Origin of the sequence: Alkalihalophilus pseudofirmus (assembly GCF_029094545.1) — a bacterium.
In the GTDB taxonomy this organism is placed as follows: Bacteria; Bacillota; Bacilli; order Bacillales; family Bacillaceae_D; genus Alkalihalophilus; species Alkalihalophilus pseudofirmus.
The window spans coordinates 3507137-3622479 of record NZ_CP117835.1; the positions used below are offsets into that span (position 1 = coordinate 3507137).

Below are 115343 nucleotides of genomic sequence, written 5' to 3' on the forward strand. Positions count from 1 at the left end.
AAATACTCGCAATCGGGAGCATTCCAGCATCTACAATGACACGTACACCTGCTGCTAAAATACCATTAAAGGCTAAGACAATTGGACCTACCCCAAGATAAGCAAGCAGTGTGAGAAATAACCCGACAAATCCAGCCGTAAAGTTATTGACCAGCATTTCAAATCCAGAGCGTACTTTTCCTTCAAATAATTGATCGACCTTCTTAATCGCATATCCGCCAAGCGGCCCCATAATCATCGCACCGATAAACATCGGAATATCTGCACCGACGATCACACCCATGGCAGCTGTTGCTCCGACTACCCCTCCACGTGCGTCATAGACCATCTTACCCCCTGTAAACGCAATCAATAATGGAAGTAAATATATAATCATTGGATCAACCAGCTGAACTAAATTTTCATTAGGCATCCATCCGGTTTCTATAAATAGGGCTGTAATAATCCCCCAAGCAATAAATGCTCCTATATTAGGCATAATCATGCCGCTTAAATAACTGCCAAATCGCTGAATCTTTGCTTTTACACCAGCGTTTTTACTTTGTTCGTTTGGCATGTTCATTCCTCCCCCAAAAAGTAATAAATCTTATACTCTAATAGTAAAGCGCTCTCATAGGCTTCTCAACACTATCTAAATGCAATTTCGTCAATGTCCTTAGTGACAAAATTAAAAACATCTTTTGGAAAACACCATCAGTATTATTTATTTAATCTTATTATTGACAAATATTTGTAACCGTAATATGGTTAGTTACATAAGTAATGAACCAAGGAGGTAATGATGGAGCGATTCGATGACTCACGGCCCATCTTTTTGCAAATTGCTGAAAAGATCGCTGATAACATTATCCATGATGAACTAGCAGAAGGCGCTCAAGTTCCTTCTACAAATCAATTTGCTAAACATTATCAAATTAATCCTGCCACAGCCGCAAAAGGGATCAATCTTTTAGTAGAGCAAGGAATATTATTTAAACGAAGGGGTGTAGGTATGTTTGTTGCAGAAGGTGCCAGAGAGAAACTGCTTGAGGAACGCAGGCAAAAGTTCAGTAATGACTTTATTACCCCGCTGCTTCATGAGGCAGCAAAACTCCAGTTATCAAAAGAGGCTATTATTGAGATGATCAACAAGGGAGGAAAATAAATGAACACGAATATCGTATTAAATGACGTGTCTAAGAGAATAAAGAAAGAAACCATCATTGACTCTATTTCATGTACGTTTGAAGAGAACCGGATTTATGGACTGCTTGGTCGAAATGGTGCAGGGAAAACAACATTGATGAAATTGATGACTGGTAAGTCCCTTCCTTCCGCGGGCTCCATCCTTATTGACGGGGAGACACCATTTGATAACCCTGCTATTCAATCAAAAATCTGTTTTATAAAAGAGAGCGGTAATTTTAAGGCTGCGATGAAAGTGAAAGATGTATTGAAGATTGCTCCGGCATACTTTCCAATGCTTGACCAGGATGCCGCTATGGAGTACCTGAACATCTTTAATCTGCCTTTAGAGAAGAAAGTATCTCAATTATCAAAAGGTATGACTTCAGCTCTTGGAATTTCTATCGGTATTGCCAGCAGAGCCCCTCTCACAATCTTTGATGAACCGTATATCGGTATGGATGCAGCAGCAAGACAAACCTTCTATGATTTGCTGCTCGATGATTACACTACTCACCCAAGAACAATCATACTCTCCACTCACTTAATTGATGAAGTGAGCAATTTATTTCAAGATATCTACCTAATCAATCATGGACGGCTTGCTTTATCAGAAAGCGTAGAGGAATTAAAGGAAAAGACGTATGTCCTGCGTGGATCTAGAGAAGCAATCGCCCCGCTGCTTAGTGAGGTTAAACTATTGAGTGAGTCGTCTTTTATCGGCGAATACTCGGCCACTGTATATGACCCTGATCTAGTGCTTGACGCGCTGCCTCCATCGATCGAGAAAAAGAGACTGACTCTGCAGCAATCTATGGTCATGCTTACGGACGAAAAAAAGGAGGCAAAAATATGAGCCAATTTACTGCACAAAGCACGATGATCATGTCTGATTTAAAAAAGAGCTTCATCACCTTCTGGGCGATTTTGACAGGGTTTGTTCTCTTCTTCCTTTTACTCGTATTATTTCTTGGAATACCTAATATGATTGTGATGACAAATGCTCCAATGTATGTGTTCCTTGCTATTTTTGGCTACAGATTATTAAGCGCTGGTGATTTTGAACATGCGATTCACTTAGGAACGACAAGAAAGGCATTTGTTTTCAATGTGACGATTTTCACTTTGCTGCTTAGTCTTGTATTCTCTCTCATTAATCAACTCTACATTTTCTTTATCGATGTAATTCAATCGTTTCTTATTCAAAGTGAAATTACGTTTTTCACGTGGGATTCCGTTCTTTCTTCCGGTAATGAATTTTGGGTAAATCTAGTGGCTGATGGATTAATTATGAGTATGCTTGGAATGCTTTTATTCTTCCTTGCCTCCTTGCAAGTGAGGTTTGGTCAATGGGCTATGCTGTCTGTTGTAGCAGCTTCCGTGCTCTTATTATTTATCCCGGCGATTCATACACCAATCATTGATTGGATGATCACTTTACCAAACAGCGGTACGTTTATAACAGAATTTCTTGTTATGCTTGCACTAACTTTTGTTCTAGGAGTCATAAGCTATTTCAGTCTATCAAAAGCTTCCATCTAAAAACTTTTCCATATCAAAGACGATTCTCCATCATAGGAGGATCGTCTTATTTTCGGTTAAAATGTTTAGGATCTTTCTATATGGGAACAGACTACTGTACACCAAAATTTGGATCAGGAGGTTTTATAAAATGAACGAAAACAAAATTGAGAGTGAAGTTCAACAATCTATTCCTGAAGAAAAAGAAGAGATCCTGCAAAACTTTGAGCAGTTTAAGGATTACTTAGGTGACAAAGTAGCAAAAGGTGAAAAATTAGGCATGAGCGAAGAGACACTGGCAAAGTATGCTGAAAAAGTCGGCGATTACCTCGCTGCAAAAGAAGACCCTAGAAACCGTGAAGAAAAGCTTCTTCAAGAGCTATGGCAATTAGGTGATCAAGAACAGCGTCATCATCTAGCACATATGCTTGTACGATTGGCACAATCTACAAACTAATAAAAAGGCTGTCCTCTAGCGGGCAGCCTTTTTAGTTTGACTTTAGACAATGCCCTAAATAAAGTCAATGAATTTCCTCATTCACTCGACACAATCCCACCAAATATTCCCTATCCAAAAGGATAATAGATGCGTATAATTAGGTAGAAATCACTACAGTACGGATGTGAAAATTTTGATCCAATCAATTCTAGCTAATATTTCAATTCTATTATTTATGCACCTCTGTATTCAGAGCCTCTATTTTAAAGAGAAAAATATAACTGAACTCAAGTTTGAAAAATCATTTATGCATGTCTTGATTATTTCAAGTGCAATCATTGCAATGTTTTATATGCCAATTTTTATTGATGAGTTCAGGTTTGATTTGCGTACGATTCCAATAACGATTTTAGCAATCCTGCATGGACCTTTGCTCGCTATTCCAACGCTGATCATCACATCTATTTGGCGCTTCGCAGTTATAGGAGGACCCGGGGCTGTGCCTGGGGTTATTTTCGGATTAATGATTCCGACGTTTATCGCATTAGGAGTGTTTCACCTAAAAAAAGCGCCTTTAACGTATATGAAAGGCTTCTTCTTATACACTTTATTTTGGTTAATTTGTGATCTGCCGATTATTTTCTTTGTTCCAAACGGTCTTGAAGCATTTCAGGATTTTTGGCTCATCCGCTTCGTTTCATTTCATTTAGGCGCATTTACGTTGTTTTACTTTATTACACTTAGCTACCGAAATCTTGAGCTTATGGATAAGCTTAAACATTATGCCGATCATGACCCTTTGACAGGTCTTTATAATGTAAGGAAGTTTTCTGAGATGATTCGCGAGAAAAAGTCGGCAGGCTCTTCATATATTGCGATGCTCGATATTGACCATTTTAAAAGTATTAACGATTCGAATGGACACCCAAGCGGTGATAAAGTGTTAAAAGACCTTGCTTCAATTCTTACGTTATATTCATCAAACCATTTGCTTTGTGCAAGGTATGGCGGAGAAGAATTTATTCTGTGTATCGAAGCTTCTTCTATTAGAGATGCCTATGTGGCCGCAGATCTTATTAGAGAGAAAGTAGAGTCTTTTCCTTTTCAGAACATTGAAGGGGAGAAAATCGGCAGGGTAACCATCTCGGTCGGTATAGCCCGCCTAGAGGCTCCTGATCAGTTAAATGAAGCTATTGAAGCTGCAGATAGACAGCTTTATACTGCTAAAACAGAAGGACGAAACCGGGTAAACATTAAAAAAGGACATTCTCATACTGCGAGCAGTTAACCGCATATTTCTATGATGATCTGCACACCCTAACCTTCAGTTAAAGGAGGGGTATAGATGAACTCACTACGCGCACAAGAGATTGCCGCATCACCAGTTATGGCTAACGTCATGTACAACGAACAGGCTGTGTATATTCAACATGTGGATGAAGGCGCACAAATGGCTAGAATTTATCCGCTGAACGAGCCGAATAATGAGCAGGACGTACCATTATCACAGCTGGTAGAGCAGTAAGAACTGATAGCAAGCCGCCTATCATTAGGTGTTATCTCGGCTCCTAGGCACTCGTTTCCTGCGGGCAGCCTCGGAGTCTTTTATCAATAGAGTGAGAATATAGTTAAACAATTTCATCATTAAAAACACCTGTTCATTGATCTTTGCAAACGAAGCCCTAGACACCAGCTTTTTTTACGTTGAACTGAATTATAACAAAATCAATCCACTTGAGAATTACCAAAGCAATAACTTAGCGGATGAAATTACGTAGACTTCTGCAGGGACTAGAGCAGGGGTGAGATCCCACAGGGCAAAGCCCGAGGAAGCTCACTAGCTCCCCGCGAAAAGCGAAGTATATGTCAGGAGCGGCGAGCTTAGTATGCATAGAAAATATTTCAAATAAGAAAACCATAGGGAGATTTTAGTCTCCCTATGGTTTTCTTATTATTCATCTGTTTGCTTTTTTTTCAAATACTCCGCACGTATTTTTTCGAGTCGCTTTTTTTTATCCAATTTAGCAGGCTTCTGCTTTTCATGAAACTTTGTTACAGCTGCCTTACCTTTGGCATCCAATTGATATTTCCCCACTTTGTTCACCTACTTTTCTTGTCTTCAAAGAGAATCTATTTTAACAAATATACTATACCTTATTTTACTGAGTAAACCTTATTACTTTATCATGTACCGCTGTCTTTGTATATATTAATAACAGCAATAAAAAGACATGGCCATGAAGTATGCTTATTCACAGAAAAAAGACGACATTTCATTTAAATAAAAGAGTCGTCTTCTTCTTCGTTGCTCTATATATTACTAACTTGCTGGCCGTTCTGCTTCGTCCATCCATTCGTCTCCTTCAACCACGCGGGAAACAAGCATACTAGATACGGCATCCCCTGAAGCATTAACCATCGTTGCAGGCGGATCAACCAACGTACCGAGAATTGCTAAAATAGGGAGAGCCTCCATCGGAAAACCATACATCGTAATGATCAGCATTTCCCCTATAAATCCACCGCCAGGCACCCCGCTCATCACAGTCCCTACTAACAGAGAGATACCAATCGCAATAGCGAACGTTTGAAAGCTTAGAAAATCCATTTGAAAAATCCCAAACAAGAAAGCAATTTTTAAGATGGCCGCCAAGGCTGAGCCATCCATATGAATCGAAGCACCAAGCGGAATCACCACATCCCGTACATCTTTATGTACACCCATCTTTTCTGTCGCTTGCAAGTTGGCTGGAATGGTCGCTACACTGCTTCCCGTCGATAAAGCGGTCACTGCTGGTGTTAAAATATTTTTCCAAAACACCTTGACTCCGGGCTTCCCTCCGGCAATAAAAGCATATAACGTAAAGCCAATCAGGAAATAGAGAATCGCAACCGGGTAATAGACGATCATTGCTTTTGCATAGCTTCCTAAAAGTTCTGGCCCGAATACCCCTACTAATGAAGCGAAATAAGCGCCGAGACCAATTGGAGCATAATACATAATAATGCCGACAAGCTTGCGCATCACTTGAGCGCCGCTATTTAAAAATTGTGCAAAAATACGTCCCTCGCTTCCGGCGAGATTCGTTGCAAACCCTACTAATACACTCATAATAATCAAAGCGAGCATACTCGTTCTTGAGAAAATATCAACGAAATCAGGAACAGTCACAGCTTGGACAATTTGAGCACCTAGACTAAGTGACTCATCGATTTCTTCTGGGGTTTCAAATTGAATTGACACACCAGCAGCTGGCGGCGATAGAGTGACCGCTGCAATCATGACGATCGAGGAGATAATGCCCGTTACAATAAAGACAACCATCATCCACGTCATAATTTTGCCAAGCCTCTTTAAGTTTGACATATTGGCAATCACCGCACTAATCGAGAAAAAGACGAGCGGTACAACAATCGTGAACATGAGATTTAAGAAGATATCGCCTAAAGGCTTCAACACTTCTGCTCGTTCACCTAATAAAATACCTAAAATACTACCTATAATAATGGCTGCTATTAAAAATAAAGGAAAACGATATGCTTTCAATCTAGTCAGCTCCTTTCCTATTTATAGTAAGTCATTTCTTTCCAAATGAATAGATCCATAAGTCTCGAGAAGATCATTACTCATAAAAAAAGAACTCTGCCGGAGTAAGGCTAGTTCTTGACCCTACCATCCTTCTGACGTACCTTACAATTCCTGCATAGATTAGAATAGCTTTCATACTTTCTGCACCATACTACTATATGGGAATGACGAAAAGATGAGGAGTGTAGTATATGAAAGCTGTGACGTATCAAGGAAATCACTCAGTTGAAGTAAGTGAAGTGCCCGATGCAAAGCTTGAAAAACGAGATGATGTGATCGTTCGTATCACCTCGACAGCTATTTGCGGGTCTGACCTTCACTTGTATCAAGGAAATATGCCTTTGCCAAAAGGATATATCATCGGTCATGAACCGATGGGAATCGTAGAAGAAGTAGGACCTGATGTCGAGCGAGTCAAAAAAGGAGACCGCGTCGTTATTCCATTCAATGTTTCCTGTGGTGAATGTATGTATTGCCAGCATGATTTGACCAGTCAATGTGATAATTCTAATCCTCACTATGATTCCGGCGGATATTTTGGATACACGGAAAAGTTCGGAAACCATCCCGGAGGTCAGGCAGAATATTTAAAAGTTCCTTTTGGAAATTACACACCGTTTGTGATTCCTGAATCATGCGAACTTGAAGATGAATCATTGCTGTTTTTAAGTGATGTGCTCCCGACTGCCTATTGGAGTGTAGTCCATTCTGGGGTTAAAAAGGGTGATACCGTTATTGTACTCGGTTGTGGGCCGGTTGGTTTAATGACCCAAAAATTTGCTTGGATGCACGGAGCTAAAAGAGTGATTGCTGTGGATTATCTCGATTACCGCTTAAGACGAGCAAAAGCATTAAATAACGTAGAAGTATTTGACTTCGCTGCGTTTGAAGATATGGGTGAATATTTAAAAGAAATTACTAAAGGCGGAGCGGATGTTGTCATTGATTGTGTGGGGATGGACGGTAAAAAATCGCCGATTGAGTTTATTGAACAGAAATTAAAACTGCAAGGCGGGACACTCGGTCCTATTCAAATAGCCACTAAAGCTGTTCGGAAAGCAGGCACTGTTCAGATCACAGGGGTATATGGGAGTCTCTATAACCAATTCCCTTTAGGGGCTTTTTTCACAAGGAATATCACTTTAAAAATGGGACAGGCTCCTGTTATACCGTTTATGCCTCTTTTATTAGATAAAATAACTAATAAAGAGTTTGACCCAAAGGAGATCATTACTCATAAACTCCCTCTAAATGAGGCGAAGAAAGGATATGAAATCTTTAATAACCATGAAGATGACTGTATTAAAGTTGTTTTAAAGCCATAATAAAAAAGCTGCACCTTACATGTTGCAACATGCAAGGTGCAGTTCGTTTTTATGATGAGCGTTTTGCCATCTGAGCTTCTGTTTGAAGGTCTACTGGAATAACGGCATCTGTTAGCTCTTTGTCTAACTCATTGCGGTAGGTGTTTAATTCCTCTTTAGACCAGCCAAGTTCAGACTTCATATAAGCCAGAACCGGCTCTTTCCATGTGCGGACCCACTGAATATCAAAGAATAGAGCCCCTGTGCGGCGAATAAAGAAATCTACAGGCTTCACTGTCATCTCATCATTCATTGCATATTTTAATTTCACATATACATAAAGGCTAAGCTTTGTCTCTTCTTCACTCTTATAATCTTTAGCATAAGAGAAGAGTTTATCAACATTAGAGCCATACATGCCAGCAAGCTTTTTACCTTCCTCGTACGTAAAGCCATATCCTGTTGCTTCTTCTGCTTTTTTAGCAATGAATGGCTCTAGACCAATAGATCCGCCTACATCTCCGCCTGAAATCGGGAATTTCTTTGTCCCACACGTACTGAACACTTTATATTGATCTTCTTTAAAGCGTCTGGCAATTAAATTTACAACAGACTCAGCCATTTTACGGTAGCCTGTTAATTTACCGCCAGCCATCGTAAGAAGACCGCTCTCCCCTTCCCAAATCTCATCTTTACGAGAGATTTCAGATGGATCTTTTCCTTTTTCATAAATAAGCGGACGAACCCCTGCCCAGCTTGACTCTACATCCTCTTTTGTGACAGTCACATCCGGGAACATGTAGTGGATAGCGTTTAAAATATACTCACGATCCTCAGAAGTCATCTTAGGGCTTGCCGTTTCTTGATCAAAGAACGTATCGGTTGTTCCGACATATGTTTTTCCATCACGAGGAATCGCAAACACCATGCGGCCGTCCGGAGTATCAAAGTAAATCGCTTGGCGCAGCGGGAACACCGATTGATCAATCACTAAGTGAACCCCTTTTGTTAGACGCAGCTGCTTATTGGTTTCAGAGTAATCCTTTTTAATAATCTGATCGACCCAAGGACCTGCTGCATTAACTACTTTTCTCGCATTAATTTGATACGTGTTTTCTGTCAGACGATCAGAGACGACAGCACCAGATACTTTCTTATTTTCATCATATAAGAAGTCTTCTGCTTTCGTGTAGTTAATAATATCTGCACCATGCTCAGCTGCTGCTTTAATAACCTCAATTGTCAGGCGTGCATCATCTGTTCTGTACTCTACATAATAACCGCCGCCTGTTAAGCCGTCCTTTTTCACAAGCGGTTCTCTGTTTGCTGTTTCTTCAGCTGAGAGCATTTTTCTGCGCTCAGACTTCTTAACTCCAGCTAGCATGTCGTATACAAACAACCCAAGGGAAGCACTGTTCTTTCCGAATGTTCCGCCCTTATGCATCGGCAGCATCATCCATTCAGGTGTTGTTACATGCGGTCCATTTTCATAAACGATCGCACGTTCTTTACCAACTTCAGCTACCATCCCGACTTGGAATTGCTTTAAATAACGCAGACCGCCGTGAACGAGTTTTGTTGAACGGCTAGATGTACCTGCCGCAAAATCCTGCATTTCCACAAGGGCTACTTTCATTCCACGCAGGGCTGCATCTAGAGCGATTCCTGCTCCAGTAATACCCCCGCCGATAATTAATACATCATATTGCTCTTTTTCCATTTGTTTAAATTGATCTGATCTAGTCCGTGCTGAGAAATGTGTGCTCATGATCCTCACAACCTCCACTTATATTTTTGTATACAAAAAAGACACCGAGAAACGACAACAAGCATAATAACAAGTTCGTTATTACGCGCATTGGTTCTCCGTGTCTCCTACCGTCTATTAACTTAACTTCATCATAACATAGTTTTATCTGTTTGGATAGCAAGAAGCTTTTGGGAAAAAGAGACTGTGGCTAAACCAACTTGAAAATCACGTATGCTAGAGGAGAATTGCCGCTCTTAAACTATACTCCTATGAGTTAGTGCTTTTTTCGGGGAGTTAGAGGAAGTTCGTCATGTCACCCTTAAGTTCATAGAAAAACAATAAATGCAGTGTAGGCTCAACGCTCCTGAAATATACTGCGCTTTCCGCGTGAAGCTGCTGAGCCTCCTCGGGCTATAGCCCTGTGGGGTCTCAGCCCAGCTTTACATCACGCAGGAGTCTCCGTATATTTCATCCGCTAAGTTATTGCTTTATTGCTTTATGTAGTTATTATGTGGATCGATTTAGTCAGGTTCAGTTCAAATTATTAACCGGGCCTTTGTTTACTAAAGTCATTTAGCAGCGAACAAAAGTCGATGAGGGACCACTACACTACCTCCTCGCTCTGTTGATTGGAGCGGAAGGGACTCGACTCCTGCGGGATGTGCGTGGCCATGGGAGACCCCACAGGAGCGAAGCGACGAGGAGGCTTCCGGACCGCCCGCGGAAAGCGAGTCCCTGCAGCGGAGATCAACCACTACTGCAGGGAGGTGTTTTTAATAGCTTCAAGTGCGTGGCCATTATTTCTCCAACAAGAGCGGAGCGTTGCAGAAACTCCTGGGCCGCCCGCAGAAAGCGAGTCCTTGCAGCGGAAATCTACCACTACTGCAGGGAGGTGTTTTTAATAGCTTCAAGTGCGTGGCCATTATTTCTCCAACAAGAGCGGAGCGTTGCAGAAACTCCTGGGCCGCCCGCAGAAAGCGAGTCCTTGCAGCGGAAATCTACCATTATTAATAGGAGGGGCTGTTTCAGCTCCCTCCTTTTCATCTGCTTGATCTGTACTTTATCCGATCTTTAATCCTCTAACTCTAGATGTTCTTTTAGCTTAGTTGATAGGGATGCAAGCTCTTCTTCATCAGGAGAGAAATAATAAATACCGTCTTTCTTTATATCTTCTCCTTGTAATTCATGCTGTTCGATTTGATCAATAGCCACATTATAAGTGGAATAAATGTCCCATAGTTCTCCTAAAGAGAGATTCGTTAAAACATTATCTTCTACGACTTTTAGAATATCATTGAAATTAGTGAGTGAAGAAATACTCGACCCCTTTTCCATCACCGCTTCCATTACTTCACGCTGCCTTTCTTGGCGTCCGAAATCATCATCCGGATCTAAATGCCTCATACGAGCATAACCAAGCGCTTTTTCGCCATCAAGCTTAATCGTTCCTTCAGGGTAATGCATTTCATGAAAAGTAAACTCTTGATCATTTTCTACCTCGATACCCCCTACCGCATCGACGGTATCTTTAAAGCTTTCCATATTCACTTTCACATAGTAATCTACCGGCACATCTAAGAAATGCTCCACCGTATAAACAGCCGTTTCTCTGCCGCCTAAGGCATGCGCATGACTGATTTTATCTTTTGTTACATAACCTCTTATATCCACCAGCGTATCACGTGGAATACTGACCATCTGGATCGACTCCTGATTAGGATTAATCGTTAGAAGGATCATCGTATCGCTGCGCCCAAGATCTTCTCGACCTTCAAGTTCATCTACTCCCATTAATAAAACAGAAATAGGATCTCCTTCATCTAAGTTAAGTTCTTCGAGCCGCTTTTCAGACTTTGAACGATCCAAGTTTTCTTGAATACTGCCAAAAGCAGACGTCGCAGCACTCCACACATATCCACCCGCTCCAACTACAAGTACTAGAGCAGCCGTCATTAGAATAAGGATAATTTTTTTCATTTTATCTGACATGTCGACACCTCCATTCTAGCTTCAGCTTAAAAGACGTAAATGCCCAACAGCAGATTGAGCATTTACGATTTATTTCCTGATTTAATTCCCCATTGCGAGTTAAGCAGCAGGGCTTGTCTCTGACTTTGTTTCCGTTTGATAGTTTCGGCCTGTACGAGATACTTTGTTCCAATCAGTGTTGAAGAAGTACTCAATGGTCCCGTGCATAACAATGTACATCAGAGCAAATCGATAAACAAATACATCTAAGAGAATCGTTACAAATAAAGACGGGATATCTTTCCACCTAAATCTAAACCCGTGATAGCGATTCATAATGAGCGCAAAAATATCATAAACGACCCCGAAGATAAGCAGGAAGGTTAGATAGTACAGCACATAAGCTAGATACGATTCCGGCGGCGATATAATCGCGTTGGCAATAAAGAAGCCGGTCATAATAAAGGCTGAAACAATTCCGACTAAAAATGATTCGAAAATATAGAAGAAAGAAACAGCCTTCCTAAATAAGGTCTTTCTAAAGAAGGAGTGGAAATGAATCACACAATCAATATAAGCCTTCTGCCACCGTACACGCTGCTTGAAAAAGTCGGTCCATGTTTCAGGCATCTCGGTATATGAAATGGCCTCTTTTAAATGAATAACTTTCTTATTTATATGCTTTGCGATGTACTCATGCATTTTCAGCGTGATGTCAATATCCTCGCCAATCGTTGAACGGTACCCTCCTACTTCAAGCAATGCATCTTTTCTAAAAATCCCAAATGCCCCTGAAATAACCGCTAGCGCGTGAAAACGTGCTAATGATATTTTGGTTATATAGAAGGCTTTTAAGAAATCAAACATTTGCAAGCGGACAAGGAAGTTAGCGTGACGCAGCGATAAACGCTTGAGCGGGTTCTTTGTTTTCGTTTGCAGGACATGCACCATCCCTCCAGCAGCAACCACATCTTGATCTTCAAAAGCCTCATTTACTTTCGGCAAGGCATTTTCAGTTAAGACAGTATCGGCGTCTAATGATACGACGATGTCCTCTCCGGCATATTCAATCCCAGCATTCAGCGCATCCGCTTTTCCTCCATTTTCTTTATCAATAACGTAAATAAACGGATACAGTTCGGATTGATAGACACCCCTCACTCGTTTATGCGATAATTTTTGTAAAGGGTTTTTCGTACTCGGCTTAAGCTTTAAATACGTATTTAACAATGAAAACGTCTGGTCTTTCGAGCCGTCATTAATATAAATAACTTCCTTCTTTTGATAAGGCAAGGAGCTCATATTTTTTAATGAGGTTTCGATGATCCCTTGCTCGTTGTAACAAGGAACCAACACACTGATGCCTTTTTCTTCTTCAAGCTGCCTTCTAATACTCTCACCTTTTGATTTGAACCAAGGCAGAGAATGAAGTAAATGAAGTGCAGGAAAAATAATCCCTAATATAAAGAAGACAAAAAACAGCTTCTCAAAAAACTCACTCCATTTAAATAAATCCTTAGCGTCCCATAATCCGCTTCGTCTCAAATCAGCAATCCCCGTGATTGCCCCGTTGACTTTATTTAGCTCCAGTGCTTGAATACCGCCAAAATAGACGGCAAGCTGCCTGTTTTGAAACTGATAGCCCGCTCGTGCAATATCGCCTAATACGTCCTCAGGAAAGCCATCTTCTACATATAAGACATCATCTTCCCCGTAAAACCGTTTGGCATCCACTGCATCTTCAAGCGGCTCATCGAAATAGAGGTGCCTTGATAACACCTGGGCCATGACAGGAGGTATTCGGTTCCCTCCAGGCGTCCCAATTCCAATCACTCGCTCGTCCTCTACATAAATAGTAGGTGCCGATAAACTTCTTGAACGTTTATTGGGTGCATATGCGTTTGGAGAATTAGCGAACTCACTAAATTGCTCAGTAGAATTATTGATAAAAAAACCAGATGTATATTCACCAGAACCAAAGAAGTTGCTCAGAGTATCGGTCGCTGATACGACCATTCCATCAGGATCCACAACGACAAAATGTGTCGTATCTGTTTTTTCATCATGTTCTCTTTCTTCATCAAAGATCGTTTCTTCGGATGGTTCAGAAAGTGAAATTTGACTTGCTAGCTCTTTAATATGTTCGTCGCTTGTCAGCTCGTCCACATCAACATCAGCAAATTCCGGATCCCCCACTTTTGTAATCCGCTCGTTCTTTGTAATCTTTGAAATTTCATTCATAATATGAACAAATTCAAATTCATTGTCTTTCGTTTCCTCTATATTCATTTCTTCCGCGAGAAGCATAGACTGCACAACAGAAACCCCGGCAAGAGGAGCACTTGCAGAGTATAACGTTCCATTTTCAAGCTCACCTTTTACTGCTTCAGTTCTTTCTACTTCATATGCAGCTAACTCTTCAGCATCTATATAAGGAACTGCCGCTGTGAATTTCTCACCAATTTCCCCTGCATAAAAGGCTCTTGGCCCCATTTCCTGGATAGCCGATAATGTCTCTGCTAACTCTGGCTGCTTTAAGCTGTCTCCAGGCTCAATAGTCTGACCGTTTGGGAAGAAATGTGGAAGTTCTTCAACTGGCAGACGAGGTTTCGCAGCTTCAAGCCGTTCCCAAAGAAGATAGTCGACTTCAAACCCCTCTTCTGCAAGAGTAACCGCCGGTGAAATCAGATGTTCCATCGGTGTTAACCCAAGATCCTCATGAATCTCAGCAAGTCCTCTGACTTGTCCTGGGACGCCCGTTGATTGTTCATTCCATTCTTCATCAGATGTTGCACTTGCCCGGTAATCATACACAACCGGCTCTTCTTTCTCAGGTGGTAAAATAAGCATTTGACCGCCTCCGCCAATCCCAGATCCATATGGTTCAACTACACCTAACACATAGGAAACAGCAATTGCCGCATCAACAGCATTTCCTCCATTTTCTAGAACCTCCATCCCCGCTTCGACTGCAGCAGGGTGGGAAGCACTGACACCGTAATTATCGTATTTACTTTCTTTAGGTAATCCTTGTTCTTCAGCAGAAGCCGCATGCATTGGTATCAGACTGCTTAAGACAAGACTATTTATGATAAATAAAATAGCTGCTTTCTTTATAAACAAATAACCGTTCACCTCCGTCTTCCTATATAAAATACATTCGTATCCTATATCAATAAGACGGACCCTGCAATTGTGTGCTGAGCGGTGATAACGAGGTGGCGGCAGTCATTCTTAGTACTATTTCATTATCGTTCACTATGCTTTTTTCACCAAAAACAGAGATACACCCTAAATTAAATTAAGCACAATGATACCTTCATCTTTCGAATACCTAACATTAATCAAGACGTTTTGCACATGCATTCCCGTACTGAATTAGTTACTTCAAAACTAACCTAATTCGACTTATTCCTTTTTTACCGGCCTATCCTCCTCTTAAAATCCAATTTTTTTACAATTTAATTAAACGAAACTAACAGAGGGTCATCCACTATTGGCATGATGCCGCTTTAACTTTTGTTCCCGTATGAGCTAGGCATTATTTTTTTGGACAATTTTATAGGGGTTTTCATTTATTTTGGATGATTGGTATAAAAGCTGTAATCGGTTTCGAACAATGTTTAAACATTACGAGTGGAGGTATACGTAGAAAGAATACAATTCTAAGGAGGGCTTTTGATGTCACATGAGAAATATAAGTCAATGATAACGACGTTGCATGAATGCATGACTGCTTGTAACCATTGTTATGACTCTTGTTTAAAAGAAGATCACCTTGAGATGATGAGAGATTGTATTCGATTAGACCGAGAATGTGCCGACATATGCAGTTATTTTGAACAAGCTCTAGTTAGAGGCACACCTTATGTAAGTGAGCTCGCTGCCTTATGTGCAAAAATTTGCGAGGATTGTGGAAATGAGTGCAAAAAGCACGATCACGACCACTGCCAAAAATGTGCAGAAGCATGCTTTAAGTGCACGGAAGAGTGCAGAAAATTAGCAGCTTAGTATCTATGCAAAATGAGGCTGGGACTGTTGATATATCAACAAAAAATAGCGTACCAAATCATTGCAAATTGGTACGCTATTCTTATTCCTATTTTTATTCTCTATCTCAAAACGATGTTTTTATTATGAAAAAGCTTCTAAGCCAAAAACAAAATGAGCGACTAGAAACACGATAATCATTAATACAATTCCCACTACTAGTCCTGTGAACGGCTCTTTAATATCATTATTCATTGATTTCATCTCCTCTAATGTGTGAGTTGTTTATAACTTGTGAATAACATTAGAGTGAGCGAAAAAAGTACTTTGATATTTGATCGTCATGAGTAAACTTTTTTTCCTAAGTAAAGGAATAGATGATTTGAGATAAAACTGGAGATGAGCTGAAATACTGTCTGCACAAGCTGAGACATAAGCCTTTAAAACATAACCCGTATATTCAATGGTTGGTCCAGAGCTCAGTCCTCCCAGCTTCTCTAGCTCGTCTAGTTCATGAGTAATGTATGCAGGATGATCGTAATGATCTTCTGGTAAGAGTACATGGCTGTATGAACTCACAATGACTGACAACAAAAAACTAACGATAAGTAAGCCTTTACCCATCCTACACACACCTCCCCTACCTTATTTTTGATTCGACCTATTTTTGATTCGTCTCTGTGGATAATCGTACTATAATCTAGTTTTTTCCTTTTGTCTACTGAATATGTGAATAAGAAGTGGATAACGTCTGCTTCAAAAAATAGCAACACCTTCTGACCCTGAAAACATTTGGGAAACTCTTAAATATGTATCTTCAGTTAATGCGTTAAGAAGATGTTTTGTTTATGGAGATTACTTTATAAAGAAAGGAGCTGTATTAATGTTAGAAAAAAACTGAAGCTGCTTATTTAGCCGGAATTATTGATGGGGAAGGTACAATTTCTTTAACTAGAGCGCATTTGAAAGAAAATCGTAGACCTGTTATTTCTATACCGAGTAATGACAGGGAACTATTAGACTACATTAAGAACCTGGTTGGAGGTTACATTACATCAAAGAAAAACTACAAGCCTGGAACTCATAAAGATTCTTATGTTTTATCGGTCAAGAATAAAAGTATGGTTATGAGTATTCTAAGAGACATTATTCCCTATCTCAAAATAAAACAAAAGAAATTACGGGCTCAATTTATATTAGATCATTACGAAAACGTGACTTGTCGGAATGGTAAATACACTGATGAAAAATTAATATTAAAACGAAAATTCGAGCAAGATTTTTTCTCTTTATAACAAAACAACCCGATCACCTGGTGCAGTGATCGGGTTGACGGTATAAGTATGGTGGAGACGGTGGGACATGTAATTCCATGCTTTCGCAATGGCACTGACTATATCTTGAACTTGATCAACAAGTCCCTTGGCGTATTATGGAACATATATTTTATGCAATCTATTGCAGAATGCTCCATCCTAGTACTACCTTGTAGGCAGCCTATAAGTCGATACACGGCTGTTGGATTGCTCCACATACCGCTCGGCATCACCTTATCATAACGTATTCGTCATGACGTAGACTTCACCGATAAAGCCAAGTTATCACTCATGCGTCACCACATGAGGCGACTATTCCCATAATCGAACCCACGTCCAGAAACAACGACACTTATGCTTCTACGAGTGTAGTTACTGTATTAGCATTTCGCCAATTCTTCTGCCCAGTAACAGGCGTCCGAACGGCTAGTCTGATCAATCTCTTCCTTCGCTCACAGACGGAGAGCAGCCGGCGTAGCCCACTTAGAGTGAGTTCCAGTACCTACCACATGGGCGATGGAGGGTGGAACCGCAGAGTGCTATTAGGCAGCTACTGCGAAGTTGTTGTTTTCTTTGCCAGTTATAGGCTTTGGCGTTTTAACGAGGCCGACCCCCTCGACTCGCAACATAAGCACGACCTATCCCTGTCGAATCCTAAACGTCCCCATGTTGTAAAAAATATGGGGGATCTCTTCGTGTTACCGAAGCCATCCGTTGTAATCAAAAGCCCAGAACATCTGTGCTCTGGACTTCTTATTATAGCATCCCTTACTTTTTCTTGCAACTGGAAGTGTTACCCTCTCATCCGGTCCTTTAATGCACGTTCTACTTCACGTTTGGCATCCTTACGCTTAAGCGTTTCACGTTTATCAAAGTTCTTCTTACCTTTTGCAAGTCCGATTAAAATTTTGGCATAGCCGTTTTTAATATAGACCTTTAAAGGAACAAGTGAGTAACCTTGCTGCTTGGTTAAACCAATTAACTGATTGATTTGCTTTTTGTGAAGCAGCAGCTTGCGGGCACGTTCTGGTTCATGGTTGTAACGGTTTCCTTGTTCATACTCACTGATATGAGCGTTATGAAGGTATACTTCACCATTTTTAATCCGCGCAAACGAGTCTTTTAAATTCATACGGCCTGCACGCATCGATTTAATCTCAGTTCCCTGCAGCACCATACCCGCTTCATATGTTTCTTCAATGAAATAATCATGTCTTGCTTTTTTATTTTGGGCAATTACTTTTCCTTCTGTTCCAGCCATTGTCCGACACCTCGTCATTCTTCATTCTTTCATCTTAGCAAATAGAAGCGGAATGCGTCAATCAGCGCATGTGGAGTCATCTCTGTAATAAAAGGAAAGGCTGTCTACTTAAATAGACAGCCTGCATGAGTGTTAACGTTTTTTCTTACGTCCTTTTTTACGCTTCACACTTGGCGCATTCTCATAAAAAGCACGTTTCTTTTTCTTCTTACTAGAACCATTACCGCCCTCGCTTAAATTAAGCCCTTTGCTGTTTCCTTTTTTACTGCGCCCGCCTCGTCTACGGTCGCCTTCTTCGCCGCCTTGACCTGCGCGTTTTTTTCGTTTACCGCCTTCAATGACTTTCGGACGGCCGCGGCCTTCTCGCGGTTTACGCGGCTTCATGCCTACTACTTCAAAATCAATTGAAGCTTCGTCGACATTAACATTGAGCACACGTACTTCAATTTCATCTCCAATACGGAAGACTTGGCCGGTACGCTCACCGATCATCGCATATTGCTTCTCATCATAGTGATAGTAATCATCTGTTAAGTAGCTGACATGCACAAGACCTTCAATTGTGTTCTCAAGCTCAACAAACAAGCCAAAGTTGGTCACACCGCTGATCATGCCTGGGAACGTTTCACCAATTTTATCTTCCATATATTGAGCTTTTTTCACACTGTCGGTATCACGTTCTGCCTCCACCGCACGACGCTCCATTTCCGATGCGTGTCGAGTAAGATCTGGCAGCTTTTCACGCCAATGCTCCTGCGTCTCAGCATCGACATTGCCCTTGATTAAATACGTACGAATTAATCTGTGGACAAGTAAATCCGGATAACGACGGATTGGAGATGTGAAATGTGTGTAGAACTCTGTCGATAACCCAAAGTGGCCTAAGCTGTTCGGGTCATATTTTGCTTGCTGCATCGAACGAAGCATAACCGTACTGATCACCGTTTCCTCAGGCTCGCCTCGAACTTCTTCTAAAAGCTTCTGCAACGCACGTGGATGAACCGTGTTGGCATTTCCGCGTACGACATAGCCGAAGTTTGTAATAAACTCTAAGAATTTAGTGAGCTTTTCAGCATCCGGGTCTTCGTGAATACGATAAACAAACGGCAGCTTCAGCCAGTGGAAATGCTCAGCAATCGTTTCATTCGCTGCCAGCATAAATTCTTCAATTAAACGCTCAGCTACAGAGCGTGAACGAAGAACCACATCATTTGCTTTTCCTTCTTCATCCACAAGAACCTTTGCTTCTTTAAAGTCAAAGTCAATGGCTCCGCGCTCAAAGCGTTTGTTGCGAAGAATCGCTGCAAGCTTCTCCATTGCTTCAAAATTTGGAACAAGGGACTCATAGCGAGCTTTTACTTCTTCATCATTATCCACTAGAATCTTATTCACGTCTGAATAAGTCATTCGCTCAGTTGTTTTAATCACACTTTGGAAAATCTCGTGGTTAACCACTTGTCCATCAGGCGTGATTTCCATTTCACACGACAATGTTAAACGGTCCACTTGTGGATTCAAACTACAGATTCCATTTGAAAGTCGGTGCGGAATCATTGGAACAACTCGGTCTACTAAATACACACTAGTCGCCCGATCAGCCGCTTCCTTATCAATAGGCGACCCTTCTGTGACATAATGACTGACATCAGCGATATGAACACCTAGTAAGAAGTTCCCGTTACTAAGCTGCTTTACATGAACCGCATCATCTAAATCTTTCGCATCGGCGCCGTCAATCGTGACGATCACTTCATCTCTGAGATCACGGCGGCCTTCGATATCTTTTGGATCAATTTCATCACTAATTGAGTTGGCATGCGAAAGCACCTCATCTGTAAATTCAAGCGGAATGCCGTGCTTGTAAATAATCGAGAGAATGTCCATCCCTGGGTCATTTTTATGCCCAAGAATTTTCGTCACTTCTCCTTCTGCACTCATTCGGCCTTCAGGGTACTTCGTAATAGATACGACGACTTTATGTCCGTCAACAGCACCTTTATTTGCAGTACTTGGAATTAAAATATCATTTGGAATACGCTTGTCATCAGCTACAACCATTCCGTATGAATCATGATCTAAGTATGTCCCCACTACATCGGTGACACCCCGTTCTAAAATACGGACAACCTTTCCTTCAGGCCTGTCACCTCTTGAATGCTGGTGCAAACGGACAAGTACCGTATCACCATTCATCGCACTTTCAAGGTCTGCTTGAGATACATACACATCTTTCTCTCCCTCAATATCAGGGATAATAAAGGCGAACCCTTTGGCATGTCCTTGTACACGGCCTCTGACAAGATTCATTTTTTCCGGAACCCCGTAACGGTCGCTTCTTGTACGAACGACAAGACCACGGGCCTCCATTTCATTTAATGATTTCACTAGCTCTTTAAAGTTCTCGCTACCTTCTACTTGAAAAACCTCTTCAAGCTCAGCTACAGAAACGGGCTTCTCGGCTTCGTCGCGAAAGTAGGTCAACAGTTGCTGGATTTGTTCTTCATTCATTTTATAATCTCCTTTCGGTACAAACAGCCCCGCCTGTTCTGTTCTATACAGTCCAGTCTAATCCTTCTAAAAATTGAAGAATATCTTCATGAAGCTGTTCTTTTTCTTTATCTAATGTAATAACATGGCCTGATTCCTCATACCATTTTAATGATTTTTCATCTGATTCGATTTGATCATGGATGATATTTGCACTTTCGGTGTCAATCATCTCATCATTCCTAGCCTGCACCACAAAAGTTGGAGAATAAATATGATCGAGATGATTGTGAACATCTTGTATTAACTCACCAAGGGCACTAAGCGTTCCCATCGGTTTAAATGCCTCCATCTCTTGATTGATCACATCATCTGACTTTTGTTCACGCTTTTTATATTCACGGGCATAGGCTAGAACGCCTTTATACATCGCATCCTCTGTTTTTGGGCGAACGGGAGCGCACATTGGCACAATACCCTTTACAGGTAAAGTGTACCCGATTTTCAGGGAGAATACCCCGCCAAGAGAAAGCCCGCACACCGCAATTTCTTCATAACCTTTTTCTTTTAGGTAGTTATATCCTGCCTCAACATCCTTCCACCAATCTTCAGGACCTGTATGAACAAGCTCTTCAGGAGGAACTCCGTGACCCTTGTATAAAGGGGCGTGGCATGTGTACCCTTCTTTTTGTAAGTGGCGTCCGATCATTCTCACATCGGCCGTTGTTCCAGTGAAACCGTGCAACAGAAGAACTGCACGGTCCCCTCCTTCAAATGTAAATGGCTTAGGTGCTACTACTTTCATGTTCGTCTTCCTCTCTTGATTTAAATGAATCTATATCGGTTCCGTCAAATAAAAATTCTTCAATTACTTCAATTAATACGTCACGTTCAAAGCCGTGGCAGATCATATGATTCGACTTCTCTAAAAAGCGAAGCTCCTTCTCCTCTGAGGTAATCATATCGAATAAATACTGCGCACTCTTTTTGGGGACCACACCGTCTTTTCCCCCTTGAATAATAAGAGTGGGAATATTTACTTTAGCTAAATACGGCCGGATCAGTTTCACTGCCTGCATAAATTGAAAAACCGCAGCCATGGGGGTTTCAAGAACTTTTTTACGGTATAAGTTATAAGTGAAATCATCCTTTAACTCACCGCGAAACTGCATTCGTACAGCTTCTTTCAAATCTTGCAACAGCTGCATTGGATTCAAGTAATAAGCTGCGGCACTAAGGAGCACCAGCTTTGATACAGGATATTTAGAAGCTATATAACAGGCTAACATACCGCCCATTGAAAAACCAATCACATACACTTTTTCACAGCGGTCTAATAATTCTTTGACCGCCACTTCAGCCATGTACACCCATTCTTTATACGTAACGTCTTTTAAATTGCCGCTAGGTCCGTGTCCAGGAAGCGTTGGGGCATAGACAAGCCACCCTTGTTTTTGCAAATGAGAGGCCACAGGCTCCACTTCCCACGGTTCACCGGTAAAGCCATGCAAACAGAGGCATCCGATCATCTCTCTCACCCTTCTCTGCTGTTACTATGATTGTACCCGATTGACATGTTTTACAATCTTCTTTTCCATACATTCTCTATATCTTTATGCTTCCCTAACAAAAGAAGCAGCAGGTATCGCACCCGCTGCTTAGTAATTACATGAAATATGCGACGGCAATTGTTAAGACAAAGAACAATACCGCAAGAACAACTGTCGCTCGGCTTAACACTGCATCAATTCCACGCGCTTTTTGCTTACCTACTAATTGTTCTGCTCCACCAGAGATTGCACCAGATAAACCAGCACTACGTCCAGATTGAAGTAGAACAACCGCAATTAACGCGATTGAGACGATAATTAATAAAACAAAAGCAACCGTTTGCACCCCTTCTACACCTCCAAGCACAATATGCGCTTCTATAACTTTACCACAAATAAGAGTGTTGTAACAACATTATTTACAGAATCGATTAATAACTAAATAAAGGATGTGCGACGTAAAATAAGGACTTTACCTCGTAAATTCTACGCTTGAGGCTTTCCATGCCATAATTGTTGATTTCCGCTCCAATCAACAGAGCGAGAAGGTTGTATAGTGCTCCCTCAATATAAGTAGCACTTAGTGAATAGAACTGAGCCTATTAACTACATCAATCCACTCGATTCAGGGAGAAAGCAATAACTCAGCGGATGAAATATGCGAAGACTCCTGCGGTGCCTAAAGCAGGGCTGAGATCCCACAGGGCATAAGCCCGAGGAAGCTCAGCAGCTCACCGCGGAAAGCGAAGCATATTTCAGGAGCGACGACTTTGCTATAACCTTTGTTTGAGGCACTTTATGTTTAATTGCTTTTAAAGTATAACTAAATCGCTCCACATAATAATTACAAAAAGCAGTAACCCAGCGGATGAAATATACGGAGACTCCAGTGGCACCTAGAGCAGGAGTGAGATCCCACAGGGCATAAGCCCGAGGAAGCTCACTGGCTCCCCACGGAAAGCGAAGTATATTTCAGGAGCGACGACTTTGCTATAACCCATGTTTAAGGTACTTGTTTTTCAAGATTGGTAAGTAATCTACAAAAGAAAAAGAAGCGCATCGTCATGCGCTCCTTTTCATCGATTTATTACTTCTTTAAGTTGTAGAATGCACTGCGGCCGCCGTATTGAGCAACGTTAGCCAGCTCGTCTTCGATGCGTAGAAGTTGATTGTACTTCGCTACGCGGTCTGTACGAGAAGGTGCACCTGTTTTGATTTGTCCAGCATTTGTCGCAACAGCGATGTCAGCGATTGTAGCATCTTCTGTTTCACCAGAACGGTGAGAGATAACTGCTGTGTAACCAGCACGCTTCGCCATTTCGATTGCTTCAAATGTCTCAGTAAGTGTACCAATTTGGTTCACTTTGATTAGGATTGAGTTACCAATCCCTTTTTCAATACCTTCAGAAAGCTTTGTTGTGTTTGTAACGAATAGATCGTCACCAACAAGCTGTACTTTACCGCCAAGACGATCTGTTAACAGCTTGAAGCCATCCCAGTCGTTTTCGTCTAAGCCATCTTCAATTGAGATGATTGGGTATTTAGAAACAAGCTCTTCATAGAATGAAACCATTTCTTCTGAAGAAAGAACTTTACCTTCGCCAGAAAGATGGTATTTACCGTCATCTTTGTTGTAGATTTCAGAAGCAGCAACATCCATTGCAAGAACCACTTCTTCACCTGGCTTGTAACCAGCTTTTTCGATTGCTTCAATGATTGTTGAAAGTGCTTCTTCATTTGAAGATAAGTTAGGAGCAAATCCACCCTCATCACCTACAGCTGTGTTGTAGCCTTTGCCTTTAAGAACAGCTTTTAGGTTATGGAAGATTTCAGCACCCATGCGTAATGCTTCTTTGAAGTTTTCAGCACCGATTGGCATAACCATGAATTCTTGAATATCAACGTTGTTATCAGCGTGCTCACCACCGTTGATGATGTTCATCATTGGAACAGGAAGCTGCTTCGCGTTGAATCCGCCAAGGTATACGTATAAAGGTACACCAAGTGCTTCAGCAGCAGCATGAGCTACAGCCATAGATACACCAAGAATTGCGTTAGCGCCTAATTTAGATTTATTTTCCGTACCATCAAGCTCAATCATTAATTGGTCGATACCAAGTTGATCTAGAGCGTCAAAGCCAATAAGCTCAGGAGCAATAACGTCATTTACGTTATCAACTGCTTGAATAACTCCTTTACCCATGTAGCGCTCGCCGCCATCACGTAATTCTACTGCTTCATATTCACCAGTAGACGCACCGCTTGGTACAAGCGCACGGCCCATCGCACCAGACTCAAGATATACTTCTACTTCTACTGTAGGATTACCACGTGAGTCAAGGACTTCGCGTGCGTAAACATCTGTAATCATTGTCATAATGTAGTCACTCCTTAAAATTTAAAATAGTTTCTTTCCAGTCATTTCGTTTGGCTGAGAGCCGCCAAGTAGGGCAAGTACTGTAGGAGCTAAATCAGCTAAAATTCCATCTTCACGTAGTGTGAGACCTTCTTGTGTGACGATAACAGGCACTCGGTTTGTAGTGTGCGCAGTCATTGGCTTATTATCAAGCGTTATGACTTCATCGGCATTACCGTGGTCCGCAGTAATGACAGCCGCTCCGCCTTTAGCAATGATTGCATCGACTATTTTACCTAAGCACTCATCCACAGTTTCTACAGCCTTAATTGTCGGCTCAAGCATGCCTGAGTGTCCAACCATATCAGGGTTTGCAAAGTTAAGGATGATCGCATCGTGCTTGTCTGCTTCAATGTCTGCTAGAAGTGCGTCCGTTACTTCATAGGCACTCATTTCAGGCTGAAGGTCATACGTTGCCACTTTTGGAGAATCGATTAAAATACGTTCTTCTCCTTCAAATGGCTCCTCACGTCCGCCGCTGAAGAAAAATGTCACATGTGGATACTTTTCTGTTTCGGCGATACGTAATTGTTTGTAGTTTTGCTGTGCTAATACCTCACCTAATGTGTTATCTAGGTTTGTTGGTTTAAACGCCACATAGCCGTCGACTGTCTCACTAAAGTGCGTCATACACACATAGTGAACGCCTGTTGGATGAGCTGGTCCACGCTCAAACCCACGGAAGTCTTCGTTTGTAAATACTTGTGACATTTGAATCGCACGATCCGGACGGAAATTGAAGAAAATCACCGCGTCATCATCTTGTACCGTACCCACTGGCGTACCGTCTTCATTCGTCATCACAGATGGAATGACGAACTCATCATGGATTCCGTTTTCATAGCTGTCTTTTAACAGCTCGAGCGGATCTTGATAAGTTGGTCCTTCGCCATAAACCATTGCGCGATATGACTTTTCAACACGGTCCCAGCGACGATCACGGTCCATCGCATAATAACGCCCGTGCAGGCTGGCAAGTTGGCCTGTACCGAGCTCGGTTAATTTCTTCTCAAGCGCTTCAATGTAAATTTCGGCTGATGTTGGTCCGACATCACGTCCGTCTAGGAATCCGTGAACGTACACTTTCTCTACTTGTTCACGTTTTGCTAGTTCAAGAAGGGCAAATAGATGATCGATATGACTGTGTATACCACCATCTGATAATAACCCATAAACATGAAGTGCGCTATTCTTTCTCTTCACATGATTGATTGCTTCGTGGAAAGTTGCGTTTTCAAAGAAATCTCCTTCACGAATAGAAAGGTTCACACGAGTTAAACTTTGATAGACAATGCGGCCAGCTCCGATGTTTAGGTGGCCTACTTCTGAGTTCCCCATTTGGCCCCCAGGTAATCCTACCGCCTCACCAGCTGCCTCAAGTGTCGCATGCGGGTACTTGTCCCAATAACGATCAAAGTTTGGTTTTTTTGCTTGTGCCACTGCATTTCCTAACACTTCATCGCGCATGGCGAATCCATCAAGGATAATGAGTGCTACCGGCTTCTTGCTCATTTACCTGCCTCCAAAAGCTCAAGAAATGATTTTGGCTCAAGACTAGCTCCGCCAACAAGTGCCCCGTCAATATCAGCTTGCGCCATGTACTCTGCAATATTTGCAGGCTTCACGCTGCCGCCGTATTGAATACGTACTGCATTTGCAGCATCCTCTGAGAAGTTAGATGCTACCACTTTACGGATGTAGGCACATACTTCGTTTGCATCTGCTGCTGAAGAAGATTTGCCTGTTCCGATTGCCCAGATTGGCTCATAAGCAATAACAGTTTCTTTTACTTGATCTTCTGTCAGGCCGCTAAGACCTTTTTCTACTTGCTCGCGAACAACATCATTTGTTTTTCCAGCTTCACGCTCTGCGTCTGTTTCACCACAGCACATGATTGGCACTAAATTGTGTTTGAACGCAGCATGTACTTTTTTATTAACTGTTTCATCTGTTTCAGCAAACATTTCACGACGCTCAGAGTGACCAATGATCACATAAGCTACGTTCATGTCTTCTAGAGCAACAGGGCTGATTTCGCCTGTAAATGCGCCATTTTCTTCAAAATGTACATTTTGTGCTCCTACTTTAAGGTCTGTACCGTTTGTTTCAGATACTAGGCTTTCAAGAAATAAAGCAGGTGAGCATACTACTGCATCTACTTCGCTGTTAGCAGGAACGTTTGATTTTACTTCTTGGACAAATTGTTTTGCTTCGCCAAGCGTTTTATTCATTTTCCAGTTACCTGCGATAATTGGCTTACGCATGTGAACCACCTCGTCCTCGTATTATTTTTCGTTTAATGCAACGACTCCCGGAAGTTGTTTTCCTTCCATGAATTCAAGGGATGCTCCGCCGCCAGTAGAAATGTGACTCATCTTATCTGCTAAGTCAAATTTCTCAACAGCTGCAGCAGAATCTCCGCCGCCGATTACTGAATAAGCATCACTTGTTGCAAGAGCATCAGCTACTGCCTTTGTTCCATTTGCAAATACGCTTAATTCAAATACACCCATTGGTCCATTCCAGATCACAAGCTTCGATTCCTCGATAACGCTGCGATATGTATCACGTGTTTTTGGTCCGATATCTAGCGCTTCCCAATCAGCTGGAATCGAATCAATATCTACTACCTCTGTATTTGCCTCTTCTGAGAAATCATCAGCGACAACCACATCTTCTGGCATGTAGAATTTCACGCCTTTTTCTTTCGCCTTATCCATAAATGACTGAGCTAAGTCAATCTTATCTTCTTCTAGAAGCGACTTCCCTACTTCATGACCTTGAGCTTTGACGAATGTGTAAGCAAGCCCTCCGCCAATGATTAAGTTGTCTACTTTTTCTAGAAGATTATCAATCACACCGATTTTATCTTTTACTTTCGCACCGCCGATAATCGCTGTGAAAGGACGCTCAGGGTTAGATAATGCTTTGCCAAGTACATCAAGTTCTTTTTCCATAAGAAGGCCGGCAACTGCAGGAATGTGTTTCGCAATTCCTTCTGTTGAAGCGTGAGCACGGTGAGCTGCGCCAAATGCATCATTCACATACACATCAGCAAGGCTTGCAAATGCCTTAGCTAGTTCTGGATCATTCTTCTCCTCACCAGCATAGAAACGAACATTCTCAAGCAATAACACATCACCATCTTGCAGGCTGTTTGCAGCGGCTTCTGCTTCTGCACCATGCGCTTCGTCTACTTTTTTAACCTCTTTACCAAGAAGTTCTCCAAGACGAGCGGCAACTGGTGTTAAACGAAGCTCTTCTACTACCTCGCCTTTAGGACGGCCAAGGTGGCTTGCAAGAATTACTTTTGCCCCTTTTTCTACTAAGAACTCAATCGTAGGAAGTGCTGCACGAATACGAGTCTCATCAGTGATTTCGCCATCTTTCATCGGAACATTAAAGTCCACACGGCAAAATACCTTTTTTCCCTTAAGATCAATGTCGCGAACGGTTTTTTTGTTCATTAGATCGGACCTCCAGTCACATTCTACTCTCTATACTTGACAGCGGAAAGGGGAGTTAGTACTCATACTCTCCTCCCCCATTGCTATCTTATTTGATTATAGTCCTTGTTTAGCGATGTATTCAACAAGATCTACAACACGGTGTGAATAACCTGATTCGTTGTCATACCAAGAGATGACTTTAACCATGTTGCCTTCCATAACCATTGTTGATAATGCATCAATTGTAGAAGAAGCAGGGTTACCATTGTAGTCACCAGATACAAGCGGCTCTTCGCTGTATGCTAGAACTCCGTTTAGAGCACCTTCAGACGCTTCTTTGAATGCTGCATTTACATCTTCAGCTGTTACTTCTTGATCAAGTTCAGCTACAAGGTCAACTAGTGATACGTTTGGTGTAGGAACACGCATAGCACCACCGTTTAATTTACCCTTAAGTTCAGGTAATACTAATGCAACTGCTTTAGCAGCACCTGTTGTTGTAGGAATGATGTTCTCTGCTGCCGCACGAGCACGACGGTAGTCTTTGTGCGGAAGGTCAAGAATTTGCTGATCATTTGTATATGAGTGAACTGTTGTCATCATACCGCGGCGGATACCGAATTTGTCGTTAAGAACTTTTGCAAATGGTGCAAGACAGTTTGTTGTACATGATGCGTTAGAGATAACATGGTGGCTTCCTGCATCGTACTTGTCTTCGTTAACACCCATAACAACTGTGATATCTTCATCAGATGCAGGAGCTGAGATGATTACTTTCTTAGCGCCAGCTTCGATGTGTTTCGCTGCATCTTCACGCTTAGTGAAGAAACCAGTTGATTCTACTACGACTTCTACTCCACGATCTCCCCAAGCAAGCTCAGCTGGGTTACGCTCAGCAGATACGTTGATTTCTTTTCCGTTTACAACTAATGCGTTGTCTTTTACTTCGATTTCTACATCAAGTACACCGTGTACTGAATCATACTTTAGAAGGTGTGCAAGCATGTTTGCATCTGTAAGGTCATTGATTGCTACAACCTCAACGTTCGGATTATTTAATGCTGCACGGAATACGTTACGTCCAATACGACCAAAACCGTTAATACCAATTTTTGTTGCCATGATAAAATTCCTCCTAGTAGTAAGTAAGTTTTTGATAAGAAATACTAAAGTAACTAGCATCCTATCTATATCAAAAAGGGCGTTACCCTTTTATCTACCATCATTATGTTTACTCGATTATGCTTTACTCAATTTCAAGCAATCGTCTTGCTGCAGATTCATCTGTAATCAGCACATCGCTTGGGCGGTATTTCATGTATGCAGAGATGGCCTCTGCCTTAGATTCTCCCCCAGCAACGCTTATCACATACTTGTTATCTAATTCATCAAGCTGCAGGCCGATCGTACGCTGTTTGTGAATAATGTCCCCTTCACGGTTAAAGTAGTAGCCAAATGCTTCTGCTACCGCTTGTTCCCGCTCAATCTTCTCGATAAACGTGCTCTTAGATCCTCGGCGTGACGCCATTGTATTGGCTTCACCTATTCCATGAATAACCACACGGGCTGATTTAATCAGCTTTAGGATATCCCCGATTGAAGGCTCTAATACAAGAGAAGAATAAGCTTCTTCACTTAATTGGTCAGGAACGTGAAGCAGCCTGTACTGAGCCCCTGCTCTTGTTGCAAGCTCGGCGCTGATTGTATTGGCTTGATTTTCTACGTTCTCTCCTAACCCGCCGCGTGCCGGCACAAATGTAACATCCCGCATTCCAGCATCAGGCGTCATCATTTCAGCAACAGCGGCTAGTGTCGTCCCTCCCATTACAGCAATGACATCACTTGGTTCGCGTTTGGCTTTTAATTCAGCCACACTCGCACGTCCAAGCTCATGCTTTACCCAATGGTCTTGATCACTATTTCCAGCGACAACTAATACCTTTTTCACACCAAGCTTATGCTCTACTTGCTCTTCAAGATTTCTTAGACCAAGCAATTCTTTCATTACATCTTCCAGCTGATAAAACAGCGCCTCTCCAGAAGGTGTAACTGTCATTCCTGATGTAGCAAAGTGAACGAGGCCTTGGTCTTTTAAAAACGTCACTTCTGTTCTCAGCACTCGCTCTGACATTTGCAGATTTGTGGATAAACTTCTTCTACCAATCGGCTGCATCAAACGAATGTACTGGAGAATTTTGAAACGTTTTACCATAACATCGAGCAAGTCTGGTAATAATTTTTGCTGAATATCTAATAATACTCGCATCACACAAAACTCCTCATTCGTTACTCACATAAAATTCCTATCGGGTTATTTTGCGTCCCGCGCAGTCATTTTACGTCCCGATATGGGTAAAAAAAGATCAAATCCTCATCTTCACGTTCATTTTAACAAGGATATGATCTCGTTACAAGCGATATTTACCCAATTATCTGAAGTAAACGTTTTCTTATTTTTTCTTTTGATAATTGCCCGTAATCAAGTTCTTCGATTCCCTCTTCTGTTTCTACTGCTGCGACTGGAATCATAATTTGATATTTCAACAGCAGATCATCATCTTTGTAAATATCCACTACGGATAACTCAAAAGGAAGCTCATCCTTTAGTTCTTTGAGAACCTGTTCCCCTTTATCACAAAGCGGACATTGTTCTTTCGAATACATTACTACGTGTAGCATGTGTCACTATTCATCTCCTATTCATACCTCTTGCGCTTTGAGGAAGACGGAATGCCAAGCTCATCTCTGTATTTTGCAATCGCACGGCGAGAAACAGTGATTCCTTTTTCACTCTCAAGCCATGTGACAATTTTTTGGTCTGATAATGGCTTTTGCTTTGATTCATTTGCAATCAACTCTTTAATCAACTCTTTGATTGATTGGCTTGAGGTCGATTCCCCGAAGCCGTTCTTCACACTTGATGTAAAGAATGCTTTCAGCTCATACAGCCCGCGCGGTGTCTGCGCGTATTTATGAGTGGTTGCACGGCTGACAGTGGACTCATGCATATCAATTTCTTCAGCAATATCCTTTAGTGTCAGCGGCTTCAATACCCCACTTTTTGATTCAAAGAAATCGCGTTGATGACGAACGATCGCTTCGGCTACTTTTTTAATCGTCTGTTGACGCTGTTCAATACTTTTTAGGAGCCATTGAATCTGCTGATATTTTTGCTTAGCATATTCAGTCGCTTCCGCTTGATTCGAACGATGCAGAAGCTGTTCATAATCACGGTTAAGCCGGATTGGCGGCAAGGAGTCATCAATTAACTGCACGAATAACTCGCCGTTCTTCCATGTAATAGACAGGTCTGGAATTAAATAATTCGTCGGCTCTCCTGAGTACTGGGTGCCGGGACGCGGATCTAGTGTTTGAATTAAGTCGTACACATCTTGGATATCGCTCATTGTCACATCTAATTCAGCCGCAAGAGTCTTCCATTTTTTAGAGGCAAGATCCTCCATATGCCGGGAAACGATGATTTCAGCCAATGGCGCTTTATTTGAAAGGTGCTTAAGCTGCAAAAGAAGACATTCTGAAAGAGATCTAGCACCTATCCCGGCAGGCTCAAAGCTTTGCAAAATACGTAAAACATCTTCTCCCTCTTCTGTCGAGATCGCTAAATCACTGCACACCTCTTCAAACGGGCGGCAAAAGTAGCCGTCTTCTCTCAAGCTGAAAATAAAATAATGAAGCTGACGCTCAAGTTCTTCCGATAACGCAATCTCCCCAGCTTGGGAAACTAAGTGCTCGCTCAAACTTTTATGGTCAACAAGGGCATAGTCAATAGGCGATGCCTCGTCTTCACTCTTTCTAGTGCTACCGGACCTCGGTGCCGATGCCCCTATATATGAAGATTCGCTCCCCGCTTGCATAGAAGCTTGATCTTGTAAGTCAATTAATGGATTCTCAAGTGCCTGTTCGTGTATGAAGGCGGACAAGTCTGTTGTGGAGTACTGCAACAAATTAATCGCCTGGCGCAGCTGCTGCGTCATAATTAATGTTGTTGTCTGCTGTTGAAAAAGACCAAACTGCATAAACTTCCTCCTTCCTTCCGTAAAAGTATCATACCATAAAAACCAGATATGTGAGCCGCATTGTAAGCGCTTACTAAAATAGTATGAATACAAATAAAAATCAGACCAACTAAAGCCATTATACTACAGAAAAGTTGAGACGTCTCGTTTATGAGCGACTAGTCTTGATGGCCGGCAATTAGAAGTCCGGCCTTGACTTCGTTTGACGGACGGAAAGAACCTCGAGCGAATAGACGTCGAAACTAGACACGAAAAGTGAATTTGGCTCGTTTAGGTATGAAGGTGGTGGAGCTTTGGCAATGAGAAGCGGCTTTCGAACTCCCTTTAATGCCACCAGGAGCATTTCACGTTTGAACTACTTTAAATTCGGCTATGATGTAAGAAGGGTTTAAGCACCAACATAGGGAATAGTATGTAATAGAGGAGGCAAAACATTTGACCTTCTTTGACCTATTAGGTATGATGTACATATATTTAAAAAGCCGTTCGTACATAAGAAACTGTTTACCAAACGGCGGCAAGACAGCTAGAATCAGCCTAATGATTTTAGAACAATCCATTATAAGGAGGAACTGATTATGAACTTAATTCCTACAGTTATTGAGCAGACAAACCGAGGTGAGCGTGCTTATGACATCTACTCTCGCCTACTTAAAGACCGTATCATCATGCTTGGCAGTGCCATTGATGACAACGTAGCAAACTCTATTGTTGCTCAACTTTTATTCCTACAAGCAGAAGATCCAGAAAAAGATATTTCTCTTTATATTAACAGCCCAGGTGGTTCGATCACAGCTGGTATGGCGATCTATGATACGATGAACTTCATCAAGCCGAAAGTATCAACTATTTGTATCGGTATGGCAGCTTCTATGGGTGCATTCCTTCTTGCTGCTGGTGAGCCTGGCAAACGTCTTGCTCTTCCAAACAGTGAAGTAATGATTCACCAACCGCTTGGCGGAACACGCGGGCAAGCTTCTGATATCGAAATCCATGCTCGCCGCATTATTGAAATGCGCGAAACATTAAACAAAATTCTTGCTGAGCGTACAGGTCAACCATTAGAAGTCATCGCACGCGATACAGACCGTGATAACTTCATGACTGCCTCAAGAGCAAAAGAATACGGCTTAATTGACGAAGTAATTTCTTCACCAAAAAAATAATAACACACTGAAAACCCACCCGGCATTTTGTCAGGTGGGTTTCTTGTTGTGGCTAACCTCACTAGAGAAAGAACTAACTACCCACAAACATCTGTGCAGGGAAACGTAATATCTCTCCTTACAATGTTGTTGATTTCCTCTGTAGAGACTCGCTTCAAACTTTCCCAATTCTCGTTCTTATTTAATGATATCGCTTAAAGATTTCCTCCATACGATAGTTGTTGATTTCCGCTGCAGGCACACGCTTTCCGCGGGCGGCCCGGGAGCTTCCTCATCGTCTTCACTCATAACAGACATAAGTACACTGGAAAATGGCTCCACTGCAGCAATTGTTGATCTCCACTGCAGGGACTCGCTTTCCGCGGGCGGTCCGGGAGCTTCCTCATCGTCTTCACTCATAACAGACATAAGTACACTGGAAAATGGCTCCACTGCAGCAATTGTTGATCTCCACTGCAGGGACTCGCTTTCCGCGGGCGGTCCGGGAGCCTCCTCGGGCTTTCTGCACTGGACCCATAAAGTTGGACACTTTTTTAAGCAGCTTTTTGGGTACTGAGTCGATAAGCTACTGGACTTTTCCGGTTCAATCTTGATTTAATTCTCACATGGTTGTAGTAATAGATGTATTGTTCTAACTCTTCTTTGAAGTGTTCAATACTATCAAATTCGTTTAAATAAAGGAACTCCGATTTCAGGATTCCAAAAAAGTTTTCCATGACAGAATTATCGTGACAGTTGCCTTTTCGAGACATACTTTGTGTGATGTTATGTTCTTTCAGTTTCCTTACGTAAGGGGCCATTCGATAGTGCCAACCTTGATCAGAATGAATCAAGAGATCATCGCCTTTATTTAGGTGCTTTAACCCTTGGTCCAACATCGTATCGACCAAATCATACGTTGGTCTTGATTGGAGCGTATAGGTTATCAGTTCGCCGTTAAACAGGTCAAATAGTGGAGACAGATAGAGCTTCTGTCCAAACAATTTAAATTCCGTAATGTCTGTCACCCACTTTTGATTAGGCTTCTCGGCTCTAAAGTTACGGTTTAGGATGTTTGGAGCTGCTTTTCCAACTTCTCCTTTATATGATTTGTATTTTTTCATTCGTACAAGGCATTTAAGCCCTAGGTCTCTCATCATTCGAAGCACTTTCTTTTTGTTAATCGCATATCCCTTTTCCTGAAGGAGGTCTGTAATACGACGATAGCCATATCGACCAAAGTGCTTATGGTAAATGAATGCAATTCTTCTTTTCCATTTTCGATCAGGATCTGGTTCGCTCCATTTTTTTACAAGGTTATAGTAAGTGCTTCTAGGCATCTTGGCTATCTTTAACATTCGAATCACCGGGAATTCGTTCCTTAGTTCATATACTACTTTCGCTTTGATTTTGTTGGTGATTGTTTTTCCTGAACTAAGGCTTTCAGCTTTTTTAAATACGCATTCTCCATACGCAGGTGTTCCAGTTCTCTTTTCATCTCTTCTATCGATTGGGTTGAAGAGTCGCTGTTGCCCTTGTTTTTATTCTGATTAGAAGTCATTGTAGAAAGCCCCTTTTCTCTTGGTTCAAGGGCATCTTCTCCAGCTGTTTCCCACTTTTTCTTCCATCTGCGAAGCATACATGGAACGGGAATATGAAAAATGGCTGATGCCTCTCGAATGGAGTAATTCTCTTCGGTCATAAATTGAATTACTTTCAGTTTAAAGGCAGCTGAATAGTTTGTATAGGGAAAGGTAAAAGCTTGATCCCCATGATAGCGAACTAACATCACCCAATATCGCAGCGTCGAATCATCTACGCCCACTTGATTTGCAAGTTCTCGATAACTGATGATTTCATTTAGATAACGTTTAGCCACTTGAAGTTTATATTCCTTAGTGAACGTAGTCATTTATGAAGGCGCCTCCTATTGTTGGTTGAGGTGTCCAACAATAGGGGTGCAGTACATTTCGCCCTGTGGGGTCTCCCCTGGCCACGCACTTCCCGCAGGAGTCGAGTCCCTTCCGCTCCAATCAACGGAGGAAGGATGTTATTTAGTGCCCCCATTTGATAATGATCTGTTCAGAGACCCTTACAGATGAACCTAAGGATGTCTGCTTTTATATAATTTGAAATGAACCATAACTAAATCGCTACACACAATTATTACATAAAGCAACACCCCAGCGGATGAAATATGCGGAGACTCCTGCGGTGCCTAGAGCAGGGCTGAGATCCCACAGGGCATAAGCCCGAGGAAGCTCAGCAGCTCACCGCGGAAAGCGAAGCATATTTCAGGAGCGACAAGCTTACACCTATCCCAGAAATGTTATGTTTTTTCATTTATTTAAACTGTTTATATGTCTGATCTCTCCCAAAAACTTTCCTGAACACAAAAAAACGGCCCTGCATCAGGCCGCCTTTCTTAAGCTTCTTTCTCAACATAGGCAGCTAGTGCTTCCAACGCTTCTGCCTCATCATGCCCCTCAGTAATAAGAGTAATCGTCGTGCCCTGGCTCAAAGCAAGGCTCATAAGACCCATAATACTCTTCGCATTCACTTTCTTTTCACCCTTTTGAATAAATACATCAGATGAAAAACGATTCGCCTCTTGAACAAATAGAGCTGCCGGTCTTGCTTGCAAACCGGTTTTTAGTTTAACTTGTACTTCTTTTTCTGCCATCTGTGTCCCTCCTCTACTGTTTTTCGTTCTAGTCTTACATTTTTAATTCCACCGATTGCCCAGAGCGAATACGTTCAGCCAGCTGGTCAATTTTCCGGAGACGATGATTGATGCCTGATTTACTAACGACACCGCTTTCCACCATTTCCCCAAGCTCTTTCAATGTAACATCTTGGTGTTTCATTCGAAGTTCTGCGATTTCACGTAGTTTCGGCGGAAGCTGCTCAAGGCCGATCTCACGTTCCACCAGCCGGATATTCTCCACTTGTCTTAAAGCTGCACCTACCGTCTTATTTAAGTTAGCGGTTTCGCAGTTTACAAGACGGTTTACAGAATTACGCATATCTTTCATAATACGCACGTCCTCAAAATAAAGAAGAGCTTGGTGTGCGCCGATGATGTTTAAGAACTCCGTAATTTTTTCGCTCTCTTTCATATACGTGATGAACCCCTTCTTACGTTCCAAGGTTTTTGCATTTAGATCGTATTCGTTCATCAATTCACATAAAGATTGATTATGTTCCTCATAGAGAGAAAAAACCTCTAAATGATAAGATGAGGTTTCTGGGTGATTAATTGAGCCCCCTGCTAAAAACGCCCCTCTTAAGTATGCTCTCTTACAGCATGATGTGTTCACTATTTCTTGTGAGATCGTGCGGATAAACGAAAACCCTTCTCCAAGGATTCCAAGGTGCTCAAGCAATCGTTTTGCCTCATGAGAGATTCGAACAAGATAGACGTTATTTTTCTTTAAGCGCATCTTTTTTCGAACGAGAAGCTCCACAAAAATCTCTGGATATAACTTTTTAATTAAAGTGTAAATCCGACGAGCAATCGCTGCGTTCTCAGTGGTCACATCAAGCCCAAGCTGCTTGTTTCCAAGTGACATCGATCCATTCATACGGATTAAAGCGGAAAGTTCTGCTTTAGCACAACAATCCTCTTGCTCAAACTGGGTTAGTTCTTTTTTTGTAGTGGCTGCGAAGGACATTACGTTCACTCCTTTCAGCCGTGCAGCACGCATGTATGACCCGCTTTTACTAATTGATCGTTTGCAAAACCACACGCCAATATTCTAGTAACCTTTTACGCCATTTACCTTTTATCTATTACATCTATCAATGCCTTAGATACTTTAATCGCATCATGTCTCAGCATTTTCTCATACTCCACAACAAAATGATCACAGATTATGCCGACGCCCATTGATTGAAGCCGGTCGGTATCTACAGTAACAGGGACAGCATGTTCTTTTGAATAATGCTTCCTCACTTCATCAGATACAGGTGACCCATGAACGAGGATTTCATCTATCATACCTTTTCCGCAATGAGAAAACAACGCATCGAGGTGTTCGGAGGCTGTATAGCCGTCAGTCTCTCCACTTTGTGTCATCACATTGCAGATATATACCTTTTTTGCTTCTGACTCTGAAACAGCTTCACTGATCCCTGGAACGAGCAGATTTGGCAGAACGCTTGTATATAGGCTTCCTGGCCCAAGTACGATGAGGTCTGCCTCTTGAATAGCTTTAACACTTTCATAAAGCGGACTAATGTCTGCTGGTGTTAAAAAGACCCGTTTAATTCGTTTTTTGGAAAGCGGTATTTTTGACTCCCCTGTTACCACGGTGCCATCTTCCATCTCACCATGTAAGACGACACTGCGATTAGCAGCAGGAAATACTTTTCCACGTACATTTAAGACCTTGCTGAGCTCTGCAATCCCTTTTGCAAAATCTCCAGTGAGAGACGTCATTCCTGCTAACAGCAAGTTGCCTAAGGAATGTCCTGATAAGCCATTCCCATTTTGAAAACGATGCTGAAATAACTCTTCTACTAATGGCTCTACTTCAGCAAGGGCGACGAGAACGTTACGAACATCTCCAGGAGGCGGAATATCAAGCTCTTGCCTCAAACGCCCTGAGCTGCCCCCATCATCGGCCACTGTTACAACCGCCGTGATCGAAACAGGAAATGTTTTTAACCCTCGAAGCAATACAGATAGTCCTGTTCCTCCGCCGATTACAACAATTTTCTTTTGCTTCACGTTGTTTTTTCCTTCCCCTTTTCAATATCTCTATGACTCACATGCATTACATACTCATTTGAAAATGCCTCACCAAAGTATTCTGCTAAAGTAACCGAACGGTGCTTTCCGCCAGTACATCCAATTCCGATGACAACCTGGCTCTTACCTTCACGTTTATACTGTGGAAGCATATACGTCAGCAAGTCACGAAGCTTTTCAATAAATGTCTGTGTTTCACTCCACTTCAGTACATACGAAGACACTTCTTCATTTAATCCTGTTTGAGGTCTTAGATGATCGACATAATGAGGATTAGGCAGGAATCTCACATCAAAAACAAGGTCGGCATCAATCGGGATTCCGTATTTAAAGCCAAACGACATGATATTGATTGAGAATGGATGACGATCCGTCGTTTTAAAACGCTGGATAATTCTCTCACGCAGCTGGATTGGCTTCATCTCTGTTGTATCAATAATCTGCTGGGCGCGGCCTTTTAACTCTTCAAGCAATTCACGTTCTTTTTTAATTCCATCCAGCGGAAGTCCGCCTTTAGCTAATGGATGAGACCTTCTCGTTTCTTTGTAGCGTTGTACGAGCTTGGCATCCTTTGCATCTAAGAACAAAATTTGCATTTTAAGCTGGATGTTTTCTTCTATGCTGATCGCATCAATTGCCTCAAATAAATGATCAAAAAATGCTTTCCCGCGAAGGTCGATAACGAGTGCGACTTTATTCATCGTCCCGTTTGAGCCTTTTAAGAGATCAACAAATTTTGGAATTAAAGCAGGGGGCAAATTATCCACACAGAAATACCCTAAGTCTTCAAAACTTTGGACAGCCACAGTTTTTCCTGCCCCAGACATCCCTGTGATGATTACGATTTGTATTTCTTCTTGATTGGTCATAGCCTATCACCTGCTCTTAGATTTAGTTCAATCTTATTAAAAATAACCTTATTTATGTTTAATTTATCTTTCAGCTTATCTTTACTTAGATTGATCAGGATCTGATGGATCAGGATCTAATCGATAAGATAGCAATTTAAAATCGGGTGTGTAATGGAACGTTCCATACATCAATCCGTCGTGTTCTAACACGTGACGGAATAACTGTTTATCTCCTTCAGCCATAGGCAGGGATGTAATCTGATCTAGCGGCTGCCATTTTAAAGATCCTTCTGGTGATTCCTCAAGCTGTTCACCTTCATACTGTGTTGCTTGAAATGTAAACATCATCCACTCAGATTGAATCTTGTCATCTTCAATAATGACCATTGAAAAAACGGCACGCAGCTTCGCATCTTTCACAAGAAATCCTGTTTCTTCACGGAACTCTCTTGTCACTGCTTCTTTAATGGATTCACCAGATTCCATTTTTCCTCCTGGTGCCACCCACCATCCTCTACGTGGCTTCTGTAACAATAACGCTTGATCTCCATTTACTAGTACACAGTTTGTAACCCTTTGCAACAGCTTCACCTCAGTTCTACTACTCCTTAATATTATACATTCATTTTGATAACGTCACAATTACTTGGATTAGGGAAAATTTGCATGAGGGTTGATTTTGTCGAATCATTTCAAAAATAGACAAAAAAAGGGCACGGACGATGTGTCCGTGCAAATTATATAAAAAAGGGGGTCAATTACTTATTTATATCATACCCCATATATATTTCATCCTTGTTACAAACTCATTAAGACCGAATTACGTTTTTTTCTGCAGTTTTTTGAATTATTTTGTCTGTTCTGCGAGACTTTCTAGATAATGTTGCACATTTTGTGCAGCTAAGCTGCCATCGCCTGTTGCTGTGACGATTTGACGAAGAGATTTTTCACGAATATCACCTGCTGCATAAATGCCAGGTACTTTCGTTTCCATTTCTTCATTTGTAACAACATATCCTTCTTCATTTAAGATGCCAAGGTTTTTCACACTCGCATTTAGCGGAAGCATACCGATGTAGATGAATACACCATCTGTCTTGAAATCTTTTGTTTCGCCTGTTTCTGTGTTCTCAATTGTGACACTGCCTACTTTTCCGCCCTCTTCATTGATCTCGTTTACAACATGATTCCAAATAAATTCGATCTTATCATTGTTAAACGCACGATCTTGAAGAATTTTTTGAGCACGAAGCTGATCACGGCGGTGAATGACTGTCACTTTAGAAGCAAAACGAGTTAAGTAAACAGCCTCTTCAACAGCCGAGTCTCCTCCGCCGACAACAACAAGCTCTTTCCCTTTAAAGAAAGCTCCGTCACAAACAGCACAGTATGAAACCCCGCGGCCGCTAAGCTCTTTTTCACCTGGAATGCCAAGCTTTTTATATTCTGCACCCGTTGCAACAATGACAGAACGCGCCTTGTATTCTTTACTGCCTGCTTTGACGATCTTATAATGACCTTCATCGATAATCTCTTTTACATCGCCATAGCCATATTCAGCACCGAACTTCTTCGCATGCTCAAACATTTTTGTTGAAAGCTCAGGCCCTAAAATATGGTCAAAGCCGGGATAGTTTTCTACATCTTCTGTATTAGCCATCTGACCGCCAGGAACTCCGCGCTCAAGCATAATCGTGCTTAAGTTTGCACGAGATGTATAAACAGCTGCAGTCATTCCGGCAGGACCCGCTCCTGCGATAATGACATCATACACTTTTTCTTCACTCATCCTAATCCACTCCTTCAATCACTGCTGTAAATTGATTTCTACCCTTATCCTAATCAAGAGATATATAAGTGTCTACTTATATGCTCAAACAAAACAAATTCTTTACAATTACCACAGGTGGTATTCTACATCGCGCGCCAAAAGGGTGCCTTGCTCTACTTTTTCAAGAATTTCTGCCGCAGATTTATTCCCTAGCTTTCCCGCTCTGCGCCAGTAAAATAAGGCCTTTTCATACTGGTCTGTGTGATAGTACGCCACAGCTAAGCAATGGAACAGATCGGGTTCACGTTCTAAAATGAAGGGCTCTACACGCATAATCCGTCCGATGACCTGCTCGTAATGTCCGACTGCTGCCAGAACTTGTGCTACCTTCATATGATGTTCGATATCAAGCGGATAAATGCGCTTAATCGCATCAATAAAAGGTGCTGCAGACAACTCATTGTCTTTCATCGTATAAAATACTGCTAAATTACAAAGGGCGAATAAATTCCCCTCATCTTCTTGTAACACATTTCTGCTTAGTTCAAACGCCGAATCATCGCCTAGACGAAAAAGTGCTTCAGCTAAATGATTATGCGCCGACCAGCAAGCAGGGTGCTCCGTAATAATGTCTTGCAAAATAGGAAGCGCCTCTTCAGGTTTCCCGTCTCTAAGCAGTGTACGGGCACGGCCATGCTCAATAATATATTCATCAGAGGACAAATCAAACGACTCCCAATCTTCTTCGTCGTCCGCATCAGCCTCTGCTTCATTTTGCTCTACTTGCATTAAATCCAACAAGTCGCCTGCGTCTTTGAAGAACTCCCCGCCAGGAGTTAATACCATGTAACGCTTTGCGGCCTCTTCAGCCTTTTCAAATAATCCAAGATAGGCATAATTGTTAGCCATGAAAAAATAACATTCAGATTGATCGTCTCCGTGATTCGTTAGGACCATCTCTAAAATGTCATTCGATCTCTCATACTGGCCGATCTCTGAGAGAACTGCCGCTAATTGAACATGAAAAACCGGCTCTTGATCCGTCAGCTTAACAGCACGTTCAAATAATTTCACTGCTCGCTTCAGATGGTTTTTACGATAAGCAATAATGCCTCTATGAAAGAAATAATCGCCGCTGCGATAAAACGGGATCACATTTCGGTTTTCTTGCTCATTTTCAGGTGTTAAGTTCATGAAGTTTAATTCCCCCAAGTTCTCATTCATACACCCAAGTATACAATAAACAAAGAGAAGTAGGAATGTGAAATAACGATTCTTCTTTGTTCTAGCCTCGAATTTCCTCTACCTTTCCAATCTATATTCTATTACACAAACTTTAGATAGAAACTTTTACCAAAAATGTTATAACATAAGGACTATATACCTATCAACTTTAACATTCTTACTCGAGGTGATATATGCTAACTAAATACATAGTAAAAGAAAAAGGCCTTACTTTATTAGAAGTATTAGCTACCATTGTGATCTCATCCCTTTTTATAGGGATCATTTATAATGTATTACTATCTACTTTTTCATTTAATGAGAAAACAAGCTCGCATATCAACCTTCGTCAAGAGGCCAATATTATGATGACACAGTTAAGAGAACAGCATAAGGCTGGATATGATGATGTATTTTGCTATGATGATTTTTTTGAATCTGCGCATTTAATCGAACACATTGAGCTTAATGAAATTTCACCTGAAGGAACAACTATTACTACGAACAGACGTTGCGGGAATTTAAACGCTGACTATAACTTAAATGTAAATATGAGGCTAACCGATTCTCATAACCCTTCATTTGAGATACAAACAACCCTGGAAAGTCAATATTCCTCAAGTGTTACACCAATTAATCCAGGCCCTGATCCTGATCCAGAACCCGAGTCTTCGTTTCTAGACTACTTAAGAAAGGAAAATGTCCTCTTCTTTGGAAATATTCTTGATTTCACAGGGAACGGAACCGTCATAGGTCCAGAAGCTACAGTTGTGATGCGAAACGGCTTTTCATCGAACAGCGGCTCTAAAACATCAATCAAGGCGAAGAATATTTACATACAAGGAAATTTAGATTTAAAACATATTACTCTTGGCCACAGCTCTGAGAGCACCATTTACGTAGGCGGTGATATTTTAACAGGAAACTTAAATCAGGTTGATATCAACGGAAAAATACTTTATACAGGTTCAATTACGGGTAAAGATACACTCCCGCACGAAGATAGCTACACAGTGGAAAAAGTAGATTCTATTTCGTTTCCTGAATTTACTTTGCCTGATGTAGAAAATCAAAATTGGTATACAGAGAGAGGCTACACCGTATTAAATGACCAGACGACGTACCGCAAACAGATTTCTAATCAGACCATCTATGCCTCTAAAGGAGATGTAAGAATCTCTAGTAATACGAGCGGCATAATCTTTGCTCCAGATGGTAATGTCACCATTGATAATAATGCTACATTTACCGGAGTGATTATCGCTAAAAGCATTGATATAAAAGGGACCGTCGTTTATGAACCTCTTCCGCCGGATGCCGAAGTCCCTTTCAACTAAAAAAACTCAGGAGCATGTGGATATGCTCCTGAGTTTTATAAAGTGTTAAGCCGCATTCGCTACATCACCTTGAATCCTTTGGCCGCCATTTCGTTTGTTGTTAATGAACCCTTTCATATAAGGAATAGCCCAGCGGTCGCCGCCGTATCTGCCAGCATTCGCTCCTGCTGCCAAGATGAAGATGGTAAATAAGATCATCCACGGATTAGAAGAAATCGTTCCGGCAAATAAGAAGGCAAAATTCATCATAATCCCGAAGAAGGCTGCTGCTGTTGTAAATACCCCAAAGATCAATCCAAGACCGACAAACAATTCTCCCCATGCCACCATGTAGCTGAACAATTCTGCATTAGGAACAGCAAACCCCTCAATAAAAGCATGGTATGTTGGATATTGCTCAAGCACAGCGGGATTATTCACAACTCCCATTAAATATCCCTCAGCACTAAATCCTCCCGTTACTTTACCAAAACCGGCTGTCACCCACATCCAGCCAATATATAATCGGATCAAAGTTAGAGCTCCTGCTGCATAGCGGTTCGTCCGTAAAAAATTCATAAACATCGTAATGTCCTCCTCTTGTTTTCCTTTTGGTATGATTTCAGTTTGCAAATTCGTTTGTGAAACATTTCACATGATAAGTTAAAAAAATTGATTTGGATTAGTGATCACTAACTTCCTTACACTCATAGTATACTACGATCGATTTGTGAAGTTAATCACATATTCTCATTTTTCTGTGACCACTTTGTGAAATATTGAGCAAAGTTTATGGTACTTATAAAAAAGAGACCTATCCACATGTGAATAAGTCTCTCCCTCTTATGATTTTGGCTTGTGGCGTTCCTCAAGCACTGATAATACTTCGTCTAACGGCAGCTTTTGTTCTCTTAGCAGCACGAGAAGGTGATAGAGAAGATCGGCTACTTCCCATTTTAATTCTTCTGGGTCACGGTTTTTCGCCGCAATAATCACTTCGCCCGCTTCTTCACCGACTTTTTTGAGGATTTTATCCACACCTTTTTCAAACAAGTATGTCGTATAAGCTCCTTCTGGCATCTCCGCCTCACGCTCGGCAATGACACGCTCTAACTCATCAAGAATTGCAAATCGTGTAGGATTAGTACGGATATTTTCGCCAAAAAGCGAATCGCTGAAGCATGTGTAATCTCCTTTATGGCATGCCGGACCTGCCGGTGTGACAAGCACTACAATGGAATCAGCATCACAGTCATACCGCATATCAACAATCTGCTGCGTATTGCCAGAAGTTGCTCCTTTATGCCACAGCTCTTCTCTAGAGCGGCTGTAAAACCACGTTTCTCTAGTATCTAGAGATTTCTGCAGAGATTCTTCGTTCATATAAGCTAATGTCAGTACTTCTTTACTTGTTGCATCTTGAACGATCGCTGGCACTAGTCCGCGTTCATCAAATTTGATTTTTTCTACACTCATCGAACGAGCACCCCTTCCTGCCTCAAGTATGTTTTTACTTCTTCTACAGATGTTTCTTTGTAATGGAAAATCGACGCTGCGAGTGCTGCATCCGCATTGACTACTTTAAACACATCAGCAAAGTCTTCTTTTTTTCCTGCACCGCCTGAAGCAATAACCGGTACGCTGACCACTTCATTGACCGCTTTTGTTAAAGCAAGATCAAATCCAGTCTTAGCCCCGTCCTGGTCCATGCTTGTAAGCAGAATTTCACCTGCACCTAAACGTGTTGCTTCCTTCGCCCAATCACGCACTTCCCACTCGGTTGCTTGGCGGCCGCCATGGGTATAAATTCTCCATGAGCCAAGCTCTTCGTCATATTTCGCATCAATGGCCACGACAATACATTGCGAGCCAAAAAAGTCCGCTCCCTCACGAATCAGTTCTGGGCGTTTTACTGCTGCTGTATTCAGTGATACCTTATCAGCCCCGGCCCGCAGCACTCGCTTCATATCTTCTAGCGTATTAATCCCGCCGCCGACGGTAAATGGAATCGCAAGTTTTCCAGCTACTTCTTCAACGACTTCAACCATCGTTTCACGTCCTTCATGCGAGGCGGAAATATCTAAGAATACTAGTTCATCTGCCCCCTGCTCATCATAAAAGGCAGCCAGTTCAACCGGATCCCCTGCATCACGCAAGTCCACAAATTGAACGCCTTTGACCACACGTCCTTCTTTTACATCCAAGCATGGAATCATTCGTTTTGTAAGCACGTGTTTCACTCTCCTTTTAATGCATCTTTGAGGGTAAATTGATTCGTATACAAAGCCTTACCGACAATGGCTCCGCCGATCTCACTCGGGTGTTCGCGAAGTTCTTTTAAGTCCGCTAAGTTGCTGACGCCGCCGGAAGCAATCACTTCTTTCCCTGTTTCCTCAGCCATTTTGGCAATCGCTTCTGTATTCGGGCCGGACAGCATCCCATCACGTGAAATGTCAGTGAAAATAAACACTTCTGCTCCGTGACGTGCGAGCTCATTGGCAAGATCAACTGCCTGAACAGAAGATGTCTCAAGCCAGCCGTCAGTTGCCACATAGCCATCGCGCGCATCTAAGCCGATTGCAATTTTCTCACCGCCGTATGTAGAAAGCATTTCTTTAGTGAAAGCAGGATTATTAACTGCGACACTTCCTAAAATGACACGATCAATCCCGCGCTCTAAATAATAAGCAATATCTTCAGCCGTGCGAATGCCGCCGCCGACTTGAACGGACACATTAAGTTCTTTCGCTACTTTCACGACATGCTCATGGTTAATGCGAGTCTTCGCCTTCGCCCCGTCTAAGTCGACCATATGAATCCACTTTGCTCCTGCTTCAGCAAATGATTCAGCCATCTCAAACGGTGAATCGCCGTACACCGTCTCTTGGTTGTAATCGCCTTGAACAAGACGCACACATTTCCCATCACGCATATCAATTGCTGGATAGATCTCAAACTTAGCCACGTGCAATCGCTCCTCTCTCTACATAAGCCCCGTAATTTTTCAGAATTGCCATTCCGACCGTGCTGCTTTTCTCCGGGTGAAATTGTGTCCCTAATACATTCTCACGGCCAACAACCGCAGGAACAACCCTTCCGTAATCACTTGTAGCAAGGAGTACATTCTTATCGTCTGTTTTCACAACATAGGAATGAACAAAATACACATGTCCTTCTTCTACCCCGCGAAGCAGCAAGCTATCTTTATTGAACGTCAGCTTATTCCAGCCCATATGCGGCACTTTATACGCTTGACCTGCCTCATCGACACCGCTGAAGCGCTCAACACGGCCAGGAAGCAAGCCTAGTCCTGATGTAAGGCCATGCTCCTCACTGCTTTCAAATAACAGCTGCATTCCAAGGCAGATACCAAGCAGCGGTTTGCCCTCATTTGCCCAGTTGCGCAAAAACAGCGCGAGACCTGTTTCGTTTAAAATACTCATCGCATCACGAAACGCCCCAACACCCGGGAGGATCAGCCCATCTGCCTTTTCCAGTTCTGCCGGGTCCGCTGATAGAAAATAAGGCATGTCCATACGCTCTAATGCTTTACTGACACTATGTAAATTCCCCATGCCATAATCGACAATGCCAATCATCTACAACATTCCTTTCGTGGATGGAACTCCTTTAACACGCTCATCAATAGTTGTTGCCTCATCTAAGGCACGCGCCAATGCTTTAAAGATTGCCTCAATAATGTGGTGAGTGTTCTGTCCGTAATGAACAATGACATGCAGATTCATTCTCGCTTCAAGCGCCAGCTTCCATAAAAACTCATGCACAAGCTCCGTATCAAAGGTACCGACCTTCTGGCTCGGGAACTCGGCACGGAATTCAAGATGCGGGCGGTTGCTTAAGTCCACTACGACTTGGGCAAGCGTTTCATCCATTGGAACAAAGGCACTGCCATAACGCTTAATTCCTTTTTTATCACCTAGAGCATCTTTTAAAGCCGTTCCTAGACAGATTCCGATATCCTCAGTTGTGTGGTGATCATCCACCTCAATATCACCTTTCGCATCCACTGTTAAATTGAAGTGACCGTGCTTTGTGAATAAATCGAGCATATGAGTAAGAAAAGGCACACCCGTTTCGAGTTCAGAAACCCCTTCCCCGTCAATGGTAAAGTCTAAATCGATAGTTGTTTCACCGGTTTGTCTTTCAAGTCTTGCCTGTCTCATCTATTCATCCTCCAACCTAATATCAATTGCTCTAGCATGTGCTTCTAATCCTTCTAATCTAGCAAGGGCAGAAATACTCGCTCCCTTTTGCTTTAGCGCCTGCTTGCTGTAGCTGATGATGCTTGATTTTTTCACGAAATCATCCACGCTTAATGGGCTTGAGAAACGCGCAGTGCCGTTCGTCGGCAGAACATGATTCGGTCCTGCAAAATAATCTCCAACAGGCTCTGAGCTGTATGGTCCGACAAAGATTGCTCCAGCATGGCGGATCCGTCCGACAAGCGCCATCGCATCTTCTGTTAAAAGTTCAAGATGTTCTGGGGCTAACTCATTCGTTACATCCACAGCTTCATCTAAATCTTTCGTCACATAGACCGCCCCGTAATCGCGAATTGATGCCTCGGCAATCTCACGCTTCGGCAGTGTTTCAAGCTGCTTCTCTACGGCAGTTTTTACTGCTTCCGCGAGGTCGCTTGAAGGCGTTACTAATACGGCCGATGCTCTCTCGTCATGCTCTGCTTGGCTCAACAGATCCGCTGCAATGTATTGCGCATTCGCATTCTCATCAGCTAAGACGACAATTTCACTCGGTCCTGCAATCATATCAATATCCACTCGTCCAAATACCGCGCGTTTTGCCAAAGCGACAAAGATATTGCCTGGTCCTGTGATTTTATCGACAGCTTGGATCGTCTCTGTTCCGTAAGCGAGAGCGGCAATGGCCTGAGCGCCTCCTACTTTATAAATAGAGGTAACACCAAGCTCCTTCGCTGTGACGAGGACACTTGCTGGGATTGTGCCATCTTTTTGCGGCGGAGTAACGATCGAAATTCTTCCAACGCCCGCTGCCTGCGCCGGGATGACGTTCATCATGATTGAGGACGGATAAGCAGCCTTGCCGCCTGGCACATATAAGCCGACAGCATCAAGCGGCGTGACTTTCTGGCCAAGGATCGTTCCGTCTTCTTTTGTCGTCATCCAAGACTGCTGCACCTGACGCTGGTGAAAATCACGGATATTCTCAATCGCCTCTCGAATAGCTTTTAAGACGCCTGGATCCAGCTGTTCATATGCCGCAAGAAATTCTGACTCTTCAACAAGAAGCGCGTCAAGCTTCGCCCCGTCAAACTTCTCGGTATATGAGAACAAGGCTTGATCACCACGTTTTCTAACCTCTTCAATAATCGCATCGACAGCCTCGCGCTGCTCGCTCGTACCAGCATCCAAGTCTCTTTTTAAACTGACCGAATCTGTGACCTCTATAATTCTCATGCTTCCACACCATCCACAACACCTGACAAACGTTCAACCATGCGGTCAATCTGCTCATCTTTCATCCGGTAGCTGACTGGGTTAACGATTAGACGTGAGGTGATCGGCACAATTGTTTCAAACTCAACCAGACCGTTTTCTTTTAGCGTGCGCCCCGTTGAAACAATATCAACAATGCGATCTGCCAGGCCGATAAGCGGTGCCAGCTCGATCGAACCATTCAGCTTAATCATCTCGACCTGCTCGCCTTGCTCTTTAAAATACTGTGCCGCAAGATTAGGATACTTTGAGGCTACTTTAGGGTTAATGTCTTTTTTCTCATACCCCGGAAGTCCTGCCACAGCTAAGTAGCACTCGCTGATTTTCAAATCAAGCACCTCGTACACATCACGTTCTTCTTCAATCATGACATCTTTTCCAGCTACCCCAATATCAGCTACCCCGTGCTCCACATAAGTCGGTACATCCATCGGCTTTGCTAGAATGAAGCGCAAATTCTCTTCTTCGACATCTATAATTAACTTTCTTGAATCATCAAATTCCTCTGGGAGGCGGTAGCCGGCTTTACGTAATAACTCAACCGCCTCTTCAAAAATACGTCCTTTCGGCATTGCCACTGTTAACACTTCGCTCATTCTACTCGCCTCCTTTTTTAGACTTTCCAATGCAATAGATTACATCATCATACTGCTCGCTCATTTGATCGACATCGCCGACACCAGAGAGATCTTGCAGGACAACAGAAATCCCTTCTTCACGCTTCTGGCTTGCCAACTCTGTTGCTTCCGTGCGGCGTTCCTTACTGAAAATCACACATACATTTTCCTTAGCAGGTGCTGTTTTTCCGATCGCTTCCGTTAATAAGTCTAAACGCACACCAAACCCTGTTGCAGGCGCCGGACGGTTAAACTTTTCAAGCAGCTGGTCATAACGGCCGCCGCTGCTTAACGGCACACCGAGATCACCGCCGTAGCCTTCAAATACAACTCCCGTATAATAGCTCAGGTGCAACACAAGATTTAGGTCAAGCTTCACATACGAATCAATACCGTAACTCTCAAGCACACCCCATAACTGTGTTAATTCATTAAGGGCGCGTTCTCCTTGTTCTGTTTGAATCAATTCACGTGCTTGATCAAGCGCCTCTTTGCCGCCGCGCAGCTTAAGCAATTTTAAGAGACGGTCTTTATCTATTGATGACAGGCTGAGCTCTTTCACATGCTCCTTGAAGCCGACGTAATTCTTTTCATACAGATAACGGCGGAGAACAAGCGCTCGTTCCTCATTTCCGACGACATCTAAAAGAAGAGCATCGACATAGCCGACATGCCCAATCGCTACTTTAAAGTTATCAAGACCGGCACGCTTTAAGCTTGCGATCATTAAAGCAATCACTTCACCGTCCGCACTGACCGTCCCATCACCAATCAGCTCTACACCAACTTGTTCAAATTCAGCCGGCTTGCCGCCTTCGTGCTGCTGCGCACGGTAGACATTTGACTGATAGTTGAGGCGCACTGGGAATGTTGCTTCTTTTAAGCTTGATGCAACAAGTCTTGCAATCGGTGCAGTCATATCTGGACGAAGCACAAGGGTATTTCCTTTTGAATCTAGTAATTTAAAGAGCTGCTGATCTAAAATCGCAGACGCATCTCCAACCGTATCGTAAAATTCAAGTGTTGGCGTATCAATTGTTTGATAGCCCCATAATGACATTTCTGTTGTCAGCTGATCGCGAATCAACTTTTTCGTTCGATAAAGAGCAGGTAAGGTATCTCTCATTCCAATCGGCTTTTCAAACATAAATGGCTTCGACATCACGTTCCACTCCTTGATTTCTCTATTTATAATGTGAGTCAGCTTAAGCGTCTTCCTCATACTAGTTCGTTTTGTTTTTACTTTAGTTCGCTAATATACTACCGAAATAAAGAATTTATATGTAGTCTACACGACGATAACCATACCGTCAACTGAAAAGACTGATTTTTTTGAGATTATAGGGTAATAGAAGCTGGGGATTCAGGGGTGCGGTGTAGTGAGGTCAAGCGGCGCAATTGTAGCTCGAACGAATACAATTACTCTGAGACCGACGCAATAATCCATCCAACCCGCGCAATTACACCCAATAGGCGCAATAAAGCCTTGAAGCGGCGCAATTACTTGAGCAAGCGAGACTATTACCATTTGAACAGACGCGATTACGTCTCCAACCGACGCAATCTCCCTCCACCGCATAATCCCTTGCTCCGCACAAACCAATGACTTTTCCATTCTGCTTAGTATTCGACTTTTTCTCCTATAAATCCTCTAGAACAGAAAAACCGCTCCAGCACATTATCTGCGCTGAAGCGGTTCTAGACTCGTTCTTTTATTATTTGCATCGGGTTGCCACCAACAAATGCGCCGGCTGGTACATCACGGTGGACAAGCGTTCCAGCTGAGATGACAGCCCCGTCACCAATCGTTACACCTGGAAGAATTGTCGTATTCGCACCGATCATCACTTCATCGCCGATCACGACATCTCCAAGCCGATACTCTTTAATCAAATATTCATGGGCAAGGATCGTGGTATTATAGCCGATAATCGTATTGCGCCCAATCGAGATACGTTCTGGGAACATAACATCCATCATCACCATCAAGGCGACCGCCGTCTCAGGTCCGACTTTCATTCGGAGAAACGTGCGGTACAGCCAATTTTTCACCTTTAGAAAAGGAGTGTAGCGGGCAATTTGGATGACAATAAAATTTTTAACAACTTTAAAAAACGGAACTGTGCGGTAAATATGCCATAAGGAATTTGCGGTTTTCACCGGATAGCTCTCAGTTTTTCGGCTCACTATCTCGCCTCCACGATATCTAGCAGATCACTCATTTCTGCTAAAATGTAGTCCGGCTCTAAGGCGCGCATCGCTTCTTCCCCTTTGATTGACCAGCTGACTGCAGCTGTTGGGATCCCCATATTTTTGCCGGCATGAATGTCATGAGGACTATCGCCAATCATCATCGCGCCTTCTTTTGTGACACCAAGGGCATTCAATGCTTTTTCAAGCGGCTCTGTGTGCGGTTTCGCATTTTCAACATCATCAAGACCAATGACAACATCGAAAAATTGATCGAGCTTCATCAGCTTCAGCCCCATTAAGGCCGTTTTGCGGATTTTTGTTGTCACGATCGCTAGGTTAAAGCCTTTTTCGTGAAGTTCCTTAATGGTCTCATAAACGCCCGCGTATTCTTTGACTAGCTCATCGTGGAAGGAATGGTTATGCGTACGGTACACGTCAATCATTTCCTCATAACGCTCAGGGTCTACTTTTCTGAAGCTGTCAATTAAAGGCGGGCCGATAAAATTGATTACCTGCTCGCGAGTGTATTCCCCAGGCTTAAACTGTTCAAGTGTATGCAAGAATGAAGCAATAATTAAATCATTTGTATTAATTAATGTTCCATCCAAATCAAATAATAGTGTTTTGATACCTGTTTCAGTGTTTGTATTAATGTTCATAGGTCGTCGCTTCCTTTCGATTTACCTGTTGATCTTTTTCAAGCCTGTTCCAGATGAAGGCTACTGCCATCGTGAGAACAATTGCCGTGACAAGACGGATAATTAACAGCGGCCAAATAGGGATGCCAAGCGGGATAAAGATCAACGTATCTTCAACTACCGCGTGACAGGCCACGAGAAAAATAAATACTAAGTACAAATCTTTCTTCGAGACATTGTCCTCTTTCACCGCTTGGATCATCACCCCGGCACCGTAGGCCAAGCCGAATGCCAAACCTGAAGCGAGTGTAGTGGATGTATTTTCACGAATGCCAAGCAGCCGCGTAAAAGGCGCCATCCAGCGTGACATCACTTGCAGCCAATTCATTTCTTTTGCAATCTGCACAAAAATCATTAACGGAATGACAATCATAGCAAGCTGCAGGATACCAAGTGTCGCACTTTCCACGCCAGACCAGGCAATTCCTAGCCATGTTGTCGGCTCAGCACTTGGAGTCGTTGAAACAAACCCATACTGTGCCTGCTCGCCTCCTCCGCTCCAAAAAAGATTGATCATAAAAGCGGAAAATAAAGCAAGCCCGACGCGCACCGCTAAGACGACGCTCATTCTGATACCAACTTTGGTCGCAACCGCAGACTCTACAAAAAGATTGTGAGAGAAAGAGAGCATAACAGCGAGGATAAACACTTCTTTCACTGTTAAATCAAGCGTTAAAATGGCTCCAATCCCTGCGTACAGATTTAACACATTTCCAAGAACGAGCGGAATCGCTGCTTCCCCAGGAAGACCAATAAATCTCATTAACGGTGCAAGCAAATCAGCCAGCCATCCAAGCAGCGGTGTATAGCCTAGTATCGTTACAATTAACGTGATCGGAAAAATGATTTTCCCAAGTGTCCACGTCGTTTTGAGACCGACTAAGAAACCTCTTTTCAGCATGTGCTCCCTCTCCCTCCAACTCCTTATTTACTTCTTCTTTTTCTTTGTTTTTTTAGAAGAAGCTTTTGCTTTTGTTTCTGGCAGTGCAGGATCTAAGTATCGTTTTGTACCAGGCTGTTTTCTACGGTAAATCCATAGAATAACGGCTCCAAGGACTAATACAATTGAAATGACCTGAGCTGTTTTTAACACGCCAAAAATAAGTAAAAAATCTAAACGAATAATCTCGATAAAGAAACGCCCTACCGAATACCAGATCACATACGTAAAGAAAATCTCCCCTTGTTTCAAGTTTACTCTACGTAAGTACAGTAACAAGGCTACCCCGAGCAGATTCCAAATTGACTCATAAAGGAAAGTCGGATGATAGTACGTACCGTTTATAAACATTTGGTTAATAATGAATTCAGGCAGCATAAGCCCTTCTAGAAACTCACGCGTCACTGGTCCGCCGTAAACTTCCTGATTCATAAAGTTGCCCCAGCGGCCGATCGCCTGACCTAATAAAATACTTGGTGCGGCTACGTCAACGAGCTGCCAAAAGGAAAGATTATGTCTTTTTGTAAACACATAGGCCGTTAAGACCCCTCCAATAAGAGCTCCGTGAATCGCAATTCCGCCTTCCCATATGTAGAAAACACGAATTGGATCGTCTGCAAACTGTTCCCACCTAAAGGTCACATAGTATATACGAGCTGAAATAATTGAAATTGGAATCGCAAACAGCAAGAGGTCAGCGAAGGTTTCTTTAGGCATGCCTAAGCGAACGGATTCTCTTGAAGCTAAGATGTAGCCAAGAAATACCCCGAGTCCAATAATGACCCCGTACCAATAAATCGTAAATGGACCTATATCTAAAAAGATCCGACTAAGCGGTTCAATCGATTCTTCCATTTAAAACATCCTCTCTATCTCTTGTTTTATTCGTTTAGTTGAATTCGTCACGGTCTCCTTCTTCTATTACATCCGTTAAGCGCTCAGAAAATTCTTCCGCCGCGTTAAAGCCAAGGCGTTTTAAACGGAAGTTCATCGCTGCAACTTCAATAATAACAGCAAGGTTACGACCCGGACGTACAGGCACAGTCAGCTTTTGAATTTCTGAATCCATAATTTTCATCGTCTCTTCTTCTAGCCCTAAGCGATCATAGGCTTTCTTTTGATCCCAAAGCTCAAGATGAATACATAACACAATTCGTTTAAATGGACGAACCGCCCCGGCACCGAATAACGTCATCACGTTAATAATGCCTAGCCCGCGAATTTCTAATAAATGCTGAATCAACTCAGGAGAACGGCCGACCAGTGTATCTTCATTTTCCTGGCGAATTTCTACCGAATCATCCGCTACTAATCTGTGTCCACGGCGAACTAAGTCTAGAGCTGTTTCACTTTTACCCACGCCGCTGTTTCCTGTAATCAGCACACCAATCCCATAAATGTCGACCAACACCCCGTGTACAGCTGTCATTGGGGAGAGCTTGCTTTCAAGATAGTTCGTCAATTTACTACTCAAACGAGTTGTTGTCTGCTTCGAGCGCATAACAGGAACGCCGTTTTGCTCAGCAGCTTCGAGTAGCGCACGAGGTGCCTCGTTCCCACGTGAAATAATGATTCCCGGTGTATCATATGTACATAATTTAAGCATCCGCTCTTGTTGAACTTCTTTTGTCAGCTGCTCAAAGAACGTGAGCTCCGTTCTACCTAACAGCTGAAGACGTTTTGCCGGGTAATACGTGAAAAAGCCTGCCATTTCCATACCAGGACGCGATATATCACTCGTTGTAATCGGACGGTAGATTCCTTCCTCACCCGCTAATAACTCTAATTGAAATTGTTCTAGTAAATCATTTGCTGTTACTTTAGCCATACTATTCCCACCTCGTCACTTTCCCACATTTATGCCGATTTAAAATCTCTAATCCAGTTTTAAAACCTATTTTCCATTTTATCATGTTTTAAGGAGCAAGACGAACATGAGAAGCACTGCTCATTTCTTTCACTAGAAAAAGGCCGGACCTTTAGAGGCCAGACCTTTTTGTCAATTAATTACGGAGCGGCTTAACGACAAACGTTTGGATTAAAGCGATTAGAATAGAAGCAAGCAGCGCCATGCCAAATCCATTAATCACAAACGCATCACCCATAAGGGCCGCTGTCAACATTAAAGTTAGCGCACTAACCACAAACAAGAATAACCCTAATGTCAAAATGGTAATCGGGAGTGTCAACACGACCAAGACTGGTTTAACAATCGCGTTCACAATCGAAAGCAGTACACTGGCGACAATTGCAGCCCAAAATCCAGCAAGCTCAAAGCCGTCAAAGACATATGCAATGAGTAATAAAATGACAGCATTTATAACAAGACCTATGATCCATCTCATTGATTAACGCACATCCTCTTCATTAGGGATTAGGAAGATGGCGATAAAGTATGCAAGGAGTAGCGGGAAACCGACTGACAAGAAGAAAAGTACGATAAAGATAATTCGTACAATCGTTGAATCAATGCCAAAGTATTTCGCAAGTCCTCCACATACACCAGCTAATTTGCGATCATATTGTGTTCTGACTAATTTTTTCATCTCATATCACCTCATTTTCTGAACGGCTTCACAAGTATTTAACTTAGCGGTCTTTTACCAAAATAGAACCTGTATAGGTCACAGCATTCACCTTCACACGTGGCGAGGACTGCTGGTTCCCTACAAAGCTTGTGCTTTTTTGGGCAAATTCTTTTTTCTCATCAAGAATTTCATGGTTGGCTAAGTCCATTGTAAAGCCGCCCACATTCGTTTTCAGCTTACCTTCAACGCGGATATCTTCCGGTACATATAAATGAATGCTGCCGGTTGTCGCTTTAAGGTCAGCATATCCGGACTCATTCAAGGCATCTAGTTTGTAAGTGATGCCACCGTTAACTGTCTCCGCATCCACATCCTGAGCTTTTCCAGATAACGTAATGCTTCCGTTGACCGTTTTTACATCCACGAGATCGGACTCCTGATGCTCAAGTTCAATTGCCCCGTTTACGGTTTCTGCCATAATCTTTTTCGCTTTGATGGATTTAAAAGAAATCGCTCCGTTTAATGTATTTACATCAAATGTATCGACATGAATCTGTTCCCCTTTTATTTGGCCGTTAAACGTATAGAGCTTAAGGTGTTCAAACGTTGTTTTAGGAACATAGACAGTCGCTTGTACTTTCATTGATTTCACCTTGGTATGGAATAATACTTTTTGATCGTTCACGCGAAACGTCGCTTCCTGCAAGAACACACGACGTGCCTCCTCGGAATCTTTCACGCGGTAAACACGTGCCTGACATTCAATTCGAACATCTGGCTCTTCCCAAGGAACAAAGGTAATCGACCCGTTTTCAAGTGAAATGTCCACATTAGCAGGTGCTAGGTCACGATGCTGGAAAATGTGGTCCACCACAACAGAAGAACCAAAGTTAAAGTCTAAATCAAAGTCTTTAATTTTCTGGAGTGCCGTATCAATGAAGCTTGCAAATCGATTTTCAGCAGAAGAGGATTGTCGGTTGCGCTTCTTATACTCTTCTCCCTCATCCCAATTCACATCTGTTATTAGAGAAGCTGGCTCAGCACGCCTTTGTTCAGGTTCTGCTTTCGTATCCATCGCTTCTAAAAGCTTAATGCCCTCTTCAGCTGTAATTTTACCATCCTCGATCATCTTCAAAATCATTTTCCGCTCTTCCATCGTTAAAGCCTCCTTAATTAATGTAGCTCATGTCAGATTTTCTATAATACTTAGTAGAAAAGGTACGCACTAAAAGCACGCACCTTTTCTGTTGTCATCTTCTATTGTATTACGGATGATCCTGCGATCATGTTTCATCTTTTAGCTTTTTTGTAACTCTTTTTCTTCCATTTGATCCTTCATTTGATTTTCCATCCGTTTACGATCACGCTCTAGTATCGGCTTTAAATAGCGGCCGGTATAAGAAGCTTTTGTTTCAGCCACTTGCTCTGGTGTCCCTTCAGCGACAATTTGACCGCCTTTGTCCCCGCCTTCAGGTCCTAGATCAATAATATGGTCCACCGTTTTAATCACATCTAAATTATGTTCAATAACAAGGACTGTATCCCCATTATCGACAAGTCGCTGCAACACTTTTAATAAACGGTCAATATCATCCACATGCAGCCCTGTTGTTGGTTCATCTAAAATATATAATGTTCTGCCTGTCGCACGACGATGAAGCTGAGAAGCAAGTTTCACACGCTGCGCTTCCCCTCCTGATAAAGTCGTTGCCGGCTGGCCAAGTTTAATGTAGCCAAGCCCAACATCGACCAAGGTCTGAACCTTCCGCTTAATTTTCGGGATGTTAGCAAAGAATTCTACACTCTCTTCCACCGTCATTTCAAGCACATCAGAAATTGTCTTTCCTTTGTACTTAATTTCAAGTGTTTCACGGTTATAACGTTTCCCTTCGCACACTTCACAAGGCACATATACATCAGGCAGGAAATGCATCTCAATTTTAATAATCCCATCTCCGCGGCAAGCCTCACAGCGGCCGCCTTTCACATTAAAGCTGAAGCGGCCTTTCTTATATCCGCGCACTTTTGCCTCGTTTGTCATCGCAAACACATCGCGGATATCATCAAACACTCCCGTATACGTGGCCGGATTTGAACGAGGTGTACGGCCGATCGGCGACTGGTCAATATCAATAACTTTATCAATTTCATCGATATCAGCAATTTCTTTATGTTTCCCTGGCTTGTCCTTCGCACGATGAAGCTTTTGAGCCAACGATTTATACACAATCTCGTTAATAAGGGTACTTTTTCCTGAGCCTGAAACGCCTGTTACGGCCATAAATAGCCCGAGAGGAAATGTAACCGAAACATTTTTCAAGTTATTTTCGCTTGCTTTTTTCACAGTAAATGAGCGCCCGTCAGAATTTCTGCGTTCTGTTGGCAGCGGAATAAATTTTTCACCGGATAAATACTGGCCTGTAAGTGACTCTTTATCTTTCATAATCTCTTCTGGCGTCCCTTGTGCCGTAATCTGTCCGCCGTGAACGCCTGCACCTGGACCAATATCAATAATATAGTCAGCTGCCATCATCGTATCCTCATCATGCTCAACCACAATCAGGGTGTTTCCAAGATTCCGCATATGTTCAAGCGTTTGAATTAAGCGGTCATTATCACGTTGATGAAGACCAATCGACGGTTCATCAAGAATGTAGAGAACACCCATTAACGATGATCCAATTTGGGTGGCCAGACGAATACGCTGCGCCTCACCGCCTGATAAGGTACCCGCTGCACGCGATAGAGATAAATAGTCGAGCCCAACATTTATCAAAAAACCGATACGGTCATTAATTTCTTTTAGAATAAGGCGAGCAATTGCATAATCCTTCTCACTCAGTTCTAGGTTTTCAAAAAACTCTTTCGCTTCTTTTACTGAAAGAGAGGAAACCTCACCAATATGTGTTCCATTAATCTTTACAGCTAGAGCTTCCTTCTTTAAACGGTAGCCCTTACAGCTAGGACAATGCTTATGCGTCATATACGTTTCCATTTGATCACGGATATAATCAGAGCTTGTCTCATGATAGCGGCGTGAAATATTGTTCGCTACCCCTTCAAAAACAATCTCATTTTCTCTCACTTGTCCGAATTCATTTTCATATCGGAAGAAGATCTTCTCTCGTCCGCTTCCATGGAGCACTTTATCAAATAAAGCTTCAGGTATTTGTTCCACCGGCTGATCGAGATCAATCCCGTAGTGATCAGCAGCTGCCGCTAAGAGCTGCGGATAATACTGTGAACTCGTCGGCTCCCAGGCTGCGATTGCATGCTCACGAAGTGTTTTTGATCTGTCAGGAACCACAAGCTCTAAGTCCACTTCAAGCTTTGAACCAAGTCCATCACATGTTGGACACGCGCCGTATGGACTGTTAAACGAGAACATCCGCGGCTCAAGTTCTGAGATCGAAAAGCCGCACTCAGGGCATGCATGATGCTGGCTGAAGAGCAGCTCTTCTTCACCAATTACATCAACAAGTACACGTCCGTCTGCTAATTGCAGCGCCGTTTCAAGTGAGTCAGCTAAACGAGTATGAATGCCCTCTTTGATCACAATTCGGTCAATAACGACTTCAATGCTGTGCTTTTTATTCTTTTCCAGCTCAATTTCCTCGGCTGCTTCACGCATCTCTCCGTTAACACGCACACGGACAAAGCCTTGCTTCTTAATGTCTTCAAGCACCTTCACATGCGTTCCTTTCCGCCCTGATACGAGCGGTGCTAGAATTTGCATTTTCGTCCGCTCTGGATATTCAATAAGGCGGTCCACCATTTGCTGAATCGTCTGCGAAGAGATTTCAATCCCGTGCTTGGGACAAACTGGTTTTCCGATACGTGCATATAAAAGCCGCAGATAATCATGGATTTCTGTTACTGTACCGACAGTAGATCTTGGATTGCGGCTTGTTGTTTTCTGATCAATTGAGATAGCTGGTGAAAGGCCTTCAATTGCATCAACATCAGGTTTATCCATCTGCCCTAAAAATTGACGAGCATAGGCAGAAAGGGATTCAACATATCTTCTTTGCCCTTCTGCATAAATCGTATCAAAGGCAAGTGAAGATTTACCTGAGCCTGATAAGCCTGTTAATACGACAAGCTTGTCGCGCGGAATCGTCACGTCAATATTTTTTAAGTTATGTGAGCGAGCTCCTTTTACGACGATTTCTTCTAATGCCATCCTGTTCACCCTTCCGCTTTTAGCTCTAATAATAAATCACGAAGCTCTGCAGCACGCTCAAAATTTAATTCGCGGGCAGCATCCTTCATTTCTTTTTCCATTCGTTCGATCATCGCTTCTTTATCTTTCTTGCTTAACTTCGTCTTCGGTGCGGCTGTTGTTTCGCCGTCTTCATCCGATACAATTGTTGCCTGGATCACCTCTGGAATTTTCTTTTGAATCGTTTTAGGGGTGATGCCATGCTTTTCATTATATTCTTCTTGAATGCTGCGGCGTCTTGCCGTTTCATCAATGGCGATCTGCATCGATTTAGTCATCTTATCTGCATACATAATGACATGACCATTAGAGTTACGAGCAGCACGTCCTATCGTTTGAATCAATGAACGTTCTGCACGCAAGAACCCTTCCTTATCAGCATCGAGTATCGCAACAAGAGACACCTCAGGAATATCAAGCCCTTCACGCAGCAAGTTAATGCCGACTAACACATCAAACGTTCCCATCCGCAGCTGACGAATAATTTCGATTCGTTCAAGCGTCTTAATCTCTGAGTGGAGATAACGTACTTTAATGCCGATCTCTTTTAAGTAATCCGTTAAATCCTCAGACATTTTTTTCGTCAGTGTCGTGACAAGCACTCGTTCATTTTTCTCAACTCTAGCATTAATTTCGCCGATCATATCATCAATCTGGCCTTCGATCGGGCGCACGTCAATGGTTGGGTCGAGTAAGCCTGTCGGACGAATAATCTGCTCAACCATTTCCGGCGTGTGTTCAAGTTCATACGGACCTGGTGTCGCTGAAACGTAGACGCTTTGGGAAACCTTCTTTTCAAACTCATCGAATTTTAAAGGCCGGTTATCGAGCGCTGAAGGCAGACGGAATCCGTGATTAACGAGTACTTCTTTTCTAGCCCTGTCTCCGTTATACATTCCCCGAACTTGCGGAAGTGTAACATGAGACTCATCGACAATCAGTAAAAAGTCTTCAGGAAAGAAGTCAATCAGCGTGTAAGGGGTAGCCCCTGCTTCGCGCAATGTTAAGTGACGTGAGTAGTTCTCAATTCCTGAACAAAAACCCATTTCAGCCATCATCTCTAAATCGTAGCGCGTTCGCTGTTCAAGACGCTGCGCTTCTAGAAGCTTCCCTTCCTCATGCATTTTCTTCAGCTGTTCTTCAAGTTCTATTTCGATATTAGCAATCGCTTTTTTAAGCTTTGCTTCACGGGTAACGAAGTGGGATGCCGGGAAAATGGCTACATGATTTCGCTCGCCTTTGATTTCACCTGTCAGCGCATCTACTTCTGTCATCCGGTCTATTTCATCACCAAAAAACTCCACACGAATACATTGTTCATCACGAGATGCCGGAAAAATTTCTACGACATCGCCGCGAACTCGGAACGTACCACGCGTGAAATTGACATCATTTCGGTCATATTGAATGTCTACTAAATTACGCAATAAAGCATTACGGTCCAGCTCCATTCCAGTTCTAAGAGACACGACTAAGTCGCGGTACTCCTCAGGCGAACCTAAGCCGTAAATACAAGAGACACTGGCAATAATGATGACGTCTTTCCTCTCAAAAAGCGCACTTGTAGCCGAGTGTCTAAGTTTATCTATTTCTTCATTTATACTTGCATCTTTTTCAATATACGTATCAGAACTAGGGACGTAAGCTTCTGGCTGGTAATAATCATAATAGCTGACAAAATACTCTACAGCATTGTTTGGGAAGAACTCTTTAAACTCACTATAAAGCTGGCCTGCAAGAGTTTTATTATGGGCGATAATTAATGTGGGCTTGTTTACTTCTTGTATAACATTAGACATCGTAAATGTCTTACCTGTACCTGTTGCACCAAGCAAAGTCTGATGCTTTCTTCCTTCTTTTATCCCTGCTACAATCTCTTTAATCGCAGCGGGTTGATCGCCATCTGGTTGATAAGGCGAGTTAAGTTCAAATGTCTGATCCACCAAAAAACCTCCTCACGAACCTATGATCTCTTAGCAATAGTATATCACAACCAGCTAGGTTAAAAGCAAATAATAAGAACGTACGTCCCCATTTATTTTCCTTAAATTTGAAACTGTGTAGTATTTAAATAAAGAAAGAGAGCCGATTTCTCGACTCTCTGCTACATACCTGGACGTTTGATTAATACTTTTTTAGCGATAAGAACTCCTGCTGCAAATGATGGGATGGCGATCAGCAAAAGCCACCAAGGTTTATCATACACACTGATGACAGACAGAATGACCATCCATGTGACAATACTTGCTCCGACCAAACTAAAGGTTACTCTTGTGGTGATGACCATTAGCAAGAACGGGGCGAACAGTGCTAATAATATTTCTGACATGCTCTATACGATTTCTCCTTTACTTTATCTCAAGCTTAAACCACCGAATCTTGCAATTGATAGTCTTGCTTTACTAATAATACGCCTAGCTGATGATGTTCTCCGTCATAAAGGGCCCCTTGGGTAAATCGAACTTCCCCGGAATGATCAAGCACATCTATTTTACAGAAGGCAGCAGCATTAAGCTGAAGCGCCTCATAGAAACTGTTCTCATCATGGACGGTTTGACCATTCACTTTAACTATTGTCTCTCCTACTTGCAGTTTCATTTTGGTTGCAGGACTATTTGGGATCACCCCTAAAATGACGCAGCCTTTATCCCTTGAGCCGTAAAATGATGGACCTGCCTCATCACGAGCCTTGGCAAGCATCCATAATACTTCCCGTAAAATGATCGCAAGGGAAGCAGCCAGTACTGCTACAAACGGATACCAATAACTCGCTGCTGCAAGAATGCCTAAAAACACCCCAAGCCCTGCCACTCGCATGCCCATCATCTTAATAGGCTCTTTCGGAAGAGCGGAACGAACACGCTGGCCAAACCCTACTAGGACAGGGAACAGGATCGGCTGAAAGCTTGTCTCACCTAAAGAGAATACCGGCCAATACTCAAAGCCAGGAATGATTCCTGTCGGTACAAAGAAGAAGACCGGAACAATCCATAATCGTTTAGCCTCTTGAAATCCTACCCATTTACCGCGTTTACTTCGTTCAACACCAGGCGATGTATACACATCTCCATTACGGTAAATAAGGAGTCCTTCCCCAATTGCTAACAGAGCAAGAATAACAGCTATATAATGCAGCGGGAAGCCGCTCAGAAAAGCAGCGATATTTTGCAGCATACTAACCTCAGTAAATACGGGTGCAAACGCCACAGCTAAAAGTGTCAGGCCGATAATATAAGAAGGTGACATCCACCTGACTGATGTAGTTAATACCATCACAATCGAAGCCGCAATCATGACAAAAACCACTTCCATCGTGATCACAATTCCGATTCCAAGCGTTGCGGCTGAAATAAGAAGACCGATCAATAATGCTGGCAAGAACGGTATGACAAAGTCAGCAATCTTATCTGTCACACGCGTATGAAATGCTACCCGTTCTTTTTGAACGCGGCGATGCGCAATTAAAAAAATCACAAATAATCCTATGTACAAGATGGGGTTGGCGAAAAATGAGCCAATCGTAAGTCCCAAGCTTTTCAGAATGTCGATCATCATACATCTAACGCCTCCAGAACTCTTTCTCTCTATTCTACATTATATAAGGGGAAAAGAGATAAAGGATCTATGAGAAATTGTGATTTTTGATAATTTCCTACAAAGAAGAGGGTGAACAGCTCCCCCTGACAGCATTTGTTGATCTCTGCTGCAAGCACACGCTTTCCACAGGCTGACCGGGAGCATACCTATAGCTTCACTCATACGGGATCACCATGGCCACGCACCTAAAGCTACTAAAGCGCCCTACCTGCAATAATTGTTGATTTCCGCTGCAGGCAATTGCTTTCCGCGGGCGGTCCGGGAGCCTCCTCATCGTTTCACTCTTGTGGGGTCTCCCATGGCCACGCACTTCCGGCAGGAGTCGAGTCCCCTCCGCTCCAATCAACGGAGCGAGGAGGTTATATAGTGCTCCTATTCAAACAACTGATCAATCATCTTAGAAAATAAACCAATGGATGTATGCCCTTTTATAAATTGAACCGAACTACAACTTAATGGCCCCGCATAAGGATTACTCAATGCAATAACCTAGCGGATGAAATATGCGAAGACTTCTGCGGTGCCTAGAGCAGGGCTGAGATCCCACAGGGCTAAAGCCCGAGGAGGCTCAGCAGCTCACCGCGAAAAGCGAAGCATATTTCAGGAGCGGCGAGTCCGCTCTAACCCATGAACTTAAAAACGAGGTTGAATTCTCCATAAAAAAGGCCCTTATCAGTACTAAAAAGTACACCATAAGGGCCCAGTTAGAGACTTCGTTTCATCCAAGCCTCTTCGTCATTAATTCGCTTGTTTCAAAATTAACTCAATCGCTGTTTGCAGCTGCTTGTCATTAGACTCATCGCGGACTTCATCAACGATGAGCTGCTGCAATGTGCCTGCTGTTTCTTCGTCAATTTCACCTGTTTCACTCAGCCCTTGTGCTTTTTGGAACGCACGAACAGCTTGCTCGGTCTGTTCATCATAATACCCATCTGTGCGGCCAGGCTCATGACCAAGTCCTTTAAGCATTGTTTGAGCACTACGGATCTGTTCGTTCATCATATCAAGCGTCAGTGTCTCATCCCCTGTTAGAGGTGCAGAATAGAAATAATCTGGCTGCTTCACTTCAACAGTAGGTTCGACCCCTTCACCATTGATATCATTCCCAGCTGATGTCAGCCATTTGAATAAGGAGAGCTTCAATTCACTTCCGTCACCAAGTTGAATTGTTTGCTGTACTGTCCCCTTACCAAATGTCGTCTCACCGACTACATCGTAATCACCTGCTTCAATTAAAGCAGCTGATAAAATCTCTGATGCTGATGCGCTTGAGCGGTCTGTTAAACCGACAATCGGATACGGCTTTCTCTCATCTAATGAAGATACGTAACGAACACGCTCTCCTGCACGATCTTGAATTTGAACAATTGGTTCTCCACCAGGAATAATCAGCTTACCGATTTTTTCCACGCTATCTAAGTAGCCACCCGGATTTCCGCGAACATCAATTAATAGTCCATCAATACCTTGTGCTTCTAATTCCGCCAAACCCTCTTCAAAACGTTCAGCTGTATCAACAGAGAACGAGGTAATGTCGAGCATTCCGATCGTTTTCCCGTCACGCTCAATCGTGCTGACTCTTACTGTTTCAATTGGAATATCATCTCGTACAACCGGAATCGTTAAAAATTCGCTTGCTCCTGCACGGTCTACTGTAAGCGTTACAGTTGTTCCTTTTTCTCCGCGGATCTTCAACACGGCTTCATAAAGCGATAAACCGTCTGTTGACTCTCCGTCAATTTCAATAATTTTATCGTTTGGCTGAAGACCTGCTTGTTCTGCCGGTGACTCACGGAACGGGGCAACAATTGTCACCGTGCCGTCTGTCATGCTCACCTCTGCTCCGATCCCTTCAAAGCTTGAACCTAATGACTCGACAAATTGGTTTGCCGTTTCTTGATCCATATACACTGAATAAGGGTCATCTAACGTATCAAGCATTCCTTCAATGGCCCCTTGAATCAACTCTTCTTCACTCACATCTTCTACATATTGCTCTTGAATAATGGCGAATGTCTTCGCAATCTTCTCAAGTGATTCAATATCCTCTAGCTGAACCTCTTCTGCAGGCTGATTATCTGGATCAGTTGTTGACGCCCTCTCATTTCCTTCTAATGCAAATGAGCCTGTAAATAAAAAGATACTTCCTAAGCCGATCGCCACTACAGCGACTAGTATGAGAAGCAATTTCTTGCTATTCATCCTCACCACTCCCACTTGACCTCAAACCACAAGGGCCGATTGATTATCTTGTTTGTTACGATTTTGCAAAACATTTCAAGAAAAAACGCATATGTTGAGCGGTATGCGTGCATTAATTTCCCCGAACACTCTTTCATGTGCAATAAAAGGCATTACACGCGCATGTGCAATGCCCTACTTTACCTTCATCTTATGTGTGGCTTGTACGTTTTATGTCGTTTCTATCTAATACTTCCATTTTAAACAAGGACGTTTCGTAAGTCAAAAGAGGATGAGTGTTTATAGTATGAAAGATTGTCAAAGAACGATTGCGAATTCCTTTACAAATAAAAATGGATAGAAACTATGTGACATTTCCTGCCGAATATTCTGACAATTATATTTTTTTAATGTATAAACATACTTAGCGAATAAACCTACTTTTAGGAGGACTAGTTAAATGACTGTAACTGAGCTCTTCAGATTCAAGAATGAAAAAATCAAGGTATTGCATTTTACATGGTTCGCTTTCTTTATATCCTTTTTCACTTGGTATAATATGGCGCCTCTTGCAACAACAATGCTTGAAACAATGGACTGGTTAACACCTCAGCATATTGCTGCGCTTGGCATTTGTAATGTTGCTTTAACCATACCTGCACGCGTTATTATTGGTACGTTATTAGATAAATATGGTCCTAGAAAGGTCTATTCAGCCTTACTGATTATAATGTCCTTTCCCGCTATCGTATTTGCTTTTGGAGATAGTTGGGCACAATTAATGATCGCCCGTTTAGTGCTTGGAAGTATTGGTGCAAGTTTCGTAATTGGAATTAGAATGGTTGCCGAATGGTTCCCTCCAAAAAGTATTGGATTTGCAGAAGGTATTTATGGAGGCTGGGGAAATTTCGGTTCAGCAGTAGCTGCTATGCTTCTTCCTTGGTTCGCCCTTACTCTATTAGGTGGAGATGAAGGATGGAGATATGCATTAGCTTTCACAGGAGTCATCTGTTTTGTTTATGGATTCATTTATTACTTTAATGTTAAAGATACTCCAGATGGAAAAGAGTTTATTAGACCTAAAAGAACTGGAGCTTTAGAAGTAAGCACCTGGGGGGATCTCGTTCAATTAATTTTCTGGACGTTACCTCTTGGTGGAGCATTGGCCCTTAGTGCGTGGCGACTAGCAAACCTTGGTTTCATCTCAGATACGGCTCTTTATCTTGTGTATGCAGTAATAGGCATCACACTTGTCTATCAAATTTTTATGATTTTAAAAGTGAATATACCTATCTTGAAAAAAGGAGTACCTGAGGATGACCGCTATAACTTTAAAAATGTCGGTGCACTAAACAGTACTTACTTTGCTAATTTCGGTGCTGAATTAGCCATCGTTTCAATGCTTCCGATGTTTTTTCAATTAACCTTTTCTCTCTCTGCCTCTCAAGCAGGACTAATAGCAGCCTCATTCGCCTTTGTTAACTTGTTAGCTAGACCTCTTGGCGGAATACTATCTGATCGAATGGGCAGCAGAAGAAAAGTTATGCTTATTTACATGTTTGGAATCACCCTCGGTCTTTTTGGAATGGGTTTTATGGACTCTAACTGGCCGCTTATATTTGCTGTTGCCATTACCGTCTTAACTTCAATGTTTATCCAGGGTGCAGAAGGAGCTACCTTTGCCGTGATTCCCATGATTAAAAAGAGAGTAACAGGTCAAATAGCAGGAATGGCTGGAGCATACGGAAACGTTGGGGCTACTATTTACTTAACTCTTTACACTTTTGTAACGCCTCAACAATTCTTTTTTATCCTTGCCACAGGGGCATTAGCCAGCTTTATTATTTGCTTCTTTACACTAGAAGAACCTAAAAATTCATTTAGTGAGGAATACTATCTTTCCTCAGATGAATTAACATCAGGAGAAGAAGAAGAAATTCCTCAAATAATCAATGGAAAAGAGCTTAAAAGAAAAGCTTTATAGTCGTTAAAAACCGCTCTCAAAGCAAATCTGAGAGCGGTTTTTAATAGATTGTTTTATCATGTTGTAACTGAACGTATTCTCACTGCACTAACCTTAAACCCTGGCATTCTGCAAGTAGGATCTAGTTTTTTTGAGATTAATTGATTTACATTTTGGGTTTCTTCCCAGTGAAACGGCACAAAGACTGTATCTTCACGAATTGAATCGCTCAACCTGCTCCTAACTATAATATTTCCTCGTTTTGACTCAATTTTAACCAAAGCTTGGTCGTTAATATTATATTTCTTCGCCGTTACTGGGTGAATCTCCATGAAAGACTCAAATTCTCGTGCAGCAAGACTAGAGCTCTTACGTGTTTGAACACCTGTTAAATAGTGAGACATTACTCTTCCTGTTGTTAAATACAAAGGAAACTCTTCTGATGGTGCTTCCTTTTCAACTTCTGCTTTATTAGGGACGGGAATCATTTTTGCTTTCCCGTCAGAATGGGCAAAACTTTTTTCAAATAATCGTTCTGTGCCAGGATGCAGCTCGTCTGTACAAGGCCATAATATTCCTTTTTCCTTTCTAAGACGATCATACGTAATCCCAGAGTAATCAGCTATTCCACCTTTGCTAGCTTCCTTTAATTCTTCAAAGATCTCTTCAGAAGTACTATAAGAAAAATAGTCACCATATCCAAGTGTTTGAGCCACTTCGCAAATAATTTGCCAATCATGCTTAGCATTTGCCCATAATGGAAAGCTCGCCTCCCTTAAAGTCACTCTGCCCTCAACATTTGTCATTGTGCCTGAGGTTTCTAAATAAGAAGTTGCAGGTAATATCAAATCGGCTAAGCGGGCTGTTTCTGAAATAAACATATCTACAGCTACGAAGAAGTCTAACTTCCCTATAGCTTGTTTCACAAAAGCAGAGCTAGGATTGGATACTATTGGGTTTGAACACATAAGAAACAAACCTTTTATGTCGCCTTCATCCATTTTTTCAAACATCTCAAAAGCTGAGACCCCCTTGCGAGGTAAATCCTCCTCTTTAACTCCCCAGATGTTTGCCACGTACTTACGGTGCTCTTCATTTTCAATTGATCTGTAGCCTGGAAGCTGATCTGCTTTTTGGCCGTGTTCTCTAGCGCCTTGACCATTGCCCTGACCTGTAACAGCTCCAAACCCTGAATAAGCTTTACCAATCTTTCCAGTAGTCAAAAGAATATTCAAGAAATTCCTTACTGAGATCGAACCATCTGTTTGCTGCTCAATTCCTCTTGCTGTAAAAATCATGCCTGTTTCTTCTTTTCCAAACACAGTAGCAGCTTGCTCGATTAGTTTGCTCTCAACACCTGTTAACCTTGCAATCTCTTCAAGGTCAAGGGAAGCTACATGGTTTTTCACTTCATCAAAACCAGCTACCCTTTGTTCTATAAATGAGTTGTCTATTAGTCCTTTTTCAATAATAACCTTTAATAATCCATTTGCTAATGCTGCATCCATCCCAGGTTTTACCTTCAAGTGGACATCTGCTAGTTTTGTTGTCATCGTCTCTCTTGGGTCAATCGCTATGATAAAGCAGCCATTCTCTTTTGCTCTTTCAAAGTAAGGCATCATCGTTGGCTGGCATTCAGCAATATTAGTTCCTGCTAATATGATACATCTTGTACCTTCAATCTCCTTTATGCTATTGGTAAAACCACGATCCATTCCAAACGTCCGAGCCGCGGCTGAGGCTGCTGATGACATACAGAGACGACCATTATAGTCGATATATTTAGTTTGAAGAGCAACACGTGCAAACTTGCCAAGCAGATAGGCTTCTTCATTTGTAATGGTTGCACTGCCATAAACAGAAAGAGCATTTTTCCCATGGAAGGATTGAATGGCTGTGAACTTCTCTTTAATTAGTTTAAGAGCATCCTCCCATGAGATTTCCTGGAATTCCCCGTCTACATTTAATAATGGTGTTTTTATTCGATCTTTATGTAGGGCATGTTGATGTGCATGTAACCCTTTTATACAAAGGCGCCCTTCTGACGTTGGATTATTCTTAGCAATTGTTTGATATTTTTTGCGTGTAACTGTCGATTGCTCAATCAGCTGCATTTTACACTGCATACTACAGAAAGGACATTGAGTATCGTATATCTTTTCAGTTTCGGCCTCTTTTTGCTTTTTTCTAAAATAACGTAATAAAAGTTCAGTCATCTACGATCATTCCTTCAAAATGTATTATAGTTATTGTAAAGTGCACGCTGTAACTGATACCTTCCCTTAGTTACCTACGTATCCACTTTTAAGTTCTGAATTTTCTTGTAATTCTGTCCGCAGCTCGTTATCTATTAAAATCTCCCGTACATGTAAAAGGTTCATTCGGTCCACCCACTCAAAAAGCCGTTCACTATATCTCGCGGTTTGGCGATAATATTCAATCAGACATAGTACTATTTCTAGGACTTCATTTTCAGAATTGGCTACATATAGCAGCTGTTCATCCTTAAACTCATTTAAACACAGTCCACCTACATAAATTTCCCAACCAAGATCAGAGCGAACAATCCCTATATCCTCTAATCCAATTCTTGTTTTATTATTTAAACAGCCAGACATCCTGACTTTTATACGATGGGGCGTCTTAACATCACTAATTATTTGATCCATTTTTATAGCTAATTCGAAAACTTCCTGCTTTGTACATGTACAATTATGATTCTCCTTGCATAAATTAATCACTTGAACTATATTTGCATCTTTCCTCATTAATGGAAGGTCGGTTTCCTTATATATTGCATATAGAGCATCTTCAGGAGCACCTAGTAATGAAAGTCTTTGTTCTTCTGTTATGAAAGCTTGTGGAATAAGGTATTCTTCCATTAAATCTGCGACTCTTCTTAGTTGGTTTGCATTTGTGAACCCTCCATTCATTTGTGGGGAAATGATGTAAGATCCATCATTTTGCCTTACCGCATTAGAGTGATCAAAAAAAACTAGTGATTTTTCCACCTGATTATAGCCAGGGTTAAGCATTCTCACATAATAATCGATCGCCGCAACACATTGTGAACATCCTTCTTTATTTGACCAGCCCAGCCTAGAGGTGACTTCTTCAAAAGAGTCAAGCTGCAGCATTTGCATCTTTGTTACTACTTCCTCATCTGTTAATGAAGTACAAGAACATAAGGAACGTTCTTCTTTTACTTCTTTAAACGTATCACTTTGCATGTATATCAATAAATCACCAACCAAGGGTCTGCATCCGCCGCATGCACTAGAAGCCTTCGTACACTTTTTCACTTCCTCAATTGTTGTTAACGCCTGTTTTTGAGCAGCTTCAATTATTTCTCCTTTTGAAACCCCATTACAGTTACAAACAATCGCTGTACCTTCCATTGTAGTTATCTCTGAAAGCTCTTTTGAACCTTCCTGCATTAAAAGCTTCTTTTCCTTAGCTGTTATTGCTTTCTTCTTATAAATGTAATCAATTAATCTATTTGAGGCATTGGCATCTCCAAACATTATGGCTCCTTGAACCCTGTCATCTTTTAAAACAATTTTTTTATAAATATATTCATCTTCGTCATAATGAATAATCGTTTTAGTTGTATCGTCCTCTAGCCAGTTTCCGGCTGAGAACACTTCCACTCCAGATATTTTTAGTTTAGTTGATAAAGTAGAACCATGATAACCGTGTGAATCAACTTCACATATATGTTTAGCTAGCTCTTTTCCTTGTTCATACAATGGTTTAACAAGTCCATATACTTTATTTCGATGTTCTGCACATTCGCCAACTGCATATACATCAGGCGCACTAGTTTGAAGATAATCGTTCACTATGATCGCTCTTCCTGTTTCAATTCCAGCATTTATCGCTAACTGTATATTAGGTCTGACACCGGCAGCCATGACGACTATATCTGCAGCTGCTTCTGATCCGTCTTTAAAGAGAATACCTTCTACCCGCTGCTCACCAGTTATTTCTGCAGTCTCCTTTTCAAGCAAAAAATTTATTCCTTGTTGCTCAAGCTCATGCCGCAACATTTTTGATGCGGTAGTATCTAGCTGTTTATCCATCAAAGAGTTAGAAAGATGGACCACATCTACAGCCATTCCTAAGCCCAATAACCCCCTTGCAGCTTCCAGCCCTAAAACTCCTCCCCCTATGACCACAGCTTTTTTATAAAGCTTTGCGCTCTCTATCATTTGAGAACAATCCTCTATCGTTCGAAAAGTGAAAACGCCCTCTTTTTTACACCCTGGGACTGGCAAGATAAAAGGAGTAGAACCCGTTGCAATAATCACTTTATCATAGTGAACTTCTTTATTTAGATTTGTACGGATAAACTTATGAGTATGATCAATTTCTGTGACTGTCTCACCTGTATACAGCTGAATATGATTATCTTCATACCACTTTCGATCATGTAAAATAATATCTTGTACCTTCGCTGAGCCTTGTAAAACGGAAGATAAAAGGATGCGGTTATAATTGAAATGCGGCTCACTTCCGAATACGGTAACATCAAACCTGCCAGGCTGAAGCTTAAAAATCTCTTCTAGACAATTGACTCCTGCCATCCCATTTCCTATTACCACTAATCGTTCCTTCCCCATTATTATTCCCCTCCTATTTTTAATGTTCTTTCATAAAAAATCGGTCTGCTTCATTTTCATATACATATCATTTCTATTTTATCTAACCAGTTAGTGTAAAATCTTTATTTATGTCAGATCAACTAACATATTCTTTTTTAAAAGAATACAAAAAAACACAACTTGTAAGAATACAAGTTGTGTTTTTCACGTTTAACTACAGATTAACGTGGAATATATTTTAATGGATCAACAGAATTTGATTTTGCATTATTCCAGCCGCCTTCATGTACTTCAAAGTGTAAGTGAGGTCCAAATGAACGACCTGTATTACCCATCATACCAAGGCGCTGCCCTTTTGATACACGGTCCCCTGTACTCACTTCACGATTTTCAAGGTGAGCATAAAGTGTTGTGATCTGCTGTCCGTTCACCATGTGAGAAATTAGGACGGTATTACCATAACTTGATGAATAGTAAGATTGAACAACTTGTCCATCTGCTACTGCTACGATTGGCACGTCACCTGTACGCCCGTTCTTACCAATATCAATACCATGGTGCATACGGCCTCCGAATGTCGCACGTGGTCCGTATGTTGAAGTAATTGTACCTGTTGCCGGACGCATAAACCCAGAGTTTGTTACTGCTGGTGCGCTATGCTGTGTATTGTTGCTTGCATTTGAGCTTGAACTAGAATTTGAACTTGAACCAGAACTTCTTGAAGTCGATTGCTGGCTTGCAGCCGCTGCTGCTGCAGCTTCTTCTGCTTTACGCTTCTCTTCTTCTTGACGTTTACGCTCTTGTTCTGCTTCATATTCTGCAAGCTGCTGTTCTAGTGCTGCTTGTTGCTGTTTTAGGATTTCATTTTCATTATCTAAGTTACCAAGATCGGTATGAAGCTCGCCTTCTTTTTGCTCAAGCTGACCGAGAAGACGATCTTTTTCTTGACGTTGTGCTTCAAGTTCAGCACTTAACTCTTCAAGCTCGATTAGCTGCTGCTCTAAATTAGCAAGCTCGCTTTCAACGGTCTCTTTCGCTTCTTCAAGAGCTAAGTGATCTTCCATATGTGCTTCTAGGATACTACGGTCTTGCTGTGCAATAACCGTTAACGCACTGACACGATCAAGGAAATCACCGAAATCTTTTGAACCTAAAATGACTTCTAAATAGTCAATAGATCCGCCAGATTGATACATTGAACGAGCACGATCCTTTAATAGTTCATCACGTTCTGCGATGCGCTCTTCTAAAATAGCAATCTCTTCTTGAAGTTCTTCAATATGAGCACGTGTTTCTTCAATTTCTCCGCGCTTTTCACGAATCTTTTGGTTTGTTTCTGACATCTGCTCATCAATTTCCTGCATTTCAGCATTCACTGACTCGAGTTCCGCCTCAATTTTCTCTAATTCCGCTTCCGTCTGAGTTGCTTTTTCTGAGTTTTGCTGCTGCTCACGTTGAACATCAGAGATTTGTTGTTTAAGTTCACTGTTGGCATGGGCTACATCCATTTTCGGCGAAAATCCAAACGAACTGAATGTAAGTATTGCGGCTGCTGCGACTAATCCGATTCTTCTCCTCATTCGACCTTGCTCCTCCTCATATGTAAGGCAGCAGCAAGAAGCTGCTACCTTTTATTACATTTATTTAGACTTTTAAAAACTTACGAACTGACATTACGCTTCCCCATACACCGATAAACGCTCCGATGCCGACTAACAGAGCAGCGATTTGCCATATATACGGGAATGGCGTTAACAGTGAGAAAAATAACGTTTCAAACTGTGATCCATACGCAGAGTAAAGATAGGAATAACCAAAGCCTAATACGACAATCGGAATTAAGGAACCAACAACACCTAACAGCAGTCCTTCTACAAAGAAAGGCCAGCGGATAAAGCCGTTTGTTGCCCCTACTAGTTTCATAATTTGGATCTCTCGTTTACGTGCGATAATCGTAATTTTAATCGTGTTCGCAATTAAGAACATCGCTGTAAACATCATCCCGACAATGAGAATGACGCCGATGGTTCTAGCAAGATCTGTAAAAGCGAACAAGCGCTCAACAAAATCTTGTCCATAATTCGTTGACTCTACATAAGGCATTTCATCTATTTGCTGAGAAATAGATTCTGTTAATTGCGGACTCGCTGCTCTGACAATGAATGCATCATTAAGCGGGTTTTCCTCTCGAATCGATTCAAAAGCACTTCCTGCTTCATTTAAGCTGTCAATCAACTGATCGAGACCTTCATCCTTACTTAAGAAGGTTACACTCTCTACATTTGGAGTGTTTTCTATTTGAGTTCTTAATTCCTCTTGTTGTTCGGGTGTTGCCGTTAATTCAATGTACGCTCTAATTTCTACATCATCTTCAACACTGCTTGCAAAATTATTGGCATTTAAAATTAAAAGTAAGAACGCTCCTACAACAAGCAGCATGACCGTTACAGCACTAATCGATGCAAACGTCATCCAGCCGTTTCGTCCAAGGTTTTTCGTTCCTTCTTTTACATGACGTCCGAGGGTTCTAAACTTCATAGCCGTAGTCCCCCCTTATTTGATCACGCACTACCCGTCCATTTTCAATCGCTATAACACGCTTTTTGATCGTGTTTACGATATCCTTGTTATGAGTAGCCATCACAACGGTTGTACCGCGGTGATTGATATCTTCTAAGATGTCCATAATTTCCCATGCTGTATCAGGATCAAGGTTCCCTGTAGGCTCGTCTGCAATAAGAACTTCCGGCTGGTTAACAATCGCACGTGCAATCGCTGCACGTTGCTGCTCCCCTCCAGATAATTCATCAGGCAGAGCTCTTGCTTTATGTTTAAGGCGAACGATATCTAATACATCCATCACCTTGCGCTTAATGACTGATGGATCTTCTTCAATAACCTCAAGAGCAAACGCAACATTTTCATAGACTGTAAGACTTGAAAGAAGTTTAAAGTCTTGAAACACTACACCAATTCTGCGGCGCAGATGTGGAATTTGCTTCTCTTTTAAGGTAGACAAGTTCGTCTTATCAATAAATATGTCGCCTCTTGTCGGGCGTTCTTCTCGGTACATCATTTTGATGAATGTTGATTTACCAGCACCGCTGGGTCCAACCACATAAACGAATTCACCTTTATCAATTATTATGTTTATGCCATTAATTGCGGAAACATTGTTTGGATACATTTTCCAAACATCTTTCATTTCGATCAAACCTAATCACTTCCTTGCGTTCAGTCTCTCATGTTGTCTGTTAACCTTCATGATTCCTACGAACGCTGCTTTCATAAGCAACATAATACGGCGCTAGACGCCTGTACTTTTTGTAGAATACGGGCCTTTCTTGTCGGCTCGCTTACCCATTATACCATTTATTAAAACTTGTGCATGTTCATTTATATTACATTTTCGTTTCAACAGATAGCATAATTGTAAAAAAGGATGAGAGGTTTAACGCATTTTTGTCAAAAAAAAGATCTACCCTCATCATGAGAGTAGATCTTATTGCTTATTGAGCTTCAAGCCATGCAGCTAGATTTGCTGCATCTTCATCTTCTAAGTTTTGAGCAGGCATTGCACCTTGCCCGTTATGAATGATGTCTTCGATTTCAGCAGCTGACAAGCCCGTTCCTTCTAGACCAGGACCAGATGCTCCTTGAAGATCGCCGCCGTGACATCCGATACAGCTTTGCTCATATGTAGCACGAGCTGATTCTGCATCGTAATCACCAGCTGTTGCCTCATCTGGAGCCTCATCTGTAGGAGCTTCATCTACTGCTGGAGACTCCTCGTCAACTGGTGGAGCTGCTTCATCTCCGCCGCCACATGCTGTAAGAGCAACGACTACGCCAAGAGCTAATAAAAACTTTTTCATCTGTGTTTCCTCCTTTTTGTTAGAACTAATTGGATAGATTTGGGTAGAAACCCATCACACATTATTATAGCCGATTTATTACCCCTTACGCTCGCTTGAATCCTTCCCCAAGCACCTCTGTGGCATTCGTAACAATGACAAACGCTTTTGGATCAACGGCTCGGACAATTTGTTTCAATTTTGTGACCTCCTGCTGATTGACCACACACATCAGCACAGGACGTTCAGCATCCGTATAGCCGCCATGTCCGCTAAGCTTCGTCACGCCGCGATCGACATCTTTTAAAATGCTTTGGCGAACTTCCTCTTGATGATCAGAGATAATAAGAGCTACCTTTGCATATCCTACCCCCATTTGCACTAAATCAATCGTTTTTCCTGTAACAAATAATGCAATTAAGGCATAAAGTGCTAATTCCAGACTAAAAACGACAGCTGAAGTCGCTACAATCAGGCCGTCAATCACAAATACACATAAGCCGAGCGATACTCCAGTGTACTTATTGAAAATTTGAGCTGCAAGATCTGTTCCGCCTGTACTCGCATTCGCACGGAATACCGTCCCGAGTCCTAAACCGACTCCAATCCCGCCAAACAAAGCCCCGAGTAAAGGATCCTCAATCCCAACTGACCAATCCCTTGAAATAAAAACGACAAACGGCAAAAATATCGTCCCGACTAACGTTTTTATACCGTATTTAAAGCCGCCAAGCATCAGCACCCCTAAAATAAATAAAGGAATATTAAACGCCCATAGCGTATAAGCCGGCTCAAAACCGACAGTATACGTCAGCAGCGTACTAATCCCGCTCACTCCGCCTGATGCGATCTTATTAGGTAGTAAAAATAAGTTAAATGCCAATGCCACGATTGCTGATCCAACTAAAATATACGTATAATCAATCATTCCTTGCATTAAACGGCTGCGTGGCTCAGGCCGTCTTCTTGTGTTCACCATGCTTGTCCCACTCTCTTTTCTTCGTAGTATGTCCTAAATCCTACGGTAGTATAGCACCACGGCCTCATGCTGTAAACGCGAGCTCGTTAATGCGGTGAAGGGATTCACAACACCCGCGCCCCGACTGAGCATCAACAGAAGAACCTCGAGACTGAGCGCTCAGTTGATACAATAACTAAAATAGCGGCGCAATTCCTGCCGACACTGACGCTATAAGTTCCTCAACCGGCGCAATTACGAGTTAATTGCGCCGGTTCAAACTGTAATTGCGTGGGTCGTGTTAATTATTGCGTTGCTGTCTCCTTTTATTGCGTCGCTTCAAGCTATAATTGCGTCGCTCTGCTCCCCGCACCACACCAAAAAAGACTGTTCCCTAAAGAACAGTCTCCCTGCTAGATTACATCTTCAATGATGAACGCAAATATGCATTGATAAATCCGTCTAAATCGCCGTCCATAACGGCATTTGTGTTTCCGATCTCGAAGTTTGTTCGGTGGTCTTTTACAAGACTGTATGGATGGAACACATACGATCGGATCTGGCTCCCCCAGCCGATTTCTTTTTGCTCCCCGCGGATTTCGGCAAGCTCTTGCTGCTGCTTTTCAATCTCTAATTGGTAAAGCTTCGCCTTTAACATCTTCATTGCTTGGTCACGGTTTTTAATCTGTGAGCGTTCGCTTTGACATGTAACAACTGTGTTTGTCGGCAAGTGAGTGATACGGATGGCAGAGTCGGTTGTATTAATATGCTGACCGCCGGCGCCGCTTGCACGGTACGTATCGACTTTTAAGTCCTCGGTGCGGATATCAATTTCCACATTATCATCAAGCTCCGGCATTACTTCGCAGGATACGAAAGATGTGTGACGGCGTCCTGATGAGTCAAACGGAGAAATACGGACGAGGCGGTGAACCCCTTTTTCGGCTTTTAAGTAGCCGTATGCGTTATGTCCTTTAATAAGGAGTGTAACACTTTTCACCCCAGCCTCATCACCTGGCAGGTAATCCATTGTTTCGACTTTAAAGCCGCGCTGTTCAGACCAGCGAGTGTACATACGAAGGAGCATGGATGCCCAGTCTTGTGACTCCGTACCTCCAGCACCTGGGTGCAGCTCAAGAATCGCATTATTTTTATCATATGGCTCACTTAAAAGAAGCTGCAGTTCAAAGTCATTTAGACGAGAGATTAACTCTTTTACTCCTGCTTCAAGTTCTTTTTCAAGCTCTTCATCCGCTTCTTCTTTCACAAGCTCATAGGAGACTTCAAGGTTCTCATACTCTTCTTCAAGCTCTAAAAATACATTTACTTGTTCTTTTAAGCCGTTTGACTCGTTGATCACGGTCTGTGCAGCCTCTTGATCATCCCAGAAGTCCGGGGCAGTCATAAACTCATCAAGCTCAGCCATGCGCTCTTGCTTTGCTTCTAAGTCAAAGAGACCCCCTAAAGTCTGTTAATCGTTTGGCCATTGCTGCTAGTTCTTGCTTCACTTCTACTAATTCCATACGCTCACCTCATTGATTATTTCCCTACATAAATTCATTGCCGAAAAGGCTAAAGGAGCCCGCATAAGCGGGGCTCCATTCAAACCTATATTATGCGTTAGAGCTGTTATTTCCCCGCTCCGCAGCAGTTTTTGTATTTCTTGCCGCTTCCGCAAATGCACGCGTCGTTACGTCCGATCGTTTCGCCTTTACGGATTGGCTTCTTTTTCTTCGGTTCTTGTTTAGATGTATCTTGATGAACTGCTTTTCCTTCAGCTACTTTTTGACGCTCAAGGTTCTGCTGCACTTGTGCCTTCATGATGTACATTGAGATTTCCTCTTCAATAGAAGCAATCATCGCTTCAAACATTTCGAAACCTTCGAAGCGGTATTCACGCAATGGATCGTTTTGCCCGTATGCACGCAGGTGGATCCCTTGGCGCAGCTGATCCATTTGGTCAATATGGTTCATCCATTTACGGTCAACCGTGCGGAGCATAATAACTTTCTCGAACTCACGCATATGTTCAGGTGTGAACTGCTCTTCTTTTTCATTGTAGCGAGCAATCACTTTCTCCGTAATAGCCTCAACCATTTCCTCTGGATCTAAGCCTTTAATATCTTTCTCTTCAAGCTCGCCCTCTTGAAGAAGGTTTGCATTCATATAGTTGACGATCGCCATAAGATCCCAATCCTCTGGCACTTCATTCTCAGGTGTGTGCAGACGGACTGTGCGATCAATGACATCCTTAATCATCGTCTCCACAATTTTACGCAGGTTGTCAGACTCAAGTACTTCCATACGCTGCTTGTAAATGATCTCACGCTGCTCACGCATTACATCATCATATTGAAGGATCTGCTTACGAGCATCGAAGTTGTTACCCTCTACTCGTTTTTGAGCCGTTTCAACCGCACGTGAAACAAGACGGCTTTCAATTGGCTGATCCTCTTCCATGCCAAGACGCTCCATCATAGAACGCATATTATCAGAACCGAAGCGGCGCATTAATTCATCTTCCATTGATAAATAGAATTGAGATGAACCAGGGTCCCCTTGACGACCGGCACGACCACGAAGCTGGTTATCAATACGACGACTCTCATGGCGTTCTGTACCTAAAACATGAAGACCGCCAAGCTCGCGTACACCTTCGCCTAGTTTAATATCTGTACCACGGCCGGCCATGTTCGTTGCGATCGTTACTGCACCTTGTTGACCTGCGCCCTCGATAATTTCAGCCTCACGCTCATGGTTTTTCGCATTTAATACATGATGCGGTACACGGCGTTTATTTAAAAGCTTTGAAACAAGTTCAGATGTCTCAACGCTTACAGTACCAACCAGTACAGGTTGTCCCTTTTTATGGATTTCTTCAATTTCGTTAACAACCGCTCTAAACTTCGCTTCCATCGTCTTATAGATAAGATCCGGCTTATCAATACGGGCAATTGGTTTGTTGGTTGGAATCACCATAACGTCCATGCCGTAAATGTTGCGGAATTCTTCTTCTTCCGTCTTCGCAGTACCAGTCATACCGGCAAGCTTCTCATACATACGGAAGTAGTTTTGGAATGTAATTGAAGCAAGTGTCATGCTCTCGCGCTGGATCTGCATGCCTTCTTTTGCTTCAATCGCTTGGTGAAGACCATCACTATAGCGGCGGCCTTTCATCAGACGGCCTGTGAATTGGTCAACAATCACCACTTCACCGTCTTCCACCACATAGTCCCCGTCACGCTGCATAACGACATGTGCTTTTAATGATTGATTTAAATGGTGGTTTAACTGAACATGCTTCTGATCATATAAGTTCTCGATTCCAAACGCACGCTCTGCTTTTGAAACCCCTTCTTCTGTCAGCTGAACCGCTTTTGTTTTTTCATCAAACGTGTAATCTTCCTCTGCCTTTAACACGCGGATAAATGAGTTTGCCTGCGTGTACAGCTGGGTTGAACGTTCAACTGATCCAGAAATAATTAACGGTGTTCTTGCTTCATCGACTAAGATCGAGTCAACCTCATCGACAAGAGCAAAGTGAAGCGGACGCTGTACCATCTGCTCTTTATAGAGAACCATGTTGTCACGAAGATAATCAAAGCCTAGCTCGTTGTTTGTGCTGTACGTAATATCTGCACGATACGCTTCTGCTTTTTCTTCTTTTGTAAGACCCGATTCATTCAGCCCGACAGTCAGCCCTAAGAAACGGTATAACTCACCCATCGTTTCGCAGTCACGGCGAGCTAAGTATTCATTGACGGTCACAACATGAACGCCTTTTCCTGTTAACGCATTTAAATAAACAGGGAGTGTTCCAACTAATGTTTTACCTTCCCCTGTTTTCATTTCTGAAATATTTCCTTGATGCAGTGCAATACCGCCTAATAGCTGGACGCGGTAAGGTGTCATACGAAGGACACGTGTTGAAGCTTCGCGAACGGTTGCGAAGGCTTCTGGTAATAAATCATCTAGTTTTTCGCCTTTTTCAAGACGCTCTTTAAATTCAAACGTTTTCTTTTGAAGACCATCATCTGATAGCTTTTTCATATCATCGGCTAGCGCATCAATTTGGTCCACGATCTTTTCGTTTTTCTTTACTTGACGCTGACTTGGATCACCGATGACTTTTTTAAGTAGTCCTAGCATTGAATTCGCCCTCTCTTCATTCAGCTCATAACAACAACTTTCTATGAACGTGAAGCTTTATCTCGCATATGCTCAATTTTAACAGGTTAAATCTGCCCTTACAAGGTAATTACCGCTACGGTGCCTAGAAGATGTCGACACGAACCCGCCTTACAGTCAGTGAATCGACAGCATGACTCGTTGATCAAGTAAAACTTTATTAAATAGTGAGAGATTACTTCAGCCTTTACTGAACCTTAGCCTTTCTTGTTATTCACCAAGCTTCTAATTTTGGTTCCCTGCACCCAATATACGGAATAAACTCATTTTCTTGAACGCTTTCATTTGATATAGTAAAGGAAATTGTAAAAAAAATGAGGAAATTCTGATGAAGAACCCGCTTAGCTATTTTAAAAAGGAGAAACCGTACCAACTGCGAACACTCATCATCCTATTAGTATCGATAGTGGTCGTTAGTTCACTGCTTTTAACCGGCCTTCTCGTTGCTTATGATACAGCCCAGCGCAGCGAGCGGACACTTGAAGAGAAAGCACGGACCATCGCGGCCACCATCGGGCAGACTCCAGATGTCATTTACGGCCTGCGAAACGGGGATCAAGATGGTTCTGTACAAGCCTTTACAAAAGAGGTTCAAGACCTGACAGATGTACATTATATTGTCGTCATGGACATGAACAGTATCCGGCTTTCACACCCAAATGAAGAATTAATAGGTGAGAGATTTGTCGGCGGTGATGAGGACCGTGCCTTGCAAGGCGAATCCTATACGTCGGTTGCCGAAGGAACATTAGGAGAATCAATGCGTGCCTTCGTACCGGTCTATGACGGAGATGAACAAATCGGCGTTGTCTCTACCGGTATTTTGCAAAGCCAGATCCGCTCAACGATCATTGAAGGTCAAACAAGCATCATTTACGGCCTTATTCTCGGTTTATTAGCTGGATTGATCGGGGCCCTGTTTTTAGCCCAGAAGATTAAAAATGTCTTAAACGGACTTGAACCGAGTGAAATATCACAGCTGCTTAAAGAACGCGAGGCAATGCTCGCTTCTGTTCGGGAAGGGATTATTGCGATTGATGAAAAAGGGGTGATTGTGGTTGCAAACCGCGCCGCACTCAGCATGTTTGAACGTGCCGGGCTTAAGGGTAACCCTTTAGGACAGCATGTCGCATCCTACATGCCTAACTCACGCCTGCATGAAGTATTAGTCCATAAAGAGATGAAATTAGACCAAGCGGAAAAACTGAATAAGCTCGATATAGTCATTAATCATGTCCCTGTTAAAACGTCCGGCCGATTAGTCGGCGCTTTGGCTACCTTCCGTGATAAAACAGAACTGACAATGATGCTAGAGCAATTATCCGGTGCGAAAACATATGCTGAAACACTGCGCAGCCACACCCATGAATTTATGAATAAACTTCATGTTATCTCGGCGATGGTTTTTACCGAGTCTTATGATGAGCTGCAATCTTACATTCAAACGATCTCTGACTTCTATCAAAAAGATGTCGGCTGGATCTCAGACTACGTGAAGGATCCTGTCTTAGCAGGCTACCTTCTAAACAAATTAAGTTTCCTAGAAGAGCAAGGCGTCGAAGTTGATTTATGCGGTGAGATGCCGTGGCCTTCGATTAGACAAGCTGAGGTCCTTGATTCCTTAATTACCGTCATCGGCAACTCGCTCGATAACGCCTATGAAGCGATCAAAGAGCAAGATGTGCAGGAATTGTATATTGACGTTTCCTATTCCGAAGATGGTTACTTGGAATGGACCGTAGAAGATAACGGACCGGGGCTTGATGAAGACCATCCGAGAAATTGGCTGGAGAAAAAGCAAACGACAAAAAGCGGCGACCGCGGCTATGGCATGTATCTAATTAATGAAGCAATCCGCCGTACAAACGGAGAGCTTGAAATTGATTCACAGAAAGGAGAAGGAATGACGTTTAAGGCACGCATTCCCTACACCAATCATGATACGAGTACTCATTATTGAAGATGACCCGATGGTAGCTAAGTTTAATGCGATCTTCGTTGAAAGAATTCCAGAGTTTAAGCTTGTTGGCGTCGCGCGCGGCATCGAGGAAGGCTGGACCTATTTAAACGAAGAAGCTGTTGATTTAATTTTACTAGATGTATATATGACGAATGAGAACGGGCTGGATCTATTAATGGAACTGCGGCGCGAGAATCATCCGGTCGATGTGATCGTCGTCTCCTCCGCCAATGACCGCGGCTCGATTCAAACCGCCCTCCGTTTTGGTGCGGTGGACTATTTAATTAAGCCATTTGAATTTGATCGTTTTCAAGATGCGCTCTTGCGCTATAAGCAGACCTTTCAAGATATGAAAAAAGAAGCCATCCAGCAAGAAGAGGTTGATCGTTTATTTTTAACAAAAGGCAATTCAAATAAAGATGTCCCAAAAGCCGACCTCCCCTTGCCAAAAGGAATCACAAAAGAAACGTACATACGCGTGCTGCGGGAAATTAATAAGCATAGCGACTGGTTCTCAACCAATGATCTAGTAGAAGCAACCGGGATATCCCGAGTATCTTTGCGTAAGTACCTTCAATATTTAACAAACTCCGATATTCTCCTGTTCGATGTCGATTATCAGCGCACCGGGCGCCCGCTGCATCAATATAAGCTGACCAACCAAGGCTATGATTATATTGTGAGTGTGTTAAAGGAAGAGAAATAAACGGGAACTGCCGTGTTTGCGGCAGTTTTTTAGTTTGGTGCGTTGTTTTATGCGGGAGGACTGAGCACTCAGCAGGGGTTTTTTTAGCAAATTTGTTGTGTTTTTTAGCAAAGGCGTCATTTATTCTAGCAAACTAGGTGACTTTTCTAGCAAATCTTTCAATTATTTCAGCAAATACTAACAAATATTGGAACACACCTACTTAATCTCACTTTCTTTAGTTACAAAACCCTGCATAATAGTTTCTAAAACTGTACGATAAGACTCAAATGATTCAGAATATAAAGAAAGAAACCGCTTTCAAGAGAGGGAGGCTTTAAACATGAAAAATATGGTAGCGAATGTTTGGAACGGCCTATGGCACTCACACCGTCAAACGAAAAAACTACTCAATGTCTTTTCCTATCAAAAAGGATCAGCTGCAAAAGCTGCACATGCAAGCGCCACAAGCTCACGTGAAGGGCAGTCAATGCAGCCGGGTTATAATGATAACGAACCAAAAAAATCCTATTCAAAAGCACAAATGATCGGCCTGGTCCTAGGTCCGGCACTCTTTTTACTTACGATCTTATTCTTCTCTCCGGAAGGATTAAGCTTTGAAGCAAGAGCTGTTCTTGCAATAACGTTATGGGTAGCCACATGGTGGATCACCGAGGCGATTCCAATTCCGGCAACGTCGATCCTGCCGATATTCTTACTGCCAATTACCGGCGCACTTGATGGGGGGACCGTAACATCTGCATATGGCGACGATATCATTTTCTTATTCCTAGGTGGTTTCTTTATTGCCACGGCGATGGAAAAATGGAACCTCCACAAGCGTATGGCTCTAGCGATTATCGCTTTTATCGGAACAAGCACACAACGTATTTTACTTGGATTTATGATTGCAACAGCGTTTTTATCAATGTGGGTATCGAATACGGCAGCCGTTATGATGATGGTGCCGATGGGACTTGCTATCACGGCTCAGGTAGCAGCAGCTCTTAAAGGAAAGCCTGAAGAGCGCGACTTGCCGAAATTTGAAAAAGCGCTGATCTTTGGTGTAGGTTATGCCGGTACAATCGGTGGTCTTGGTACATTAATCGGGACGCCGCCAAATATTATTTTAGCAGCACAAGCACAGCAATTATTTGATGTTGAAATTTCATTTGCACGATGGATGTTGGTCGGGGTACCTGTTGTTATTCTTCTATTAGTCATTGCGTGGATGTACCTTGGACGCATGGCATTTAAGATGAGCATTAAAGGTCTTCCTGGAGGCAAAAACTTAATTCAAAACGAACGTACGAAGCTTGGAAAAACGTCATTTGAAGAAAAAGCAGTGGCTGCTGTCTTCACATTTGCCGCATTCATGTGGATCTCCCGCGAATTCATCTGGGTCGATCTTGTTCCTGAATTACGTGATGGTATGATTGCCGTATTAGCAGCTGTTATGCTGTTTGTCATTCCAACTTCACGTAAATTTGGTTCTCGTATTTTAGAATGGAAAGATTCTCGTGATATTCCTTGGGGCGTGCTTCTTCTATTCGGTGGCGGTCTTGCAATTGCTGCTGGATTTAGAGAAACGGGTTTATCTGATTGGATGGGTACGCAGCTGACAGTGCTTGACGGCTTACACCTAATCGTCATGATTGCTGCAACAGCGCTGTTCGTTCTATTCTTAACAGAGATCACATCAAACACAGCAACAGCGACAATGATCATTCCAGTTGTTGCGTCGCTTGCACTTGCGTTAAATATTCACCCATTTGCCCTTATGATTCCTTGTGCGATGGCTGCTAACTGTGCATTCATGCTTCCGGTTGGTACACCGCCAAATGCAATCATTTTCGGTACGGGTAAATTAAAAATCATCGAGATGGTACGAGTCGGGTTCTTAATTAACTTGATTGCTGCCTTCCTTATCGTCCTTGCCGTGTACTTCATGGTGCCGCTATTCTGGGGCATTGATCTAAATGTAGTACCAGCTGGATTCAGTTTATAAGTACAAAGAGGAAATCACCTTTTCTAGGCGATTTCCTCTTTTTTCATTTAGACATCCTTCCAACTTGGCACCCCTTGCATATCGTGGTGATTAAGAAGGAGGTCATCATATGTATCGAAATCAACGCAGTATCAATTGGGGGGTGGACTCGGCCGCAGCTGTCACACAAGAGCTGTATGAGTGCGTCACCTCCTCGTACGGACAGCCTGACTTTTGGGGCCGCTACCTAACCACGATTGAAAATGTAAGTGACGGTCTGACTCCTGAAGAGATACGCTTTATCCGCGATCAAGGGATAAAGATTATGCCGATCTACAATAATTTCAGTGAAGCAGTCGGCGAACGTGCCGGAGCAGTGGCCGCTCGAAATGCGATCTTCCAAGCAAGACGGCTCGGTATTTTAGAAGGCAGCTTCATTTTCGCTAATATTAAAAACTTCTTCAATGTGGATCCAGCATGGCTGATTGCTTGGTCCGAAGCGTTTTACACGAGTCCTTACCGTCCAGGCTTTTTCGGCGATCCGGTAGAAGGCGGTTTTAATGAAGCGTATTGTAATGCGTCTGAAGCAAGCGAGAGCATCCGCCAGCAAGCAGTCATCTTAAGCGCGGAGCCAGAGCCCGGCACAACGCCTAAAAACCGAATTCCGCGCTATAATCCAGCCAGACCGGATTGTGATGCCAATGTTTGGGCATGGCAATACGGCCGCGACTCAGAAAACTGTCCAATTGATACCGTCTTAATGGAAACAAGGCTATACGAGGCCCTAGGGTAGAGATTAACGCAATTAGGACCTAATAAGCGCATTTAATCACCCAACCAGCGCAGTCCAAGCTTAGACTCACGCATATCTGCCGGCAACCGACGCAATAGCACAAGCAATCCATCCAATAACCAGCCAGACAGACGCAATCTCCTCCCCCACCCCATACACAAAACAAAGGAGCACAGCTGGTGAGCTGCACTCCTTTTCACGTTATTTTAAGCTTCTGGCTCAATTAAGCCGTACTTACCGTCTTTACGACGGTAGACAACGCTTGTATCGCCATTTACTGCATTTGAGAAGACGAAGAAATTATGGCCTAACATATCCATTTGTAAAATCGCTTCTTCTGCATCCATCGGCTTTAAGTTAAAGCGCTTTTTACGAACCACTTCGATTTCATCATCATCCGGCTCGACTTCTTCCTGCTCAAGAGGCTCTAACTCATTCTTGAACATATATTTTAAGCTTCCTTCTTGACGGAACTTACGGTTTACCTTTGTTTTGTGCTTGCGGATTTGTCTTTCAAGCTTTTCAATCACATTATCAATAGCAGCATACATGTCGGTATGAGTTTCCTCACCACGTAGTAAGAGCTGCGGCATTGGGATTGTAATCTCAATAATATGCTGGTTATTTAACACCTGCATGCGTACATTGACATCCGCTACAGGGGTAGTGTCAAAATAACGCTCGAGCTTCCCAACCTTTTTCTCAACATAGTCGCGTAATGCTGGAGTTACTTCGATGTTTTCGCCACGAATATTATAATTCATAAAGAACTCCTCCTTTTCTATGTACTTAATATTCTACATACCCTTTATCTATTCCTTCTTAAACCTTTAAAAAGATTTAATAATGTGACAACATTCTACATAGCCGTTCATACGGTGTTCACATAACGCAAGTACCCCACCAATCCCATGGCGCAGAAACCTTTCTACGCAAGAACTTGCCACATCTATAACATTTCCAAAATTGATCCACACACACATACCAAAACTTCCCTCATTCGACAAACGTGATTGAAAACAATGGGATAAGCTATCTTGAAAAAGTAAAAACCCATCCCGAAACCGGAATGGGTTGAATCGTTATAGCTATAGTTCATTTCCTGCCCAGGAATGTGAATTAAAGCTTAACTACGTTTGCAGCTTGAGGTCCGCGAGCACCTTCAACAATTTCAAACTCAACGTCTTGACCTTCGTCTAGAGACTTGAATCCATCAGAATTGATAGCTGAGAAGTGTACGAATACGTCGTCTCCATCTTCACGCTCGATAAAACCGAAACCTTTTTCTGCATTAAACCATTTTACTTTTCCTTGCATGTTTTCACATTCCCTTCGTAACTTAATTCATGTGGAATAATTTCCACACTTTTACTATAGCAGCGTCAGATTCTGTTGTCAAACGGTTTCATCTTTAATTTACAGAAAAAATAGTAAATTTAGAAAATACAATACTAAAATAGTTGTAAACGTTTGCTTTTTTACGTTTCGTTTTACCTAAATCAGGGAATATTCCACTGTCTCTACTATGTCCTTCCTCTTATTCTTTTCATGAGCAGAAAGAATGATTTCCCTTCTTTTTACCAAATGATTATAAGAATGACCTATCATCAATTGGTACTCTCTGGTAAAATGGAACATGACATATGGAGCAACAACACAAAGGGGATGAACAAATGAAAAAAATGAAATGGCTAGGTGCTGGTATTGCTGCTGTGATGATCATGACAGGTTGTAATGAAAGCTCTACAACAGAAGTAGTTGAACCAGAAGAAGTAGAAGCGGCTGAACCTGCTGAGGGAGAGGAACCTGCTGAAGAGCCGGCAGCTGAAGAAGCAGAACCTGCTGAAGAAGAATTGAGTGAGGAGCTTACAGTAGAAGATGTTTTAGCTAAATCAATTGAAGCAATGAACGGTGTTGAAAGCTTCTCTACTGAGATGGAAGTCGATCAAGAAACGACACTAGGTGAGGAAGAGACCATTGCAACGAAAATGACAATGAAAATGGATGCAACACAAAATCCATTTGGCCTCTATCAAGAAACGTCTATGCAAGTTCCTGATTTTGATGAAGGTGACTTAATGGCGAAAGTATACTTTACGGAAGACGGCGCATATATGAATGACGGCATGGAAGATGTGTGGTTCAAGTATCCAGATGACTTCACACAAGATTTGCTTGCCCTTCAAGAAATGCAAATGCAGCCTGAAGAGCAGCTTGAGATCTTAAAAAGCTATTCTGAGAATTTAACAATGACAGAGGATGGCGATCACTACGTTATTACAGTGGAAGGATCTGACCAGACGATTGATCAAATGGCTGACCAGCTAAATATGATGTTTGGCGAAAACTTAGGCGAAGGTTTCGGTGAGTTAACATCAATGATGGACATTACGCAGCTAGATTACACGCTTCACATCAATAAAGAAACATTCTATCAAGAAGCAATCGATATGATGATGGAATTCTCAATGGAAGCTGAAGGCGAGAAGATCTCGATGATTCAGCATTCAACAGGAACATTCTCAAACTTCAACGAAATTGAAAACATTGAAGTCCCACAAGAAATCATTGATTCTGCAGAAGAATTAGACCTTGATTTCGGCGGCTTTGAAGACTTTGATGAGACAGAGTTTGAGCTAGAGGAAGAAGAAACAGAATAATAATTGTTTGGCAGCGTATCTTTATGCGCTGCTTTTTATTGCATAGAAAGCAAATTTTTTTGTATAATAGATCTAACAGAACAAAACGAAAAAAGCAGGGTGCGGCAAACACCCTGCAAACGCAACTACATGTCGCTAATGGAGCGACTGACCATCAGGTTATTGCATAGAAATAGCTCACCTTACTGGCAGGCAGGGTGGCTATTTCTTTTTGTTTAACTCCACGACGATCGTGATCACTAAGCCGAGTACTGAAACGAGCACAACAATCATTTGTGCCGATAAACTAAGCGCCTCGTATGTCGTAATAAGCATCACCCCCTTTCATAAAGGGAGTTCAGCCGCCACCTTGCTTATGCAGTTGCTCCTCTTAGTATACCAAGCATGCACCCCTCTTTTCACCACAAAAAAGCACAAGCTCCCAAATAAGGAACTTATGCTCATGTTCTAACACCTTCTATTCAATAAATACATATACCTGCTCGCCCTCGATCTCTACGTCATAGCGGTTCACACAGCCTTGATCCGGCGCCTGCACCTGTCCGTCACGAACGTTCACCTTCCAATCATGCAGCGGGCAAAAGACGTGTTCACCGCTGACAATTCCTTCTGAAAGTGGTCCTCCTTTATGGGGACATTTATTCTCGACGGCATGAACGGTGTGGTCTTCTTGTTTAAACAAAGCAAGCTCAATGCCTTCTACCTTTACTCGTTTTCCGATCCCGACTGAGAGCTCTTGAATTGTGGCTACCAATACCTTTCTTACGCTGTTTACTGTACTCATAGGTCTCCTCCTTAGGACATCGTCACATGCGTTTTTTGATATTCTTTTTGCTTCTCTTCATTTTCAACGATTTCTTTCCACGGATCTTTTCCAGTCGATAAAGCAATCTCCAAGCGCTCGATTAAAGCATTTCGCCCTTCAACATCTTCTAAGACAACCTGCTTCATATGATCAAGTCCGACTCGCTCCACAAAATGAGAGGTACGCTCGAGGTAGCGGGCGTGTTCGCGGTAATACTGCAGGAAGGCACTGATCGTAACAATGATCTCCTCTTTCGTTTTCACTTTACAGAACAAGTCGCCGCCGCGCAGGTCGACCCCGCCATTGCCGCCGACATAAAGCTCCCAAGCTCCTTCGACGCCGACAACACCAAAATCTTTGATCCCTGATTCGGCACAGTTTCTCGGACAAGCTGAGACAGCCATTTTCACTTTATGAGGGGTGTTGATGTATTCAAATTTCTTCTCAAGCTCTATGCCAAGACCAATGGAATCCTGCGTACCGAAACGACAGAACTGCTCGCCGACACAGGTTTTCACGGTACGAAGCGCTTTGGCATAAGCCGAACCGGATCTCATCCCTAGATCACTCCACACTTTCGGCAGGTCTTCTTTTTCTACGCCAAATAAGTCGATACGCTGTCCGCCAGTTACTTTCAGGAGAGGAACGCTGTACTTATCTGCCACATCAGCAATTTTGCGGAGCTGATCGGCATTCGTTACGCCGCCGTACATCCTCGGCACAACCGTAAATGTCCCATTATGATTGATGTTGGCATGAACCCGCTCATTAACAAAACGAGAAGACGGATCATCAGCATTTTTAATCGGATCAACCATTTGCAGATAGTAGTTGATCGCCGGACGACACTTCGAACAGCCTTCATCCGATTCCCAGCCAAGTACATTCATCACTTCTCGCGGGTGCGATAACCCAAGCTCGCGGATCTCAGCTACAACCTCCTCATGGGTGTATTCCGTACAGCCGCACATCGGTTCTTTCACATTTCCAACTTCTTCACCCGTCGTTAACTCCAATAAATCAGCAACCAATGGCTTACACCCTCCGCAGGATCGGCCGGCATTCGTACATTGCTTCACCTGCTCCACAGACTGCAAGCCAAGGTCGGTTATCGCCGTACAAATCTCTCCTTTTGAGACACCGTTACAGCCGCAGATCGTTTCTCCATCCGCCATCGCAACAACTGGACTCACTTTTGAATCCGAGGAAGATTCAGACGGCAGGATCGCCACTTTGCTCATTTGAGAAATGTCTTCTCCGCTCCTCATCATATTTAACAGCCGCGGGGAATCCCCGGTATCACCGAACAGGACGGCCCCGACTACTTTGTTGTCTTGAACGACGACCTTCTTATAAATGCCTTCAAACTCATCATGCACGCGAATGGCTTTTGTTTTTTCATTATCTTGAAACACCCCGGCTGAGAACACGTCGACTCCTGATACTTTTAACTGGGTATAAACAATCGACCCTTTATAGCCTGGTTCTGATGCAGCATCCGCGGAACAAAGATGGGCAGCAAGCACTTTGCCTTGTTCATAAAGAGGCGCAACCAAACCGTACGCAATCCCACGGTGCTCGGCACATTCCCCGACCGCATATACATTTTCAGCACTTGTCTGCATATAGTCATTAACGAGAATGGCACGTTCTGTCTTTAGGCCGCTTTTCTTCCCTAACTCAATATTCGGTTTGATCCCGACAGCCATGACGACTAGGTCGGTTTTAAGACTCGAGCCATCTGTAAACCGCACCTCTTCTACACGATCTCTGCCTATTATCTGCTCGGTATTTTTCTTTAAATGGAATCTCATCCCTTGTGCTTCTAACTCCTCTTTCAGCATATTCGAAGCAGGCTCATCGAGTTGTCTTTCCATTAGGAAATCTGCTATATGAATAACATCTACTTCCATATTTAAATTTAACAGCCCCCTTGCAGCTTCAAGTCCAAGTAACCCCCCGCCGATTACAACTGCTTTTTTATAGTTTTTTGAGGTCTCAATCATCGTTTCACAGTCTTTAATGTTACGAAACGCAATAACTCCTTCTTTATCCGCCCCCGGCAGCGGAAGCATAAATGGATTCGAACCTGTTGCCATAATCAACTTGTCATAGCTTTGGACAATCCCTTTCTCGCTGTAAACGACTTGCTTTTTCGTATCGACTTTCTTCACTGCATCTCCTGTATGCAGCGTGATTTGATTCTCTGCGTACCACTCATATGAATTTAGGACAATATCATCAACACTCGCATCCCCTTGCAGCACAGATGACAACATAATGCGGTTGTAGTTTGGATGAGGCTCTTCGCCAAAGACTATGATATCAAAGCGATCTGGATCGTTTTTCAACACTTCTTCAATCGTTCGAATTCCTGCCATCCCATTCCCAATCAGAACTAGTTTCTCTCGCATCAAGCTAAACCTCTCCTTTTTTAGGTTCTATATAGTTAGAAGCTAATTTTCTTATAAGGTATTAATCAGCTTCCTTTTGCCAAGGCGTCGTTGTCCAGTAAAGTTAAAGCGATCTCCTCTGATGTGCTTTCTTCCTCCAGCACGTGATCTGGCATGAGGTTAATTTCTGCAAGCCTCTTACTCGCTGCAGTCCCCCTGCATATCACCCGAAGCTTATCTGACCACTCAGCTGGACTTTGGCCTGTTAGTTTAAAAAAGGCAACGAGCTTCTGTGCTTTGTACTCGCTTGTGATCATAAGAGTATTTACATGCCCTTCTTCTAGCAAACGAGATAAGGCCGTTACTTCTCCGTTTGTCACGCGTTGTTCTGCAATCACCCACTTTGTTGCTTGGAGCGGAAAAGATTGATCCAGTTCGATCTCACTGCCAATCACAAGCGCCCTCTTCCACTCATGGGTACCCATCCACTCCTGTACGAGATGTCCTGCATTTCTCAAGGCTGTTTTTGTCACATCATCCTTTGCGTAAAAACAGGCGTTCAGTGTACGCAAGTCCATTTCACGTTCACCAACCTCCTTTAAAAATGCTTGAACAGCTTTAGGAGAATAGAAGACAATTTCCTCGTAATGCTCGATATCTTTAAATACTTCATTATCTAAACAGGTAGAATATTCAGTTAATTTTGGGTGTTCGTAAACATCTGCTCCTAATTTGCGCAGATGCTGTGCCTCTTCTTTCTCTTCTATTGTAGAAGTTGGCATCAAGATCCCTTTTCCATGAAGCATTCTGTTATCAAACCAATTTAACTTCGAACGCAGCTTGACCACTTCCCCAACTACAATAATCGCTGGATTTTGAATCTGGCCTTCTACGAGATTTGCAATAGTTGCTAATGTACCTGTAATTGTCTGTTGTCTGCTGTACGTTCCCCACTGACTGACCATTACAGGAGTATCAGCATATTTTCCATGACTAATTAACTCACTTGCAATTGTTCGAATATGTTTCACTCCCATATAAAAAACGATCGTACTCACACCTTCAGCAAGCGACTTCCACTCCACATCCGGCTTGCCATCACTCGTTTTCGTATGTCCGGTCACTACCGCAAAAGACCCGGAATGCTCCCTATGCGTAATCGGAACGCCTGCATACATGGTCGCTGCAATACCGGCTGTAATCCCTGGTATAATCTCATAGGGGACATGATTGTCGGCTAACAATTCGGCCTCTTCCCCAACTCTGCCAAACACAGCAGGATCTCCGCCTTTTAGACGAACAACCTTCTTTCCTTTCCGTGCATGAATTAACAGTTCTTTTTGAATATCCTCTTGACGAAGTGTGTGCTTGCACGGCTGTTTTCCGCAATAGATCAGCTTGGCACTCTCTTTCGTTTCCGTTAACAATACAGGGTTAACCAACCGATCATACACCACGACATCCGCTTCTCTTAACGCCCGAAGTCCCTTTAGTGTAAGTAAGTCCTTATCCCCCGGACCTGCTCCAACGAAATAAACGATTCCACTGTTCATGTCGACTAACCCCTTTCTCAATTTCCACTATAAAGGAAAATCTTATCGGATTGGTTAGATATGTTATGTTATCTGACATGGAAATTTGGTCGGACATGGTTAAAAGTTAGAGCGTGTAGGGATAAAAGACATAATTAAAGCGCACAGAAGAGTACCTGTACGCAAATGGTTACCAACCGACAATATCATATAAATACAGATTAAATCGAACCAGCAAATAGATCACTATAAAACTATTCGTCGCAATTAGGATCCTCTTACTCAGATAAATGTGATTCCTCTTACAACTTTTTACGATTCGATGAGCGAGATAGAAAAATAATAAGAAAAACAAAATAGGATAGCCGAAGCCATAATATACTTTTTCAATCAGGGTGATATCCCCTGGAGGACCATCAGCTGCTCTAAAGCGAGACATTTCAACCCATATAAAGAAAAACCTTTGAAAGCCATAGGCTGCTAACCCAAGAATGATTAGGTATGATAAATATACAATGAGCTTCTTCATAATCTCCTCTTTCCGATAGATTTGACTATATATTAACGTAAAAGAACCCAAAAAAGCACAGGACCATATTAGTTTCCTGTGCTCTAAATACCGCGTTTATCGAAAAATACACCATCTGTTGTTGGACCATCATATGGATTCTCGTATTTTCTATTCGTTTTTTTCTTTTTATTCATATGGTTTATATCGAACTTAACTTGATTTTTAAGAGCTTCTACTTTTTCTTCTATACTTCTATTCATTTCCATCAACCGGGCTGCAAGCTTTTTGTCTTCTGAACTTACTACATTAATTTCATTAGATTGAATGAGATTCCCTCGTTCATTTAAAAGGCTTTCTAACAGCGATATATAAGTATCTCCTTCGTCTCCTCCAGAAACAAAAGGGTTATTAAGATGGTTTATTAGTTCTTCGGACTTCTGAAATATTTCTAGCAGATCTTTACTCATGCTCATTTGCCTGTATGTCTGTGTTTGCGATCAATTTGCAATGCCTCTTTCCATGTATCTCGGAAATCTTTCACTAAGGCTTCTGCCTCAGTTAACTTCTCTACACTGTTTTCAGTATTTGCTTCCACAAGTCTTGATAGGATGAAGTCATACACTGCTAACATACTTTTACCCAATTCATTATCTGTCTTAAGTGTAACCATAAGCTCTCTAATAATATTTTGGGCCTTTACTAAGTTCTCATGTCGAAGTTGTACGTTATTAGCCTCTATTGCATTTCTGCTAAGGTTAATAAACTTAAGACAGCCGTTATACAGCATCAGTGTCAGTTCTCCTGGTGAAGATGTAACTGCCTTATTTTGTTGATATGCTTGCTGAGGATTATTAATAGCCATAATTTAAAACAGTCCCTTCCTTACATTCCGCCCATTAGTTGGCTCATAAGCGCATTTCCTTGGGCATTGGCTTGATTAACAGCCTGCTCCATACGAGTGAATTGCTGCCAATAACGTTGTTCAATTTGAGCCAATCGGCGTTGAAAATTATCAATTTGAGAGTCTACACTTATTAATTCGCGGCCTAGCGTAAATTGCTGATTGGTTCTGTTCTCATTACCAGCACGGCCAATAATTTGATTTATAGAGTCATTAATAGTTGATCTTAATCTGCCTACTAAGCCAGTTTGACTCTCAATCTCTCTTCGTTGCTCTGCAGTTCGGCTATTCTTTGGTACAGTTGTCAGCTCAGTACTCGCAACAGAATTTAACAATTGATGAACACTGTCTGGGTCATCTTGTAATGCTGCTCTTAATTTGGTTTCATCGATTTCTAATAATCCTCCATCCCGAAAATTACTAGTGGTCGTGATTCCAATTTGAGCAATCTGATTGAATTGACCAGAAGTAGCAACCGGCGTGTAGAGATCATTACGCATTTGTGTTAAGACTGAAGATAAAATGGGATCTCGTCTTAATAAGCCGCTCTTTGCTTTTTCATCCCACATTTCCGCTTCTCTTTCAGATAACTCTCTTCGCTGTTCATCTGTTAAAGGCGGGAAGTCTCGATATCTTGGCTCAGAAATGGCAATATTGATCTCTGATATAATTTCATTGTATGAATCAACAAATGCTTTTATTTTATCAAAGGCATCATCAGTATTCGATGAAACCGTAACTGATTGGAATTCGCCGCCAGTTGGTTCTTTTACATCAAACGTCATCCCGCCGATTGTAATTCGATTTGAACGAGAATTATCAACTGTTATCGTTTCCTCACCGAATACTGGGTTTTTAAATTGAACTACCGCATTCACACCAGATTGTTCGTTCCCTTGCTCAACTTTTAATACATTATTTAAGAAACCAGTATCTCCACCGAATATAATTTGTCTGTTTTCTCCATTAACTTCTTCACCATTAAATTCACCAGAATCTTTACGTTCTAAGACTACACGATCAAAAGCCGCATCATAATAGGCACGCACACCTACATCAGAGTCATTAATTTTTTTCATCATATCATTAAGAGATTTTGATGTATCAACCGTAATGGTCACTTCTTTAGCAACCCCGCTGCTATTATAGGTTTTAATGGTAAATTGATCACCATTATAACCAGCCACATCTCCAATAGCACCATTCTGCTCATTAAACTTTTTAGACGTACTAAACTTTTCAGAACCACTACTTATAGCATCTGTGCTAATATTTTTTGTTCGTGTCGCTACTTGATCCACTTTAAATTGATATGTTCCACTCTGAACACTAGCATTAGCTGTTACAGTGAACATTTGTTCATTAGAAGATTGAGCCACACGAGTGTTTAAAGAGGAACGCAATCGAATATTAGATGCCGACTCTTCTAATGTTCTTAACTTTAAATTCATATCACGATAAGCATCACGCTGCCATTCTACCGTTTGCTTGCGTTGAAAGAATCGATCTAAAGGCTGGCGCTCTACCTGCATTAACTGCTTAATAATCGAATCTGTATCAATTCCAGAGGCTAATCCACCTATCCTCATTTTTCTCTCACCTACTTATATTTTCTTATCTATAAACAACCCAATGGTTTCCTTCATCGTTGCATACATATCAAGTAATTTCTTAGGAGGAATTTCTTTAATGACTTCATTCGTCAATTCATCTACAATCGCCACATAGTATTCGTTTAGCTCTTCGTGTAAACTGAATTTCAAATGAGAGTTAGATACTTTTAGAAAGTCATTTAAGCCATCTATTTTTTGCTGAAGGTCATGGCTTTTTAAATTAGAGATCTTTTTCACATCAGCTACATGCCGATCTTCTTTTATTACTTCATTAGGTACTTCTTTTCTTACAGGTACGGAATTAGTTAACTTAATAGAAGGTTGGTTTGAAATCTCCATCAGCTATACTCCTTAAATGATATGTGGTGTACATCTATTACTAATTATATCGGTAGGGCACGGCTAACATTTAAGCACTGTTTTTAATACTTAGCTACAATCATAAGAAAAGAGACCTTAGTAAACTAAGGTCTCTCTCTTTCCACTTGAAATTAACGAAGTAATTGTAATACAGCTTGTGGCTGTTGGTTAGCTTGAGCAAGCATAGCTTGAGAAGCTTGGTTAAGAATGTTCGTACGAGTGAATTCCATCATTTCTTTAGCCATATCAACGTCACGAATACGAGATTCAGCAGCTTGTAGGTTTTCAGAAGCATTTTCTACATTTTTAATTGTATGCTCTAAACGATTTTGAAGAGCACCCATTGCTGAGCGGGACTTTGATACAGATGCTATTGCATCACTAATTGTATCAATGGCAGTTTGAGAGTTTGCAAAATCAGTGATGTCTAACCCACTAATATCAGTTGCATCTTCCCCTAAAGCTGTACTTAACTGAGCAGACCACTCTAAGGTAATAGTTTGTCCAGAATTGGCACCTACTTGAATTTCTGCAGTAAAGTCTGCTGCTAAAATATCTTGCTCATTAAATTGTGTTTCAGTACCAATTCTTTCGATTTCCTCAATAAGTTGTTGGAATTCGTCATTTAATGATTCTCTATCAATCTCTACATTAGTATCATTCGATGCTTGAACAGCTAATTCACGCATACGTTGTAAAATAGCATGTGTTTCATTTAGAGCACCTTCAGCTGTTTGAATTAAAGAAATACCATCTTGAGAGTTACGAGATGCTTGATCTAACCCACGGATCTGCCCACGCATTTTTTCAGATATTGCTAGACCAGCAGCGTCATCACCAGCACGGTTAATACGAAGACCTGAAGATAACTTTTCCATTGAGTTAGAGTTTTGGTTAACGTTGATACCCATTTGACGGTGTGCATTCATAGCACTAAGATTGTGATTAATAATCATTATAAATTCCTCCTTGAATGTGAGTCCGCCCACGTCCTTGTGGTTGGAGCGTAATTTCGAGCCGTAGGACTTTGTTATCGGCCGCTAACTAGGTCCTCGTGCTTACAACTTATATATCGGTTTAAGTATTTAAAAGTTAAATAGTTTTAATAAAGTTTTTCTATATCTTTTTGACAGGAATGTGTCTGCTTTGTAGTTTTTATAATATGTTTAATGATTTCTACTTTTGAGTTAACCTTCAATTTCTTCTTAATTGAAGCAATATTATTATTTACAGTGTGGTAAGAGATGCACACGCTCTGAGCAATTTCAGTGGTTGTTTGGCCTTTGTATAAGTGGTAAATGATTTCTTTTTCAGTTTCATTTAGTTGAGAATAGGAAGTTAAATCAAGCGGTAATAAGAATTCAGATTTATAAGTCTCTGCAACTTGTTTAAGGATCGTAGTTTGAAAGGGTAAGGCTATATAGGGATAAAACTTTAATGCAGTCATAAATTCATCTTCTACTGTTTTTTTGCATGATGTGATGATACTTGCTTCTTGAAAGGAAAGGATTTGACTTACAATCGAGATTTCATTTTCTCTAAGTACCCAGATTACCTTCTCATTATTATTATCTTTCGTATCAGCATGTATTAACTCTCGCAGCACGCCTTCAACCCTTTTCACATCACAAAAAAAGTGGGCATGAACCTGTAAGTTTTCCGACTCTTTTGTCAATTTAGCTCTAATAATAGGAAAGACCATGGGATCAGTAGTCATGATCGTCACGGTCGCAATTGGGTTAATTAACTTTTTCATTATTTACTCCTTTATACACTTCTAGTACATCAGAATCAGCTACCCTGTCATCTTTAAATGTTTCAATATACAGCGGTGAAGTGGCTGTATTTAAAATTTCACCGTCTACATCAATATAGGGAAAAATAGGATTATGCAAAGGTATAAACTTAACCATACCTACCCTTCCGTCACTTAACACTACCTGGCTTCCGATTGATGATTGCATTATATGAAAGATAAACGTTAATGTTTTCTTGGGATCCAACTTTCCAAAGGTATCTGCTTGTAGCTGAATTAAAGCTTCATAGAAAGATAGTGCTTTTCTGTAAGGTCTATCAGAGGTCATGGCATGAAAACAATCAACGATAGCAATAATTTTTGCATATGGATGGATATAGTCGGATTTTTTCTTATGAGGGTATCCAGAGCCATCTTCCCTTTCATGGTGCTCAAGAGCCGCTCTACTAACATCCTCTCCTACTTCTTGAGCTTGTAAGATCTTATAACCAAAAGTAGTATGATGTTGCATCACTGCAAATTCATGATCAGTTAATCGGTTTTCTTTATTTAATATATTAGTAGGAATGCGTGTTTTTCCTATATCATGAAGTAATCCACAATAGGCAATACGATTTACTTTCTCTTTAGAATAACCTAACCATCCTGCAAGTTTTGCTGCTAGCATTGCAACAGCAATATTATGACGGAACGTGTAGTCATCATGACTTTTCATATTCAGCATAAGTGTTTGGATATCAATTTGCTCTGTAATCATTATCAAAGTTGGAACCATTTCCTCTTCTAACTTCTTAACAGAATCACTGTTTTCATCCAAATAATTAAATTCATTTTTAAATATGAAAATTTGTTCATTCATCATGTCAGAAAAGAATTGCCTAGGACCTTGTAGAAATTGAGTATAAGAGGAAATCGAAATATTAAAAGCAGTCAAACGTTCAACCTGCTTTAGAGTTAGGATAGAATCTTTTTTTAGTAGTAATCCGTGACTAGGAGTGTGTATATCCTCTGTTAATTTATAACCAATATATCGTTTATTCTCATCAAACACTGTACGCATCTCCTGCTCTTGATAATTTTAAAATCAAGCCGTTTTAAATGCTTTTAATTCCTCTAAAGTTAATTCAGATAAATTCTTTAACCCCTTAGAAGTTTCCTCAAGATGAATGACTGAATCCATCTGCTGTTCTCCAACTTCCATGATTTCTTGAGCATGTTTATTAACAAATATAGTTTGTTCTAAAGATTCATCAATGATGTCGTTAACGTGCTGAATAGCTACAGATTGCTGTTCTACTGCTGTATTTACGCTTAATGAATTCTCATTAATCTGCATATTCATTTCTTTAATCATTTTTAAGTGAGTCATTGCATCATCTGCCAGTGTATTTGTGTCTTTTATTTGGTTATTTACTTTTTCAAGTGATATTTTAGCTTTGCTCGTTACATCAAACGTTCTACCATTTAACGTAGTAATTTGTTCAGCTGCTTCGGCACTTTCATATGCAAGCTTTCTCACTTCCTCTGCAACTACTGCAAATCCTCTACCTTCTGCTCCTGCCCTAGAGGCTTCTATAGTTGCATTTAAGGCCAGTAAATTCGTTTGCCCTGAAATTCTCGTTATTTTGTTTACAAAGCTTGAGATTTGAATCGATTGCTGTTCTAGTTGATTCATTACTTCATTTAACTCATCACTTGCTTCTCTTAAGGTTGTTACCTTCTCCAGTACTTCACCTAAAGAATCATACCCGGTATTCGAACTAGAACTTGCCTTCTCAGTAGCTTCTAAAGCTATAGCAGTTGAAGCTGCAATTTCCTGAATAGAGGCACTTAGCTGCTGGATCGTAGCTTGCGTTCCATTAAAATTTTCACTTGAGAATTAGTATGCTTATTAATATAGTCAATACTTTGATTCAATCCATAAAATTGCTCCCTAGAAGTACGAGCAGAATCTAGTATATGAGATGCCTCAGTGTCTAATCCATTTGATTGTGCTTTTAATTGATTGAACAAGACTGATAGTTCTCGATTCATGTTGGACAACGCGTCTCCTATTTGCCTAAACTCATCATTTGTCCTAATCTTTACTTCTCCCGTAAAATCTAGTACTTTAATTTGATCGATTAAAACCATGATTTGACTCAATGGTTTCTTCACTAATAAAGTGACTAGTAGATAGATAAGTACAGAACCTATAAAAAAAGAGACTACAGCTGACGAAACGAATAAAAAACGAGGATCTACTATATTATTTAACAATCCCATGATGTATGTCCTTGCAAATGTTAAACAAAATAGTACAGTAACTAGAACAATCGTTAGCTTAGTAGTAATATTTAATTTCACGTTTGTACAAACCTCTCTTTTTTTGAAAATAAAACCATTTATATAATAGTTCATTTGTCTCATTTTGTCTATTGTTTTATTTAATTTCTACTATTAAATAAGAAAATCGTCCGATAAATATCAGACGATTGTTTTTTCAACCTATTTTCTGTTTAACAAAGTGAGTAATTATTTCTATCTTTGAATGTACGTTTAATTTGCGTTTAATCTTTACTATATTATTATTAATTGTATGTACAGAATTAAACGTTTGGGCTGCAATTTGATCTGCAGTTTTTCCTTGTAACAAATAATATATAATATCTTTTTCAGTCTGATTAAAATCGGTGCAGTCACCAAGACAAACCGATAAGTCCTCTCTTTTGTGAGGCTTATTATAGTTATATACCGTCATAAGAATATTCTTTTGAAAAGGTAAATCTAAACACGGATAGTATTTTATGGAATATTCGATTGATTGTTCCAGGGATCCGTTCTCTTTTGCAACTATACTTGCCTGCCCCATGAGTAGAATTTCTTCTGCGATTTCTTGTTCATTCTCACTTATAACCCAGATGTATTTCTTATACTGATCTTTTTGCTTCCTTGTGTTCTCCTTCATATCTTTTAAAAATTCTTTTATTTCACCTTCACTTTTTATACTTATATAATCAACTTTGATATATTGATATTTAGAGAAATATTCTTTGATTTTACCCTCTAAGGAAGCATCAGTCATTATAAAGGTGATGGACTCATTTGATATAGTAGTTTGCATGTAAATCCTCCCTCTTTTTACTGACTTATCTATTTATTCGACAAATCAATTCGACATCCTTGTCAAAATTTCGTATTACAAAGAATATATCATAAAAGAACCTTTACTACCATGAAATTTTACCTAAAATTCTTCTAAATACGACAAAAAAGAACAAATCTCACCAATTGAGTGAGATTTGTTCCGTTTAAGTGAAGTCTCCTTTAATAAAACCTTTTAATCCTTCTAAAGATACTTTCCTTCCGGCTTCATGGTTTTCTTTTTGAATTTCTAAATACACTTCTTTGCGATGAATTTCAATATTTCTTGGAGCATCAATACCTAGCTTAATTTGATCTCCTTCAATTGCCAGAATTTTAATCTCTATATCATCACCAATTTGAATAACCTCTTGTAATCGTCGTGTCAGAACAAGCATTTACGCCTCTCCTTTCACATGCTGATTAAAGATCTGATGTTTCGTGAGGTAGTCCGTGTTGCTTAGTAAGAGCTGCTTTCCTTTTTGTTTGGCAGCATTAATAATAACAGGTGCTTGCAGATTAGCGGTTGTCTTTTCAAACGGTTCTTTCACTGTCAGCATTACGAATGTCGCCACTTCTTCTTCCGATTGAATGTCTAGCTGCTCAATCGTTGAATCTGGCAGCTTCACTTGATAGCCCGGTACAAATTGAAATGGATTAATGACAATAAAAGCGACTTCTTGCGTGTTCGTTGATTGGAGCACATAAAATGGCGTCCCTTCTTCAAATGGAAGCAAAACAAAAGACTTTTCTTCTTCAAATGCCGGAATGCCCTTTTCAAAACGAATCAATTGGTTCGCTTCTATTTCAATTGTCCCTGTATATTTGGTTTCAATCTTCAAATCTATCACACCTTTTGTCGATTTCTTCCTTTATGATAGCATGTCTTCTAGCAATCTCGACTTTGTTTAACAAGATTCTTAAAAATAATTAAAAAACTTTTAGAAATTTGAAGGAATTTACAAACTTATGTAGAAAATTACATTATACCTAGGAAAATAGTCCGCTATTTCACTAGGTACCTTCCCCATACGACTGGTTGAACCGTTTGGGTGACCAATCGGCAGCCTGCCTCACATTCTTCAAAATGCCTTCTCAAACGTTACGTATTTCCAATTTAAATGACTTAATTAAGGATTTTTTTAGAATAGGTGTAGTGTGTTCATTCCTTTATTTTGGTGTGTTTAAATGGAGGTATGTAAGGTTTGGCGGAGACATGCTGCGGAATGAGGGGCAAGTCGTTAGTTACAGGTGTTGAAGACTGTTCAAAAGCAGTGCCCCGAACAGTACTGACAGACCTGGCGAGAGACTGCAATCCCCTGCAGCTCTCTTGCAAACTGTCGTCCTATAAGCTTGAATCAACAGCAGCTCCAACGGCTTGAAAGGAGATGCTATTTTTTTGTTTTACATACGTTTCGGTCTGCCATTTCGGCATATGGATGTCCGGCTCTCTACGGTTCACTTTAATATCAGTCTGATGATTAGGCACGCGGAAGCTAACCTGCGCTGGCTCAAAATGAATTTTGGTACTCGAGACAGATCTAGGCATGTTCACTGTTTGAAGCTGGCCTTGGGGCTTTTCGCTATTAACTTTAGCTAATCTACCTAAGGCTCCAAAGCCATTTTCTATTTTCATCATTTGATCGCCGTGTTGACGTCTTTTTGTAAGATGTTCAGCTGCTTTTTGTTGAGCTCGTTGATAAAATTCATCAGCAAGACGAAATGGAGTTTTCAAATTAGCCTCAGCAAAGGCTTGTGTTTGATCAATAGATAGCTCAGCAGATTTTGTATTAATCTCAATCATCCCTGTATGAGTCTGTCTAATTTGCAGGTCAGCGTTATGCTGTTTGATTTGAGGGTGAGATCTGTTAGCTCTGATACCGATATAAGCATCTGTCGATTGAATGGCTATATGCGGGACTCTCACAATGTACACACCCTCTCTATCTTAACGTAAGAAGTCTATTAATGAAGGTTGAATCACACGTGCACCAACAGCAAGTGCGGCACGGTGGACGCTTTCTTGAGTCGTGAGGTCAATAATCACTCTCTCAAGGTCGACATCTTCGTTATCAGACATAATTCGTTTTGCAAATACATTTTGTTCCATGAGACGGTTTTCGATCATTTCGACTCGGTTCACACGAGCTCCAAGTTCAGCACGCTCGGCTACTAGATAATCAATATGGCCAAACATATCATCAATATAACCTGTTAAATCCTTGCCCTCTAAACTTGGATTCTCAAGTGCCTGTTCAAGACGAATGATATCCCCAAATAATGCTGTACTAAATACTTTAGAAGCATCAATATTGACAGGTATTGTTACGCCTTTCATTAATTCAATCTCCACAGTCTGCGTGTTTACAGAAACAGCAGCTCTATCAGAGACCACTATATCATCTTGGCGTATAACCTTTGTAATTGGCTCAGTTGCTCCAATTGTTTTATTAGGCTCTGAGAAAGTAACATTTCCATCTTCCTCTACAATAAGCTGATAAGCCTTTTGCTCAAAGCCCTCTTCCCCAAATACAGGCTCTTTCCCTATTTGCCGGATATCTTGGAAGATACGATTTCCATCTCCACTCTCGCCTACATATCTAAAAGTTTGTCCCCCATAGGTAACATTATATTGATCTAGATTTTCAGCAGCACTATTATTCAATACTGCTATGCCTAGGTTCATTTTAGAATCATCAATAATAGGTGGATTTGTCGTATTTGTGCCATTAAAAATATACTTGTTACTCACTTTGGTATTAGCCAGCGATTGTAAATGTTCTCGCAGCTGCTTTACCTCTTTTGCTATATTCGCTCTTTGCGTTGCTTCGTACGTATCATTTGACGCTTGCGTAGCTAACTCGCGAATTCTCTGGACCGTTTGTGTTGCCTCATCGAGTGCAGAATCAGCAGAATCTACCCAGTTGTAAACTTCTCGTAAGTTGCGTTGAAATTGCCCCACTTCGGTTACCTGGGAACGATAACGCATACCTTTCATTGCTACCACTGGATCTTGTGAAGCTTTTGTAATACGTTTGCCTGTAGCAAGCTGGTCTTGAAGGTTTGCTAAACGGTTATAACCTTGACTAATATGTTTTAATGAGCTTGTGGAAAGCATCATCTGTGTAACTCGCATGAACGTCTACCTCCTATCGACCAACGACACCCATACCGTTAATAATGCGATCGAGCATTTCGTCAACCATTGTAATATTTCTAGCTGCTGCATTATAAGCATGCTGGAATTGAATCATCATCGTCATTTCTTCATCAAGAGACACATTACTCACTGACTGTCGTTGAAACTCAACATTCCCACGCAAACTTTCTGAGCTGCCGAGCATACGGCCCGCTTCTTGAGTTTTCACGGCCATTTCACCGATAACGCTTTGATAAAAGCTTTTAATCGTAGCGGTTTGACCATTAAAATTCATTAAAGTATCTTTTGCATTCGACATTAACAGGGCGTTTGATCCATCTCCAGAAAACGACTTAGGAATGTCTGGATTTCTATAGCTGCCGTCATCGGATAATAACTCGCGAATTCTCTCGTAATTCTTAGGGAATTCTTTCATCAAGGTTTCATATTCCGCACGTGCATCAGTAGTTAAGGCGTCCTTATTAACGCCGGCAGCTGTGATTTTGTTCAAATTGCCCATAATGTCAGAGTGCACCTTAAGTGTAGCGGCTGCATTAGCGGGATCAAATTCAAAGAAAGCTCCCCCTAATTCTGAAGGTTCTCCTACTGCATTAAGAGTAAATCCTATCGAGTGAATATTGTTCATTTCTGTCGCAAATTGAAGAGCCATCTCGTTTAAGTTAGTAAGCATCTCAGGATAAGTGCCTTTAGTTGAGCCATCTGCACTTATGTAACCGAATGCTTCAATCAGCGCCTTTAATTCTCCTCTTGCAAGTTTGTCAAACTTAATACTCTCATCATCAGTTCCGTTACCATTAATATCGACAAATGTGAGCTCATTAAAAGCACCTTCGGAATAGTCCATTTCTTCATTGAATTTCTTTAGCGCTTCTCCATTTGTACCATCTATTAATTGAAGCTTCTCACCATTAGGAAGCTTCATAAAAACAGATACAGCCCCTTCAGCAACATTATTTGGCTGTCCGCTGCTTTTTTCACGCTTTGTCTCAATGTCAACTATTTGTGAAAGCTGGTCTAGAATTCGGTCCTGCTCATCATATAAATCATTAGGTACATACCCATGAGGCTCTGCTGAGCGTATTTGTTTATTGACATTGTTCAGCTGTTCTAAAAGTGAGTTCGCGGCTTTAATTGTCACATCAATTTCAGCTTTATAATCATCTTGAACCGTTGTTAATGAACTATTAAGATATTGAAATGTATTAGCAATTTCCTCTGCACGACGTCTTGCTACAGCCCTGGCACCAGAGTCATCAGCATCCCCATTTAAATCCTGCATCGCGCCCCAAAATTGATCGATCAAAGATGCTAACCCTTGTTCTGAGGGTTCATTTAAGATCCCTTCCATACGCGTAAGCGACTCATACTTCGCCCCATAATAGCCGGCTTTATTATTTTCATTTCTAAATTGCACATCGAGAAAATGCTCTCTTACACGTTGAATAGACCCTGCTTTTACTCCTGTACCAAGGTGACCCGGAAGCATCGGACGATTCATTCCTACGTTTGGATACGGTTCTGTCTGTGTGAAATTAACACGCTGGCGCGTATAGCCAGGTGTGTTCGCGTTGGCAATATTATGACCGGTTGTATGCAAAGCGTACTGCTGGGTCATCATCGCACGTCTTGCTGTTTCTAATCCGTGAAAAGTTGATTTCATTTCTGCTCCTCCACTTACTTAAGCTTTCGAATCAAAGGCAGAGCGGCTGTAAAGCTCTGTTTGTTCTTGTTTATCTGTAGGGTGTTGATAGTGCACATCTTCTGATTGCGGCACCATGAGGTCAAGGGAAAGGTTAACAAAACGCAAAGATTCTTCGATTAACTCTTTGTTTTGTTGGTTCATCTCAGAAAGCCTGCTCACTTCCTGGAGCAGTGCTTGCTGCAGTCTTTCTATCATGAGCCGGTCTTCACCCTCTGTATAGGTAAGCAGCGTTTGAACCGTCGCGTCTTCTCTGCCCTCTCCCTTATGCATCATAAACTCCTCGGCTGCCCTTGCCCGCTTGGCATCTGCCGCTTGTACAGCACGAATCAGCTTGGCTTCCTCACGAACAACCTGGCTGAGAGCATTCATGTCATTGGCTTTAATCGCACCCGGCTTCTGCAGTGCTTTCTTATTCAATTCTTGATGAAGCTTTAACAGCTCCGCTAATGCTTGAATCACCAGTTGTGCTGACATGATACTCACCTATCCTCTTATTTATCGTTCCAGAACTCATACATTTTCTTCGCTACAGCTTCTGGATTCACTTTGTATTCCCCAGCTTCGATCTGCTTTTTAAGCGCCTCTACTTTTTCTTCGCGCGCTTTTTCAATCGGATTACCTTTTTGCCTCTCTAATGCTTCTGTCGAAATTTCAAGCTTATCAACTTTCTTCTTCGCACCTTGAAGCTTTTCTGATGTGTCTACTTGTTTTCTGTACGGATTTTGCTGGACGGACTGGTATGGATTAATCTTCATCATTTTCCCTCCTTTGGCTCTACGTAACTGACATAAAAACGTACCGATTGGCTCATACAGCTTATATCGGCACGTGTCTTGTCTCTGTTAAGGATTATTTATCAAGCCGGTCATCTAAAGAGTGGTACGTTTTATTTTTCGCACGTTCTTCAGCTTTCAAATTTTCTTCTATCCGCTCTTTAAACTCTTTCTCTTTTGCAAGCTGATCTAAACCACCTGTTATATTTCCTTTACAGCTTTCACAAATCCGGCCTTGTTGAATAAGCGTGCCGCACGATTCACACGGGTAGCCCATGTTCGGAAAATGCGTGACAAGAATACGTCCTTCTTTCACAAATTGATGAATTTGCTCTAGCGGCACCTCTGTCTGCTCATGTACCTCGCGGATTGAAGCCATCCGGTTTTGTTTACGCCGCATAAATCGTGAAACTCTATCGTAATTTTCCTCTTGTTCTTTATAGCATGTGTTGCAAATAGGACGGAGTGCCTTCACAAAAATTGTCCCGCACTTAGGGCAATTGGCTACATTTTTCATAATCCGCCTCTCCTCTCTTACCATCTCATTATACCGTATGCTGACGTTTCTTACCTAGCCAGCGTTAACGATTCCACATGCTCGGCGCCGTGCTTCTTTAATACAAAGGCTGCCTGCCGCACTGTTGTTCCTGTAGTATATATATCGTCAAGTAATACGACTTTTTTTAGGGTTTTCAGTGAATCTATTCCACTCTGTATATAAAAAGGAGATTGGTTGACTTGAGAGATTCTCGCGTAGCGGTTCTTCTTGCTTTGCTGCTCACTTTCCCTCCTTCCCAGTGTTACAGTAGGAGCAAGCCACTCCTTTGATATTAGCTCCACTTGATTAAAACCGCGAGCATGAAGGCGTTCGTTGCTCAATGGCATGAGAACAGGCGAATAGTCTCTAAAGTTTTTAGCATAAAAGCTATTCAGTTTTGTTGAAAAATAGCGTCCAACCTCAGCATCCCCTTGGAATTTATATTGAGCGAGCCACTCTTTCATCGTCTCATTATATGCGTAAAGCGAGGTGTTTTTCACAAGCAGATCTTTTGCTGTTTTGTGCTGGTTCCATTTACTACAATCAAGACAGAAGGCCTTAGCAGAGGATCGCCACATATCTGCGAGTACACGGCTGCACAACTCGCATTGCTCCCCATTTAATAGTTCTAGCCCCTCTTCACACCTCTCACATACTAACTCTTCCTCACTATCTAAAAAGATCGCACTCCAGCTCAGCTTAGCACGCGTTTTCTCGTGACAAATTAAACATCTCACAACCTATACCTCCCTCTTGTTCATCCAGTTAATCTGCGCTCTTGCCCGCACCATTGCATCAGTCTTTCCGTAATGCAAAAAGGTGACATCACCCGTTGGCATCTTGGCACTCCTCCCCACACGGCCTGCAATTTGAACAAGCGCCGATTCTGTAAACACATGATCTTCCGCTCCAAGCACAGCAACATCCAGGTTGGCAATCGTAATCCCACGCTCAAGAATCGTTGTCGTTAGCAAAAGAGAATACTCTTCGTTTCTAAATCTTTTTACTTTATCATGCCGTTCTTTATCTGCTGCATAGACCGCTTCATGTTTAATAGATTGAGAGGCTAATAGATGAGAGACTTCCTTTAACACTTCAACTGAGGGGAGAAATAAGAGGGTAGGCTTTTTCGCTTTAAGTCTTTCTTGAAACCACTTCATCAAAACAGGAGGGAGTTTCTTTTTCTTAAGGCGTGTCCGCCAGTTGCCGCACCAGGTGAAGTTTGGGACTGGCAGCGAAAAGCCATGGTAACGCCTCGGTACATAAACGATTTTCAGGTTAGGAATTTTTCTAATTTGAGTGGTAGGGGTGGCTGTTAAATAGATAAGACTTGATTGAGGTTTTCTTGCTTGTTGAATCGCATATTGGAGACTTTTGTCGTAACTAAACGGAAAGGCATCGACTTCATCCACAATCACCACATCAAAGCTTTTGTAGTAACGCATCACTTGGTGGGTGGTGGCGATGACAAGCTGGGCGTTTTTGTGCTGGTCTTTACTGCCGCCGTATAGGCTTGCTATCGCTATAGAAGGGAAGACAGCACGGAGTCGTGGGGATAGCTCTTTTACCACATCCACACGCGGTGTTGCAATCAATACTCTTTCACCTTTATTGATAGCCGCTTCGATTCCTTTAAAAAGCATTTCTGTTTTTCCTGCTCCGCACACGGCCCACAGTAAGAGCGAACTCTTCTTTTCTACTGCTTTGATCACAGAATTAGAAGCTTTCTCTTGAGCCAGGGAAAGTTCGCCTTCCCATTTTAAAGAGGATGAGTGATTGAGAAATGGAGTTTTATCAGAAATTGCGAGGTGGATTAGAGGCTTACATTCTTGAACTTTACCTAGTTTAATGCAATGGCGGCAGTACAAGCAGTCCTTCTGACACGTGTAGCAAAAATGAGAGGCGAATAAACTGCGGTCACGGTTTCCGCACCGTACACAGCTGGGGATAGACTGTTGATAAAGGATTGCAGGGGATTCTATTAATGTACCATTGTGGATAAATAAATCTAGTTCATGTTTCGGAAAAGGGATTTCTGTTCTCAGCAGGCGCTTGCCTGTAATAAATGTGAGTAAGTCGGTGGACAAGTGGGATCACCTCGGAGGATTAGTTAACAATTGGGGTAATTATAAGAAGAAAAGCATGAAACAACGGGTGCTGCTCCATGCTCAGGTTAATGTTTAGCGGGATAATTTATACCAAGAAACCCCTAGGCTTCCTTCGCCTAAATGCGTACCTATCACAGGACCGAAATGGCTGATGTCTACATCGACATTTTCAAATTTCTCTTGGATTTCTTTTGCAAGAGTTTCAGCAGACTCTAAGCGGTTGGCATGGATCACAGTCACCTTGAAGGCACCGCCTTGTGTCACATCTTCTTCTAGCAGCTGGCAAATACGCCCGACAGCTTTCTTCTCCGTACGAACTTTTTCAAACGGTACAATGCTTCCTTCTTCAAAATGAAGGATTGGTTTAATCTTTAATAGATTACCGACTACAAGCTGAGCTGCGTTTAAACGGCCGCCGCGGTGTAAGTGCTGGAGACTGTCTACCATGAAATAGGCTTTAAGTGTTGTTTTGATCTCTTTTAGATGAGCTAGTATGGATTTCGCATCCGCACCTTCAGCTGCCATCTTCGCTGCTTCAAGCACGAAATAGCCTTGAGGGGCACAGCTGATTTCAGAGTCAAATCCCTCTATCGAGATATCTTCAACCATAGTCGCAGCACTCATTGCAGACTGGTATGTGCCACTAATTTTGCTAGATAAATGAATTGTGATAATTTCTTCATAGCCTTGATCTTTCAGTTTCTCAAACGTCTCGACAAAATGGCCTATTGCCGGCTGTGATGTCGTAGGCAGTTTTTCTGTATTCTTTAACAGTTTATAAAACTCGCTCGTCGTAAGGTCGATTTCTTCTTGATAAGAATCTTCACCAATAACAACATTTAACGGTACCATCTCTATTGCATATTGATCTCTAATGTCTGACGCGAGATATGCGGTACTATCTGTTACAATTGCGACTTTATTCATACCTAATAGATCCTCACTTTGCTTTCCCATCTTGGGAAGATTCATTTCTCTTATACTCGTATTCTCTCCTATTAAATGTACCGTTAATTCTACTAAGATACAAGAGGAGAGATAGTCGATTTATGCAGGGATATGGAAATGCGTCTGTTCAGGTGCTGATTGCGTCGGTTGAGCTGGGAATAGCGCCGGTGCCTGGCTTTATTGCGTTACTTCAGCATATTATTGCGCGGATTGACAGTGATTGCGTCAGTCTAAGGCTGAATTGCGCCGGTGTAGCGAGAGATTGCGTCACTCCCAGCTTTTATTGCGTCAACTGAGCACTCAGTCCCATTGTTTGCACTCCTTAAAGTCTTCCTTTCCAACCAAAAACAAGAGATACCAATAAGCGGTACCTCTTGTCCACCGTACGAATTAACGAACGATGACATATCCTTTTTTAATCGCTTCGACTACCGCTTGAGTACGGTCGTTTACGCTCATTTTTTGCAGGATGTTACTTACATGGTTTTTAACCGTTTTTTCACTAATATATAGTGATTCACCGATCGCACGGTTGCTTTGGCCGTCTGTCATCAGCTGAAGTACTTCACACTCACGACGAGTTAAAATGTGAAGAGGCTTTCTGTATTCGACTTCACGGAAGCCGATTGACTCTTCGTATTTATCGTCCTCTGTAGCCAGACGACGGTATTCTTTAATTAAGTTATGTGTTACTTTCGGATGAATGTAGGATCCGCCTGAAGCAACCACTTTAACAGCTTCAATTAGAGCGCCTGCATCCATTTCTTTTAATAAGTAGCCTGATGCACCTGTTTTAAGTACATGAGTGACATACGTTTCATCATCATGAATGGATAGAATTAATACTCTTACATTCGGATATGCTGCAACAAGCTCACGCGTTGCCTCTACTCCGTTTACTTTAGGCATATTAATATCCATTAAAATGACATCAGGACGATGCTCATCTACAAGAGCTCTTGCTTCAGAACCATCTTCTCCATCTGCTACAATTTCAAATTCCGGCTCCATTGCTAGGATTCGTTTTACACCTTCACGAAATAGCTGGTGGTCATCAATTAGTACTATACGGATCTTTTTATTTTCGTTCATCCTTATCACCTCTCCGTTTACACGGTATTATCTTTGCCAATTACTAGTTCAATTAATCCATCTAAATCTTGATTTTGTACATTATTAATCGTTATGTTAATGGTACTGCAATGGAAATGAGGGTGCCGATATCAATTTTCGATTGAATCTGCAGCTCTCCTTTGAGCATGTTGACCCTCTCCCTCATACCCATGAGGCCAAATGATCCTTCTTTTAGTTTTGATGTATCAAATCCTGCGCCATCGTCTTTAATGATCATTATAACCTTTGTAGGCTTAATTTCAATTTTAACTTGGATTTCTGTAGGGTTCGCATGCTTATAGGCATTTTGTACCCCTTCTTGAATTAATCGAAACAACGCTACTTCATATTCTTCTGGAATTCGTTGATCACGGCCCAAATGCTGAAACCTGACAGCAATGCCATTGTGTTCTTCAAAATTTGCTAAATACTTCTTTAATGTAGGAATTAATCCTAAATCATCTAACGCCATCGGTCTCAAATCGTAAATAATCCTTCTCACTTCCGCAAGTGAACTTTTTACCATTTTTCTAAGGTCACGAATCTCATTTAGCGCATCTTCAATGCCGCGATCATGATAAATTCGTTCTATTAGCTCAGACCTAAGCAGAACATTCGCCATCATTTGAGCTGGTCCGTCATGAATTTCCCGGGAAAGCTTTTTCCGTTCTTCTTCTTGGGCCTCAATAATTTTAAGGCCAAACCTTTGCTTTTCCCTCGCATCTTCAATAACTTCGCCTACTTGCTTCAAATCACTGGATAAGAAGTTGTAGACAACAGCCATTTGACTGGCTAATTGCTCCGCTCTCTCAATCGTTTCATTTAAATTAATCAGCCTTCGTTCGATATGGTCACGACGCTCTCGAAGTTTAATTTCTTCTTGCTGCAGTACGGCTACCTGCACTTGAAAATCATTTGCCTGTTCGTATGCCGATTTCACCTCTTCATGACTATAACGATCGAACGCTTTACTTACTTCCACTAAGCGATTTCTCGCAAATTTTGCATGTAAATGAGTACGATCTGTTCTTTCAATAACGCCGGCCACTTTCATTCTGACATCCTGAAGCTCTCTTTGAAGCGATTGATACTCCTGCCTCGATTTTTCACCAATGTCAAAGATCTGTTCCCGGCTTTGACCCACCGTCTCTAATGTTTGATCAATTATCTTGTCTAACATGTTCTTGTCAGTCAAGGCTCTCACCAACCCCCACCGCCTTATACTGGCGCTAACTGGTGCAGAAATTTAAAGCTTGTCCATTTGCTTCATGATAAAGTTTCCGCTATCCTTATCTTACAACAATAGGACGAAAAAATCGTTACTTATTCCTAACGTCCTTTTACTCATCTCCACTGCTTTATCGGATGACTACACTATAGTACCAAACCTTTATTACATAGCGATAACGCTGATTTGTAAAACTGTGAAAAAAAGAGGAGGATTGGTGGTCTTGTTACCTATTTATTACACGATAAAAGACCGGGGAGAGCATGAAATTATCATTCAAAAGTCGCGCTTTATCTCCTACTTTTCTCGCGCGACGACCGAAGAAGAGGCTCAAGCCTTCATTGAAGAGATAAAAAAATTAAACCGTGATGCTACTCATAATTGCTCTGCTTATTTAATTGGAGAAACTGACAACATCCAAAAAGCAAATGACGACGGTGAACCAAGCGGGACAGCTGGAGTTCCGATGCTTGAAGTGTTGAAAAAACGTAAATTAAAAGATGTGGTTGTCGTCGTAACGCGTTATTTCGGTGGAATTAAACTTGGGGCAGGCGGACTAATCCGTGCATACGGCGGTGCTGTCAGCGAGGGCTTGAACGCAGTTGGAGTGGTCGAGCGTAAGCTTATGTGTGTCATGCATACACAACTTGATTACCACTGGCTCGGCAAGGTTGAAAATGAATTAAGACAATCAATCTATCAACTAAAGCAGATAGATTACCTTGATCAAGTGGATGTGCAGACCTATGTGGCATCTGATGAACTCGAAGGATTTGAAGAGTGGATGACTAATTTAACGAATGGCCAGGCGGAGATTAAACGCGGGGAAGAAGTGTATTTAGAGACGGATGTTTGATTTGGGACTGCCCCTCATTTTACGTGAAGAGAGAGGCGCATTTAACCAAATAGTTGATACAATAACATGCTAAACAGACGCAATTCCAGCTTGAACCGGCGCATAAAGAGGCAACTGACGCAATTGCGCCTGCCTTCGACACATATAGAGAGGAGAGCGACGCGATTCCGCACGAGAAGGACGCAATAACACCTTCAATCGACGCAATCGCGTTCAACTCACTCGCTACACCTCACCTGATTACCTTTCACATCTCCTCAATCATCAACCGCACTGCACGCAGCATCTCCTCTTCACTCATACTCGCTAATCCAGGTTTTCCAAGAGCCATTTGCTGGCTTCCTGGCACGTGGATAAATCCAGCAGGTATATTTAGATCTCGTCCCTTCAAATAGTGGAGTGTTTGATACATGATGTTGTTGCAGACATATGTCCCTGCTGTATTTGAAATGGCTGCAGGGATCCCTGCTTCTGTTAATCTATCGACAAATGTTCGTAT

107 protein-coding genes, 1 other RNA gene and 1 pseudogene (2 of these 109 running past the window's edge) are annotated in these 115343 nt (G+C 41.9%); 18 read left to right on the plus strand and 91 right to left on the minus strand.

What is annotated here, in order from left to right:
- Positions 1 to 556 carry the beginning of a PTS mannitol transporter subunit IIBC gene (locus tag PQ478_RS18525; RefSeq protein WP_289235116.1) on the minus strand. Its footprint begins 914 nt before the window's first position, so 556 of the gene's 1470 nt are visible here — the first part of the coding sequence; it begins with the start codon at positions 554 to 556; its stop codon lies off the left edge, out of view.
- Between the two features lie 222 nt (positions 557 to 778).
- Here PQ478_RS18525 and PQ478_RS18530 point away from each other — a divergent pair, with 222 nt between their 5' ends.
- The 6 genes from PQ478_RS18530 (at position 779) to PQ478_RS18555 (ending at position 4649) form a co-directional block, all read left to right on the plus strand.
- Positions 779 to 1144 (plus strand): GntR family transcriptional regulator, encoded by a 366-nt coding sequence (locus PQ478_RS18530; RefSeq protein WP_289235117.1) that lies wholly within the window; start codon positions 779 to 781, stop codon positions 1142 to 1144.
- Positions 1145 to 2020, plus strand: a complete 876-nt coding sequence (locus tag PQ478_RS18535; protein ID WP_289235118.1) for an ABC transporter ATP-binding protein — start codon at positions 1145 to 1147, stop codon at positions 2018 to 2020.
- A complete protein-coding gene (locus PQ478_RS18540) occupies positions 2017 to 2706 on the plus strand; it encodes a hypothetical protein (RefSeq protein WP_289235119.1) in 690 nt (229 codons plus the stop codon). Before PQ478_RS18535 ends, PQ478_RS18540 begins: the two co-directional genes overlap by 4 nt.
- A gap of 130 nt (positions 2707 to 2836) precedes the next feature.
- Positions 2837 to 3142, plus strand: a complete 306-nt coding sequence (locus PQ478_RS18545; RefSeq protein ID WP_012960369.1) for a DUF3243 domain-containing protein — start codon at positions 2837 to 2839, stop codon at positions 3140 to 3142.
- Positions 3143 to 3317: 175 nt separating this feature from the next.
- The gene (locus tag PQ478_RS18550; RefSeq protein ID WP_289235120.1) at positions 3318 to 4412 is read left to right on the plus strand and encodes a diguanylate cyclase; all 1095 of its coding nucleotides are present in this window, start codon (positions 3318 to 3320) and stop codon (positions 4410 to 4412) included.
- Between the two features lie 57 nt (positions 4413 to 4469).
- Positions 4470 to 4649 carry a small acid-soluble spore protein H gene (locus tag PQ478_RS18555; RefSeq protein WP_012960371.1) on the plus strand — a complete coding sequence of 60 codons (180 nt, stop codon included), beginning with the start codon at positions 4470 to 4472 and terminating at the stop codon, positions 4647 to 4649.
- A gap of 426 nt (positions 4650 to 5075) precedes the next feature.
- Here PQ478_RS18555 and PQ478_RS18560 read toward each other — a convergent pair whose 3' ends face one another.
- Together PQ478_RS18560 and PQ478_RS18565 are read right to left on the minus strand one after the other, a co-directional pair.
- Complete coding sequence (locus tag PQ478_RS18560; RefSeq protein ID WP_289235121.1) at positions 5076 to 5219, minus strand: hypothetical protein; 144 nt, start codon at positions 5217 to 5219, stop codon at positions 5076 to 5078.
- A 225-nt stretch (positions 5220 to 5444) separates the two neighbouring features.
- Complete coding sequence (locus tag PQ478_RS18565; RefSeq protein ID WP_289235122.1) at positions 5445 to 6671, minus strand: dicarboxylate/amino acid:cation symporter; 1227 nt, start codon at positions 6669 to 6671, stop codon at positions 5445 to 5447.
- Positions 6672 to 6904: 233 nt separating this feature from the next.
- Here PQ478_RS18565 and PQ478_RS18570 point away from each other — a divergent pair, with 233 nt between their 5' ends.
- On the plus strand, positions 6905 to 8038 hold the full coding sequence (locus PQ478_RS18570; protein ID WP_012960374.1) for a zinc-dependent alcohol dehydrogenase: 1134 nt from the start codon (positions 6905 to 6907) through the stop codon (positions 8036 to 8038).
- Positions 8039 to 8087: 49 nt separating this feature from the next.
- Here the strand turns inward: PQ478_RS18570 and PQ478_RS18575 are convergent, their stop codons facing one another.
- The 3 genes from PQ478_RS18575 to PQ478_RS18585 form a co-directional block, all read right to left on the minus strand.
- Positions 8088 to 9785 carry a glycerol-3-phosphate dehydrogenase/oxidase gene (locus PQ478_RS18575; RefSeq protein ID WP_289235123.1) on the minus strand — a complete coding sequence of 566 codons (1698 nt, stop codon included), beginning with the start codon at positions 9783 to 9785 and terminating at the stop codon, positions 8088 to 8090.
- A 1053-nt stretch (positions 9786 to 10838) separates the two neighbouring features.
- Positions 10839 to 11756 carry an LCP family glycopolymer transferase gene (locus tag PQ478_RS18580; RefSeq protein WP_289235124.1) on the minus strand — a complete coding sequence of 306 codons (918 nt, stop codon included), beginning with the start codon at positions 11754 to 11756 and terminating at the stop codon, positions 10839 to 10841.
- A gap of 99 nt (positions 11757 to 11855) precedes the next feature.
- The gene (locus tag PQ478_RS18585) at positions 11856 to 14858 is read right to left on the minus strand and encodes a gamma-glutamyltransferase (RefSeq protein ID WP_289235125.1); all 3003 of its coding nucleotides are present in this window, start codon (positions 14856 to 14858) and stop codon (positions 11856 to 11858) included.
- 558 nt (positions 14859 to 15416) lie between these two features.
- Here PQ478_RS18585 and PQ478_RS18590 point away from each other — a divergent pair.
- Positions 15417 to 15746: a four-helix bundle copper-binding protein gene (locus PQ478_RS18590; protein WP_289235126.1), complete on the plus strand. Its 330-nt coding sequence runs from the start codon at positions 15417 to 15419 to the stop codon at positions 15744 to 15746.
- Between the two features lie 264 nt (positions 15747 to 16010).
- Here the strand turns inward: PQ478_RS18590 and PQ478_RS18595 are convergent, their stop codons facing one another.
- Positions 16011 to 16349: a hypothetical protein gene (locus tag PQ478_RS18595; RefSeq protein ID WP_289235127.1), complete on the minus strand. Its 339-nt coding sequence runs from the start codon at positions 16347 to 16349 to the stop codon at positions 16011 to 16013.
- 284 nt (positions 16350 to 16633) lie between these two features.
- On the opposite strand from PQ478_RS18595, the pseudogene PQ478_RS18600 reads away from it, so the two are divergent.
- Positions 16634 to 17020 (plus strand): annotated as a pseudogene (locus PQ478_RS18600) (LAGLIDADG family homing endonuclease); the annotation flags it as partial.
- Between the two features lie 342 nt (positions 17021 to 17362).
- Here PQ478_RS18600 and ssrA read toward each other — a convergent pair.
- The 14 genes from ssrA to rpoN form a co-directional block, all read right to left on the minus strand.
- Positions 17363 to 17699: a transfer-messenger RNA gene (gene ssrA / locus PQ478_RS18605) on the minus strand.
- A 135-nt stretch (positions 17700 to 17834) separates the two neighbouring features.
- On the minus strand, positions 17835 to 18302 hold the full coding sequence (gene smpB, locus PQ478_RS18610) for an SsrA-binding protein SmpB (RefSeq protein ID WP_012960384.1): 468 nt from the start codon (positions 18300 to 18302) through the stop codon (positions 17835 to 17837).
- 132 nt (positions 18303 to 18434) lie between these two features.
- On the minus strand, positions 18435 to 20810 hold the full coding sequence (rnr, locus tag PQ478_RS18615) for a ribonuclease R (protein WP_289235128.1): 2376 nt from the start codon (positions 20808 to 20810) through the stop codon (positions 18435 to 18437).
- A 43-nt stretch (positions 20811 to 20853) separates the two neighbouring features.
- Positions 20854 to 21594, minus strand: coding sequence for an alpha/beta hydrolase (locus PQ478_RS18620; RefSeq protein WP_289235129.1), 741 nt, complete (start codon positions 21592 to 21594; stop codon positions 20854 to 20856).
- Positions 21575 to 22318, minus strand: a complete 744-nt coding sequence (locus tag PQ478_RS18625) for an alpha/beta hydrolase (protein ID WP_012960387.1) — start codon at positions 22316 to 22318, stop codon at positions 21575 to 21577. The genes PQ478_RS18620 and PQ478_RS18625 overlap by 20 nt, the downstream gene beginning before the upstream one ends.
- A gap of 136 nt (positions 22319 to 22454) precedes the next feature.
- The gene (gene secG, locus PQ478_RS18630; protein ID WP_031311686.1) at positions 22455 to 22685 is read right to left on the minus strand and encodes a preprotein translocase subunit SecG; all 231 of its coding nucleotides are present in this window, start codon (positions 22683 to 22685) and stop codon (positions 22455 to 22457) included.
- Positions 22686 to 23426: 741 nt separating this feature from the next.
- Entirely contained in the window at positions 23427 to 24716 is a 1290-nt protein-coding gene (eno, locus tag PQ478_RS18635) for a phosphopyruvate hydratase (protein ID WP_289235130.1), read from the minus strand.
- A 21-nt stretch (positions 24717 to 24737) separates the two neighbouring features.
- Positions 24738 to 26267, minus strand: a complete 1530-nt coding sequence (gpmI, locus tag PQ478_RS18640; RefSeq protein WP_289235131.1) for a 2,3-bisphosphoglycerate-independent phosphoglycerate mutase — start codon at positions 26265 to 26267, stop codon at positions 24738 to 24740.
- Complete coding sequence (tpiA, locus tag PQ478_RS18645; protein ID WP_012960391.1) at positions 26264 to 27019, minus strand: triose-phosphate isomerase; 756 nt, start codon at positions 27017 to 27019, stop codon at positions 26264 to 26266. The genes gpmI and tpiA overlap by 4 nt, the downstream gene beginning before the upstream one ends.
- 21 nt (positions 27020 to 27040) lie before the next feature.
- Positions 27041 to 28222: a phosphoglycerate kinase gene (locus PQ478_RS18650; RefSeq protein ID WP_289235132.1), complete on the minus strand. Its 1182-nt coding sequence runs from the start codon at positions 28220 to 28222 to the stop codon at positions 27041 to 27043.
- A gap of 96 nt (positions 28223 to 28318) precedes the next feature.
- Positions 28319 to 29326: a type I glyceraldehyde-3-phosphate dehydrogenase gene (gene gap / locus PQ478_RS18655; RefSeq protein ID WP_012960393.1), complete on the minus strand. Its 1008-nt coding sequence runs from the start codon at positions 29324 to 29326 to the stop codon at positions 28319 to 28321.
- A gap of 124 nt (positions 29327 to 29450) precedes the next feature.
- Positions 29451 to 30470: a sugar-binding transcriptional regulator gene (locus PQ478_RS18660; RefSeq protein WP_075684017.1), complete on the minus strand. Its 1020-nt coding sequence runs from the start codon at positions 30468 to 30470 to the stop codon at positions 29451 to 29453.
- A gap of 155 nt (positions 30471 to 30625) precedes the next feature.
- Positions 30626 to 30883 (minus strand): glutaredoxin family protein, encoded by a 258-nt coding sequence (locus PQ478_RS18665; RefSeq protein ID WP_289235133.1) that lies wholly within the window; start codon positions 30881 to 30883, stop codon positions 30626 to 30628.
- A gap of 17 nt (positions 30884 to 30900) precedes the next feature.
- Positions 30901 to 32241, minus strand: coding sequence for an RNA polymerase factor sigma-54 (rpoN, locus tag PQ478_RS18670; protein ID WP_289235134.1), 1341 nt, complete (start codon positions 32239 to 32241; stop codon positions 30901 to 30903).
- Positions 32242 to 32819: 578 nt separating this feature from the next.
- Between rpoN and clpP the strand changes: the two genes are divergently transcribed.
- Positions 32820 to 33407: an ATP-dependent Clp endopeptidase proteolytic subunit ClpP gene (gene clpP, locus PQ478_RS18675; protein WP_012960397.1), complete on the plus strand. Its 588-nt coding sequence runs from the start codon at positions 32820 to 32822 to the stop codon at positions 33405 to 33407.
- 533 nt (positions 33408 to 33940) lie between these two features.
- On the opposite strand, the gene PQ478_RS18680 is transcribed toward clpP, so the two are convergent.
- The 8 genes from PQ478_RS18680 to PQ478_RS18715 form a co-directional block, all read right to left on the minus strand.
- A protein-coding gene (locus PQ478_RS18680) for an IS3 family transposase (protein ID WP_435521055.1) occupies positions 33941 to 35298 on the minus strand; the annotation gives its coding sequence in 2 pieces (ribosomal slippage) (positions 33941 to 34827 and positions 34827 to 35298; 1359 coding nt in all).
- A 513-nt stretch (positions 35299 to 35811) separates the two neighbouring features.
- Positions 35812 to 36069: an HPr family phosphocarrier protein gene (locus tag PQ478_RS18685; RefSeq protein WP_022629086.1), complete on the minus strand. Its 258-nt coding sequence runs from the start codon at positions 36067 to 36069 to the stop codon at positions 35812 to 35814.
- 34 nt (positions 36070 to 36103) lie between these two features.
- On the minus strand, positions 36104 to 37060 hold the full coding sequence (whiA, locus tag PQ478_RS18690; RefSeq protein WP_289235135.1) for a DNA-binding protein WhiA: 957 nt from the start codon (positions 37058 to 37060) through the stop codon (positions 36104 to 36106).
- A 104-nt stretch (positions 37061 to 37164) separates the two neighbouring features.
- Positions 37165 to 38118: a gluconeogenesis factor YvcK family protein gene (locus PQ478_RS18695; RefSeq protein WP_022629088.1), complete on the minus strand. Its 954-nt coding sequence runs from the start codon at positions 38116 to 38118 to the stop codon at positions 37165 to 37167.
- Complete coding sequence (gene rapZ, locus PQ478_RS18700; protein ID WP_012960401.1) at positions 38115 to 39008, minus strand: RNase adapter RapZ; 894 nt, start codon at positions 39006 to 39008, stop codon at positions 38115 to 38117. The genes PQ478_RS18695 and rapZ overlap by 4 nt, the downstream gene beginning before the upstream one ends.
- 81 nt (positions 39009 to 39089) lie before the next feature.
- Positions 39090 to 39572 (minus strand): NUDIX hydrolase, encoded by a 483-nt coding sequence (locus PQ478_RS18705; RefSeq protein WP_031311692.1) that lies wholly within the window; start codon positions 39570 to 39572, stop codon positions 39090 to 39092.
- A gap of 265 nt (positions 39573 to 39837) precedes the next feature.
- Positions 39838 to 40779, minus strand: coding sequence for a thioredoxin-disulfide reductase (gene trxB / locus PQ478_RS18710; RefSeq protein ID WP_289235136.1), 942 nt, complete (start codon positions 40777 to 40779; stop codon positions 39838 to 39840).
- 108 nt (positions 40780 to 40887) lie between these two features.
- The gene (locus PQ478_RS18715; protein WP_289235137.1) at positions 40888 to 41955 is read right to left on the minus strand and encodes a tetratricopeptide repeat protein; all 1068 of its coding nucleotides are present in this window, start codon (positions 41953 to 41955) and stop codon (positions 40888 to 40890) included.
- 224 nt (positions 41956 to 42179) lie between these two features.
- On the opposite strand from PQ478_RS18715, the gene PQ478_RS18720 reads away from it, so the two are divergent.
- Complete coding sequence (locus PQ478_RS18720) at positions 42180 to 43322, plus strand: DUF7305 domain-containing protein (protein WP_289235138.1); 1143 nt, start codon at positions 42180 to 42182, stop codon at positions 43320 to 43322.
- A 45-nt stretch (positions 43323 to 43367) separates the two neighbouring features.
- Here PQ478_RS18720 and PQ478_RS18725 read toward each other — a convergent pair whose 3' ends face one another.
- The 23 genes from PQ478_RS18725 to PQ478_RS18835 all read right to left on the minus strand — a co-directional run bounded on the left by PQ478_RS18725 (position 43368) and on the right by PQ478_RS18835 (position 65793).
- Positions 43368 to 43886: a DoxX family protein gene (locus tag PQ478_RS18725; RefSeq protein WP_289235139.1), complete on the minus strand. Its 519-nt coding sequence runs from the start codon at positions 43884 to 43886 to the stop codon at positions 43368 to 43370.
- Positions 43887 to 44144: 258 nt separating this feature from the next.
- The gene (hisIE, locus tag PQ478_RS18730; protein WP_289235140.1) at positions 44145 to 44777 is read right to left on the minus strand and encodes a bifunctional phosphoribosyl-AMP cyclohydrolase/phosphoribosyl-ATP diphosphatase HisIE; all 633 of its coding nucleotides are present in this window, start codon (positions 44775 to 44777) and stop codon (positions 44145 to 44147) included.
- Positions 44774 to 45532: an imidazole glycerol phosphate synthase subunit HisF gene (gene hisF / locus PQ478_RS18735; protein WP_289235141.1), complete on the minus strand. Its 759-nt coding sequence runs from the start codon at positions 45530 to 45532 to the stop codon at positions 44774 to 44776. The genes hisIE and hisF overlap by 4 nt, the downstream gene beginning before the upstream one ends.
- Positions 45533 to 45537: 5 nt before the next feature.
- Positions 45538 to 46266: a 1-(5-phosphoribosyl)-5-[(5-phosphoribosylamino)methylideneamino]imidazole-4-carboxamide isomerase gene (hisA, locus tag PQ478_RS18740; RefSeq protein WP_289235142.1), complete on the minus strand. Its 729-nt coding sequence runs from the start codon at positions 46264 to 46266 to the stop codon at positions 45538 to 45540.
- A complete protein-coding gene (gene hisH / locus PQ478_RS18745; protein ID WP_289235143.1) occupies positions 46259 to 46900 on the minus strand; it encodes an imidazole glycerol phosphate synthase subunit HisH in 642 nt (213 codons plus the stop codon). Before hisH ends, hisA begins: the two co-directional genes overlap by 8 nt.
- The gene (gene hisB, locus PQ478_RS18750) at positions 46901 to 47485 is read right to left on the minus strand and encodes an imidazoleglycerol-phosphate dehydratase HisB (RefSeq protein ID WP_289235144.1); all 585 of its coding nucleotides are present in this window, start codon (positions 47483 to 47485) and stop codon (positions 46901 to 46903) included.
- Entirely contained in the window at positions 47486 to 48757 is a 1272-nt protein-coding gene (gene hisD / locus PQ478_RS18755) for a histidinol dehydrogenase (RefSeq protein ID WP_289235145.1), read from the minus strand. It abuts the gene before it with no gap.
- Positions 48754 to 49392, minus strand: coding sequence for an ATP phosphoribosyltransferase (gene hisG / locus PQ478_RS18760; RefSeq protein WP_012960412.1), 639 nt, complete (start codon positions 49390 to 49392; stop codon positions 48754 to 48756). Before hisG ends, hisD begins: the two co-directional genes overlap by 4 nt.
- A gap of 1 nt (position 49393) precedes the next feature.
- A complete protein-coding gene (locus PQ478_RS18765; protein ID WP_289235146.1) occupies positions 49394 to 50575 on the minus strand; it encodes an ATP phosphoribosyltransferase regulatory subunit in 1182 nt (393 codons plus the stop codon).
- A 201-nt stretch (positions 50576 to 50776) separates the two neighbouring features.
- On the minus strand, positions 50777 to 51028 hold the full coding sequence (locus PQ478_RS18770; RefSeq protein ID WP_289235147.1) for a hypothetical protein: 252 nt from the start codon (positions 51026 to 51028) through the stop codon (positions 50777 to 50779).
- 83 nt (positions 51029 to 51111) lie between these two features.
- A complete protein-coding gene (locus PQ478_RS18775; protein WP_251189601.1) occupies positions 51112 to 51600 on the minus strand; it encodes an acyltransferase in 489 nt (162 codons plus the stop codon).
- The gene (gene ppaX, locus PQ478_RS18780) at positions 51600 to 52265 is read right to left on the minus strand and encodes a pyrophosphatase PpaX (protein WP_289235148.1); all 666 of its coding nucleotides are present in this window, start codon (positions 52263 to 52265) and stop codon (positions 51600 to 51602) included. The genes PQ478_RS18775 and ppaX overlap by 1 nt, the downstream gene beginning before the upstream one ends.
- Positions 52255 to 53205 (minus strand): nucleoside recognition domain-containing protein, encoded by a 951-nt coding sequence (locus tag PQ478_RS18785; RefSeq protein WP_289235149.1) that lies wholly within the window; start codon positions 53203 to 53205, stop codon positions 52255 to 52257. Before PQ478_RS18785 ends, ppaX begins: the two co-directional genes overlap by 11 nt.
- A gap of 27 nt (positions 53206 to 53232) precedes the next feature.
- Complete coding sequence (gene lgt, locus PQ478_RS18790; protein ID WP_289235150.1) at positions 53233 to 54099, minus strand: prolipoprotein diacylglyceryl transferase; 867 nt, start codon at positions 54097 to 54099, stop codon at positions 53233 to 53235.
- Between the two features lie 34 nt (positions 54100 to 54133).
- A complete protein-coding gene (hprK, locus tag PQ478_RS18795; protein ID WP_289235151.1) occupies positions 54134 to 55072 on the minus strand; it encodes an HPr(Ser) kinase/phosphatase in 939 nt (312 codons plus the stop codon).
- 175 nt (positions 55073 to 55247) lie between these two features.
- Positions 55248 to 55589 carry a phage holin family protein gene (locus tag PQ478_RS18800; protein ID WP_022629104.1) on the minus strand — a complete coding sequence of 114 codons (342 nt, stop codon included), beginning with the start codon at positions 55587 to 55589 and terminating at the stop codon, positions 55248 to 55250.
- 3 nt (positions 55590 to 55592) lie between these two features.
- On the minus strand, positions 55593 to 55790 hold the full coding sequence (locus PQ478_RS18805) for a PspC domain-containing protein (RefSeq protein WP_012960420.1): 198 nt from the start codon (positions 55788 to 55790) through the stop codon (positions 55593 to 55595).
- A 43-nt stretch (positions 55791 to 55833) separates the two neighbouring features.
- Positions 55834 to 56928, minus strand: coding sequence for a DUF4097 family beta strand repeat-containing protein (locus PQ478_RS18810; RefSeq protein WP_289235152.1), 1095 nt, complete (start codon positions 56926 to 56928; stop codon positions 55834 to 55836).
- A 141-nt stretch (positions 56929 to 57069) separates the two neighbouring features.
- Positions 57070 to 59955, minus strand: a complete 2886-nt coding sequence (gene uvrA / locus PQ478_RS18815) for an excinuclease ABC subunit UvrA (protein ID WP_289235153.1) — start codon at positions 59953 to 59955, stop codon at positions 57070 to 57072.
- A gap of 5 nt (positions 59956 to 59960) precedes the next feature.
- Positions 59961 to 61937: an excinuclease ABC subunit UvrB gene (gene uvrB / locus PQ478_RS18820; RefSeq protein ID WP_289235154.1), complete on the minus strand. Its 1977-nt coding sequence runs from the start codon at positions 61935 to 61937 to the stop codon at positions 59961 to 59963.
- A 161-nt stretch (positions 61938 to 62098) separates the two neighbouring features.
- Positions 62099 to 62323 carry a DUF2198 family protein gene (locus tag PQ478_RS18825; protein WP_022629108.1) on the minus strand — a complete coding sequence of 75 codons (225 nt, stop codon included), beginning with the start codon at positions 62321 to 62323 and terminating at the stop codon, positions 62099 to 62101.
- 35 nt (positions 62324 to 62358) lie between these two features.
- Positions 62359 to 63549 (minus strand): PDZ domain-containing protein, encoded by a 1191-nt coding sequence (locus tag PQ478_RS18830; RefSeq protein ID WP_289235155.1) that lies wholly within the window; start codon positions 63547 to 63549, stop codon positions 62359 to 62361.
- Positions 63550 to 64329: 780 nt separating this feature from the next.
- Complete coding sequence (locus PQ478_RS18835; protein ID WP_289235156.1) at positions 64330 to 65793, minus strand: S41 family peptidase; 1464 nt, start codon at positions 65791 to 65793, stop codon at positions 64330 to 64332.
- Between the two features lie 439 nt (positions 65794 to 66232).
- Between PQ478_RS18835 and PQ478_RS18840 the strand changes: the two genes are divergently transcribed.
- A complete protein-coding gene (locus tag PQ478_RS18840; RefSeq protein WP_289235157.1) occupies positions 66233 to 67756 on the plus strand; it encodes a NarK family nitrate/nitrite MFS transporter in 1524 nt (507 codons plus the stop codon).
- A 56-nt stretch (positions 67757 to 67812) separates the two neighbouring features.
- Here the strand turns inward: PQ478_RS18840 and nasC are convergent, their stop codons facing one another.
- The 9 genes from nasC to secA all read right to left on the minus strand — a co-directional run bounded on the left by nasC (position 67813) and on the right by secA (position 81300).
- Complete coding sequence (gene nasC, locus PQ478_RS18845; RefSeq protein ID WP_289235158.1) at positions 67813 to 69951, minus strand: assimilatory nitrate reductase catalytic subunit NasC; 2139 nt, start codon at positions 69949 to 69951, stop codon at positions 67813 to 67815.
- A 66-nt stretch (positions 69952 to 70017) separates the two neighbouring features.
- Positions 70018 to 72357: a nitrite reductase large subunit NirB gene (gene nirB, locus PQ478_RS18850; RefSeq protein WP_289235159.1), complete on the minus strand. Its 2340-nt coding sequence runs from the start codon at positions 72355 to 72357 to the stop codon at positions 70018 to 70020.
- A gap of 203 nt (positions 72358 to 72560) precedes the next feature.
- Complete coding sequence (locus PQ478_RS18855) at positions 72561 to 73919, minus strand: murein hydrolase activator EnvC family protein (protein WP_289235160.1); 1359 nt, start codon at positions 73917 to 73919, stop codon at positions 72561 to 72563.
- Positions 73920 to 73983: 64 nt separating this feature from the next.
- A complete protein-coding gene (gene ftsX / locus PQ478_RS18860; protein WP_022629112.1) occupies positions 73984 to 74877 on the minus strand; it encodes a permease-like cell division protein FtsX in 894 nt (297 codons plus the stop codon).
- Entirely contained in the window at positions 74867 to 75553 is a 687-nt protein-coding gene (gene ftsE, locus PQ478_RS18865; protein WP_289235161.1) for a cell division ATP-binding protein FtsE, read from the minus strand. The genes ftsX and ftsE overlap by 11 nt, the downstream gene beginning before the upstream one ends.
- A 295-nt stretch (positions 75554 to 75848) precedes the next feature.
- Positions 75849 to 76214, minus strand: a complete 366-nt coding sequence (locus PQ478_RS18870) for a c-type cytochrome (RefSeq protein ID WP_289235162.1) — start codon at positions 76212 to 76214, stop codon at positions 75849 to 75851.
- 85 nt (positions 76215 to 76299) lie between these two features.
- Positions 76300 to 77172 (minus strand): YitT family protein, encoded by an 873-nt coding sequence (locus PQ478_RS18875; protein ID WP_022629115.1) that lies wholly within the window; start codon positions 77170 to 77172, stop codon positions 76300 to 76302.
- Positions 77173 to 77569: 397 nt separating this feature from the next.
- Positions 77570 to 78674, minus strand: a protein-coding gene (gene prfB, locus PQ478_RS18880; protein WP_289235163.1) for a peptide chain release factor 2 whose coding sequence is annotated in 2 segments (ribosomal slippage) — positions 77570 to 78601 and positions 78603 to 78674 — 1104 coding nt in all. Because the reading frame shifts where the segments join, the coding sequence is not laid out codon by codon here.
- 106 nt (positions 78675 to 78780) lie between these two features.
- Entirely contained in the window at positions 78781 to 81300 is a 2520-nt protein-coding gene (secA, locus tag PQ478_RS18885) for a preprotein translocase subunit SecA (protein ID WP_289235164.1), read from the minus strand.
- Positions 81301 to 81667: 367 nt separating this feature from the next.
- Between secA and dcuS the strand changes: the two genes are divergently transcribed.
- The 4 genes from dcuS to PQ478_RS18905 all read left to right on the plus strand — a co-directional run bounded on the left by dcuS (position 81668) and on the right by PQ478_RS18905 (position 86764).
- Entirely contained in the window at positions 81668 to 83299 is a 1632-nt protein-coding gene (dcuS, locus tag PQ478_RS18890) for a DcuS/MalK family sensor histidine kinase (protein ID WP_289235165.1), read from the plus strand.
- Between the two features lie 10 nt (positions 83300 to 83309).
- Positions 83310 to 84005 (plus strand): response regulator, encoded by a 696-nt coding sequence (locus PQ478_RS18895; protein ID WP_289235166.1) that lies wholly within the window; start codon positions 83310 to 83312, stop codon positions 84003 to 84005.
- Between the two features lie 322 nt (positions 84006 to 84327).
- Positions 84328 to 85992 (plus strand): SLC13 family permease, encoded by a 1665-nt coding sequence (locus PQ478_RS18900; RefSeq protein ID WP_289235167.1) that lies wholly within the window; start codon positions 84328 to 84330, stop codon positions 85990 to 85992.
- Between the two features lie 109 nt (positions 85993 to 86101).
- Positions 86102 to 86764 carry a glycoside hydrolase domain-containing protein gene (locus PQ478_RS18905; RefSeq protein ID WP_289235168.1) on the plus strand — a complete coding sequence of 221 codons (663 nt, stop codon included), beginning with the start codon at positions 86102 to 86104 and terminating at the stop codon, positions 86762 to 86764.
- Between the two features lie 206 nt (positions 86765 to 86970).
- On the opposite strand, the gene hpf is transcribed toward PQ478_RS18905, so the two are convergent.
- Together hpf and cspD are read right to left on the minus strand one after the other, a co-directional pair.
- Positions 86971 to 87528, minus strand: coding sequence for a ribosome hibernation-promoting factor, HPF/YfiA family (hpf, locus tag PQ478_RS18910; protein WP_075684042.1), 558 nt, complete (start codon positions 87526 to 87528; stop codon positions 86971 to 86973).
- Positions 87529 to 87883: 355 nt separating this feature from the next.
- Positions 87884 to 88081 carry a cold-shock protein CspD gene (gene cspD, locus PQ478_RS18915; protein WP_034634086.1) on the minus strand — a complete coding sequence of 66 codons (198 nt, stop codon included), beginning with the start codon at positions 88079 to 88081 and terminating at the stop codon, positions 87884 to 87886.
- A gap of 356 nt (positions 88082 to 88437) precedes the next feature.
- On the opposite strand from cspD, the gene PQ478_RS18920 reads away from it, so the two are divergent.
- Positions 88438 to 89424, plus strand: a complete 987-nt coding sequence (locus tag PQ478_RS18920) for a DUF6612 family protein (RefSeq protein ID WP_289235169.1) — start codon at positions 88438 to 88440, stop codon at positions 89422 to 89424.
- Positions 89425 to 89881: 457 nt separating this feature from the next.
- Here the strand turns inward: PQ478_RS18920 and nirD are convergent, their stop codons facing one another.
- The 27 genes from nirD to PQ478_RS19055 form a co-directional block, all read right to left on the minus strand.
- Positions 89882 to 90208 carry a nitrite reductase small subunit NirD gene (gene nirD, locus PQ478_RS18925; protein ID WP_022629129.1) on the minus strand — a complete coding sequence of 109 codons (327 nt, stop codon included), beginning with the start codon at positions 90206 to 90208 and terminating at the stop codon, positions 89882 to 89884.
- 11 nt (positions 90209 to 90219) lie between these two features.
- A complete protein-coding gene (gene nirB / locus PQ478_RS18930; RefSeq protein WP_289235170.1) occupies positions 90220 to 92643 on the minus strand; it encodes a nitrite reductase large subunit NirB in 2424 nt (807 codons plus the stop codon).
- A gap of 65 nt (positions 92644 to 92708) precedes the next feature.
- Complete coding sequence (cobA, locus tag PQ478_RS18935; protein WP_289235171.1) at positions 92709 to 94175, minus strand: uroporphyrinogen-III C-methyltransferase; 1467 nt, start codon at positions 94173 to 94175, stop codon at positions 92709 to 92711.
- Positions 94176 to 94344: 169 nt separating this feature from the next.
- Positions 94345 to 94683, minus strand: a complete 339-nt coding sequence (locus PQ478_RS18940; protein ID WP_289235172.1) for a hypothetical protein — start codon at positions 94681 to 94683, stop codon at positions 94345 to 94347.
- An 83-nt stretch (positions 94684 to 94766) separates the two neighbouring features.
- The gene (fliT, locus tag PQ478_RS18945) at positions 94767 to 95132 is read right to left on the minus strand and encodes a flagellar protein FliT (RefSeq protein ID WP_289235173.1); all 366 of its coding nucleotides are present in this window, start codon (positions 95130 to 95132) and stop codon (positions 94767 to 94769) included.
- Positions 95133 to 95134: 2 nt separating this feature from the next.
- Positions 95135 to 95527, minus strand: a complete 393-nt coding sequence (fliS, locus tag PQ478_RS18950; protein ID WP_289235174.1) for a flagellar export chaperone FliS — start codon at positions 95525 to 95527, stop codon at positions 95135 to 95137.
- Between the two features lie 20 nt (positions 95528 to 95547).
- Positions 95548 to 97155, minus strand: coding sequence for a flagellar hook-associated protein 2 (locus tag PQ478_RS18955; RefSeq protein ID WP_289235175.1), 1608 nt, complete (start codon positions 97153 to 97155; stop codon positions 95548 to 95550).
- A 15-nt stretch (positions 97156 to 97170) separates the two neighbouring features.
- Positions 97171 to 97518: a flagellar protein FlaG gene (flaG, locus tag PQ478_RS18960; protein ID WP_289235176.1), complete on the minus strand. Its 348-nt coding sequence runs from the start codon at positions 97516 to 97518 to the stop codon at positions 97171 to 97173.
- A 152-nt stretch (positions 97519 to 97670) separates the two neighbouring features.
- Positions 97671 to 98495 (minus strand): flagellin N-terminal helical domain-containing protein, encoded by an 825-nt coding sequence (locus PQ478_RS18965; RefSeq protein WP_289235177.1) that lies wholly within the window; start codon positions 98493 to 98495, stop codon positions 97671 to 97673.
- A 146-nt stretch (positions 98496 to 98641) separates the two neighbouring features.
- Positions 98642 to 99295: a helix-turn-helix transcriptional regulator gene (locus PQ478_RS18970; protein WP_289235178.1), complete on the minus strand. Its 654-nt coding sequence runs from the start codon at positions 99293 to 99295 to the stop codon at positions 98642 to 98644.
- Positions 99279 to 100346: an HD-GYP domain-containing protein gene (locus tag PQ478_RS18975; protein WP_289235179.1), complete on the minus strand. Its 1068-nt coding sequence runs from the start codon at positions 100344 to 100346 to the stop codon at positions 99279 to 99281. Before PQ478_RS18975 ends, PQ478_RS18970 begins: the two co-directional genes overlap by 17 nt.
- Positions 100347 to 100379: 33 nt before the next feature.
- A complete protein-coding gene (locus PQ478_RS18980; RefSeq protein ID WP_435521056.1) occupies positions 100380 to 100970 on the minus strand; it encodes a methyl-accepting chemotaxis protein in 591 nt (196 codons plus the stop codon).
- Between the two features lie 155 nt (positions 100971 to 101125).
- Positions 101126 to 101440: a hypothetical protein gene (locus PQ478_RS18985; protein ID WP_289235180.1), complete on the minus strand. Its 315-nt coding sequence runs from the start codon at positions 101438 to 101440 to the stop codon at positions 101126 to 101128.
- A gap of 337 nt (positions 101441 to 101777) precedes the next feature.
- On the minus strand, positions 101778 to 102398 hold the full coding sequence (locus PQ478_RS18990; RefSeq protein ID WP_289235181.1) for a helix-turn-helix transcriptional regulator: 621 nt from the start codon (positions 102396 to 102398) through the stop codon (positions 101778 to 101780).
- Positions 102399 to 102585: 187 nt separating this feature from the next.
- The gene (csrA, locus tag PQ478_RS18995; protein WP_289235182.1) at positions 102586 to 102816 is read right to left on the minus strand and encodes a carbon storage regulator CsrA; all 231 of its coding nucleotides are present in this window, start codon (positions 102814 to 102816) and stop codon (positions 102586 to 102588) included.
- The gene (gene fliW, locus PQ478_RS19000) at positions 102817 to 103260 is read right to left on the minus strand and encodes a flagellar assembly protein FliW (RefSeq protein ID WP_289235183.1); all 444 of its coding nucleotides are present in this window, start codon (positions 103258 to 103260) and stop codon (positions 102817 to 102819) included.
- A 503-nt stretch (positions 103261 to 103763) separates the two neighbouring features.
- A complete protein-coding gene (locus PQ478_RS19005) occupies positions 103764 to 104345 on the minus strand; it encodes a DUF6470 family protein (protein WP_289235184.1) in 582 nt (193 codons plus the stop codon).
- A gap of 21 nt (positions 104346 to 104366) precedes the next feature.
- On the minus strand, positions 104367 to 105554 hold the full coding sequence (flgL, locus tag PQ478_RS19010; RefSeq protein WP_289235185.1) for a flagellar hook-associated protein FlgL: 1188 nt from the start codon (positions 105552 to 105554) through the stop codon (positions 104367 to 104369).
- A 13-nt stretch (positions 105555 to 105567) separates the two neighbouring features.
- Positions 105568 to 107238, minus strand: coding sequence for a flagellar hook-associated protein FlgK (gene flgK / locus PQ478_RS19015; protein WP_289235186.1), 1671 nt, complete (start codon positions 107236 to 107238; stop codon positions 105568 to 105570).
- Between the two features lie 18 nt (positions 107239 to 107256).
- The gene (locus tag PQ478_RS19020; RefSeq protein ID WP_289235187.1) at positions 107257 to 107754 is read right to left on the minus strand and encodes a flagellar protein FlgN; all 498 of its coding nucleotides are present in this window, start codon (positions 107752 to 107754) and stop codon (positions 107257 to 107259) included.
- A gap of 17 nt (positions 107755 to 107771) precedes the next feature.
- Entirely contained in the window at positions 107772 to 108038 is a 267-nt protein-coding gene (gene flgM, locus PQ478_RS19025) for a flagellar biosynthesis anti-sigma factor FlgM (RefSeq protein WP_338012369.1), read from the minus strand.
- Between the two features lie 91 nt (positions 108039 to 108129).
- Positions 108130 to 108570 (minus strand): TIGR03826 family flagellar region protein, encoded by a 441-nt coding sequence (locus PQ478_RS19030; protein WP_289235188.1) that lies wholly within the window; start codon positions 108568 to 108570, stop codon positions 108130 to 108132.
- A gap of 50 nt (positions 108571 to 108620) precedes the next feature.
- Positions 108621 to 109328: a ComF family protein gene (locus PQ478_RS19035; RefSeq protein ID WP_289235189.1), complete on the minus strand. Its 708-nt coding sequence runs from the start codon at positions 109326 to 109328 to the stop codon at positions 108621 to 108623.
- 3 nt (positions 109329 to 109331) lie between these two features.
- A complete protein-coding gene (locus PQ478_RS19040; protein WP_289235190.1) occupies positions 109332 to 110678 on the minus strand; it encodes an ATP-dependent helicase ComFA in 1347 nt (448 codons plus the stop codon).
- A gap of 93 nt (positions 110679 to 110771) precedes the next feature.
- On the minus strand, positions 110772 to 111626 hold the full coding sequence (locus PQ478_RS19045; RefSeq protein WP_354004541.1) for a DegV family protein: 855 nt from the start codon (positions 111624 to 111626) through the stop codon (positions 110772 to 110774).
- Positions 111627 to 112037: 411 nt separating this feature from the next.
- The gene (locus PQ478_RS19050) at positions 112038 to 112739 is read right to left on the minus strand and encodes a response regulator (protein ID WP_022629155.1); all 702 of its coding nucleotides are present in this window, start codon (positions 112737 to 112739) and stop codon (positions 112038 to 112040) included.
- A 91-nt stretch (positions 112740 to 112830) separates the two neighbouring features.
- Complete coding sequence (locus PQ478_RS19055; RefSeq protein WP_289235192.1) at positions 112831 to 113955, minus strand: sensor histidine kinase; 1125 nt, start codon at positions 113953 to 113955, stop codon at positions 112831 to 112833.
- Positions 113956 to 114211: 256 nt separating this feature from the next.
- On the opposite strand from PQ478_RS19055, the gene PQ478_RS19060 reads away from it, so the two are divergent.
- The gene (locus tag PQ478_RS19060) at positions 114212 to 114844 is read left to right on the plus strand and encodes a YigZ family protein (RefSeq protein ID WP_289235193.1); all 633 of its coding nucleotides are present in this window, start codon (positions 114212 to 114214) and stop codon (positions 114842 to 114844) included.
- A gap of 247 nt (positions 114845 to 115091) precedes the next feature.
- On the opposite strand, the gene pcp is transcribed toward PQ478_RS19060, so the two are convergent.
- Positions 115092 to 115343, minus strand: the final stretch of a protein-coding gene (gene pcp, locus PQ478_RS19065) for a pyroglutamyl-peptidase I (RefSeq protein ID WP_289235194.1). Its footprint extends 348 nt past the window's final position; 252 of the gene's 600 nt are visible here — the last part of the coding sequence; its start codon lies beyond the right edge, outside the window; it ends in the stop codon at positions 115092 to 115094.

Coding starts and splice junctions, on each gene's coding strand:
- PQ478_RS18530 (WP_289235117.1), top strand. CDS start 779: ATGATGGAGCGATTCGATGACTCACGGCCCATCTTTTTGCAAATTGCT.
- PQ478_RS18535 (WP_289235118.1), top strand. CDS start 1,145: ATGAACACGAATATCGTATTAAATGACGTGTCTAAGAGAATAAAGAAA.
- PQ478_RS18540 (WP_289235119.1), top strand. CDS start 2,017: ATGAGCCAATTTACTGCACAAAGCACGATGATCATGTCTGATTTAAAA.
- PQ478_RS18545 (WP_012960369.1), top strand. CDS start 2,837: ATGAACGAAAACAAAATTGAGAGTGAAGTTCAACAATCTATTCCTGAA.
- PQ478_RS18555 (WP_012960371.1), top strand. CDS start 4,470: ATGAACTCACTACGCGCACAAGAGATTGCCGCATCACCAGTTATGGCT.
- PQ478_RS18570 (WP_012960374.1), top strand. CDS start 6,905: ATGAAAGCTGTGACGTATCAAGGAAATCACTCAGTTGAAGTAAGTGAA.
- PQ478_RS18575 (WP_289235123.1), bottom strand. CDS start 9,785: ATGAGCACACATTTCTCAGCACGGACTAGATCAGATCAATTTAAACAA.
- PQ478_RS18580 (WP_289235124.1), bottom strand. CDS start 11,756: ATGTCAGATAAAATGAAAAAAATTATCCTTATTCTAATGACGGCTGCT.
- PQ478_RS18590 (WP_289235126.1), top strand. CDS start 15,417: ATGTCACATGAGAAATATAAGTCAATGATAACGACGTTGCATGAATGC.
- PQ478_RS18595 (WP_289235127.1), bottom strand. CDS start 16,349: ATGGGTAAAGGCTTACTTATCGTTAGTTTTTTGTTGTCAGTCATTGTG.
- smpB (WP_012960384.1), bottom strand. CDS start 18,302: ATGGCTGGAACAGAAGGAAAAGTAATTGCCCAAAATAAAAAAGCAAGA.
- rnr (WP_289235128.1), bottom strand. CDS start 20,810: ATGAATGAAGAACAAATCCAGCAACTGTTGACCTACTTTCGCGACGAA.
- PQ478_RS18620 (WP_289235129.1), bottom strand. CDS start 21,594: ATGAAAGTAGTAGCACCTAAGCCATTTACATTTGAAGGAGGGGACCGT.
- PQ478_RS18625 (WP_012960387.1), bottom strand. CDS start 22,318: ATGATCGGATGCCTCTGTTTGCATGGCTTTACCGGTGAACCGTGGGAA.
- eno (WP_289235130.1), bottom strand. CDS start 24,716: ATGACAATGATTACAGATGTTTACGCACGCGAAGTCCTTGACTCACGT.
- gpmI (WP_289235131.1), bottom strand. CDS start 26,267: ATGAGCAAGAAGCCGGTAGCACTCATTATCCTTGATGGATTCGCCATG.
- tpiA (WP_012960391.1), bottom strand. CDS start 27,019: ATGCGTAAGCCAATTATCGCAGGTAACTGGAAAATGAATAAAACGCTT.
- PQ478_RS18650 (WP_289235132.1), bottom strand. CDS start 28,222: ATGAACAAAAAAACCGTTCGCGACATTGATCTTAAGGGAAAAAAGGTA.
- gap (WP_012960393.1), bottom strand. CDS start 29,326: ATGGCAACAAAAATTGGTATTAACGGTTTTGGTCGTATTGGACGTAAC.
- PQ478_RS18660 (WP_075684017.1), bottom strand. CDS start 30,470: ATGCGAGTATTATTAGATATTCAGCAAAAATTATTACCAGACTTGCTC.
- PQ478_RS18665 (WP_289235133.1), bottom strand. CDS start 30,883: ATGCTACACGTAGTAATGTATTCGAAAGAACAATGTCCGCTTTGTGAT.
- rpoN (WP_289235134.1), bottom strand. CDS start 32,241: ATGCAGTTTGGTCTTTTTCAACAGCAGACAACAACATTAATTATGACG.
- clpP (WP_012960397.1), top strand. CDS start 32,820: ATGAACTTAATTCCTACAGTTATTGAGCAGACAAACCGAGGTGAGCGT.
- PQ478_RS18685 (WP_022629086.1), bottom strand. CDS start 36,069: ATGGCAGAAAAAGAAGTACAAGTTAAACTAAAAACCGGTTTGCAAGCA.
- whiA (WP_289235135.1), bottom strand. CDS start 37,060: ATGTCCTTCGCAGCCACTACAAAAAAAGAACTAACCCAGTTTGAGCAA.
- rapZ (WP_012960401.1), bottom strand. CDS start 39,008: ATGACCAATCAAGAAGAAATACAAATCGTAATCATCACAGGGATGTCT.
- trxB (WP_289235136.1), bottom strand. CDS start 40,779: ATGAGTGAAGAAAAAGTGTATGATGTCATTATCGCAGGAGCGGGTCCT.
- PQ478_RS18715 (WP_289235137.1), bottom strand. CDS start 41,955: ATGAACTTAACACCTGAAAATGAGCAAGAAAACCGAAATGTGATCCCG.
- PQ478_RS18720 (WP_289235138.1), top strand. CDS start 42,180: ATGCTAACTAAATACATAGTAAAAGAAAAAGGCCTTACTTTATTAGAA.
- PQ478_RS18725 (WP_289235139.1), bottom strand. CDS start 43,886: ATGTTTATGAATTTTTTACGGACGAACCGCTATGCAGCAGGAGCTCTA.
- hisIE (WP_289235140.1), bottom strand. CDS start 44,777: ATGAGTGTAGAAAAAATCAAATTTGATGAACGCGGACTAGTGCCAGCG.
- hisH (WP_289235143.1), bottom strand. CDS start 46,900: ATGATTGGCATTGTCGATTATGGCATGGGGAATTTACATAGTGTCAGT.
- hisB (WP_289235144.1), bottom strand. CDS start 47,485: ATGAGACAGGCAAGACTTGAAAGACAAACCGGTGAAACAACTATCGAT.
- hisD (WP_289235145.1), bottom strand. CDS start 48,757: ATGAGAATTATAGAGGTCACAGATTCGGTCAGTTTAAAAAGAGACTTG.
- hisG (WP_012960412.1), bottom strand. CDS start 49,392: ATGAGCGAAGTGTTAACAGTGGCAATGCCGAAAGGACGTATTTTTGAA.
- PQ478_RS18765 (WP_289235146.1), bottom strand. CDS start 50,575: ATGTCGAAGCCATTTATGTTTGAAAAGCCGATTGGAATGAGAGATACC.
- PQ478_RS18770 (WP_289235147.1), bottom strand. CDS start 51,028: ATGGAAAAGTCATTGGTTTGTGCGGAGCAAGGGATTATGCGGTGGAGG.
- ppaX (WP_289235148.1), bottom strand. CDS start 52,265: ATGAACATTAATACAAACACTGAAACAGGTATCAAAACACTATTATTT.
- PQ478_RS18785 (WP_289235149.1), bottom strand. CDS start 53,205: ATGCTGAAAAGAGGTTTCTTAGTCGGTCTCAAAACGACGTGGACACTT.
- lgt (WP_289235150.1), bottom strand. CDS start 54,099: ATGGAAGAATCGATTGAACCGCTTAGTCGGATCTTTTTAGATATAGGT.
- hprK (WP_289235151.1), bottom strand. CDS start 55,072: ATGGCTAAAGTAACAGCAAATGATTTACTAGAACAATTTCAATTAGAG.
- PQ478_RS18800 (WP_022629104.1), bottom strand. CDS start 55,589: ATGAGATGGATCATAGGTCTTGTTATAAATGCTGTCATTTTATTACTC.
- PQ478_RS18805 (WP_012960420.1), bottom strand. CDS start 55,790: ATGAAAAAATTAGTCAGAACACAATATGATCGCAAATTAGCTGGTGTA.
- PQ478_RS18810 (WP_289235152.1), bottom strand. CDS start 56,928: ATGGAAGAGCGGAAAATGATTTTGAAGATGATCGAGGATGGTAAAATT.
- uvrA (WP_289235153.1), bottom strand. CDS start 59,955: ATGGCATTAGAAGAAATCGTCGTAAAAGGAGCTCGCTCACATAACTTA.
- PQ478_RS18825 (WP_022629108.1), bottom strand. CDS start 62,323: ATGTCAGAAATATTATTAGCACTGTTCGCCCCGTTCTTGCTAATGGTC.
- PQ478_RS18830 (WP_289235155.1), bottom strand. CDS start 63,549: ATGATGATCGACATTCTGAAAAGCTTGGGACTTACGATTGGCTCATTT.
- PQ478_RS18835 (WP_289235156.1), bottom strand. CDS start 65,793: ATGAATAGCAAGAAATTGCTTCTCATACTAGTCGCTGTAGTGGCGATC.
- PQ478_RS18840 (WP_289235157.1), top strand. CDS start 66,233: ATGACTGTAACTGAGCTCTTCAGATTCAAGAATGAAAAAATCAAGGTA.
- nasC (WP_289235158.1), bottom strand. CDS start 69,951: ATGACTGAACTTTTATTACGTTATTTTAGAAAAAAGCAAAAAGAGGCC.
- nirB (WP_289235159.1), bottom strand. CDS start 72,357: ATGGGGAAGGAACGATTAGTGGTAATAGGAAATGGGATGGCAGGAGTC.
- PQ478_RS18855 (WP_289235160.1), bottom strand. CDS start 73,919: ATGAGGAGAAGAATCGGATTAGTCGCAGCAGCCGCAATACTTACATTC.
- ftsX (WP_022629112.1), bottom strand. CDS start 74,877: ATGAAGTTTAGAACCCTCGGACGTCATGTAAAAGAAGGAACGAAAAAC.
- PQ478_RS18870 (WP_289235162.1), bottom strand. CDS start 76,214: ATGAAAAAGTTTTTATTAGCTCTTGGCGTAGTCGTTGCTCTTACAGCA.
- PQ478_RS18875 (WP_022629115.1), bottom strand. CDS start 77,172: ATGGTGAACACAAGAAGACGGCCTGAGCCACGCAGCCGTTTAATGCAA.
- secA (WP_289235164.1), bottom strand. CDS start 81,300: ATGCTAGGACTACTTAAAAAAGTCATCGGTGATCCAAGTCAGCGTCAA.
- dcuS (WP_289235165.1), top strand. CDS start 81,668: ATGAAGAACCCGCTTAGCTATTTTAAAAAGGAGAAACCGTACCAACTG.
- PQ478_RS18895 (WP_289235166.1), top strand. CDS start 83,310: ATGGTAGCTAAGTTTAATGCGATCTTCGTTGAAAGAATTCCAGAGTTT.
- PQ478_RS18900 (WP_289235167.1), top strand. CDS start 84,328: ATGAAAAATATGGTAGCGAATGTTTGGAACGGCCTATGGCACTCACAC.
- PQ478_RS18905 (WP_289235168.1), top strand. CDS start 86,102: ATGTATCGAAATCAACGCAGTATCAATTGGGGGGTGGACTCGGCCGCA.
- hpf (WP_075684042.1), bottom strand. CDS start 87,528: ATGAATTATAATATTCGTGGCGAAAACATCGAAGTAACTCCAGCATTA.
- cspD (WP_034634086.1), bottom strand. CDS start 88,081: ATGCAAGGAAAAGTAAAATGGTTTAATGCAGAAAAAGGTTTCGGTTTT.
- PQ478_RS18920 (WP_289235169.1), top strand. CDS start 88,438: ATGAAAAAAATGAAATGGCTAGGTGCTGGTATTGCTGCTGTGATGATC.
- nirD (WP_022629129.1), bottom strand. CDS start 90,208: ATGAGTACAGTAAACAGCGTAAGAAAGGTATTGGTAGCCACAATTCAA.
- nirB (WP_289235170.1), bottom strand. CDS start 92,643: ATGCGAGAGAAACTAGTTCTGATTGGGAATGGGATGGCAGGAATTCGA.
- cobA (WP_289235171.1), bottom strand. CDS start 94,175: ATGAACAGTGGAATCGTTTATTTCGTTGGAGCAGGTCCGGGGGATAAG.
- PQ478_RS18940 (WP_289235172.1), bottom strand. CDS start 94,683: ATGAAGAAGCTCATTGTATATTTATCATACCTAATCATTCTTGGGTTA.
- fliT (WP_289235173.1), bottom strand. CDS start 95,132: ATGAGTAAAGATCTGCTAGAAATATTTCAGAAGTCCGAAGAACTAATA.
- fliS (WP_289235174.1), bottom strand. CDS start 95,527: ATGGCTATTAATAATCCTCAGCAAGCATATCAACAAAATAAGGCAGTT.
- PQ478_RS18955 (WP_289235175.1), bottom strand. CDS start 97,155: ATGAGGATAGGTGGATTAGCCTCTGGAATTGATACAGATTCGATTATT.
- flaG (WP_289235176.1), bottom strand. CDS start 97,518: ATGGAGATTTCAAACCAACCTTCTATTAAGTTAACTAATTCCGTACCT.
- PQ478_RS18965 (WP_289235177.1), bottom strand. CDS start 98,495: ATGATTATTAATCACAATCTTAGTGCTATGAATGCACACCGTCAAATG.
- PQ478_RS18970 (WP_289235178.1), bottom strand. CDS start 99,295: ATGAAAAAGTTAATTAACCCAATTGCGACCGTGACGATCATGACTACT.
- PQ478_RS18980 (WP_435521056.1), bottom strand. CDS start 100,970: ATGAATCAACTAGAACAGCAATCGATTCAAATCTCAAGCTTTGTAAAC.
- PQ478_RS18990 (WP_289235181.1), bottom strand. CDS start 102,398: ATGCAAACTACTATATCAAATGAGTCCATCACCTTTATAATGACTGAT.
- csrA (WP_289235182.1), bottom strand. CDS start 102,816: ATGCTTGTTCTGACACGACGATTACAAGAGGTTATTCAAATTGGTGAT.
- flgL (WP_289235185.1), bottom strand. CDS start 105,554: ATGCGAGTTACACAGATGATGCTTTCCACAAGCTCATTAAAACATATT.
- flgK (WP_289235186.1), bottom strand. CDS start 107,238: ATGAAATCAACTTTTCACGGATTAGAAACAGCAAGACGTGCGATGATG.
- PQ478_RS19020 (WP_289235187.1), bottom strand. CDS start 107,754: ATGTCAGCACAACTGGTGATTCAAGCATTAGCGGAGCTGTTAAAGCTT.
- flgM (WP_338012369.1), bottom strand. CDS start 108,038: ATGATGAAGATTAATCCATACCAGTCCGTCCAGCAAAATCCGTACAGA.
- PQ478_RS19030 (WP_289235188.1), bottom strand. CDS start 108,570: ATGAAAAATGTAGCCAATTGCCCTAAGTGCGGGACAATTTTTGTGAAG.
- PQ478_RS19045 (WP_354004541.1), bottom strand. CDS start 111,626: ATGAATAAAGTCGCAATTGTAACAGATAGTACCGCATATCTCGCGTCA.
- PQ478_RS19050 (WP_022629155.1), bottom strand. CDS start 112,739: ATGAACGAAAATAAAAAGATCCGTATAGTACTAATTGATGACCACCAG.